Genomic DNA, 111,610 nt, shown 5'->3' on the forward strand with positions numbered 1-111,610 from the left:
GCGGGAGGGGCCGGCGGCGCGGGCGGTGCCGGTGGCGCAGGCGGGGGCGGCGGTTCGGTGGTGCCCGAGGTCGCGTTCGGCGCGGGCGTCGGCTTGGGTTCGCGGATGGCCTGCGGGCGCGGCGGCGGCGGCGCCTTGCTCACCTTGGGTTGCGGCGGCGGAGGCGGTGGGGGCGGCGGATCGGCCTTGGGCTTCGGCGGTTCGACGAACTGGCTCAGGATCTCGACGGGAATCACCACTTCGGCGGCCCTGCGCAGCAGGCCGCTTTGCAGCGCCCACAGCGCGGCACCGTGGAACAAGATCACGCCGCCGGCAATGACGACAGTGCGCGACAGGCCAAGAAAGGAGGGAGGGGGGGCAAAGCGGTCAGACACGATCAACCATTCGAATGCGGGCACTACAAATCGTGCCCCGATTGCAGCAAAACCGCTACAGAGACGCTACTTGCGAAAAATCCACCAGACAGAGCCGGCGACGAGGATCAGGCTGCCGCCGAGAGCCGAGACGAGTTCCATGCTTTGCTTTCCTTGATGGAGTTGGCAAGCTGGATCGCTCTCGGCGCCGATTCGCAGTTCAGGGCGGCGACCGGGTGAGAGACACTGCACTGCGCCACGATGTCGCGGGCACAACCCTCACACTGGCCACATTGGGTGGCCACGCCGAGTTCGAACTGGACTTCGTCGAAAGTCATGCCCGCGCGCACATGACGTGCGATTTCACGGTCAGAGACTCGGCGGCAGACGCAAACGATCATGGCGGTGAAAGCGGCAGTTGGCTGGCTGTTGGATGTGACTCATTATAAATAAGAATCCATCGCATTTGCAATCACTATGACTGACATGCCACCGGACTTTGCAAGCCGGTGTTACACCTCGGCCCAGAGCCGCAGGAGGTTGTGATAGTGGCCGGTGAGCGCCACGGTTTCCTCGCATTCGCCCAGGCGGGCGCGCAGTTTCTGGACCGTCTGGTCGAGTTCGAACAGCATGCCGCGCTGGGCGTCGCTGCGCACCATGCTCTGCAGCCAGAAAAACGAGCACACCCGCGCCCCGCGCGTGACCGGGTGCACGCGGTGCAGGCTGCTCGCCGGATAAAGGATGAGGTCGCCGGCCGGCAGCTTGACCTCGTGCGAGCCGTAGGTGTCGATCACTTCCAGCTCGCCGCCGTCGTAATCCTCCGGATCGCTCAGGAAGAGGGTGCACGACAGGTCGGTGCGCAGCTGCTGGCTGCTGCCCGGCACCGCGCGCACCGAGCCGTCGACATGCACGCCGTAATGCTCGCCGCCCTCGTAGCGGTTGAACAGTGGCGGCACGAAACGCGCGGGCAGTGCCGCTGAGAAGAACAGCGCGTGGCGCGACAGCGCCGCCAGGATGGTCGCGCCGAGTTCGCGCGAGACCGGCGAAGACTCCGGCAGCTGGCGGTTGCGCTTCACCTGCGCGCCTTGGTCTCCCACGGTTTCGCGGCCGTCGACCCAGTGGGTGGCATCGAGTGCGGCGCGCATCTCGCGCACCTGGTCCGGGCTCAGCACGTCGGGCACATGCAGCATCATTTCGGTGAACTCCACAAGAAAAAAGCCCCGGCGCAGGCCGGGGCTCGAGTGTCGCACCGCGCCTGGCGCAGGGGCCGGCACGGAGGCGACGCGGTCGTCGGGATCAGAACGCGAAGTTCGCGGTGATCTTGGCCGAGCGGGGGATGCCCGGCGTGTAGCGGTAGCCGCTCTTGTTGATGGCAGCCGCGTACTGCTTGTCGAACACATTGGCGATGTTCAGCTGGATGTCGACGTTCTTGTTGATGCGGTACGACGCCATGGCATCGAACACCCAGTAGGAGTCGATGTAGGCCGGCGTGCCCACGGCGCCGTCGGTGCCGCGGTGCAGCTTGCCGTTGTAGCGCGCGCCGCCGCCGACCGTCAGGCCGAACGGGAACTGGTAGGTGGTCCAGGCCGTGAAGGAATTCTTCGGCGTGTAGGTCAGCACATTGGTGCCGTCGGCCGTGACGTTGGGGCCGCTTTGCACCTTGGTGTCCATCGTCGTGAAGCCGGCGCTCATGCCCCAGCGTTCCGTGATGGTGCCTGCCACGCCCAGCTCGATGCCCTGCACGCGCTTCTTGCCGCTCTGGTAGTACAGCGCGGTGTTGGTCGGGTCCTGCACGACTTCGTTGGTCACGTCGGTGCGGTAGACCGCGCCGGTCAGCGAGAGCTTGTCGTCCAGCACGTCCCACTTCGTGCCCACTTCGAAGGTCTTGGCCTTCTGCGGCAGGAAGTCGGTGCGCGCCGCGCTGTTGCCCGTGCCGGCGGCCGACAGCGAGAAGTTCGCGCCGCCCGGGGGCTGGGCCGAAGTGCCGTAGGCCGCGTAGATGCTGCCGTTCTTCGCGGGCTTGTAGACCACGCCGATCTTGCCGGTGAACAGGTTGTCGGAGAGCTTGAGCGACGAGGGCACCAGCGTGCCGACCGGCAGGCCGGGGTTGGTCGTTGCGGTCGACAGCGTCGCGCTCTGGAACGAGGTGCTGTAGTGGTCGAAGCGCAAGCCGCCGGTGATCTGCCATTGCTCGTTGAGCTTGACGGTGTCGAAGGCGTACAGGCCGACCGTGTTGGTCACGCCCTTGCTGTCGGCGCCGCTGAGCATGCGGTTGTAGCCGTTCACGTAGGGGTTTGGCGCGTACAGGTTGGCCACGGGCCAGGCGCCGTTCTGCACGACCTTGCCGTTGAACGTGGCGCCGGGGCTGAAGTAGCCCAGGCTCGACTGCTCTTCACGGATCAGCTCGACGCCCGCGCTGAGCGAGTGGCTCAGGCTGCCGGTGTTGAACTTGGCGGTCACGTTCGTCTGGTTGACGAAGATCGTGTTTTCCTGGTTCTTGTTGGTCGGCAGGTTGCGCGTGGTCGTCCAGGTGGACGGCAGGCCCGGGATCGGCGTGCTGAGGAACGCGGTGTTGCCCGAGGGCGGCGGGTTGCCGTTGGTGCCCAGGCCGCCGAGCATGAACGCCGTCAGCATGTAGTCCTGCTTCGTCTTGCCGTAGCGGGTGGTGTTGCGCAGCGTGACGTCGGGCGTGAAGTCGTGCTCCACGCGCGCGGTGAACATGTCGGCCGTCACCTTGTTGAAGTCGTAGGCGGTGCCGTAGAAATTCTTCGGATCGACCGGTGCTGCGTAGTTCAGGAAGCTGCGGCGACGTGCGCCGAGGGCGACCGGATCGGGGTTCGAATAGCTGGGCAGGCCGATGGTCGGCACGCCGCCATCGGGCACGTTGTCCTGGTCGACGTGCAGGTAGTCGAAGTAAAAGCGCGTGGGCGAATTCAGGCCGAGCGCGATCGACGGTGCAATGGCGGTGCGCTTGTTCTTGACGAAGTCGCGGCCGGGCACGCCCGAGTCTTCCATCGCCGCATTCAGGCGGAAGGCGGCGCCGATGCCATTGGCGCTGCTGAGCGACTTGTTCCAGTCGATGCTGCCGCGCTTGTAGTCGGCGCTGCCGAAACCGAGCGAGCCCAGGAAGCTGTCTTCGAGCTTCGGCTTCTTGGTGACGAGGTTGATGTAGCCGGTGGGCGAGGTGCGGCCCACGTCGGTGCCCGACGGGCCCTTCACGACTTCGACCTGCTCGATGTTGAACATGTCGCGCGAGACCGAGCCCAGGTCGCGGATGCCGTCCACGAAGATGCTGCTGGAGCTGTCGAAGCCGCGCATGAACACGGCGTCGCCGGTGTTCGTGTTGCCGTTCTCGCCCAGGAAGAACGTGCCGACGCCGGCGGTGTTGCGCAGCGCTTCGGTGAGCGTGGTCGCGCCCTGCTCGCGAATGATCTGTTCCTTGATCACCTGGATGGTCTGCGGCGTGTTCACCAGCGGGGCCGTGAACTTCGGGTTGGCCGAGGTGTCGGTCTTGTAGTCGGCGGCGCTCGAATCCTGCACGCGGACTTCAGGCAGTGCCCGCCCGGTCTGGGCAAAGGCGGCGGGGGCTGCGATGGCCAGCAGTGTGGCTGCGGCGGCACCCGAAAGGTGAGGAACGGCGCGTGCGACGGCGTGTTTGCGGCTCTTGATATAGGCCATGTTGTTTTCTCCAGAAAGGGCGGGCGGGCAGAGCTCGACTGGCTGGGTCCGGGCGGCGCACTCTCGGGGAGAAAAAGGGCGGCAAGACTGGCTGGGTGAGCTGATTTGCGAAGGGTTTTTGCAAATCGATGCAAATGATATTGCTTCTCAATACCAAGGTGCTCAACTGGCCGCTTTTAACCAGAAAGTTTCGCCCGCTCCGTTGCCGGCACGCAACTGACGAGGCTGCGCGGGCCGTTCAGTAGACGTCGCGGCGGTAGCGCCCGTCGGCCGACAGCTCGGCCCAGAGGTCGTCGCCGGCGATCTGCCGCAGCGCCGCGTCGACGCCCGATGCCATGCCCTGGAGGCTGCCGCAGACATAGACGGCGGCGCCATCGCGCAGCCAGGCTTGCAGCGTGTCGGCCACCTGCAGCAGGCGGTGCTGCACGTAGAAGCGCTCGGCCTGGTCGCGCGAGAAGACCATATCGAGCCGGGCGAGCGTGCCGTCGGCCTGCCAGCCTTCGATTTCCTCGCGGCAGAGGAAGTCGTGGGCGGACTGGCGCTCGCCGAACACCAGCCAGTTGTCCTTGCGGCCGGCAGCGGCGCGTGCGCGCAGGTGGGCGCGCAGGCCGGCCAGACCGGTGCCGTTGCCGATCAGGATCAGCGGACGGTTCTCGTTGCCCTCCAGCCGGAAGCCGCGGTGCGGCCGCAGGCGCAGCGCCACGGAGTCGCCGAGCGAGAGCGTCGAAGTGAGCAGGCCCGACGCGGCGCCCATCGAGCCGTCGGGGTGCTGCTCCTGCCGCACGAGCAGTTGCAGTTCGCCGTCGGCGGGCAGGGAGGCGATCGAGTAGTCGCGTGGCCGCGCCGGATCGCTTGCGACGGCGACCTGCACCAGGTCGCCCGAAGCCCAGTGTGGCAGTGCGCCGGCTTGCGGCGTGAGGCCGAGATGGAAGACCGGGCCGCCCGTGCTGCCGGCGTTGAGCAGTTCGCGCCGCGTGAGCCGCCAGGGCGCGAAGCTTGCCGGGGCGTCGTCGCCGCCCTCCGGCGCATCGCCCCAGCGGGCGTGCCAATCGGCGAGCGCGGCGGGGTCGCTGTTGTCGACCTCGATGGGTTCGAAGTCGCGCACGGCGCCGGCCGTGTGAAGCCACGCGTCGAGCGCGCGGCCGAAGCCGCAGAAGTGGGCGTACTGCCGGTCGCCGAGCGCCAGCACGGCGTAGCGCAGCGAAGGCAGCGCCAGCGGCGCGCCCATCACGCGTTCGGCGAACACGCTGGCGCCGTCGGGCGCATCGCCTTCGCCGTAGGTGCTGGCCACGAAGAGGGCGCGGCGGGCCGAGGCCAGCGTGGCGCTGTCGAGGGCGTTGAGGGCCATCACGCGCACGGCCGTGCCGGCCGTGCGCAGCCGTCGCGCGGTCTGCCACGCGATGGTTTCCGCCTGACCGGTCTGGCTGGCGAACAGCACGAGGGTGGGCGACGCCTGCGCGCCGTCACCGGCCGACAGGGCCGCGGCTTCGCGTGCGGCCGTGGCCTGCAGCCGTCGCTGGCGTGCGTAGATGCCCAGGCACAGCGCGGCATAGGCCGCGACCGTTGCGCTGGCTGCCAGCGCACGCCACAGGGTCTCGGTCATGCGCCCGCCTGCGCGAGCCACGCGCGCGTGGCTCGCTCGGAGAGCGACCCGTCGTCGGCGCGGGAGATGAACAGGGCCGCGATGTCGCGCTGCTGCGCGAAGGCCAGGCCCTCGTCGGGGCCGAGCACGGTCAGCGCGGTGGCGAGCGCATCCGCCTGCATGCACTGCGGGTGCAGCACGGTGACGCTGGCCAGCGCATGCGCCACCGGCTCGCCGTCGCGCGGATCGATGGTGTGCGACCAGCTGCGGCCTTCGAGCGCGCGCCGATGCCAACGGTCGCCCGAGGTGGCCACGGCCATGTCGGCCAGGGCGATGCGTTGCGGGGTCGGCATCTCGGTGTCGACCTGCACCTGCCACGGCGCGCCGCCGGGTCGTCGGCCGATGCCGCGCAGCTCGCCGCCGATCTCGAACAGCAGGTCGGTGAGACCGAGCGCGCGCAGCGCGTCGACGCCGTGGTCGACCGCGAAGCCCTTGGCGATGCCGGACAGGTCGAGCTGCACGCCGCCGGGTTGCAGCAGCGTGGGGTCGGTCGCATCGAAGGTCAGCCGTTGCCAGCCGACGTTCGAATGGAGTGCGGCCAGTGCGTCGGGCGAGGGCAGGGCGTTGTCCTGCGACGCTGCGGGGCCGAAGCCCCAGCGCGCCACCAGCGCGCCGACCGTCGGATCGATCGCGCCACCGCTGGCCTGCGCCCACGCGAGGGCGCACTGCATCACCTGTGCGAATTCGGTGGGCAGCGCATGGCGCGAACCGGCGGGCGCGGTGTTGAAGCGGCTGATGAGGGAGTCGGGTTCCCAATGGCTCATCTGGTCGATCACGCGCGCGAGCGCGGCCTCGACCGCCTCGCGCACCTGTGCGAGCGGCAGCATCCGCGGGTTGTCGAAGCGCAGCGACCAGGTCGTGCCCATCGTCTGCCCGCCGAGCTGCTGGAGGCTGGCGGGATCGGCGGGACGTGGAACGGCCGCGTTGGCGTAGCCGCCCGCGCGCCAGGTGCTGAAGGAAAGGCCCAAGGAAAAACGCAGGGTCAGGGCATCACTTCCAAGGTGGCCGCGTAGCTCAGGCGGCGTTCCTTGGCTTGCGGCACGGTGGTCTTGCTGTCCTTGGTGCTGGCGTCGAGCCAGTACATGCCGGCGCTTGGCCATGTCACGCTGAACTGGCCCTTGTCGTCGGTCTTGAGCTTGAGTTCGTCGAGCTTGTCGCGGTACTGGGTGTTGCCGGCCGTCACCGTCACTTCGAGGTCCTTGGCGGGCTTGCCGTCCAGGTGCAGCGTGAAGGTGGCCTTTTCGCCCTTGGCGAGGTCGGTCGGGCTGCCGGCCGAGATCAGTTCCAGGCCCTGGCCGATGGGCTTGAGCGCCGAGGGCTTGCCGACGGTCACGAAGGTCTCGATGCGGCCGGCCGATTGGGTGATGGTCACGTCCTGCGCGTCGGCCGGGATTTCCTTGCCGATGGTTTCGGCCGTGCCGCGGGCGCGCTTGTTCTGGCCCGTGGCCTTGTCCTTCCAGGCGGCGAACGCGCCGTTGTTGACCACCGCGATGCGGTAGGTGCCCGGCTGTGCGACGTTCACGTCGAACACGTTGCGCAGCTTGAGCTTGGCCTCAGATTCGGGCTTCACGGCGCTGCCGTCAGGTGCGGTGATCTGCAGGCCCTCCAGGCGCAGCGGCGCATGGTTGGCAACGAACAGGTCGTTCGATACGGCGGCGTCGACGCTCACGGTGTCGGCCTTCGACAGCACGGTGGTCGAGGGCAGCAGCCAGGCGTTGTGCGCCTGGGTCACGGAAGCAACGGCCGAAAGGGCGAGGGCGAGGCCGGCGGCGCGCAGGGTGAAGCGGGTCATGGTGGTCCTTGGAATGAGAGAGGGGGCGGATCGGTCGGAAGTCAGGGCTTGAGTTCGAGCTTGATTTCGCCGAGCTCTTCCTTGCCGGCAGCAACCGGTTGCGCGGCGGCGGTAGGCGGCCACTGGAACGGGATGGTCACGACCTCGCGGCCGCCGACTTCACGGGCGGCTTCCACCACCAGCTTGTAGGCGCCGGGGGCGAGCTTGGGCATGGCGCCCGAGCCTTCGGTGAAGCTCAGCTGGTGCTTGCCCGCGGGCTTGGAGGCGCCGGTGACGCCATCGACCGGCACCGCCAGTTCACGGCCGCCGCGGCGCCACCACTGGCGCATGTCCTTGAGCCACTTGGTGCCTTCGCCCTCGGGGTTGTTGGTCTTGGTGCGCACGTCGTACCAGACGGCCAGCGTGCCGGCCATCGTGCTGTCGGCGCGTTCGATCCAGGTCGCCACGTAGGGGCGGTGGTACTCCGACACGTTGAGCCGGGGAATCTCGATGTTGACCGACAGGCCGGCAGCGATGGCCGGGGCCGCGAACAGCGCCGACATGGCGATCGGCGCGAGCGAGTAGCGAAGGTGCATGGGAAAACCTCTTTCTTCCTGAATCAGCAAAGACAACGCACCGGACGATCCGTCGATCGGACCGGTCAGTGAATGAACAGCAACGCGAGCAGCACCGGCACCACCAGCCCCATGCCCACCATCGGCCAGGTGAAGGGGCGGTTGCCTGCGTGCATCTTGAGAATGAACAGCCCGGTGACCGAGAAGACCAGCGTGGCGGCCGCGAAGATGTCGATGAACCAGCTCCAGGCCGTGCCGGTGTTGCGGCCCTTGTGCAGGTCGTTGAAGTAGGAGAGCCAGCCGCGGTCGGTGCGTTCGTATTCGACCTCGCCTTCGGGCAGGCTCAGGCGCAGCCAGGCGTCGCCGCCGGGGCGGGGGAGCGAGAGGTAGATTTCGTCGTCGGACCACTCGGCCTCGCGGCCGGCGGTGTCGATGTCCCATTGCTTGCGCAGCCAAGCTTGCAGTTCGGCGGGAAGCGGCGCCTTGCCCTGCTGGGCCTTGGCGGCCGGCAGCTGCTGTTCGAGGCGGGCGCGCAAGGCGTCGTCGACCGTGCCGTTGTGCGTGGTGACCACCGGCTTGGCCTCGATCTGGCCCGCGTGGTTGAGCGTGAAGCCCGTGACGCTGAACAGGATCATCCCGACGAGACAGATGGCGGAACTGACCCAATGCCACTCGTGGAGGGTCTTGAGCCAATAGGCGCGGCGGCGGTTGTCGGAACGGGCGGGGGCAGTCATCGAAAGCGCGAATTGTAGTCGCGCGAATGAGAATGACTGCTATTCAGTGGTTATGAAGTTAAGTAAAGAGCAATAAAAAACGGGGCCGAAGCCCCGTTTGTTTGCAATGCCGTGGCAGCGTTGCGTTGCGCTTACTCGAGCTCGCCCACCTGCAACTGCAGGTAGTTCTGCAGGCCGACGCGGTCGATCAGGTCGATCTGCGTCTCGAGGAAGTCGATGTGCTCCTCGGTGTCGTCCAGGATCTCTTGCAGCAGGTCGCGCGAGACATAGTCGCGCACCGACTCGCAATGCGCGATGCCGTCCTTGATGGTCGCTTGCGCGCCGGTTTCGGCGCCGAGGTCGCAGCGCAGCAGTTCGGGCACGTCTTCGCCGATGTTCAGCTTGCCCAGGTCCTGCAGGTTGGGCAGGCCGTCGAGCATGAAGATGCGGTCCATGAGCTTGTCGGCGTGCTTCATCTCGCCGATGGATTCCTCGTATTCCTTCTTTGCCAGCTTGTCCAGGCCCCAGTGCTTGAGCATGCGGTAGTGGAGGAAGTACTGGTTGATGGCAGTCAGCTCGTTCTTGAGCTGCGCCTGCAGGTGTTCGATGACTTTGGGGTCGCCCTTCATGATTATTTTCCTTGTTCTGAAAGCGGTGATTGTCGGAGGGGCGAACACACGCTTGCAAGCAAACCCATGCTGCGCCGGTCTGCATGCGTGTGATGGTGATACACGTTCGTATTGACCTGGCGCAAGGCGATGCGCGAGGCGATGGCAAACATAGCGGGTTCCAATACTTTCAATAGTTGATATCTATCAAAAATGATATATTGGTAGTTATACTCATGGCTCACGCTTATTTTTCCAACCGCAGCATCCAAGGAATCACATGTCCCTGATCAACACCGCAGTCCAACCCTTCAAGACCCAGGCTTACCTCAACGGCAAGTTCATCGATGTGTCCGACGAGACGCTCAAGGGCAAGTGGTCTGTGCTGATCTTCATGCCGGCGGCCTTCACCTTCAACTGCCCGACCGAAGTCGAAGACGCGGCCGACCACTACCCCGAGTTCCAGAAGCTGGGTGCCGAGGTCTACATCGTGACCACCGACACGCACTTCTCGCACAAGGTCTGGCACGACACGTCGCCGGCTGTCGGCAAGGCCAAGTTCCCCCTGGTGGGCGACCCGACCCACACGCTGACCAACGCGTTCGGCGTGCACATCCCCGAAGAAGGCCTGGCACTGCGCGGCACCTTCGTGATCAACCCCGACGGCATCATCAAGACCGCCGAAGTGCACTCCAACGAAATCGCCCGCGACGTCAAGGAAACCCTGCGCAAGCTCAAGGCAGCGGTCTACACCGCCGAGCACCCGAACGAAGTCTGCCCGGCCAAGTGGAATGACGGCGACAAGACCATCGCTCCGTCGTTCGACCTCGTCGGCAAGATCTAAGCGCCCCGCGCAAAGCCCGGGCGCTCACGAGGCCCCGGGCTTTTTTGTCCCCAGTTGATAGTTTCCAGTTATCGAAAGAGAGTCCGCCATGCTTGACGCCAGCACCAAAGCCCAATTGAAGAGTTACCTCGAACGCGCCACGCAGCCGATCGAGATCGTTGCCTCGCTCGACGACAGCAAGGCTTCGGGCGAAATGCTGTCGCTGCTGAAGGACGTGGCCGAAGTCTCGCCGCTGGTCACGCTGACCGAAAGCCGCGACGACAACCACCGCAAGCCCTCGTTCTCGGTCAACCGCCCGAGCGAAAACCACGGCCCGCGCTTTGCCGGCCTGCCGATGGGCCATGAATTCACGTCGCTGATCCTTGCGTTGCTGCAGATCGGCGGCTACCCGCCCAAGGTCGAGCAGGCCGTGCTCGACCAGATCAAGGCGCTCGACGGCGATTTCGAGTTCGAGATCTACGTCTCGCTCACCTGCCACAACTGCCCCGACGTGGTCCAGGCGCTGAACCTGATGGCCATCCAGAACCCGCGCATCCGCACCACGATGATCGAGGGCGGCACCTTCCAGGACGAAGTCAAGGAACGCCAGATCATGGCCGTGCCGACCGTGTTCCTGAACGGCACCGAGTTCGGCCAGGGCCGCATGAGCCTGGAAGAAATCCTGGCCAAGATCGACACCAGCGGCGTCGAGCGCGAAGCCGCGAAGATCGCCGCCAAGGACGCCTTCGACGTGCTGATCGTCGGCGGTGGCCCCGCCGGTGCCGCTGCCGCGGTGTACGCCGCACGCAAGGGCATCCGCACGGGCGTCGCCTCGGAGCGCTTCGGCGGCCAGGTGCTCGACACGCTGGGCATCGAGAACTTCATCTCGATCAAGGAAACCGAAGGACCGAAGTTCGCCCACGCCCTCGAAGAGCATGTGCGCGACTACGACGTCGACATCATGAACCTGCAGCGCGCCAAGGCGCTGGTGCCCGGCAAGGACCTCATCGAGGTGCAGCTCGAAAGCGGCGCCTCGCTCAAGAGCAAGACCGTCATCATCTCGACCGGTGCCCGCTGGCGCAACATCAACGTGCCCGGCGAGCACGAGTTCAAGAACAAGGGCGTGGCCTACTGCCCGCACTGCGACGGTCCGCTGTTCAAGGGCAAGCGCGTGGCGGTGATCGGCGGCGGCAACTCGGGCGTCGAGGCGGCGATCGACCTGGCCGGTATCGTCGGCCACGTGACGCTGATCGAGTTCGACACACAACTGCGCGCCGACGCCGTGTTGCAGCGCAAGCTCAAGAGCCTGAAGAACGTCGACATCTTCACCAACGCGCAGACCACCGAGATCACCGGCGACCAGAAGGTCAACGGGCTGGTCTACAAGGACCGCGCATCGGGCGAGTTGAAGAAGGTCGAGCTCGAAGGCGTGTTCATCCAGATCGGCCTGGTGCCCAACACCGACTGGCTCAAGGGCACGGTCGAGCTGACCAAGCACGGCGAGATCGTTGTCGACGCGCGCGGCCAGACCTCGGTGCCCGGCGTGTTCGCGGCGGGTGACGTCACCACGGTGCCGTTCAAGCAGATCATCATCGCGGCCGGCGACGGCGCGAAGGCGGCGCTCGGTGCGTTCGACCACCTGATCCGCACGACGGCCCCTGCGTGAGTAAGTCTTAAGTGCCTGAAGTTGTGAAGATGAGAATTATTCTCATACAATAAAAACACGGGCACGCCGCTGCCCCTCATTGCCAGCCAGGTCACTCGCGCAAGCCTTTGCGCCTCAAGGTCCAGCAAGCAGTTCTTCAACTGTTTTCTGGACCTTTTTCGTGGCCGCTCATTTCCCTCGACCGTCTTCCCATCGACCCGCGCTGCTGCCCTGGCTGATCGCCTCTGCCTTCGGCATGGCCGCCGCGCCTGCGTGGTCCCAGCAACTCGCGGCGCTCGGCGAAGTGGTGGTGAGCGGATCGCGCTCGGAGCAGGCCAGGGACGACCTGCCGCTGAGCATCGAGGTCATCAACCGCCAGGACATCGAGAGCAAGCAGATCCACGACATCCGCGATGCCGTGCGCGACCTGCCCAACGTGTCGGTCAAGCGTTCGCCTGCGCGCTTCGGGTTGGCGCAGGGCAACACCGGCCGCGACAGCAACGCGGGCTTCAACATCCGCGGCCTGGACGGCAACCGCGTGCTGCTGCTGACCGACGGCATCCGCACGCCGCGCAGCTACGTGTTCAGCGCCAATGCGTTCGGCCGCGACTACTTCGACATCAGCCTCGTCGAGCGCATCGAGATCATCAAGGGCCCGGCCTCGGCGCTGTACGGCTCGGACGGCCTGGCCGGGCTGGTCAACTTCATCACCCGCGAGCCCTCGTCCTTCCTGCGCGAGGGCAAGACCTTCGGCGGCAGCGCCAACATCGGCTACAGCGGCGAAGACAACGGCGTGCGCGGCGGCGTCACGCTCGCGGGCAAGGCGAACGACGTGCTCGAGTGGCTCGTGTCCGCCAACCTCGGGCGTGCCAGCGAACTCGAGAACCGGGGCTCGCTCAACGTGCCCAACCTCGACCGCACCACGCCCAACCCGCAGCGCGACCAGACCCGCTCGCTGCTGGCCAAGGCCATCCTCACGCCCAACGCCGACCAGCGCCACGCCTTCACCTTCGAACACGTCGAGAAGAGCAGCCGCTACAACCTGCTGTCGGGCGTGGCCAAGCCGCCGTATGCGTCCACCTCGGTGATCGGCCTCAATGCCAAGACCGACCTCGACCGCGACCGCCTCACCTACGAAGGCCGGCTGCGCCTGAACAGCGTGGTGGCCGACAACCTGCTCGCCGTCGTGAGCTACCAGAAGGCCGGCTCGCGCGAGTACATCTACGAAGACCGCTTCACCGCGGCCGACCGCACGCGCGACGTCACCTACGACGAGAACACCTGGCAGTTCGGCCTGCAGGCCGACAAGACGATCCGCATGGGCAGCTGGGCCCAGAAGATCACCTACGGCCTGGACTACACGCGCACCAATGTCGAGAACCTGCAGACCGGCCTCGTGCCGCCAGCCGGCGAGAGCTACCCGCTCAAGCGCTTCCCCGACACGCGCGAAACCTCGACCGCCTTCTATGTGCAGGACGAGTTCATTCACGACCGCTGGAGCATCACGCCCGGCATCCGTTTCGACCGCTTCTCGCTCGACGCGAAGCAGGCGGGCTTCAACGCGCAGGCCGTGTCGCTGTCGGGCTCGGCCGTGTCGCCCAAGCTGGGCGTGCTGTTCCGCGCCACGTCGCAGTTCAGCGTGTATGGCAACTACGCCTCGGGTTTCAAGGCGCCCAACGCGTTCCAGGTGAACAACTTCTTCGAGAACGTGATCTCGGGCTACAAGACGATCCCGAACCCGAACCTCAAGCCCGAGAAGAGCCAGAACATCGAGTTGGGCGTGCGCGGTCGCACCGGCCTCCTGAGCTTCGACGTGGCCGCCTTCACCGGCGACTACAAGGACCTCATCGAGAACGACAGGCTCGTGGGCGGGCGCGGCATTCCGCGCATCGACCCGCTGATCTACCAGACCGTCAACGTCGGACGCGCGCGCATCAGCGGCTTCGAGATCAAGGGCGAGCTCGATTTCACCGAGAACGGCAACGGCTTCTCCGTGCCCTTCGCCTACGGCCGCACGCAGGGCCGCGACCGCACCAACAACCGGCCGCTCAATTCGATCGATCCGCAGAAGTTCAGCGCCGGACTCAAGTACCAGGCGCCGGCCTGGAGCGTGCGCCTCGATGCGGTCCATCATGGCGCCAAAGAGTGGGAAGACGTCGATCGCAGCGAAGTGACCACGGGCCTGCAGTTCCGCACGCCGGCGGCCACCACGCTGGACATCAGCGCGCAGTGGCGCATCCGCAAGGACCTGCGCCTGAACGCGTCGGTGACCAACCTCACCAACAAGCGCTACTGGATGTGGAGCGATGTGCGCGGCGTGACGACCACCTCGGCCATCCGCGACGCCTACACCCAGCCGGGCCGCAGCTTCAACGTCTCGCTCGTGGCGGACTTCTGAGCCGCACCGCCACTTCTCTCACAACAAAGGACACCCGATGAATGCCGAAGACATCCGCACCCGTTTCGCCGAACTGCGCGCCAAGGGCATGCGCCACAAGGACGCAGCCGCGGCCATGGGCCTGAGTGAAGGCGCTGCCATCGCGGCGCACACCGGCGCGCACGACAAGGCGCTGCGCGCCACGCGGCTGAAGGGCCCGTGGGTCGAGCTGCTGCAAGCCTTGGAGCTGTGTGGCCCCGTGCTGGCGCTCACCCGCAACGAGACCACGGTGCACGAGAAGACCGGCGTCTACGAGAAGGTGTCCGGCAGCGACGCGATGGGGCTCGCGTTGGGCGAGGTCATCGATCTGCGCCTGTTCTTCAGCCGCTGGCACGCGGGGTTCGCGGTCAGCGAGGCGGCGGCCAATGCCGGCGTTCCGCCATCGCTGAGCCTGCAGTTCTTCAACCCGCAGGGTGTGGCAGTGCACAAGATCTTCGTGCGCGACGCGACCGACCGCGATGCGTTCCAGTCGGTCATCGACAGCTACACCGCCACACCCGACGAACCGGTGCAGTTCGTGCCCGTCGAGAAGAAGGCGGCGCCGCGCGACGACGCTGCCATCGATGCGGTCGCACTGGCTGAGGCCTGGCGCGGCATGCAGGACACGCACGAGTTCTTCGGCCTGCTGAACAAGTTCGACGTGGAGCGCCAGCAGAGCTTTCGCCTCACCGAAGGCGAGTTCACGCAGCGGGCCGAGACCGGCGCGGTGCGCGAGCTGCTGCTCGAGGCTTCGTTCGACGGCACGCCGATCATGGTGTTCGTCGGCAGCCCCGGCTGCATCCAGATCCACTCGGGGCCGGTCGTGCGCATCGAGCCGATGGAGATGCATGGCATGCAGTGGCTCAACGTGCTCGACCCCGGCTTCAACCTGCACCTGCGCGAAGACCGCATCGCGAGCGTGTGGATCGTCCAGAAGCCGACCAGCGACGGCATCGTGACCTCGGTCGAGGCTTTCGATGGCGAGGGCGAGTTGATGGCGATGTTCTTCGGTGCGCGCAAGCCGGGCGTGCCCGAGCGCGCGGAGTGGCGCCAGATCGTGGCCAAGCTCTCGCGCCTGGCCACCTCGGAAGCGCCAGCGCGATGAGTGCTGACACCTTTCCGGGCGTGGTCGAGATCAAGGCCTTCGTGCCGGCGAAGGACTTCGCGCTCTCCATTGCCTTCTACCAGGACCTGGGCTTCACGCTGGCCTCGAACGAGGACGGCATTGCTTACTTCTTCTGTGGCGAGAGCAGCTTCCTGCTGCAGGACTTCTACGTCCAGACCCATGCAGAGAATTTCATGATGCATCTGCTCGTCGATGACGCGCTGGCCTGGTGGGACCGCGTGCAGGCGCAGCGGCTGACCGAACGCTACGCAGTGCAGACCACGCCGCCCGCCGAGCGCCCGTGGGGCATGGTCGATTTCACGCTGACCGACCCGACCGGCGTGCTCTGGCGCATCGCGCACAACATTCCCCGGCGCGGCTGACGCGCATCTTTCTCTTTCGCTGTCCGTGACCCCATGACTGACCAACGAGATTCCTCTTTTCTTTCTTCTTCCGTGCCGCGTCGCCGTGATGCGCTGCGCCTGCTGTCTGCTGCAGCGCTTGGCGCGGGCGCATGGCCCGCGTTCGCACAGGACAGCAAGCGGCTGCCACGGCTGGTCACGGTCAGCGGTGCGATCACCGAGGTGGTCTATGCGCTTGGCGCCGAAGGCCAGCTGGTCGGCACCGACACCACCAGTCTGTTCCCCGCTGCTGCGCGCGCCACGCCCAAGGTGGGCTACATGCGCCAGCTGTCGGCCGAGGGGCTGCTGTCGCTGAAGCCTGACGCGATCATCGCGACCAATGAGTCGGGCCCGACTGTCGTGCTCGACCAGATCCGCACGGCCGGCGTCAAGGTCGAGATCATCGAGGCCGACCACAGCTGGGGCGAGGTGCAGCGCAAGGTGCAGGCCGTGGGCCGCGCAGCTGCCAAGGAGGTGCAGGCGCGCGAACTGCAGGCCCGGCTCGATGCCGAATGGGCACAGGTGCTGCAGCGCATCGGCGGCGCGAAGGGGCGCAAGCCGAAGGTGCTGTTCGTGCTGTCGCACAGTGCGAGCCCGCAGGTGTCCGGCGAGAAGACCGCGGCGCATGCGGTGATCGGCTTTGCGGGTGGCGTGAATGCGCTGGGCGGCTTCCACGGTTATCGGCCGATGACCGCCGAGGCCATGGCCAGTGCGGCGCCCGACATCATCCTCACGAGCACGCAGAGCATCGAGGCGCACGGCGGCGTCGACAAGTTCTGGGAGCGGCCCGAACTGGCGCTGACGCCGGCTTACAAGAAGCGCGCGCTCATCACGCAGGACGCCTTGCTGCTGCTGGGCTTTGGCCCACGCCTGCCGGCCGCCATCGGCGAACTGCACGACAAGTTCCGGGCCGCGCTCGCATGAGCCAGCGCTTGGGGGCGCGTGCCGTGCTGGGCGGCAGCGCGGTGCTGCTCGCCGCAGCCTTCGCTATGGGCGCCGTGTCGGGTGCCTACGCCATCAGTCTTTCGCAGCTGTGGAACGTGCTGACCTCGCTGGGGCAGGGTGCAAGCGGCCAGTCGCCCGAGCACCTCGTGTTCCTCAACATCCGCTTGCCGCGCCTGGTTCTCGGCGTGGCGGCGGGTGCGGGACTCGGCATGGCGGGCACGCTGATGCAGGGGCTGTTCCGCAATCCGCTGGCCGACCCGGGGCTGATCGGCATCAGCAGCGGCGCGGCGCTGGCGGCCGGCATCACCATCGTGCTGGGCGCCTCGTTCTGGCCGATGCTGCCGCGCACGCTCGGCAGCTGGACGCTGGTGCTCATGGCTTTCGGCGGTGGCTTCGTCGTGACCTTGCTGATCTACGGTCTGTCGCGCAGCGAAGGCGGCACGCGCATGGCGTTGATGCTGCTGGCGGGCATCGCGATCAACGCGCTGGCCGGCGCCGGCCTCGGCCTGCTGAGCGTGATGGCGACCGACGAGCAGCTGCGCAGCCTGCAGTTCTGGCTGCTGGGCAGCCTGGGCGGTGCGCGCTGGAGCGCGGTCATCCTGGTGGGGGTGGCGGTGTTGCTCTCGTGCTGGGCCGCGGCGTCGCTCGCTTCGCCCCTGAACGCCGTCGCGCTCGGCGAGGCGCAGGCGGCGCTGCTGGGTGTGGACGTGGAACGCACCAAGCGACGTGCCGTGGTCATCACCGCGGTGGCGGTGGGCGCGGTGACGGCCACGACCGGGATCATCGGTTTCATCGGCCTGATCGCGCCGCATTGGGTGCGCATGGTGGCCGGGCCCGACCACCGCGTCGTGCTGCCGGCCTCGGCGCTGCTGGGCGCGGCGCTGGTGCTCGCGGCCGACACGGTGGCGCGCACGGTGATGGCGCCGGCCGAACTGCCGCTGGGCGTGCTCACGGCCTTCATCGGCGTGCCGATGTTCCTCTTGATGCTGCGGCACTTCAGGGGGCGCATATGACGGCGGCGGGACACGGGGCGCTGGCGTGTGCCAGTGTCGAGGTGCGCATCGGCGCCAAGACGTTGCTGGCGAATGCATCGGTCGAACTGGCGCCGGGCCGCGTGACCGCGATCCTCGGCCCGAACGGCGCGGGCAAGTCGACGCTGCTGTCGGTGCTGGCCGGCCAGCGCGAGCCGACGCAGGGCAGGGCGATGCTCGACGGCCGGCCACTGTCAGACCACGGCATGCCCACGCTGGCATTGCGCCGGGCCCTGATGCCGCAGGAAAGCGCGGTCGCCTTCGACTTCACGGCGCAGGACATCGTCGCGCTCGGCCGCTACCCACACCGCCGCGCACCGACCCGCGACGAGGACGCGATCATGGCCGAGGCGATGGCGCTGACCGACGTCACGGCGCTGGCGCCGCGCATTCTCAACACACTGTCAGGCGGCGAGAAGGCGCGGGTTCACCTGGCGCGGGCGCTGGCCCAGCTCTGGCATCCACGCCCCGACGGCGCGAGCCGCTGGCTGCTGCTCGACGAGCCGACCGCCGCGCTCGACCTTGCGCACCAGCATTCGGCGATGCGTCTGCTGCGCGCCTGGGCGGCGCGGGGCGTGGGCGTGGTGGCCGTGCTGCACGACCTGAACCTGGCGCGGCGCTATGCCGACGAGGTGGTGGTGCTGGGTGCGCCTGACGGCCTGCGCCAGGGGGCGACTGCCGACGTGCTGGAGCCCGCGCTGATCGAGGCCGTGTGGCGCATGCCCTGCCAGCCGGTGACCGGCGCGGACGGCGTCACGCAGTATCTGTTCGGATAGCCCGTCGGGCGGGTGGTGTTTGCTATTGAAAAGATAGCAAATCAGTAGACCAACCGCTCCGGCCGCAGCTCCTGCAGGATCGTCGTCGCGATTTCCTCGATCGACTTGGTGGTCGTCGAGAGCCAGCGGATGCCGGCGCGCCGCATCATGGCCTCGGCCTCGCTGATTTCGTGGCGGCAGTTCTCCAGGCTGGCGTAGCGCGAATTGGGCCGACGCTCGTTGCGGATCTCGCTCAGCCGCTCGGGCTGGATCGTCAGGCCGAAGATCTTCTTGCGGTGCGGGCTCAGCGCCGGCGGGAGCTGGCGGCGGTCGAAATCTTCGGGAATCAGCGGGTAATTGGCCGCCTTCAGGCCGTGCTGCATCGCCAGGTAGAGCGAGGTGGGCGTCTTGCCGCTGCGACTCACGCCGACCAGGATCACGTCGGCGCCTTCCAGGTCGCGGTGGCTCTGGCCGTCGTCGTGCTGCAGGCTGAAGTCGATGGCCGCGATACGGTCGTTGTAGGCCTTGCTCTTGCTGACATCACTGAAGCGGCCGATGCGGTGGTTCGACTTCATGGCCAGCTCGATCTCGAGCGGCCGCACGAAGGTGCCGAACATGTCCAGCAGCATGCCCTTGCAGCCGGTTTCGATCACGCCCAGCACGTCCATGTTGGCCAGCGTGGTGAAGACGATGGGCCGAACGCCCTCGACTTCGGCCGTGTGGTTGATCTGCCGCACCGCCTGGTGCGCCTTGTCGACCGTGTCGGTGAACGGCAGCCGCACGTGGCGCGGCTTCATCTCGAACTGGGCCAGAACGGCGTTGCCGAAGGTTTCGGCGGTGATGCCGGTGCCGTCGGAGACGAAGAAAACAGTGCGTGTATGCATGGTGTTGCTTTTGCGGCGGGGTCCTGCGGCGCGCGCGACCTGCCACGCCTACAATCCGGGCCATTATCGGGAATCCGCTTTCCCCACCCCCTCGAATTCTTTCCATGCACACCGCGACCGCACCCAAAGCAACGACAACGATCGTGCTGCGCCGTCTGCATGCAGCGCCGGTTTCAACTTCTGGAGCTTCCCCATGTCTGCACTTTTCGAGGCGACCGCACTGGTCGTGCCATTTGAAAACCTGAGGATGACCGACGTCGAGTCGGTTGGCGGCAAGAACGCCAGCCTCGGCGAAATGATCTCGCAGCTGCCACAGGGCGTGCGCGTGCCGACTGGTTTTGCGACCACGGCCCACGCGTTCCGCCAATTCCTGGCGCACGACGGCCTGGCCGACAAGATCAGCAAGCGCCTGGCTGCGCTGGACACCGAAGACGTGCGCGCCCTGGCCGCAGCCGGTGCCGAGATCCGCGCCATGGTCGAGGCCCAGCCATTCCCGGCCGACCTGCAGAAAGCCATCGGCGAGGCCTTTGCCACGCTGAGCGCCGGCAACCCCGCCGCCTCGTTCGCCGTGCGTTCCTCGGCCACCGCCGAAGACCTGCCCGACGCCTCGTTCGCCGGTCAGCAGGAAACCTTCCTGAACGTGGTCGGGATCGACGACGTGCTGCACAAGATGAAGGAGGTGTTCGCCTCCCTGTACAACGACCGTGCCATCAGCTACCGCGTGCACAAGGGCTTCGAGCACGACGTGGTCGCGCTGTCGGCCGGCGTGCAGCGCATGGTGCGCTCCGACCTCGGCGCTGCCGGCGTGATGTTCACCATCGACACCGAGTCGGGCTTCGACCAGGTCGTGTTCATCACCTCGAGCTACGGCCTGGGCGAGACGGTGGTGCAGGGCTCGGTGAATCCCGACGAGTTCTACGTGCACAAGCCGACCCTCAAGGCCGGCAAGAAGGCCGTCATCCGCCGCAACCTCGGTTCCAAGCTGATCCAGATGGAGTTCGCCACGCCCGAAGAGAAGAAGGCGAGCGGCAAGCTGGTCAAGACCACCGACGTCAAGGCCGAGCAGCGCAACCGCTACTCGCTGAGCGACGCCGACGTCGAACAGCTGGCCCGCTACGCGCTGGTCATCGAAGAGCACTACGGCCGACCGATGGACATCGAGTGGGGCAAGGACGGCACCGACGGCCACCTCTACATCCTGCAGGCGCGTCCCGAAACCGTGAAGAGCCAGCAGCAGGGCAAGGCCGAGCAGCGCTACAAGCTGCTGGGCAAGGGCGCCGTGCTGGCCGAAGGCCGTGCCATCGGCCAGAAGATCGGCACGGGTGCCGTGCGCATCGTGCACAACATCAGCGAAATGGACCAGGTGCAGGCCGGCGACGTGCTCGTCACCGACATGACCGACCCCAACTGGGAACCGGTGATGAAGCGCGCCGCCGCCATCGTCACCAACCGTGGCGGTCGCACCTGCCACGCGGCCATCATCGCGCGCGAACTCGGCATTCCGGCCGTGGTCGGCTGCGGCGACGCCACCGACCTGCTCAAGGACGGCACGCTCGTCACCGTGAGCTGCGCCGAGGGCGACACCGGCTTCATCTACGACGGCCTGCTCGAGACCGAAGTGACCGAAGTGCAGCGCGGCGTGATGCCCGAGATCGATCTGAAGATCATGATGAACGTGGGCAACCCCCAGCTCGCCTTCGACTTCGCGCAGCTGCCGAACCACGGCGTGGGCCTGGCGCGCCTGGAGTTCATCATCAACAACAACATCGGCGTGCACCCGAAGGCGATCCTCGACTACCCGAATGTCGACAACGACCTGAAGAAGGCCGTCGAGTCGGTGGCCCGTGGTCATGCCTCGCCGCGCGCGTTCTATGTCGACAAGGTGACCGAAGGCGTTGCGACCATCGCCGCCGCGTTCTGGCCCAAGCCCGTCATCGTGCGCCTGTCGGATTTCAAGTCGAACGAGTACCGCAAGCTGATCGGCGGCAGCCGCTACGAGCCCGAAGAAGAGAACCCGATGCTGGGCTTCCGCGGCGCCGCGCGCTACCTGAGCGCCGACTTCGGCGAGGCCTTTGCCATGGAGTGCGAGGCGCTCAAGCGTGTGCGCAACGACATGGGCCTGACCAACGTGCAGATCATGGTGCCCTTCGTGCGCACGCTGGGCCAGGCTGAGCGCGTGACCACGCTGCTGGGCGAGCATGGCCTCAAGCGCGGCGAGAACGCGCTCAAGCTGATCATGATGTGCGAGGTGCCGAGCAATGCGGTGCTGCCGGAAGAATTCCTGAAGTTCTTCGACGGCTTCTCGATCGGTTCGAACGACCTGACCCAGCTCACGCTGGGCCTGGACCGCGACTCCGGCCTGGAGCTGCTGGCGGCCGACTTCGACGAGCGCGACCCGGCCATCAAGGCGCTGCTGAGCCGCGTCATCAAGGCCTGCAAGGCCGAAGGCAAGTACGTCGGCATCTGCGGCCAGGGCCCCAGCGACCACCCGGACTTCGCGCTGTGGCTGGCGGAGCAGGGCATCGAATCGATCTCGCTGAACCCGGACAGCGTGATCGACACCTGGCAGCAGCTCGCCCAGAGAGGCTGAGTCCGCGCGCGGCGGGCATGCACCGCCGCGTGACGCAACGCGGCGAATGGCGGAAATCCCCATGGGGGATTCCCCCCGTGCCTGCCCGTGCAAATGAAACAAAGTGCGTTTCCGGTGTCAGACTCGTGACATTCGCAGGCGGCGCAATCCGGCTGCCTGCCTGAGGTGATGCGGCCCGTCAGGGCCTGTGTCAGCACTTCGCCGGAGACCCCCATGATTCTTGTCAAGACGGAAGCCGGACAGCAGGTCCTCAAGGACCGCTCGGTGCCGTTGACGCCGCGCCAGCGCTCGGCCTTCATCCAGTTCGACGGCAAGCGCTCGATCGACGACGTGCTGGCCTCGGGCCTGGGCATCGGGCGCGAGGAGGTCGATCAGATGGTCGCGCTGGGCCTGCTGGCGCCTCTGGCCGGCCAGCCGCCAGACGCGGCGCCCGCAGTTTCGGCAGCCCCGGCGCCTGCTGCACCTTCCGGCCGCAGCCGGCAGCAGCGCTACAAGGACGCGTACCCCATCGCCACCCAACTGACCGGCAGCCTGGGCCTGATGGGCTTCCGACTCAACCTCCAGGTCGAAGGCACGACCAGCTACGAAGACCTCCTGGCACTGGCACCCAAGATCCGCGCCGCCGTTGGCGCGGAGAAGGCCGCCGCCCTAGACAAGGCCCTCAACGACTGAGGTGCCTTGCCGGATCGCGCAACACAGGGCTATAATCGCCGGCTTTGCCTTGCCATACCGCGCCCGACGCTGCGGGTGGCTTTTCCTCTTCCACGGAAGAATCCACAAGGAGTGCCATGCGTCACTACGAAATCATCTTGCTCATCCACCCGGATCAGAGCGAACAAGTTCCGGCCATGCTGGAGCGTTACAAGGGCCTGATCACGGCCGGCGGCGGCAAGGTCCACCGCGTTGAAGACTGGGGCCGCCGTCAGCTGGCCTACCAGATCAACAAGCTCAACAAGGCCCACTACCTGTGCGTCAACATCGAAGCTGAACAAGCCGTGATGGGTGAACTGGAACACGCGTTCAAGTTCAACGATGCCGTGCTGCGTCACCTGACCGTTCAGAAGAAGAAGGCCGACACCGGTCCTTCGTCGATGATGAAGACGGTCGAGCGCGAAGAGGCCCGAAAGGCCCAGCAGGCCGAATACGCCGCCAACAACAACTGATGGCGTGACGGCTGCCGCTGCGGCGACCGGGGTCAACCAGCTTCTGCTGACCGCCTCTGTCGCCGAACTCGGAACCCTGCGATACACGCCAGCCGGCCTGCCCGCCCTCGATCTGAAGCTCGACCATGAGTCGACGCTCCAGGAGGCGGGGAAGCCCCGGCAGGTGAAGACGGCCCTCAAGGCCGTTGCGTTCGGCGCCATCGCCGAGCGGCTCGCAGCGCAGTCGATGGGAAGTCTCTGGCGATTCCAGGGGTTTCTCGCGACACCGGGCAACGGCAAGCATCCGGTCCTGCACATCCAGGATTTTCAGCAAGATTAATTTTCGACAAGAGGTCCCCCAATGGCCACGTTCAAGAAATTCAACAAAGACAAGCGCCCGAAGCGCAACACCCAGTCGCTGCTGTTCAAGCGCAAGCGCTTCTGCCGTTTCACCGTCGCTGGCGTCGAAGAAATCGACTACAAGGACATCGACACGCTGCGTGACTTCATCAGCGAAAACGGCAAGATCATTCCCGCACGCCTGACCGGCACGCGCGCGATCTACCAGCGTCAGCTGAACACCGCCATCAAGCGCGCGCGCTTCCTGGCCATGGTGCCGTACAGCGACCAGCACCGCGTCTAAGAAGGAGCACACACCATGCAAATCATTCTTCTGGACAAGGTTCTGAACGTCGGCGGTCTGGGCGACATCGTCAAGGTCAAGGACGGCTACGCACGCAACTTCCTGATCCCCTCGGGCCGCGCCCGTCGCGCCACCGCTGCCAACAAGGCCGAATTCGAAGCCAAGCGCGTCGAACTCGAAAAGGCTGCGGCCGCCAAGCTGACCGAATCGCAAGCCCAGGGCGAGAAGCTCGCCGGCTCGACCGTCAAGCTGACCCAAAAGGCTGGCGTGGACGGCCGTCTGTTCGGTTCGGTCACCAACGGCGACATCGCCGAAGAGCTGAACAAGCAAGGCTACAAGGTTGCCAAGTCGCAAGTGCGTCTGCCCAACGGCCCGATCAAGGTCGTCGGCGACAACACCGTGAGCGTCTCGCTGCACACCGACGTGGTCGTCGAGATCACCGTCACGGTCTACGGCGAAACCGCCTGATCGTTCACAGCGCCCGGTGCGCTGACGCAAGAAAGCCGCCTTCGGGCGGCTTTTTCTTTTCTGCGCGCGAGTTGTCCACCTCGCCGCACCGGAAGTTCACTGTTTATTAACAACCTTGTCCACACACGCCACGCCCTGCGCGGCTTAGCATGCAGGGTTGCAAGGGAAGTCCATGTCCGCCGTTTTCTCCTATGCCGACAATGATTCGTCGGCCGACCGCCAGATCGCGCAATTGCGCATTCCGCCTCACTCCATCGAGGCCGAATCCAGCGTGCTGGGGGGCTTGCTGCTGGACAACGGCGCCTGGGACCGCATGGGCGACCTGCTGGTCGACGGCGACTTCTACCGCCATGAGCACAAGCTGATCTACGCGGCCATCGGCGGACTGATCAATGCCAGCAAGCCGGCCGACGTGATCACGGTCTTCGAGCAGCTGCAGAACCTGGGCAAGGCCGACGACATCGGCGGGCTGGTCTACCTGAACTCGCTCGCGCAGTACGTGCCGAGCGCGAGCAACATCCGGCGCTACGCCGAGATCGTGCGCGAGCGCTCCATCCTGCGCAAGCTCGTGACCGCCGCCGACGAGATCGCGACCAACGCCTTCAATCCGCAGGGCAAGCCGGTCGACAAGATCCTGGACGAAGCCGAGCAGAAGATCTTCAACATCGGCGAAGAAGGCACGCGGATGAAGCAGGGTTTCCAGAGCATGGATTCCCTGGTGGTCGAGCTGCTCGACCGCGTGACCGAGATGGCCGAGAACCCGAACGACATCACGGGCGTGCGCACGGGTTTCAACGACTTCGACAAGATGACCTCGGGCCTGCAGCCGGGCGACATGATCGTGCTGGCCGCGCGTCCGTCGATGGGTAAGACCTCGTTGGCGATCAACATCGCCGAGCACGTGGCGCTCGAAGAGGGACTGCCGGTGGCGGTGTTCTCGATGGAAATGGGCGCCGCCCAGCTGGCGGTGCGTATCGTGGGTTCCATCGGCCGCATCGACCAGGGCCACCTGCGCACCGGCAAGCTCAGCGACGAGGAGTGGCCGCGCCTGACCGAGGCCATCGAGAAGCTGCGCACCGTGTCGCTGCACATCGACGAGACACCGGGCCTTTCGTCCAGCGAACTGCGCGCCAATGCGCGCCGGCTGGCGCGCCAGTACGGGCGCCTGGGCCTGATCGTGGTCGACTACCTGCAGCTCATGTCCACCAGCAGCTCGGGCGACGAGAACCGCGCCACGGCCGTGGGCGAAATCTCGCGCGGCCTGAAGATGCTGGCCAAGGAATTGAAGTGCCCGGTGATCGCGCTGTCGCAGCTCAGCCGCGGCGTGGAAGCGCGTACCGACAAGCGCCCCATGATGAGCGACTTGCGCGAATCCGGCGCCATCGAGCAGGACGCGGACATCATCATGTTCATCTACCGCGACGACTACTACAACAAGGAGTCGAAGGAGCCGGGCGTGGCCGAGGTGATCATCAGCAAGCACCGGAACGGCCCGACCGGCACGGTGAAGCTGGCCTTCCTGAAGCCGATCACCAAGTTCGAGAACCTCGTCGGCTACAGCAACAACGACGAGTACTGACCGCAGGGCAGCTCGTCAGCCGGCATCGCTGCCGGGTTCGGATGTCGAGGCCGGCGGCTTCTGCTCCCACACCTTGTGGCGCTGCGCCTCGGCTTTCACCTGCCGCAGCAGGTCGGCCAGTGTCTTGCCCGGCTCGTCCTGGAAGCGCGTGGTGAGCACCTCCACCGCCTCCATGCGGTCGACCCGGAAACCGCGGAAATCGTTGCGCAGCTCGCACCACGTCGAGAGCGTCCAGACCTTGCCCCAGTAGAAGCAGCCCAGCGGCCGCACCGTGCGCTCGCTGGCGTCGCCCGATACGTCGCGGTAGTGCAGCCGCAGCTTCTGGTGCGCCTGCACGGCCTCGCGCAGCGTCTGCAGCCGCGTGCGCAGGGCGTCGTCGAGGCCGAGCGCAGGTGCATACAGCGCCAGCGCCTCCGCCGACACGCGCGCCGCCGGCGGCAGCACCGACAGGATCTTGCCCAGGCCCGTCTCGATGTTGCGCGCCATCGCCGGATCGACCCAGCTCTGGGTCATGCGCGCAGCGGCCACGAGCGCCGATGCCTCGTCCTGCGTGAACATCAACGGCGGCAACTCGAAGCCCGCGCCGAGCCGATAGCCGACGCCGGCCTCGCCCTCGATCGGCACGCCCTGGTGCTGCAGGTCGGCCACGTCGCGGTACACCGTGCGCTCCGACACCTCCAGGCGCTGCGCCAGGAAGGCGGCCGTGGTGAGCCGGCGGCCGCGGATGAGCTGCACGAGCTGGAAGAGACGGTCGGCGCGGCGCATCAACGCGTTCCGACGAGCTTCCTGGCGAAGTCCTCGACAAAGTAGCGCTTGCCGCGCTGGACCACCGTGTGGCCTTCGGCCTCGAGGCGCGACATCTGGGCCTCGATGCCACCCGGGTACTTCGGGTTGAGCTCGCCGCCGATCTTGAGCGTGCGCCAGTACGGCGTGCCTGGCGCGCGGCCGGCGCCGGTCGTCATGGCTTCCTCGGTGGCGTGGGCCACCATGTGGGCGAAGATGGCCGTGGTCACGGTGCAGCCGATGGTGGCCTGATGGCGCGCCGCGATGTCTTCGCCGATGCCGAGCACGGTCGCAAGCCGGCCTTCGGGCACGCCGCGCATGGCCTCCTCGACCTCGGCGGGCGAGGGCGTGGCGATGGTGCCCTCGCCATGCCGCGCGCGCATGGCCGGGGGAATGGCCTTCACGTTCGGCAGGTTCGGGTAGCCGGCCAGCCTGTCGCGCCAGCCCTTGCGTGTGCTCATGAGACTCCGATGTGGATCGCCACGGCGTCCGGCCCCTCGTAGGCTTCGAAATCGCTGCGGTAGCGGCGCACGATTTCCGGGTGCGCCTCGAAATACTGCCAGATGCGCTGCCAGGTGGCGATCACCATCTGCGGCATCTCGCCGCGGCCGGCGAACACGAGGTAGTCGCCGGCTTCGATGGCGATGCTGTTGGCGCCATCCGAGACGGCCACGCCGGCAGTCATGTCGAAGGCGCCGTGCGCGTCCGATTCGTAGGCGGAGTAGACGCTGAAGATGCGCGTGTCGCTGGTGCGGTGCGGCGTCGACTCGTAGGTCTGTTCGCCGAAGAAGCGGTTCCACAGCGCGCCGATGCGTGCGGTGGCGGGGTCGATCTCTTCGCGGTTGGTGGTGCGTACCGTGAGGCCGCAGACGCGGAAGGCGTCGTGGTGTTGGCGGATGGGGTCCATGCGTTTTTTCTCCGGAAGTGGCGGATGAGGAGGGCGAAAGCGCTCAAAACAGGAGCGCTTTCGGTTCGGCCTTCATCGTCTGCGCGATCAGTTTCATGTCGATGTCGGTGATGTCGAACAGGCCGAAGCGGAACTTGTAGCCCCATTGCTTCGGGGTTTCGATGAAGGCGAGGCGTTCGATCAGCGGGGCGATGGGCGCCTCGTGCGCGGCGACGTAGGCCACGTCGCGACGCCACGGGACGAAGCCGTTGCCCATGTCGAACTCGTACGGATCGCCGGGCTGCACGAGGCCCAGCGCCACGAAGCTTTGCAGCTTGTCCGTGCCGCCGAACACCGTGGCCGGCGCGTAGTAGGCCACGCGGTCGCCCGCCGCCACGCGCTTGAGCGGCGCGAGCTTGCCGTGGCCCACCTGCGTGAACCCGAGCGGGCGGTGGTCCCGGCCGCGCCGGGCGTGCTCGGCGCTGGCGACCGCAATCCAGTTGCGTTGTGCCATGGTGTCTCAGGCCGGGGCGTGCAGGCCGACTTCATTGCCTTCGGTGTCGCGCAGGTGGGCGATGAAGCCCATGCCCGGCGGCAGCGCGGACTTGGGCGCCACGATCTGCCCGCCGGCCGCTTCGACGCGCGAGAGCACGGCATCGATGCTGGGCATGCAGTCGAGGTAGACGCGGATGCCGCTGCCGGCTTGTGCGCTGGTGTTGGCGCCGGGCTTCAGCGCGCCGCCGGTGGCGGGGTCGTCGTAGGGAAACACGGCCAGGGGGTTGCCGCCGAAATCCTCGCGGCGCAGCTTGCGCGCGAGCACGGTTTCGTAGAAGGCCTGGGCGCGGTCCAGGTTGGCGACCGGAATCTCGAACCAGGTGATGGCATGGGTGGTCATGAAGAACTCTCTTTCGTTCGTTGCGTTGGAAGGAGCCTGGATGGTGCGAGCCGCCTCCTGACAACGTCTTGTCAGTAGCCTGTCATGACGGACGAAAAAAAGCCCGCGATGCTCTGGGAGCATGCGCGGGCTGGTGTCGGCCGGTGCCAATGAAGTTAGAGCACGTCGCTTGCGAAGTCGGCCAGTCGCGAGCGTTCGCCGCGCGCCAGCGTGATGTGCCCGCCGTGCGGCCAGCCCTTGAACTTGTCGACCGCGAAGGTCAAGCCCGACGAGCCTTCGGTGAGGTAGGGCGTGTCGATCTGCGCGAGGTTGCCCATGCAGATGATCTTGGTGCCCGGGCCGGCGCGGGTGATCAGCGTCTTCATCTGCTTGGGCGTGAGGTTCTGTGCCTCGTCGATGATCACGTACTTGTTCAGGAAGGTCCGGCCGCGCATGAAGTTCATGCTCTTGACCTTGATGCGGCTGCGGATCAGCTCGTTGGTGGCCGCGCGGCCCCACTCGCCGGCGCCGCCACCGTCGCCCTTGGCCAGGAACTCGAGGTTGTCGTCGAGCGCGCCCATCCAGGGGCCCATCTTTTCTTCCTCGGTGCCGGGCAGGAAGCCGATGTCTTCACCCACGCTCACCGTGGCGCGGGTCATGATGATCTCGGTGTAGCGGCGGTCGTCGAGCACCTGCGTGAGGCCGGAGGCCAGCGCCATCAGCGTCTTGCCGGTGCCGGCGGTGCCGGTCAGCGTGACGAAGTCGATCTCGGGGTCCATCAGCAGATTCATCGCGAAGTTCTGCTCGCGGTTGCGCGTGTTCACGCCCCACACCGCGTTCTTGCCCGAGCTGTAGTCCTTGAGCGTCTTGAGCACGGCGGTCTTGTCGCGGATTTCGGTGACGCGCGCGTACATGCTCGGCTCGCCGGGCGCCTCGAAGAAGACGAACTGGTTGATGTACAGGTTGGGCACCAGCGGGCCGCTGATCCGGTAGAAGGTATTGCTGCCGCTTTGCCAGCTTTCGACCGTCTTGCTCTGGCGGGTCCAGAAGTCGGGCGGGAGCGCGAGCGAGCCGGCGTAGAGCAGGTCGCCGTCTTCCAGCGTCTTGTCGTTCTGGTAGTCGTCGGCGGCCAGGCCCAGCGCGCGCGCCTTGACGCGCATGTTGATGTCCTTGGACACCAGCACCACCTCCTGCTTCGGCTTGCCCGGGCGGTCCTTGGCGTACTCGTCGCGCAGCGCGTGCACGACGCCGAGGATCTGGTTGTCGGCCTTGCCCTGGGGCAGGCTGATCGGCAGCGAGTAATCGAGCGGGGCGGTCTGGAAGAAGAGGCGCCCGCCGGCTTCACGGTGGCCGGTGGTGTCGAGTTTCAGGCCCTTGTCGATGTCGGCGTCCTGCGCGGCGGCCAGCGCATCGAGCGTGCGGCTGGTCTGGCGGCCGTTGCGCGCGACTTCGGTCGTGCCCTTCTTGTGGCCGTCGAGCTCTTCCAGCACGATCATCGGCAGGAAGATGTCGTGCTCCTCGAAGCGGAACAGGCACATCGGGTCGTGCAGCAGCACGTTCGTGTCGAGCACGAACAGCTTGGCGGGGCCGGTGGACTTGCGCTTGGGGCGTGCAGGGGCCTGCTGGGGCGCCGCGACGGGCGGGGCGGCTGCCGGGGCAGGCGTGGGCACGCGCGTCTCGACCTGCACCATCGCGGGTTGTTGCTGCTGCGGGGCGCTCACCGGTGCCGACGTGGGCGCCGGGGCGGGTGCCGCCTTGGTTTTCGAGCGGCGTGCCGGACGCGCTGGGCGTGCAGTGGGCGCATCGCCGCCGCCTTCCGTGCCGAGGTTGTCGAACAGCTCCAGCGGCTGCGGTCCGCTCTTGGCGGGGGCGTCGTCGCGCGAATCGCCGGAACGGCGCGAGTTTCTGTGCGAGGGACGGGCGGGTGCGTCGATCGCGTCCGGCGAGAGCAATGCGGCGCGTTTCGTGGGGGCGGGAGGCAATGGCATGGGTCAGGTCGCTCGCAAGGAAGAAAGAGGAGGGCCGGAAAACGAAAAAGCCGCCTGTAGACCCAGGCGGCTTCGTTCGGAGGATGCGGTCGTGGAGCTCAACGGCATGAGGCCATTATGCACACCGCAAAAGACGCACCAGAGGCTCTTTGCACACTGCGTGGGGCAATTCCCACGACTTGATGCAAAAGCGCACGCCCGGTGCCTTGCGGCGCGATCAGGCGGCCTTCTTGAGTGCCTTGACGGCCTTGAGGACGTCTTCGACATGGCCTGGAACCTTGAGCCCGCGCCATTCGGCCTTCAGGATGCCATCGGCGCCGATCAGGAAAGTGCTGCGCTCGATGCCCTTGACCTTCTTGCCGTACATGATCTTGTTCTTGACCACGCCGAACATGTGGCACATTTTTTCTTCGGTGTCGGCAATCAGTTCGAAGGGGAGTTCGAGCTTGGCCTTGAATTCGTCGTGCGACTTCATGTTGTCGCGCGAGACGCCGAAGACCGTGGCACCGGCTTTTTCGAAGTCTTTGTAGTGGTCGCGGAACTGCATCGCTTCGGTCGTGCAACCCGGAGTGTTATCTTTCGGGTAAAAATACATGACCATGACGTGGCCGAGGTGCGAGGTGTTCGAAACCTTGATGCCGCCCGTGGCGTTGGCGTCGAATTCAGGAATGGGTTTGTTGACAACGATCGCCATGAAACTTGTTTTCTCCGTTAGATTCCGTTCTCCGAGCCCTCTCAGCCTTTTTCGGGCTTGCTCGATGAACGGAGGATTGGTCGTTGCTAACTTGGGGTAGCTGGCCGGTTCGCAACCCGGTATTTTACCTCGAAAACCCCTCTCTCAGCCACCCGCCGGGCTCTCGACGAGCAGGGCGGCGATGACGTGCCGGCCTTCGCCGGCCAGGATGTTGTAGGTGCGGCAGGCTGCCGGGGTGTCCATGGTCTCCACACCGGTGCGTTGCGCCATCAGGGGCTGCAGCCAGGCCGGTTGGGGAAATCGGATGCGGTTGCCGCTGCCGAAAATGACCAATTCGGCGCCCAAAGAGGCCAATTGCGCGAATTGTTCGGGGCCCAGCTGGTCGAAACGCGTGCAATCCCAGGCAAAGCGTTCGCCACGCGAACCCACGACCACGCTGCCCTCCACCTTTTCGTTGTTGATCGCGACCCAGCCGGGGCCGTGTGCGGTGAGGGTCTGGACGTCGGATTTGTCGGGCTGGAGCTTCATCGGGGCACTGGGAACTGTGGTCAAATTATAGGTTTTCCCTAGTGACACGAGGCCCGCAGGGGCCTTTGACCTTCGAGTAAACCCGCCCGGGAGGGCCCCTTTGAAGCAGCTCAAGAAATCGGCCAAGCTGGCCAACGTCCTCTATGACATCCGCGGTCCCATCATGGACGCCGCCAAGCAGATGGAGGAAGAAGGCCAGAAGATCATCAAGCTCAACATCGGCAACCTGGCCGTGTTCGGCTTCGATGCGCCCGAGGAGATCCAGCAGGACATGATCCGCAACCTGCCGACCTCGGCGGGTTACTCGGACAGCAAGGGCGTTTTCGCAGCGCGCAAGGCCGTGATGCACGAGACCCAGAAGCAGGGCGTCGCGGGCGTCACGCTCGACGACATCTACCTGGGCAACGGCGCCAGCGAGCTGATCGCCATGTCCACCAACGCGCTGCTCAACGACGGCGACGAGCTGCTGCTGCCGGCCCCCGACTACCCGCTGTGGACCGCCTCCACGAGCCTGTCGGGCGGCACGCCAGTGCACTACCTGTGCGACGAGGACAACGGCTGGATGCCGAACCTGGCCGACATCCGCGCCAAGATCACACCCCGCACCAAGGGCATCGTGGTCATCAACCCGAACAACCCGACCGGTGCGCTGTATTCCGACGAGCTGCTCAAGAGCCTCGTCGAGATCGCCCGCGAGCACGGCCTCGTGATCTTCGCCGACGAGGTCTACGATAAGGTGCTGTACGACGGCGTCAAGCACACGGCCATCGCCAGCCTGTCGACCGACGTGCTCACGCTGACCTTCAATTCGCTCTCCAAGAGCTACCGCTCGTGCGGCTACCGCGCCGGCTGGCTCGTGGTGTCGGGCGACAAGCGCAGCGCGCGCGACTACATCGAGGGCCTGAACATGCTCTCGAACATGCGCCTGTGCGCCAACGTGCCGGGCCAATGGGCGATCCAGACGGCGCTCGGCGGCTACCAGAGCATCAACGACCTCGTGTGCGAGGGCGGGCGCTTGCGCCGCCAGCGCGACCTGGCCTACGAGCTGATCACCGCCATTCCCGGCGTGAGCTGCGTCAAGCCCAGCGCCGCGCTCTACATGTTTCCCAAGCTCGATCCCGAGGTCTATCCGATCGCGGACGACCGCCAGTTCTTCCTCGAGCTGCTGAAGGAAACCCGCGTGATGCTGGTGCAGGGCACCGGCTTCAACTGGGCCACGCCGGACCACTTCCGCATCGTGTTCCTGCCCCATGAAGACGACTTGCGCGAGGCCATTAACCGCATCGCCAAGTTCCTGGAGCAGTACCGGTTGCGTCGCAAGACGGGACCATGAAATCCGCCTGCGTCGCTGCCGCGCTGTTGCTGGGCGCACTGTCTGTCGGCGCGGCCGGGAAGAAAGAGCCGGTCTCGTTCTCGCACAACGACTGGGAACTGGTCTGCGACAACACGCTGACCTGCCGCGCCGCCGGCTACCAGGCGGACGGCGGGGAGCACCAGCAGGTGTCGATGCTGATCACCCGCGCGGCCGGGCCGAACACGGCCCTCGATATTCAACTGCAGATCGGCGATGACGGCAGTGCCAAGGGGCCGCTGCGCTTCAAGGTCGGCAAGACCGCCTTGTCCGGCCTCGACGCGGGAACCGCCAGCTTCGACCAGGGCCAGATCCGCGCCGTGCTGCCCGAGCTGCTCAAGAGCGACGACGCCACCGTCACGGCCAACGGCGGCAAGAAGTGGACGCTGTCGCTCGCCGGCCTCAACGCCGTGCTGCTGAAAATGGACGAAGCGCAGGGCCGCATCGGCACCCCGGGTGCGCTGGTGCGCAAGGGCGCCAAGCCCGAGTCTTCCGTGCTGGCGCCGGTGCCCATGCCCGTCGTCCATGTGGTCAAGCCGCCGAAGGCGCGGCCTGGCGACGACACGCTGGCCGCGCGCATCTTCCCGTCGCTCGACCTGAAGGACGCGCGCGAGCGGTGCAACAACCAGGACCAGGTCAACGCCAGGTCGGTGGAGGTTCACCGCCTGAGCGACCGCAAGGTGCTGCTGGCGCTGGGCTGCGGCGTGGGCGCGTACAACTACACCACGCTGCTCTGGACCGCCAACGACAAGCCGCCCTATGCGCCCGTGTCGCTCGAGGCGAGCGGCGAGTTCGACGACAAGGACGCCAGCGTCACTTCTTCCATGAAGGGCCGCGGCATCGGCGATTGCTGGTCGAGCGAAACCTGGCACTTCAACGGCACGACCTTCGTGCGCACCAGTGCGGCCGGCGACGGCATGTGCCGCGGCTTCGCGGGCGGCGCCTGGAGCCTGCCGCGCTACGTCAGCCGCCTCGTGGACGCCGCAGCACCGTCCCTCACCCCATCCAAACCATGAACGCGACCCCTCCCATGAAATCCATCCAAGTAGGCCTGCTCGGCGCAGGCACGGTCGGCAGCGGCACCTTCAAGGTGCTCCAGCGCAACCAGGAAGAAATCAAGCGCCGCGCCGGCCGCGGCATCGAGATCACCATGGTGGCCGACCTCGACACCGCCCGTGCCCGCGAAGTGGCCGGCGAAGGCGTGAAGGTGGTCGCCGATGCGCGCGAAGTCATCGCCAACCCCGACATCGACATCGTCATCGAACTCATCGGCGGCTACGGCATCGCCAGGCAGCTCGTGCTCGAAGCCATCGCGGCCGGCAAGCACGTGGTCACGGCCAACAAGGCGCTGCTCGCCGTGCACGGCACCGAAATCTTCGCGGCCGCGCATGCCAAGGGCGTGATGGTGGCCTTCGAGGCCGCGGTGGCCGGCGGCATCCCGATCATCAAGGCGCTGCGCGAAGGCCTCACGGCCAACAGCATCCAGTGGCTGGCCGGCATCATCAACGGCACGACCAACTTCATCCTGTCCGAGATGCGCGACAAGGGCCTGGACTTCGCCACCGTGCTGAAGGAAGCCCAGCGCCTGGGCTACGCCGAAGCCGACCCCACCTTCGACATCGAAGGCGTCGACGCCGCGCACAAGGTCACGCTGATGAGCGCCATCGCCTTCGGCATTCCGGTGCAGTTCGACAAGGCCCACATCGAGGGCATCACCAAGCTCGCCGCACAGGACATCAAGTACGCCGAGCAGCTCGGCTACCGCATCAAGCTGCTGGGCGTGACCAAGCGCACCGCCCAGGGCATCGAGCTGCGCGTGCACCCGTCGCTGGTGCCGTCCAAGCGCCTGCTGGCCAACGTCGAAGGCGCGATGAACGCCGTGGTCGTGCACGGCGACGCCGTCGGCACCACGCTGTACTACGGCAAGGGCGCCGGCAGCGAGCCGACCGCCAGCGCCGTCATTGCCGACCTGGTCGACATCACGCGCCTGCACACCGCCGACGCCGCGCACCGCGTGCCGCACCTGGCCTTCCACCCCGACGCCATGAGCGACCTGAAGGTGCTGCCGATGTCGGAAGTCGTCACCAGCTACTACCTGCGCCTGCGCGTGGCCGACCAGGCCGGCGTGCTCGCCAAGGTGACGGGCCTGCTGGCCACCGCTGGCATCAGCATCGACGCCGTGCTGCAGCGCGAAGCCGACGAAGTGGGCGGCGAAGGCTCGACGCAGACCGACCTCATCATCCTCACGCACGACGCGCGCGAAGGCACCGTCAACGACGTCATGGCCGAACTGCAAGCGCTGCCGACCGTGCTCGAGCCCATCGTGCGCATCCGCAAGGAAGAGTTGAAGTGAACTACCTGAGCACCCGCGGTCACGCCGACCGCAAGCGCTTCTGCGAAATCCTCCTCGAAGGCCTGGCGCCCGATGGCGGCCTGTACCTGCCCGAGACGTACCCGCAGGTCGACACCGCCACGCTCGCCAAATGGCGCACGCTGCCCTACGCCGAGTTGGCCTTCGAAATCCTCTCGCTGTACATCGACGACATTCCCGCGGCCGACCTGAAGGCGATCTGCGCGAAGACCTACACGGCCGAGGTGTTCGGCACCGACGAGATCGTGCCGCTGCGCGAGCTCGAAGACAGCGTGTACCTCGAAGCCCTGTCCAACGGCCCCACGCTGGCCTTCAAGGACATGGCGATGCAACTGCTGGGCAACCTGTTCGAGTACGAACTGGCCCGCCGCGGCGCCGAGCTCAACATCCTGGGCGCCACCAGCGGCGACACGGGCAGCGCGGCCGAGTACGCCATGCGCGGCAAGAAGGGCGTGCGCGTCTTCATGACCTCGCCCGACGGCCGCATGAGCCCGTTCCAGCAGGCGCAGATGTTCAGCCTGCAGGACGCCAACATCCACAACATCGCCATCACCGGCGTGTTCGACGACTGCCAGGACATCGTCAAGGCGGTGTCGAACGACTTGGCCTTCAAGCGCAAGTACCGCATCGGCACGGTCAATTCGATCAACTGGGCGCGCCTGCTGGCGCAGGTCGTCTACTACTTCGCGGGCTACTTCCAGGCCACGGCGAGCAACGACAAGCCGGTGAGCTTCACCGTGCCCTCGGGCAACTTCGGCAATGTCTGCGCGGGCCATGTGGCACGCATGATGGGCCTGCCGATCCAGACGCTGGTGGTCGCCACCAACGAGAACGACGTGCTCGACGAGTTCTTCCGCACCGGCATGTACCGCGTGCGCGCAGCGGTCGATACGCACGAAACCTCCAGCCCGTCGATGGACATCAGCAAGGCCAGCAACTTCGAGCGCTTCGTGTTCGACCTGGTCGGCCGCGATCCCGCGAAGCTGCGCCAGCTGTTCGTGGACGACCTGGGCCTGACGGGCAGCTTCGACCTGAGCGCCGATCCGGCGTTCAAGCAGGCCGCCGAGCGCTTCGGCTTTCGCAGCGGCCGCAGCACGCACGCCGACCGGCTCGCGATGATCCGCGACACCGAGAAGCGCTTCGCCACGCTGATCGACCCGCACACCGCCGACGGCCTCAAGGCCGCGCGCGAGCAGCTCACGCCCGGCGTGCCGATGGTGGTGCTGGAGACCGCGCTGCCGATCAAGTTCGCGGCCACGGTGGTCGAGGCGCTGGGCGAGGAGCCCGCGCGCCCGAAGAAGTTCGAAGGCATCGAAGCCTTGCCCAAGCGCGTGGTCCAGCTGCCGGCCGATGCCGAGGCCGTCAAGGCCTACATCGCCCAGCACTGCGACTGACCGGGGCGCCCGCGGCATGAAGGTCGTCGGCTTCGCCGGGTATTCCGGCGCTGGCAAGACCACGCTGGTGGAGCGCCTGATTCCCGTGCTCAAGCAGCGCGGGCTGCGCGTGTCGGTGGTCAAGCATGCGCACCACCGCTTCGACATCGACCACGTCGGCAAGGACACCTGGCGCCACCGGCAGGCCGGGGCCTTCGAGGTGGTCGTCGCGTCCGACCAGCGGCTGGCGCTGATGCGCGAGTTCGAGGTGCCGGTCGAGCTCACGGTGCACCAGCTGCTCGCCGAGCTGCATCCGGCGGTCGACTGGGCACTGGTCGAGGGCTTCCGGCACAGCGACGTGCTCAAGATCGAGGTCTGGCGACCGAGCGGCGACGGCGAGGCGCCGCGCCCCGCGCTGTACATCGACGACCCCTTTGTCACCGCCATCGCCACCGATGCGCCGGGCGGCCTGCCCGAGGCCACGGCGCGCCCGGTGCTCGACCTCAACGACGCCGAGGCCATTGCCACGTGGTTGATCGACAGCGGCGAGCGCTTCGACTACAACCCCGGACACCATGGCTGATTCCTCTCCCGTTCCCTTCGCCGCCTCGTCCTCGCGCCCGCCGCTGATGCCGCTCGATGAAGCGATCGCGGTGCTGCTCGCCAAGGCCCGGCCGCTGCTGCCGGCCGAAAGCGTCGGCACCTTCGACGCCGACGGGCGCGTGCTGGCGCAGGACCTCGTCTCGGGCCTCACCGTGCCGCCGCGCGACAACAGCGCGATGGACGGCTACGCCGTGCGCGCGGCCGATTGCGCCACGCCCGGCACCGAGCTGGCCGTGACGCAGCGCATTCCCGCCGGCACCGTCGGCACGCCGCTCGCGGCCGGCACGGCGGCGCGCATCTTCACGGGGGCGCAGATTCCCGAAGGCGCCGACGCGGTCGTCATGCAGGAAGACACGACCGCCACGCCGCAGGAAGGTGGCCTGGGTGCCGTGCGCATCGCCATCGCGCCCGTGGCCGGGCAGTGGGTGCGCCGTGCAGGGGAAGACGTGGCTTCGGGCGACGTGGTGCTTCAGCGCGGTGAACGCCTCACGCCTGCCGCGCTCGGTCTGGCCGCCAGCGTCGGCTTCGACACGCTGCAGGTCGCGCGCAAGCCGCGCGTGGCCATGCTCTCGACCGGCGACGAGCTGGTGATGCCCGGCGAGGTCGCGCCCGACGCGATGAAGCCCGGCGCGATCTACAACTCGAACCGCTTCTTCATGCGCGCGCTGCTGCGCCGCCTGGGCTGCGAGGTGAACGACCTGGGCATCGTGCCCGACAACCGCGAAGCCACCATCGCCGCGCTGCGCGAGGCGGCCGAGGCGAACGACCTGATCATCACCACCGGCGGCGTCTCGGTCGGCGAAGAAGACCACATCCGCGCCGCGCTGCAGTCGCTGGGCGAGCTGCAGCTGTGGTCGCTGTCGATGAAGCCTGGCAAGCCCTTCGCCTACGGCTCGATCGCGCGCACGAACGGGCAGGGCGCCTGCCACGTCACGGGGCTGCCCGGCAACCCGGTGTCGAGCTTCCTGACCTTCCTGATGCTGGTGCGGCCCTTCCTGCTCGCACTGCAGGGGGCCACGCGCGTGGCGCCCGCGGCCGTGCCGTTGCGCGCCGATTTCGACTGGTCGCGCGCCGACAAGCGCCGCGAGTTCCTGCGCGTGCGGCGCAACGCGGCGGGCGGGCTCGACCTGTTCGCCAACCAGAGCTCGGGCGTGCTCACCTCGATGGTCTGGGGCGACGGCCTGGTCGACAACCCGGCGGGCCGGACCATCCAGGCCGGCGACACCGTGAACTTCATTCCCCTCGCATCGCTGCTCGGCTGAATCTCCCCATGAAGGTCCGCATCCGTTATTTCGCCTCCGTGCGCGAGGCACTGTCCAGCAGCGGTGAAACCGTCGACACGGCCGCCGGCACGCTGGCCGCCCTGCGCGACGAACTCATCGCCCGCGGCGGGGCCTACGCCAGCGCGCTCGCACGCGGCAAGGCCGTGCGCATGGCGCTCGACCAGGCCATGAGCGACGAAGCCGCCGCGCTGAGCGACGACTGCGAAGTCGCGTTCTTCCCGCCCGTCACGGGCGGCTGAGCCGCGCGTCCAGCGCCACGAGGCGCTCGCGCAGGCCGTCCGACGCGCGCGTCATCGGCGAGCGCAGCTCGTCCCGCAGTTCACCCGCATGCGCCAGCAAGGCCTTCAGTGGGCCCGGGTTGGGTTCGGCGAACAGCATCTCCAGCAGCGGTTGCAGAGGTTGCCATTCGGCGCGCGCCTCGGCCAGCCGGTTCTCGGCCAGCAGGCGCACCAGCCGCACGAGGCGCTTCGTCTGCACATGGCCGCTGGCCGCGATGGCGCCCACGCCGCCTTCGGCCATGGTGGCGAAGATCTGGTGGTCTTCACCCGTGAGCACCTGCAGCCGGCCGTCGGCGATCACCGCACGCGTCTTGGCCATGTCGCCGCCGCAGTCCTTGATGCCGCGGATGCGCGGGTGCTCGGCCAGCGCCAGCATCGTCTCGCGCGCGATGGTCACGCCCGTGCGGTAAGGGATGTCGTAGACCAGCACGGGCACCGTGCTGGCGTCGGCGATGGTGTGGAACCACTCGAGCACGCCGGCTTGCGACGGGCGGATGTAGTGCGGCGCGGCCACCAGCAGGCCCGCCAGCGGGCGCTCCGAGAGCCTGCGCACCCAGGCCGTGGCCTTGCCCAGGTGGTAGCCCGACACGCCCATGACGACCGGCAGGCCGCCAGCGGCGGTCAGCACGGTGTCGAGCACGGCCAGCTGTTCGGCCTCGTCGAGCGCGGCGGCTTCGCCGGTCGAGCCGCAGGGCACGAAGCCGGTCACGCCGTCGTCGACAAGCCTTCGGACGAGCGCCGCCAGGGCGGTGTGGTCGACCGCGCCGTCGCGGAACGGGGTGACGAGGGCGACCCACAGGCCCGAGAAATCGGTCGCGGTGTCGGCGGTTGGTTGTTGATGTGGCACGCAGGCTTCCTTTCAGGAATCGACCGATGGAAAGAACCACCGTCCGATGCGCGCGCAACCCAAGAGGGGCCAAAGCCTTGGCAGGTTCCGTCGCTCATCCGACGACGGAACCTCGGCTCCGGTCAGACGAGCTTTGGTTTTTTGGCTTTGTTGCCCTGGCGCGCGCGTGCCTGACCTTCGAACGAAGGCGAGAGGCGGGTGGACGTGCGGCGCGAAGGCATGGGCTGCATTGTCGCGCCTAGGCCGGCGGTGCGGTGGCGCTGCGTTGCAGGCTCACGACACGGCCGCCCTCGGCGGCGCGGGCATTGCCCAGGAATTCGACCGTGACCTGGTTGCCCAGCTGCGCGTCGGTCTTGAGGTCGAGCGCGCCGAACAGCTGGCCGTCGACCCGGAACCAGCGCACCTCGGCCGTGTGCTTGCCTTGCGGCACCTGGGCCGTGAGGATTTCGGTGACTGGCCCGCTCACCGTGTGCAGGTGCGTGAACCGGCGTGCGCGCAGCAGCTGCGGCAGCACGCCGACCGCGAACACCAGCGCACAGATGGCGGCCGCGTACCCCGCCATGAACAGGCCGAAGCCCGGGCGAAAACCGTCGGCCCACGCCGTCCCGATCGCCAGGACCGCGCCGCCCGCCAGCACGACGCCCATGAAGCGGCGGTCCGAGCGCCCGGCGCGCCGACGGTCGCGCGAGGTGGCCGGCCGCTCGGTGCGCGTAGCCTGGCGCGCCATCGGATAACGCGTGCGCAGCAGCAGATGCACGGCGTTGTCGCGCGCCACGCATTCGATCTCGACGGGCGCCTGCGCCAAGTGCCGCACCGCCGTCAGCGGCCGGCCCGTGGCGTGGCTGCGAGGCGCGTCCAGGCCCAGCACCGGCACGACGTCGACATGGAACTGGCCGTCGACCGTGTAGCGCAGCGCGCCGCCGGGCAGGGCGGCCACGTGGTCCACGGTGCCGGCCACGGTGAACTTGCTGTTCTTCGCCAGGGCCTCGCGGGTGGCCTGGGCCAGGCGCCGGTCGATCCGCGTCCGATGGGTGAACAGCCACACGCCCAGCAGCAAGGTGACCAGCGCCGCCGCGTTCATCGCCAGGGCCAGGCCCGCCGGGGCGCCAGGCAGCCGCCCGATCACCACGAAGACGAGGGCGCAACCCGCCAGCAGCACGGCCAGCACCGCCAGGCCGGCAGCCGGGGTGCGCGCGGCAAGGTCGACGCGCCGCAGCATCTCGACATCGTCGGGTGTCAGGGGCTGCGACGTGGGGGCCGGCATCGGCGCAGTGTAGGGCGGCAGTGCCACAATTTGGGCATGTCTTCGCTCCCTCGCGTTTCCATCCAGACGGCCGACTTCGACGCCGGTGCCGAGATCGCCGCCCTGCGCGCGGCCGACGCGCGCGTCGGCGCTGTCTGCAGCTTCATCGGCACCGTGCGCGACCGCAACGACGGCAGCACCATCGCCTCGATGGAGCTGGAGCACTACCCCGGTATGACCGAAAAAGCCATCGAGGCCATGATCGACGAGGCCCACAAGCGCTTCGACATCCTCGGCGCGCGCGTGATCCACCGCGTGGGGCTGCTGCAGCCGCTGGACCAGATCATGATGGTGGCGGTGGTGTCCGCCCACCGCGGCCAGAGCTTCCAGGCCTGCGAGTTCCTGATGGACTACCTGAAGACGCAGGCCCCGTTCTGGAAGAAGGAGCAGACGCCCGAAGGCGCGCGCTGGGTCGATGCCCGCGTGACCGACGACGAGGCGCTGGCGCGCTGGGGCATCGCGGCTTCGAATAGCGCCACCTGAGCGGCGCGGTCGAGACTTACGGTGCGATCAGCGCCGAGGCCGCCAGTGCCTTGGCTTCCGCGCCGCAATCCTGAGCGGGCACCGCACCCGCCGCGCGTGCCTTCGCGATCTCCGACCGGGCACCCGCCATCTGTGCCTGGAACACCGGGTTCGTGTGCAGCCTGGCCACCGTCGCCGCGCCGACCAGCCGGCCGTTCTCGATGTCGCTCTGCCAGTGCACGCCGCAGATCGCGCGGCTCTGCGAGAAGGCCCGGCCGCGCTGCAGCAGCGCGTCGGCGCGCTCGGGCGCGAGTTCCGTCAGCACCAAGGCCCAGGCCCAGCCCACGGCCGAGTGGCCCGAGGGGTAGGAGCCGTCCTTGGCCAGCGAGGCTTCTTCGGCGGGCGTGCAACTGCCGGTCTTGAACGCCACGAAGGGGCGCGTGCGGTTGTAGGTGTTCTTGGCCTTGTAGGTGGCCGTGCCGGCGTCGGCCAGCGTGCGGCGCAGCAGCATGTTCAGGTTCGGCGTGGCCTGCTCGGAGATGGGCATGCCCAGCGCACACGAGAACACCTCGGTGGCTTTCGGAAACTTGAGGTTGGCGTCCTGCACCGCCAGCGCGCCGCGCGGCGTGCCCTGCAGGGCCGTGAGCGCGCGGAAGGTGGCGCCGTCGGCCGCCAGCGCGGCCGAGCCCTCGGCCGGGGGCGCCGGCAGCAGGGCGAGGCTGTCGGGCAGCTCGGCGGCGGGCAGGTAGCCCTTGAGGTAGCCCGAGCCCGGGCGCAATTCGCCGACTTCGGCGGGGGAAACGGGCGCGGTGCTGCCGCAGGCGCCGAGCAGCAGCGCGGCCGCCAGCGAGGCGGCGAGGGTCGTGAATCGCATGAGGGATGTGTCTCCGGCTTTGTTGTTGGAAGGTGAGGTCCCATCGTAGAGGGACCCCACCGGGCCGAAGATCACTCATGTGACGGCCGTCTCAGGCCGCGCAGCTCAGGGCTTGAAGCCGCTCGCCTGGATGATCTTTTCCCAGGTCTGCGTGTAGGTGCGCACGCGGCCCGCGAACTGGCCCTGGGGCTCGTAGCCGACCGTCAGGCCCATCGTGGTGAGCTTCTGCTTCACGTCGGGCATGGCCAGCACCTTCTGCAGCGCGTCGCCGTACCTGTCGATGACCGCCTGCGGCGTGCCCACTGGCGCGAAGATGCCGTAGTAGGGCAGGTCTTCGAGGTTCGCAAAGCCCAGCTCGGTGAAGGTCGGCACGTTCGGCAGCAGCGCCTGGCGCTTGGCGCCGATGGAGGCCACGATGCGCACCTTGCCCGCGCGGTGGTTCTCGATGAAGTCGGGCACCGAGGCGATGCCCGCCGTGATCTGGTTGCCCAGCATGTCGGCCGTCATGGGCGCGCTGCCGCGGTAGGGCGCGGGCTGCACGTCGATCTTGTACTTGTCCGAGATCATCTTCACCAGGAACTCGGGGATCGACGCCGGTGCCGGCACGCCGATGGTTTCCTTGCCGCCCTTTTGCGTGCGGATCCACTTCACGTACTCGTCGATGCTCTTGGCCGGCGTGCCGCCCGACACCGCCAGCACGTTGGCGAAGGTGGCAAAGCCGGCCACGGGCACGAAGTCGGTCGCGGGGTTGAAGCCCGGGTTCTTCACCACCTGCGGCAGGATCGAGATGGAGTGGTCATGCGACAGGAACAGCGTGTGGCCGTCGGCCGGCGCGGCCTTCAGCGCCTGCGCCGCGATCTGGCCGCCCGCGCCCGCGCGGTTCTCGACCACCACGGGCACGCCCAGCACGTCCTTGAGCTTCTCGCCCAGGGTGCGCGCAATGGCGTCGGTGCCCGCGCCGGCGGGAAAGCCCACCAAGAGGCGCACCGGCGTGCCGCTCTGGGCCTGCGCCAGGCCGGCCATGCCCAGGGCCGCTGCCAGGAGACCCACGCTGAACGCGCGGCGCATCGGTTGGACGCGCTGCATTGAAAAAACCATGATCGACTCCATTCGAAGAAAGAGAGAAATGCCTACGGCGGGACGGTGCGGGGCCCGGTGCAATACCCGTGCCCAGGGTGCAAATCCGATTCGCAACCTTGAATCGTGCCCGAACAGCCCTATTTTGGATGCAGGAATACCACCATGCGACAAGACAAACTCACCACCAAATTTCAGGAAGCACTGAGCGACGCCCAGTCGCTCGCCCTTGGCAGCGACAACGCCTACATCGAACCGGCGCACCTGCTGGTCGCGATGCTGCGCCAGGACGACGGCCCGCGCGCCCTGCTGGAGCGTGCCGGCGTCAACGTGCCCGGGCTGCTGCAGGCCGCCGAAGGCGCCATCAAGAAACTGCCCCAGGTGCAGGGCCACGACATCGTGCAGGTCGGCCCCGAGCTGGGCAAGCTGCTGCAGGCGACCGAGAAGGAAGCCATCAAGCGCAATGACCAGTTCATTGCGGGCGAACTCTTTCTGCTCGCCGTGGCCGACAGCAAGGCCGACATCGGCAAGATCGCCAAGGACAACGGCCTGAGCCGCAAGTCGCTCGAATCGGCCATCGAGGCCGTGCGCGGCGGGCAGGGCGTGAACAGCGCCGACGCCGAAGGCCAGCGCGAAGCCCTCAAGAAATACTGCCTGGACCTCACCGAGCGCGCCCGCCTGGGCAAGCTCGACCCGGTCATCGGCCGCGACGAGGAAATCCGCCGCGCCATCCAGGTGCTGCAACGCCGCACCAAGAACAACCCCGTGCTCATCGGCGAACCCGGCGTGGGCAAGACCGCCATCGTCGAAGGCCTGGCCCAGCGCATCGTCGCCGGCGAAGTGCCTGAGTCGCTCAAGGGCAAGCGCGTGCTGTCGCTCGACATGGCCGCGCTGCTCGCGGGCGCCAAGTTCCGCGGTGAGTTCGAGGAGCGCCTGAAGACTGTTCTGAACGAACTCGCGAAGGACGAAGGCCAGACCATCGTCTTCATCGACGAGCTGCACACCATGGTCGGCGCCGGCAAGGCCGAGGGCGCGATGGACGCGGGCAACATGCTCAAGCCCGCGCTCGCGCGCGGCGAGCTGCACTGCGTGGGCGCCACCACGCTCGACGAGTACCGCAAGTACATCGAGAAAGACGCTGCGCTGGAGCGCCGCTTCCAGAAGATCATCGTGGGCGAGCCCAGCGTCGAGGCCACCATCGCCATCCTGCGCGGCTTGCAGGAGAAGTACGAAGTGCACCACGGCGTGCAGATCACCGACCCGGCCATCGTGGCCGCGGCCGAGCTGTCTGACCGCTACATCACCGACCGCTTCCTGCCCGACAAGGCCATCGACCTGATCGACGAGGCCGCGGCCAAGATCAAGATTGAGATGGACTCCAAGCCCGAGGTCATGGACCGCCTCGACCGCCGCCTGATCCAGCTGCAGATCGAGCGCGAAGCCGTGCGCCGCGAAAAGGACGAAGCCTCGCAGAAGCGCTTCGGCCTCATCGAGGACGAGATCACCAAGCTGCAAAAGGAAATCGCCGACTACGACGAGATCTGGCAGGCCGAGAAGGCCCAGGCCCAGGGCAGCGCGCACGTGCGCGAAGACATCGACAAGATCAAGTTCCAGATCGAAGAGTGGAAGCGCAAGGGCGACTTCAACAAGGTTGCCGAGCTGCAGTACGGCCAACTTCCGGCGCTCGAGAAGCGCCTGAAGGAAGCCGAGGAGAGCGAGGCGAGCAAGGGCAAGTCCAGCGCGCCCACGCTGCTGCGCACGCAGGTCGGTTCGGAAGAAATCGCCGAGGTCGTGGCGCGCGCCACCGGCATCCCGGTCGCCAAGCTGATGCAAGGCGAGCGCGACAAGCTGCTCGTCATGGAAGACAAGCTGCACGAACGCGTGGTCGGCCAGGACGAGGCCATCGGTGCGGTCGCCAACGCGATCCGCCGCTCGCGCTCGGGCCTGAGCGATCCGAACCGCCCCACGGGTTCGTTCCTGTTCCTCGGCCCCACGGGCGTGGGCAAGACCGAGCTGTGCAAGGCGCTCGCGGGCTTCCTGTTCGACAGCGAAGACCACCTGATCCGCATCGACATGAGCGAGTTCATGGAGAAGCATTCGGTCGCCCGCCTCATCGGCGCGCCGCCGGGCTACGTGGGTTACGAAGAGGGCGGCTACCTCACGGAAGCCGTGCGCCGCAAGCCCTACAGCGTGGTGCTGCTCGACGAGGTCGAGAAGGCCCACCCCGATGTGTTCAACGTGCTGCTGCAGGTGCTCGACGATGGTCGCCTCACGGACGGCCAAGGCCGCACCGTGGACTTCAAGAACACCGTGATCGTGATGACCAGCAACATCGGTTCGCCGATCATCCAGTCGATGGTGGGCCAGCCGAGCGAAGAGATCAAGGAAGCGGTGTGGGACGAGCTGAAGAACTACTTCCGCCCCGAGTTCCTGAACCGCATCGACGAGACCGTCGTGTTCCACGCGCTCGACGCGAAGAACATCGAATCGATCGCCGCGATCCAGCTCAAGGTGCTGCAGGCGCGCCTGGCGAAGATGGACTTGGGCTTGCAGGTGTCGCCTGCGGCGCTGGCCGAAATTGCCAAGGTCGGCTTCGACCCGGTGTTCGGTGCGCGTCCGCTCAAGCGTGCGATCCAGCAGCGCATCGAGAACCCGCTCTCGAAGCTGTTGCTGGACGGCAGCTTCGGGCCGAAGGACACGATCGAGGTCGAAACCGACCCGATCCAGTCGCCGGGCCAGTTCTCGTTCCGAAAGGGCGGGGAACCAACGGCGGCTGCATCGGCCTAAAGTCGGATGATGAACTTCATTCTTCGCGTCATTCTTCTGCTCCTGGGGCTGGTCTTCGCGGCCAGCCTGGCCGTGGCGGCCCTGCTGCTGGCGGCGGTGTGGGGTGTGCGCTACGCCTGGGGGCGCCTCACGGGCAAGCCCGTGACGCCCTGGGTCATGCGTTTCAACCCGCGCTCGGGTTTCGATCGATTTCGCCATGCGGCACAGCAGCCGGCCGAGCCGACGGCGGCCGACGTGGTCAGCGCCCGTGCGCGCGGCGAATCGGTGCGCAGCCCGGTCGTGCTGGGCCCGGCCGACGATGTGACCGACGTGCGGGCCCGGCCCGTGCGCGGCGACTGAGCCCCGTTTCCCCCGATCAGGCGCTGTACAGCGCCTCGATCTCGTTGGCGTAAGACTTGTAGATGCTGGAGCGCCGCACCTTCATGGTCGCGGTGACTTCACCGTCGTCATGGTCCAACTCTTTGGTGAGCAGATGAAAACGTCTGATCTGCGACACCTGCGCCAGCTTCCCGTTGCCGCGCGCCACTTCGGCCTCGATCAGCGCGCGCACCTTGGGTTCTTCCACCAGCGAGCGGAAATGCGTAAAGGGCAGGCGCTGCGCTTCGGCCCATTTGCCGACCGTCTCGTAGTCGATCTGCAGCAGCGCGCCGACGAACTTGCGGCCGTCCGCCACCACGATGCATTCCTTGATGAAGGGGCTGCCCTTCATGGTGTTCTCGATCTCCGAGGGCGTGAGGTTCTTGCCGCCGGCGGTGATCATGATGTCTTTCAGGCGGTCGACGATGCGCAGCTGGCCGCCGGCTTCCTCGCGCACCACGTCGCCCGTGTGCAGCCAGCCATCGCGGATCGATGAGGCCGTGGCCTCGGGGTTCTTGTAGTAGCCCTCGAACACCATGTCGCCGCGCACCAGCAACTCGCCGGCTTCGCCCACGCGGTGCTCGGTGCCCAGCGTCGGCGGGCCGACGGTGCCGATGGTCACGGCGTCGGCGCGGTGGCCCGAGACCATGCCGGTCGATTCGGTGAGGCCGTACACCTCGACCAGCGGCACGCCCAGCGTGCGAAAGAAGCGCACCACGTCCGCGGGAATCGGCGCCGCGCCCGTGAGCGCGATGCGCGCGCGGCGCAGGCCGATGAAGTTCTGCAGCGCGCGCAGCACGGTCCAGTAGGCGAGGGCGAAGCGGCCGCGCTCGGCCAGCGTCCAGGCGCTGCGCGGCTTCTCGGCCAGCGGCGCGCAGGCCTCGATGGCCTTGCGGAACAGTGCGCGCTGCAATCTGCCTGTTTCCTGCATCTTGATGCTGATGCCCGCGTGCAGCTTTTCCCAGATGCGCGGCACGCCGAGGAACATGGTGGGCGCCACCTCGCGCAGGTCTTCCTGCACGGTGCGGATCGATTCGCCGAAGTTGACCTGCGAGCCCAGGTACAGCGGCACGAAGGCCGTGAGCATCTGCTCGGCCACATGGCACAGCGGGAGGTACGACAGGTGCGTGGTGCTGCCGTCGAGCCCGAGCCGCTCGACGATGCCGGGCACGACGCCGCGGATGTTGCGGTACGAAATCATCGCGCCCTTGGGCTTGCCCGTGGAGCCCGAGGTGTAGATCATCAAACCGATGTCGGCCAGCGTCTGGCGCTGCAGCGCGGCGTCGATGAGCGCGGTGCCGTCGCGTGCCAGCACCTCGGCGCCGGCCTGCTCGACTTCCGCAAAGGTCGCGATGCGCTCGCGCACCTCGGGCGGGTAGCTCGCGAGGCCCTTGGTCTCGATCACGACGATCTTGCGCAGGCGCGGCAGCTGGTCGAGGGCATCGAGCACCTTGTCGGTCTGCTCCTGGTCTTCGCAGACGATCACCTCGATGTCCGCATGGCCGACCACGTAGGCGACCTCGTTGCTCGGGCTGGTGGGGTACACGCCCACGGTCACGGCGCCGATGAGCCCCGCGCCCATCTGCGCGAGCAGCCACTCGACGCGGTTCTCCGAGATCACGCCCAGGTGCCCGCCGGGCGCGAGGCCCATCGCGTGCAGGCCCAGGCCGAAGCGGCTGGCGCGCTGCAGGTAGCCGGCCCAGTCCAGCGGATGCCAGATGCCGAAGTCCTTCTGCCGGATCGCGATGCGCTGCGGCTGCAGGCGTGCCTGCTCGCGCAGCATCTGCGGCAGGGTGAGCGAAGGGAGCAGGTTCGTCGTCATGACAGCCAGCGCTTGCGGCGCTTGTAGTGCTTCAGCTCGCGGAAGCTGCGCGATTCGCCGCTGCCACCCACGCCGAGATAGAACTCGCGCACGTCGGGGTCGGCCGCGAGCCGTTCGGCGCTGCCGTCGATCACGACCTTGCCGCTTTCCATGATGTAGCCCGTGTGGGCTATGGCCAGTGCCACGCTGGCGTTCTGTTCCACCAGCAGCATCGAGGTGCCGCGCTCGGCATTGATGCGCGCGATGATCGTGAAGATGTCCTCGACCAGCTTGGGCGACAGGCCCAGCGAGGGCTCGTCGAGCAGGATCAATTGAGGCTGCGCCACCAGCGCACGCCCGATGGCGAGCATCTGCTGCTCGCCGCCCGAGAGATAGCCCGCGAGGCCCTTGCGGCGTTCGTGCAGGCGAGGGAAGTAGGCATAGACGTCGTCGAAGTTGCGCGACGCGGGCGCGACGCCCGTGCGGCCCGTCAGCGCGTAGGTCGCAGCGACCAGGTTCTCTTCGACCGTGAGGTCTTCGAACACGCGCCGGCCTTCCATCACATGGCTCAGGCCGCGCCGCACCAGCTGCTGCGGCGCGAGCCGCTCGGTCGGTGCGCCGTCGAACACGATGCGACCGGCCTCGACCTCGCCGTCTTCCAGCGCGAGCAGGCCCGACACTGCCTTCAGCGTGGTCGACTTGCCCGCGCCGTTGCTGCCCAGCAGCGCCACGATCTGTCCGCGCGGCACGGCCAGCGACAGGCCGCGCAGCACCTGCACGACCTTGTTGTAGACCACCTCGATGTTGTTGACCTCGAGCACGAGGTCGGGCGGTGCCGCGCGCGCGTCCATCGTGTCGGTCAGTTCAGTGCGATCCAGTCCGACGCCGGCACCATCTTCTGCGCCTTCATGTCGGCCTTGTAGACGCGGCCCACGGGAATCGAATTGCCCTTGATGGTGATCGGCGTGCCGATGATCCCGCCGGTGTCGAAGTCCTTGATGGTGTTGAGCGCGGCCTTCAGGTTCTTGCCGTCCAGCGGCTTGCCGGCGTCGAGCGTGCGCTTGGCGGCTTCGGTGAACAGCATCGCCGTGAGGAAGCCCTGCGTGTAGGCCGTGCTCTGGTACTCGGGGCGCAGCGCGCGGATCTTGTCGAGCATCGGTGCCTTGGCCGAGGTGTCGTAGTAGTAGCGGTAGGGCATGACGCCCATGAAGCCGTCGCCGCCTTCGCCCATCTTCATGACGGTGGAGCTGTCCATGGTCCAGAAGGTGCCCATCCACTTGCTGGTCATGCCCATCTGCTTGCCCTGCTGAACGAACTCGGGAATGGGCGCCAGGATGTAGCCGTGGAAGATCGTGTAGTCGGGCGCGGCGCGGCGCAGCTTGATGACCTCGGTCGACACGTCGACGCTGCCCGCGGGCGTCATGAGCTTCACCGGCACGCTCAGGCCCAGCTTCTTGGCAGCAGCTTCGCTGGCCTCGATGGGGTCGCGACCGAACTCGGAGTCCGAGTACACGAAGGCCACCTTGGCGCCCGGCTTTTCCTTGGCGATGTGGCGCAGCAGGATGCCGATCTGCTCGGTGTAGTCGGGGCCCACGAGGAACTGGTTCGGGTACTTGGCCGGGTCGTTCAGCTCGGTGGCGAACGAGGCGCCCGCCATCAGGATCTGGCCGCCGCGGTCCAGCTCGGGGTTGATGGTCTTGGAGAAACCGGTGGAGTCGCCGTAGTAGAGGTTGACCTTGTTCTGGCTCGTGATCTTCTTGAAGGCCGCCACCGACACGTCGACCTTGTAGCCCGTGTCTTCCGGCACGTAGCGCAGCTTGCGGCCCTTGATGCCGCCCGCGTCGTTGACCATCTTCACGTAGTCGGCAATGCCGGCGTTGATGCCCACGCCCGCGAAGGCGAACACGCCGGTCATGGGGATCGAGCCGCCGATGACGATGTCCTCGTTGCCTTGCGCGTTCGCCGCGAAGGGCACGGCGGCGGCCAGGCCTGCGGCGATCAGCAGGGCGCGGCGCTGGGGGAAAAGCTTCTTCGTTGTCTTGGGCATGTGTGTCTCCTGGTTCTAGTTACGAAACGGCCATAGATGGAAAAAGCGGCGCAGGCGCCGCCACACTTCTGCGAGCCCGTGCGGCTCGAACACCAGAAATCCGACGATCAGCAGGCCGAAGACGACGGTGCGCACCGGCGAGAGGAACACGGTCATCTCGACGCCGCCCGGCAGCAGGTCGACCACCAGCTTGAGCAGCTCGGGCACCATGGTCATGAACACGGCGCCGAAGATGCCGCCCAGGATGGTGCCCATGCCGCCGACGATGATGGCGGCCAGGAAGAAGATCGACATCAAGAGCGGAAAGCTCTCGGGCGTGACCACGCGGAAGAAGTAGGCCCACAGGCCACCCGCCACGCCCGCGTAGAACGACGACAGCCCGAAGGACAGCAGCTTGTAGCGCAGCAGCGGAATGCCCAGCACCTCGGCCGAGATGTCGCGGTCGCGGATGGCGATGAAGGCGCGGCCCACGCGCGTGCGAAACAGGTTGGCCGCGCCGAGCACCATCAGCACCATCACCGGAACAATCACCCAGTACAGGCGAAACGAGGTGTCCAGCGGCAGGCCGAAGAGCTGCGCGGGCGGCAGCGAAATGCCCGTGGTGCCGCCCGTGAGCTTGAGGTTGGCGAACAGGAAGTGGGTGATGAACGAGGCGGCGATGGTCGCGATGGCCAGGTACAGGCCCTTCACGCGCAGCGACGGGATGCCGACGACGAGCCCGCCGAGCATGGCGACCACGCCGCCCGCGAGGATGTTCAGCAGGAAGGGCGTGCCCAGCCGCGTCTGCATGATCGCGACGGTGTACGCGCCCAGGCCCATGAACGCGGCCTGCCCCAGGCTCACCAGGCCCGTGTAGCCGGTGAGGATGTTCAGCCCCGTGGCGCTCGCCACGTTGATGGCGACGAGGCACGCGAGGTACAGCCAGTAGTCGCTGGCCATGAAGGGGAACAGCACGAGCAGCGCCGCGCCGATCGCGAGCCACACCTTCTGCGTGCGCGAATCGAACAGCGCCGCGTCGGCGATGTAGCTTTGCTTGAGGGTGCCGATGCGCATGGCTAGAGCCTCTCGATCTCGTGGGTGCCGAAGAGCCCGTACGGCCGCACCATCAGCACGAACACCAGCACGATGAAGGTGGCGAGCAGCTTGTATTCGCCGCCGAGGTAGGAGCCGGCCAGCGCTTCGATGAGACCGATGAGCACGCCGCCGACGAGTGCACCGAGCACGCTGTCGAGCCCGCCGACGATCACCACCACCAGCACCGACAGCCCGAACACGCCCATCGACGACGAGATGCCGCCGATGGCGCCGACGATGATGCCGGCCACCGCCGCGATCATGGCCGAGGCCACCCAGGCCAGCGAGAACACGCGCGGCACGTGGATGCCCATCGAATACGCGGCGGCCTGGTCGGAGGCCGTGGCCCGCAGCGCCACGCCGCCGCGCCAGAAGCGAAACAGCAGCAGCACCAGCCCGATCAGTACCACGGCGATCAGCGCGCCGTAGGCGATCTTCGGCGCCAGGAAGGCCTCGCCGATCATCACGGGCGTGTTGGGCAGGAACTCGGGCAGGCGGCGCTGGTCGGCGGTCCAGATGATCTCGACCAGCCCGACGAGGATCGACGCCAGCCCGACCGTCACCATGAACACCGAGATCGGCGGCTCGCCCAGCAGCGGGCGGATCATGGTGCGCTCGATCACCGCGCCCAGCAGGCCGGTGCCGATCACCGAGCCCAGCACCGCCATCCAGATCGGCAGCGAGAAGCTCGCGGCGAAGGTGAAGAACAGGTAGGCGCCGACCATCAGCATCTCGCCGATGGCAATGTTGACCACGCGCGTGGCCTTGTAGACCAGCACGAAGGCCAGCGCCGCGAGCGCATACAGGCCGCCGCCGGCGATGCCGGTGAGCGCGATCTCGAAGAGGTAGGCCCAATCCATCAGGCGGCTCCCACGGCAGCTTCGCCGCGCAGCCGGCGACGCAGCTCGCCGACATCGCCCGCGCCGAGGTAGGCGCGGATCACTTCCGGGTCGGCCTGCACCTGCGCGGGCGTGCCTTGCGCGATGACCTGGCCGAAGTTGAGCACCACCACGTGGTCCGACAGGTCCATCACCATGCCCATGTCGTGCTCCACCATCAGCACCGTGATGCCCCATTCGCGCCGCACGTCGAGGATGAAGCGCGCCATGTCTTCGGTCTCTTCGCGGTTCATGCCGGCCACGGGCTCGTCGAGCATCAGCACCTTGGGCTGCATGGCCAGCGCGCGCGCCATTTCCACGCGCTTCTGCAGGCCGTAGGGCAGGGCGGCCACCGAGGCGTGGCGGATGTGGTCGATCTCGAGGAAATCGATGATGCGTTCTTCCACGTCGCGGCGCAGCTCGGCTTCTTCGCGGCGCGCGCGGCCCAGGTAGAAGAGGGCGTCGAACACGTTGGTCTTCAGGTGCGCGTGGCGGCCGAGCTTGATGTTGTCGAGCACGGTCATGCCGCGGAACAGCGCGATGTTCTGGAAGCTGCGGGCCAGGCCGAGCGCGGCGCGCTTGGGAGCTGGCAGGCGGGTGATGTCGGCGCCCTCGAACAGCACGCGGCCCTGCGAGGGCTTGTAGAAACCCGAGATGGTGTTGAACAGCGAGGTCTTGCCCGCGCCGTTGGGCCCGATCACCGCGGTGATGGAGCCGGGCGCGACGCTGAAGCCCACATTGGTGAGCGCCTTCACGCCGCCGAATGCCAGCGTCAACGCCTCGGCCTGCAGCACCGGGGCCGTGGCGGAAGGTGCGGACATGGAGGTATCCCGTCGAGTCTCGTCAGGCATGGCTAAGGGGCGCGCCGCAAGGTCAGGGTTTGTGTCCAGCAGCGAAATGCTACTGGCCCGTAAAATTCCTACTGGCCGGTAATGTCCGTGTTCGCCGCAGTTCGCGGCATCGGGACTTTCCCCGCCCGCACAAACCCCATGCCCCGTTCCACCGCCGTTCCTGCTTCAGCCTCTCCGTGGGCGCCTGCCGACCGCCGTGCGCAGCAGCGCGAGGTCAAGCGCATGGCCGTGTTGCGCACGGCCGCCCAGCTCTTCAACGAGCGCGGCTTCCACGCGACCTCGCTCGACGACATTGCCGAGCGGCTCAACGTGAGCAAGCCCACGCTGTACTACTACATCGAGAACAAGGACCAGATCCTGCTCGAGTGCGTGAAGATGGCGCTGGACCTCATGCAGACCGGCATCGGCGAGGTGCGCGCCGCGGGCGGCAGCGCCATCGACCAGCTGAAGGCCTGCATGCGCATCTACTCGGGCGTGGTCACGCAGGACTTCGGCATGTGCGTGATCCGCATCGGCGAAGACCCGCTGCCCGATCCGCTCAAGAAGGAACTGCGCCGCCTCAAGGCCGGCATCGACGGGCATTTCCGCCGCCTCATCGAAGAGGGCGTGGCCGAGGGCGCGCTGGCGCCCTGCGACCCGAAGATGGCGGCCTTCATGCTGGCCGGCGCGCTGAGCTGGATCGGCCGCTGGTACCGCCCCGACGGCGACCTCACGCCCGACCAGATCGCCGACCAGGGCATCGAGCTGCTGCTCAACGGCGTGCTGCAGCGCGCCCCGACGAAAGTGAATCCATGACCCAAGAGACCTCTTCTTCCCCTCTGCTGGTGGGCCGCGAAGGCGCGGTGGCCACGCTGCGCTTCAACCGGCCGGCCGCGCTCAACGCCATCGACGTGCCGATGGCCACCGCCTTCCTCGCCGCTGCCCGCACCCTGGCTGCTGACAAGAGCGTGCGCGCCGTGCTGCTGAGCGGCGCGGGCAAGGGCTTCATGGCCGGCGGCGACCTCGGCGTGCTGAGCGCCGACCCGAAGCAGGGCGCGGCCGACCTCATCGGCCCGCTGCATGAAGCGCTGACCGTGCTCGACGCCATGGACGCGCCGCTGGTCGCGCAGGTGCACGGCGTGGCGGCCGGCGCGGGCCTGAGCCTGATGCTGCAGGCCGACTTCGTGCTCGCGGCCGAGGGCACGCGCTTCAACCTGGCCTACGTGAACGTCGGCACCAGCTGCGACGTCGGCGCCTCGTGGGCGCTGCCGCGCCTCGTCGGCATGCGCCGCGCGCTGGAGATCGCGATGCTCGGCGACACCTACGACACCGCCGCCGCCGAACGCATGGGCCTCATCAACCGCGTGGTGCCCGCGGCCGAGCTCGAATCCGAAGCCATGGCCCTCGCGCAGCGGCTGGCCAAGGGCCCGACCGTGGCGCTGGGCCACCTGCGCCGGCTGATGCGCGGCTCGCTCGACCGCGACCTGGCGAGCCAGCTCGACGCCGAGTCGGCCGCGTTCCAGTCGTGCGCGGCCACCGCCGATTTCCGCATCGGCCTCGATGCCTTTTTCGGCAAGAAGCCCGCGGCCTTCACGGGCCGCTGAAGAATTCCTTGTTTTCGTTTTTTCAATCCAGGAGATCCATCCCATGACTTCACGCGACATCTTCGTGGTCGGCACCGCCCGCACCGCCATCGGCACCTTCGGCGGCGCGCTCAAGGACGTGCCCAACACGCAACTGGCCACCACCGCCGTCAAGGCCGCCATCGAGCGCAGCGGCGTGGCTGCTGACGCCATCGGCCATGTGGTCATGGGCAACGTGATTCCCACCGACGTGAAGGACGCGTACCTGAGCCGCGTGGCCGCCATCGACGCGGGCTGCCCGATCGAGACGCCGGCCTTCAACGTGAACCGCCTGTGCGGCTCGGGCCTGCAGGCCATCGTGTCGGCGGCGCAGGCCATTGCGCTGGGCGACTGCGACATCGCCATCGGCGGCGGCTCCGAATCGATGAGCCGCGGCCCGTATTTCGACACCTCGGCCCGCTACGGCGCACGCATGGGCGACGCGGTGCTGGTCGACTACATGCTGGGCATCCTGCACGACCCGTGGGAGAAGATCCACATGGGCATCACGGCCGAGAACGTGGCTGCGCGCTACGGCATCACGCGCGAGCAGATGGACGAACTGGCCGTGACCAGCCAGCAGCGCGCCGCCGCCGCCATTGCCGCGGGCCGCTTCAAGGAACAGATCGTTCCGGTCGAGGTGAAGACGCGCAAGGGCGTCGTGCTGTTCGACACCGACGAGCACGTGCGCGCCGACACCACCGTCGACACGCTGTCGAAGATGAAGCCCGCGTTCAAGAAGGACGGCATCGTCACCGCCGGCAACGCCTCGGGCATCAACGACGGCGCCGCCGCCGTGGTGCTGGCCGAGGGCGGGCGCGTGAAGGCGCTGGGCCTGAAGCCGCTGGCGCGCCTCGTGGGCTATGCGCACGCGGGTGTCGAGCCGGCGTACATGGGCATCGGCCCGGTGCCGGCCACGCGCAAGGTGCTGGAGCGCACGGGCCTGAAGGTCAGCGACTTCGACGTGATCGAATCGAACGAAGCCTTCGCCGCGCAGGCCTGCGCGGTCATCAAGGAACTGGGTTTCGACCCCGCCAAGGTGAACCCCAACGGCTCGGGCATTTCGCTCGGCCATCCGGTGGGGGCGACCGGCGCGATCATCACGACGAAGGCGATCGCCGAGCTGCACCGCACGGGCGGCCGCTATGCACTCGTCACGATGTGCATCGGCGGCGGGCAAGGCATTGCCGCCGTCTTTGAACGCGTTTGAGGGCACACTCGCGGGCATGCTCCGCCCCCCACTCCTGATCGACCCCGACGAGGTCGACTTCAGCGCCATCCGCGCGCAGGGGGCGGGCGGGCAGAACGTCAACAAGGTGTCGAGCGCGGTGCACCTGCGCTACGACATCCATGCCAGCTCGCTGCCGGCCGATGTGAAGGAGCGGCTGCTCGCCCTGCGCGACAGCCGCATCACGCAGGAAGGCGTGTTCGTGCTCAAGGCGCAGCAGCACCGCACGCAGGAGATGAACCGTGCCGACGCGCTCGCGCGGCTGCAGGCGGTGATCGACAGCGTGGCCACGCCGCCGCGCGTGCGGCGCGCCACCAAGCCCACCTACGGTTCGAAGCAGCGCCGGCTCGAAGGCAAGAGCCAGCGCTCGCAGATCAAGAGCCTGCGCGGGCGGGTGCAGGACTGACCGGCTTGTCGCCGCGCAGCCGCTTGATCTGCAGCGTCACGCCGACCACGTAGAGCGCACCGAGCACCGCGGTGATCGCCTTCAGTTCGGGCGCGTCGGCGTTCGGCAGCAGCGGCGCGCCCAGCGGCAGGCGCGTCAGCGTCTCGGTGAAGGCCGGAATCCAATGGAAGAGAAAGCTCGCCGAATAGGCGACGGCCTCGATGTAGCGCGACTTCGGCCCGAGCCGCCCGTACCCCGCCAGCGCGCCGACGGCCAGCGCCACCAAAGTGATGATGCCCAGCGCATGCGGCTTGCCGAAGCCGCCGTGCTGGAAGATGCCGAAGCCCGTGAGGCAGGTCAGCACCGTGGTCCAGACGAAGACCTGGCCCAGGCCGGTGCGCAGGGTGATTTCCTTGTAGCGCAGGAGGGCCCAGATGCCTGCGAACACGGCGATCAGGCTGATCGCCGTGTGAACCGTGCCGAGTGACGTCAATCCAAGCCATCCTGTGGGTGCCATGCGGATCTCCTCGTGGTCGTGGTGCGGCATTCTGGCGCGGCGCCCGCCTTTTTGCCATGTGTGCCCATTCGTTTCAGGGCAGGTCTTCCGGCCCGCCCCGAGCGCTGTGTCACCTTCGGCAAGCACAATCGGGGCCATGAGTGTTTTTGTTCGTCGCACGGGAATGGTGCTGCTGATGGCGGTCGCGGGCAGCCTGCTGTCCGCCTGCAGCCCGGCCGCGCAGGAGATGGCCTGGGACGCGCTGGTGCCCAAGGAGTGGGACCCGACCCAGCGCTACCGCAACATCAGCCTCGAAGCGCTGCGCGACAACGACCCGCGCGCGATCCAGATGCTCGACGAGATGCGTGCCGTCTGGGACAACGCGCCGGTCAACGTCGCGCTCGACGGCAAGCCTGCGAAGCTGTCGGGCTTCGTCGTGCCGCTCGATGCCACGCAAGACGGCATCCGCGAGTTCTTGCTGGTGCCGTACTTCGGCGCCTGCATCCATACCCCGCCGCCGCCCGCCAACCAGATCGTCCACGTGATCGCGCCCGCGCCCGTGAAGGGGCTGCACGCCATGGACACGGTGCGCGTGAGCGGCACGCTGAAGGCGGCGCGCTACGCATCGGCGGACATGGGCGTGAGCGGTTACGAGATCGCGTCGGCGGCGGTGGAGCGGGTGGCGGTCACGCAGGGGCCGTGAAGGCCGCCAGTTCGCCCAGGGCCGGTTTCAGCAACCGATAGCTCAGTCGCTCCGCAACCTGGAAGGCGCCGAGCCCTTCATAGAACGCAATGCCCCGCGCATTCGTCGCCTTCACCGGCCAGTCGATGCGGTGGCACCCCTGGGCGACAGCGCGCGCGGCCACCCAGGCCATGAGGGCGCGGCCCGCCCCGGCGCTGCGGTGGCCCGACTTCACATAGAGCTCCTTGAGCTGGCAGTGCCTGCGTTGTTCCGGCGCGAAGTCGACCAGCGAGAAGACCCAGGTGATCGCGGCCAGCCCGACCACGGTGCGTGCGTCTGTCGACGCCACCACCAGCTGGTGCGGCGAGCCGGGCGCCAGGAGATTGCCCAGCAGGTGCTCGCGCACCAGCTCGCGCGGCACGCGCGCGCCTTCGTTGTAGAAGGCGTGCAGCTCGGCCAGCAGCTCGATGAGCGAATCGTGTTGGGCTTCGGAAACCAGATCGACGTGCATGGCATTTCCTTGGGGATGCGTCTTCGTGACTGCCGGATTCTGGCCCGCTCCGGATTCACGACGATCTTGTTACTCCCCGCTCCAGTCCTCGCGCGGCTAGATTGCCCTTCACCACTTCGAAAGGACAAGAACCATGAACCCGGCCTACACCGGCGGTTGCGCATGCGGCGCCATCCGCTACGAGATTTCAGGGGAACCCGTGTTCCAGAACGACTGCCAGTGCCTCGACTGCCAGCGCAAGAGCGGCACGGGCCACGGCTCGTACCTCAGCTTCGCGGGCGCCGAGGTGAAGCAGACCGGCGCGGCCACGCTGTGGAGCCTCAAGGGCGACAGCGGCAACATGAAGACACGCGCGTTCTGCCCGACCTGCGGCTCGCCCGTGTACATGACCTTCGCGGCGATGCCCGGCGTCTTCACCGTGCATGCCGCCAGCCTGGACGACCCGGGGCGCTACCGGCCGCAGGCGGTCACGTACGCGGTGCGCGGGCACGCCTGGGACTTTCTCGACCCGGCGCTGCCGAAGTTCGAGCGGATGCCGCCGGGCTGAGCTCAGCCCATCCGCTGCGACAGGAAATCGAGGAACGAGGTGATGCGCGCCGACAGCTGCGTGTTGCGGTAGTACACGGCGTTGACGGGCTGGCGCACGTCGACCGTGTCCTTGGGCAGCACCTGCACCAGCGCGCCGCTGGCGCGGTCGGTGGCGGTCATGAAGTCCGACAGGCAGACGATGCCCACGCCGGCCAGCGCGAGCTGGCGCAGCGTCTCGCCGCTGGACGCGACCACGGTGGGCGCGATGGTCCATTCGTCGCCGTGCACGCCGCGCAGCGGCCAGCGGTTGAGCGACTCGGGTTGGGTGAAGCCCAGCAGCGCGTGGCCGGCCAGCTCGTCGACCTTGCGCGGCTTGCCGTGGGCCTCGAGGTAGGCGGGGCTCGCGAGCACGCGCAGCCGGTGCGTGCCGAGCGGGCGCGCATGCAGCGTGGAGTCGCGCAGCGGGCCGATGCGGATCGCCACGTCGGTGCGCCGCTCCAGCAGGTCGATGGGCAGGTCGTCGGTGTCGAGTTCGAGGCTGATCTGCGGATAGAGCCGGCGGAACTCCGGCACCAGCGGCACGATGGCGTGCAGCATGAAGGGCGAGGCCGCGTTCACGCGCAGGCGCCCGGCGGGCTGCTGGCGGCGCGCGGCCATGTGCTCTTCGGCATCGTCGATCGCATCGAGGATGGCGCGCGTGCGCTGCAGGAAGGCGGCGCCTTCCTCGGTGAGTTCGAGCCGCCGCGTGGTGCGGCGCATCAGCGTGGTGCCGAGCTTCTGCTCGAGCCGGCTCAATGCGCGGCTGATGCCCGACACGGTCTGGCCCAGCTGGTCGGCCGCGGCGGTGATCGAGCCGGTGTCCACCACAGCGCGGAAGGCGACCAGTTCTTCGATGGTGGTTTTCATTGCGCCCGTGTGGGGGAAGAGGCGCGCGCGGTCAGGCCGCGGCTTCGGCTTCTTCGGGCATGTCGATGCGCGGCATCAGCGCGGCCAGCGCCTCGGCGTCGGTGCGGTAGCTGAAGAGCATTGGCCCCGGTGCGAGCAGGCCGGCGCGCTCGAGCACCTGCATGGCCGGCAGCTTCATGCCGCTCAGGTGCAGGCGCACGCCCTTGGATTCCATCATCCGGCGGATCGAGCCGAACACTTCGGCACCGGTGATGTCGATGCGGTTGATCGGCTGCGCGAACAGGCACACGTCGGTCAGGTCGGGGCGCTCGGCCAGCGCGACCGTGAGCGCGCGCTCCAGGGTGGAGGCGGAGGCGAAGTCGAGTTCGGCGTCCATGCGCACCGCATACAGCTGCGGCGCGAGCGGCGGCAGCTTCCAGAGGTGGCGGTCGCGCAGGCTGCCGTCGGGGTGCAGGCCCACTTCGATGATGCGCGGGTGCAGGTGGCGGTACATGTAGTGCGCCAGGCTGGCGAGCAGGCCGCCCAGCACGCCCCAGTAGATGCTCGGCGCGGTGGCGATGGTGAGCACGAAGGTGCCGAAGGCGATGCCGGCCTCCAGCTTCGAGATGCGCCACAGCGCCGTGAAGCTCGACGGCTTCACCAGCCCGAGGATGGCGGTGACCACCACCGCCGCCAGCACCGCCTGCGGCACGTGGTACAGCAGCGGCATGAGCCACAGCAGCGCGCCGGCCACCACCGCCACGCTGAACAGCGTCGCCCAGCCGGTCTGCGCGCCCGCGTAGAGCGTGATGGCCGAGCGCGAGAACGACGAGCTGGTGGGGAACGACCCCGTGAAGCCCGAGGCCAGCTTGGCCAGGCCCTGGCCGATCAGGTCCTGGTTTTCGTTCCACAGCGTGCCGGCGCGGCCGTTGTCGACCTTGGCGCTCGACGCGGTTTCGAGAAAGCTCACCAGCGTGATCATCAGCGCGGGCAGCACCAGCGCGCTGAAGGTGTGCGCCGGCAGCAGGCCGGGCCAGTAGAACGAAGGCAGGCCCGAGGGCAGGGCGCCCACGACGGCGCCGCCGCGCAGCGCGTAGTTGATGCTCCAGCTGATGGCGGCCGCGCCGGCCACCAGCGCCATCGTGGTCGGGAAGCGCGGCACCCAGCGCTTGCCCAGCCACAGCACGGCGATGCTGCCCAGGCCGAAGGCGATCGCCGTGAGGTCGGGCAGCGGCCCGCCCTGCAGCACCTGCGGAATGGTGCGCCCGGTGAAGCCCAGCAGCGCGGGCAGCTGCGAGATCGCGATCAGCACCGCCGCGCCCTGCGTGAAGCCGATCAGCACCGGCGAATTGACCAGCCGCAGCAGCCAGCCGAAGCGCCCCGCGCCGAGCACGATCTGGATCGCGCCCGACATCAGCGTGAGCCACACCGCCATCGCCACCCACTCTTCGCTGCCCGCCACCGCCAGCGGTGCGAGCGACGCGCCCACCAGCAGGCTGGTGAGCGCGGTCGGCCCCACCGACAGCCGTTGCGACGAGCTGAACATCACGGCGATGAGCGCCGGGAACAGCGCCGCGTACACGCCCGTGACCAGCGGCATGCCGGCCAGCGCCGCATAGGCCACGCCCTGCGGCAGCACCATCAGCGCGACGGTGATGCCGGCCATGGCCTCGTTGCGCAGCAGCGCGGCGGAAGGTCGGGGCCAGCCGAGGCAGGGAACCCAGCGCGCGAGGCGCTGGCGAAGGGACGGTGCGGGGGAAGAGGAGGGGGAAGCCGGATTCATGAAGCGGGGCGCGCGCACGGCGGGCACGCCGCGCGCGGAGAGCGGGAGAGAGAGAAAGAGCCTAGATCAGTGAGGTCGCGTTCTTCAGGACGTAGTCGCAGGCCTTTTCCTTGACCTTCGACGACAGCCCCTTGAGGTTGAGCGACTTGCCGTCGCCGCCCTTGAGCAGGCCCTTGGCGCCGCTCGCGAAGTCGTTTTCCTGTTTCTTCTGGCCGGTGATCTTGGCGAGCAGCTTGTCCTTGACGGAGGCGGCATCGCCGCCGAGGTAGTTGTTCTTGACGCAGTACTCGAGCACGCCGGCCGCGCTGCCGATGGTGCTGGAGCCGATGGCGGGCATCTTGAAGCCGCCGAGGCTGAGGTTGCTGAGCGCCGAGCCGCCACCGCTGCTGTTGCTGCCCTGCGAGTTGACCGCCGCGCCGGCCTGTTCTTTCAGCTGGTCGAGCAGGTTGTTGGCCTGCACCGAGGCGCCTGCGGCGAGCAGGGCAAGGGCGACGAATGTGGAGCGAACGTGCATGGTGGCCTCCTTGGACGGACATGGGGGGAGAAGCGCCCACCAGCATACCGGAGAGCCCGGAATGTCTCTATCGCGCGGGGCACAGCGCCGCGGGGTGCGCACGGCCCGCAAGTGCACGCAGTTCAGCCCCGGCGGAACAGCAGCACGGAGTTCGTGCCGCCGAAGGCGAAGGAGTTGCTGATGGCGGCCTCGAGCGCGGGTGCGGCGCTGTCGCCGGGGGCGACGAGGTTCATCCGGCAGTCGGGGTCGACCTCGGCGCAGTTCGCGTTGGGTGGCAGCTCGCGCCGGTGCAGCGCCAGCACGGTGATCAGCGCCTCGATGGCCCCGGCCGCGCCCAGCATGTGGCCGTGCAGCGCCTTGGTCGAGCTGACGCGCAGGGCGTCGAAGTCGCTGCCCCAGACCTCGGCCAGCGCGTTGCGCTCGACCACGTCGCCGATGCGCGTGGCCGTGCCGTGGGCGTTGCAGTAGCCCACGTCGCGCGGCTGCAGGCCGGCCTGGCGCAGCGCGGCGCGCAGGGCGCGGGCCTGGCCCGGTGCGTCGGGCTTGGTGAGGTGGGTGGCGTCGCTGCTCAGGCCCCAGCCGGCCAGCGTGGCGTAGCGGCGGGCGCCGCGCGCGCGGGCGCGTTCGGCCGATTCGAGGATGAGGAAGGCCGAGCCTTCGCCCAGTGCGAAGCCGCTGCGGTCGGTGGCAAAGGGGCGCACCGCGCCGGCCGCTTCGCCGGGCTGGAAGCCGGCCAGCGTCTGCATGGCCTGCCAGGCCAGCACCACGCCCGGGACGATCAGCGCTTCGCTGCCGCCCGCGATGGCGACGTCGACCTCGCCGCGCTGCACCGCCTTGGCGGCCTCGGCGATGGCCACCGACGACGAGGCGCAGGCGACCGAGTACGTGAGCACCGGGCCCAGCACGCCGTTACGCATCGCCACGTGGGCGGCCGGCGCGTTGGGCATGAAGGCGGGAATGGTGAGCGGCGAGACGCGCCCGTTGCCGCGGTAGGCGGCTTCGAGCGCGGCGGCGCCGCCCATGCCGCAGCCGGCGTAGACACCGACGCGCTCGGCATCGATGCCGGCATCGCTCAGGGTCAGGCCCGCGTCGCGCAGGGCGAGGTCGGCGGCGGCCACGGCCAGCTGGCTCACGCGGTCGACGCCCGCGAGCTGCAGCTTGGTGAACCAGCGCGTTTCGTCGAAGGCGACCGTGGCGGCGGCGGCGGGTTTGGGTAGTTCGGGAAAGACCGGGGCGATGGCCGAGCGGCCCTGCAACAGCGCGTCGAACAGCGCGTCGGGCGTGTCGCCATGCGGCGCCATGACGCCCAGTCCGGTGACGGCGACTTCGTGCGTGCTCACGCTGGCTTGGCGGCCCGGACCTTGTCGACCAGTTGCGCGAGCTCGGCCAGGGTGTCGATGCTCGCGTCTTCATCGGGCATGGTGATGCCGAAATGGTCTTCGATGGCGAACAGGAATTCGGCCAGGGCCAGCGAATCGAGTCCGCCGGTTTCACGCATCGAGGCGTGGGGGTCGAGCTTGGACGGTTCGATGCCGTACTTCTCGTGGATCAGGTCCTGCAATTCCTTCAGCGAACTCATCTGCGATGCCTGTCGTCTTGTGCCGCCGTTGATCGATGGGCTGCCTGTCCCTTGCGGGTGGCGGGCCACGGGGTCGATCCCTTCCTCGTTCGGCCTGTGTTGATGATCAATGGTGATTGATGATATCCGCTTCGACCTTAGGGAAATCCTCGGGGCGGCCCCGGATCAACGGGGGCCGGGGCGCCAGCGCAACGAGGGCAGCGCAAAGGCCAGCCCGAGCAGCGCGCCGGCCACCGCGTCGAGCACCACATGCTGCTTGACCGCCAGCGTGGAATAGGCAATGGCGGCAAACCAGGCCCAGTTGATCGCCTGCAACAGCCACGGCGTGCGCGCCGCGCGCAGCACGTCGGCCAGGCGCACGGCGGTGAAGATGGCGACCGCCACGTGCATCGACGGGCAGGCGTTGCCCGCCGCGTCCACGCCCTGCAGCATCGCGAAGCCGGGGTAGCCCGAGACGTCGATGTCCAGCGGCGGGATCTGCGTCGGCCAGAAGTAGAAGAGGCCCAGGCCGCTCAGGCACAGCGCGCCGATCCACAGCCCGTAGACCACCAGCTCGCGAAACGTGAGCTGCAGTCCCGGCGCAAAGCCCACGTACACCCACAGCGACAGGTAGGCGCCGAGCGTGTAGGGCTGGAACGGGATCAGGTGGTCCAGCGCCGTCAGCGGCATCACCGTGACCGGAAAGGCCGGGTTGCGCAGCAGGTGGAAGTAGCCGATGAAGAACAGCCAGGTGAAGGCCGTGGTGCCGACCGCCTTCAGCAGGAAATGGCGGCGGATGCGCAGCCAGATGTCGGCGGTCCACGTTGCAGGCCTGGCCTCGGCCGCGATGTGCAGGGGGATCGGTGAGTGCATGGTGTCGGTGTCGGTCGCCGATCTTGCCAGAGCACCGTGGCGTGCCCGGTCCATGCCCTGCGGCATCAAAGGGTGGCCGGTCGCTTGCGGTGCTGGAACGAGGTGGGCGAGCGCCCGGTGGCCGCCTTGAACATGGCGCAGAACGCGCTGTCGGTGGCGTAGCCGCTGGCCGACGCCACCTGGCTCACGGCCATGCCGCGCGCCAGCAGCGGCAGCGCGTGCGCCATCACGGCCTGCTGGCGCCATTGCTGCCAGCTCATGCCGAGCTGGTCGCGGAACAGCCGCGCCACCGTGCGCTCGCTGGCGCCGATGGCGGCGGCGCGTTCGGCCAGCGTGGCGCGGTCGGCCGGGTTGCGCAGCAGCGTCTCGCACAGCTGGCGCAGGCGCTTGTCGGAGGGCAGCGGCACGTCGATGCGGATCTGCGTGGCGCGCTCGACCTCGTCGACCAGCAGTGGCGCGATCATGCGCTCGCGCTGCGGCGCGTGCGGATCGGCCGGCGGCAGGCCGTCGGGCGTGGTGTCGAGCGCGAGCATCAGGGCGCGCAGCAGCGGGCTGATCTCGAGCACCTCGCACTTCTCCCAGGTGGGCGCGATCCAGGCGTGCAGGTAGACGGTGCGCAGCTCGGCGTCTTCGATCAGCGTGATGCTGTGCGGCATGTTGGCCGGCACCCACAGCGCGCGCGACGGCGGCACGATGTAGCTGCCGTCCTGTGTACTCAAACGGATCACGCCGCGCGTCGAGAACGTGAGCTGCGGCCACGGATGCTCGTGCAGTTCGACCAGCGTGTCGGCGCTCAGAAAGTGTTCCTTGGCGCGCAGCGGGCGCACCGCGTCGGGGGCATACAGGTGCGGCGTGAGCGGGCCCACGCTGTTGGTCGGCGCGGTGGGCGTTCCGCGCGCCTTGGCGGGAGTGGCTGGCTCGGGAGCGGGCGGAGCGTGGGGGGGAACGGCGCTTGGCATGGTTTCGACAAATGTTGTCGCTGTATCGCCATTCTGCCGCGTCGGTGCCGCATAGCATCGGTGCCCGCACCGGTTTTTTGTAGCAATCCATGTCATCCACTTCCTCGACAGCCGTTCCCGCCACCACTTTGCGCACCGACGCCCAACTGATCGGGCTGGTCGGCCTGGCGCATGCGGTGAGCCATTTCAGCCAGCTGATCCTGGCGCCGCTGTTCCCGTGGCTGAAGGACGCGTTCCAGGTGAGCTATGTTGAGCTCGGGGCGGTGCTCACGGTGTTCTTCGTGGTCTCGTGCATCGTGCAGGCGGCTTCGGGCTTCATCGTCGACAAGCTGGGCCCGCGCCCGGTGCTGTTCGTCGGGCTGGGCGCGCTGGGGCTCGCGGCCTTCGGCTATGCCATGGCGCAGAGCTACTGGATGCTGCTGGCCTGCGCCGTGGTCGGCGGCATCGGCAACGGCGTGTTCCACCCGGTCGACTACACGCTGTTCAACCGCAAGGTCGCGCCCACGCGCCTGGGCCATGCCTACAGCGTGCACGGCATCACCGGCAGCCTGGGCTGGGCGTTGGCGCCGGCCTTCGTGGTGCCGATCGCCATTGCGTTCTCGTGGCGCGTGGCGCTGGCCTCGGCCGGCGTGGTGGCCATCGTGGTGTTGCTGATCCTGTGGATTTACCGCAGCGTGCTGGCGCTCGATGCTGCGGCCGTGCACAAGGCCACGGGGCACGGCGAGCCCGCGCCGGTGGGCGGCGAGTTCGACTTCCTGCGCATCCCGGCCGTGTGGATGTGCTTCGGCTTCTTCTTTTTCTACGCCGCCGTGATCAGCGTGGTGCAGACCTTCGCACCGGTGGCCGCGGGCCATCTGCACGCGGTGCCCGTGGCGCTGGTGGCGGTGTGCCTCACGGTCTACATGGTGGCGAGCGCGGTCGGCATGGTGGTGGGCGGCTTCCTGGCCTCCGACCCCTCGCGCTGCGAGCGCATCGTGGGCGCGGGCTTCGGCGTGGCGGCGGCGCTGGCATTGGTGCTGGCCTTTGCGCAGTTTCCGCCGGTGATGGTGCCGGTGCTGTTCGGCGCGATGGGTTTCGTCTCGGGCATTGCCGGGCCGTCGCGCGACCTGCTGGTGAAGAAGTCGACGCCGCCCAATGCGACGGGGCGCGTCTACGGCGTGGTGTACGCGGGCCTGGACATCGGGCAGGCCGTGGCGCCGCTGGTGTTCGGCCGGCTGATGGACCACGGCCAGTACACGAGCGTGATCGTCGGGCTGGCGCTGGTGCAGGGCGTGCTGATCGCCAGCGCCTTCAATGTGCGGCGCGTGCGGCGCACGGCGCTGGTGCCTGCGTCGGCATAGATCTCCTCCGGGCGTGAGAGCTGCATGCGGCCCCTATCATCGGCCGCATGCAAGCCTTGTATGTCTATGTGATCGTCGGCGCTGTGCTGGCGGGGTTCGTGCAGGGCCTGTCGGGCTTTGCTTTCGGCATGGTCGCGATGTCTGTGTGGGCCTGGACGTTGGAGCCGCAACTGGCCGCCGTGCTCGCGCTGTTCGGCGCGCTCACGGGGCAGGTGATCGCAGCGCTCACGGTGCGGCGGTCTTTCGACAAGCGCATCCTCTGGCCCTTCGTGCTTGGCGGCCTGGTCGGCGTGCCCTTCGGTGTCTGGCTGCTGCCGCACCTGGACATCGTGCTGTTCAAGGTGTGCCTGGGCACGCTGTTGGTGCTGTGGTGCCCGGCGATGCTGATGTCGCAGCACTTGCCGAAGATCACTTTTGGCGGTCGCGCAGCGGACGGCGTGGCGGGTGCCATCGGCGGTGTGATGGCGGGCATCGGGGGCTTCTCGGGTGTCGTGCCTACGTTGTGGTGCACGCTGCGCGGTTTCCAGCGCGACACGCAACGTGCTGTGATCCAGAACTTCAATCTCTCGATGTTGGCTGTGGCCTTTGCGGTGCATGTGGCTAGCGGGAGCATTGGGCGTTCTGTGGTGCCTCTTTTGGCATTGGTCGCGGCGGCTGTTGCAGTGCCGGTGTTGTTGGGGGCGCGGCTTTACATCGGGATCAGTGAAGTGGCGTTTCGCAAGATCGTGTTGAGTTTGTTGACTTTGTCTGGGGTTGCTATGTTGGCCTCGGCTTTGCCTGCACTGTTGGCGCGCTGAGCCTTGGGGCTGGTTTACTTCCCGAGGCCGGGACTCGCCCCGGCGGGCGACTCACTTTCTTTTGCTTCGCCAAAAGAAAGTAAGCAAAGAAAAGGCGACCCCACTGTCTGCGACCCTCCGCTTCGCTGCGGGCAACCTGCGGTGCTCGCGTTTCGCGGGGTCTCGCAGAACTCGCTTCGCTCAAACAGCTGCGAGCCCTGATCCGCGAAACGCTGCGCTCCTCGGCGCAGCCAGAGGGGCTTTGATACCGGGAGGGCCGTCGCTTCGCTCGGCCCGGGAATTTCCAACAGCCGAAGCCTGCGCTCGTGCCCGTGCACGCGCCTGCGCTTGCGACCACACGCGCTGCGCACGCACCACTACCAATCCCAGCCGCAGCAGACGCGCAGCGCCTGCTGCGGCCCACTGGCCGAGCGAAGCGATGGCCCGCTGGTATCCAACCCCCTTCTGTATGCGCCGAGGAGCGCAGCGTTTCGCGGATCAGGGCTCGCCCTTGTTTGAGCGAAGCGAGTTTGGGCGAGACCCCGCGAAACGCGAGCACCGCAGGTTGCCCGAAGCGAAGCGTAGGGACGCAGACAGCAGGGTCGCCTTTCTTTTGCCTACGTTTCTTTGGCGAAGCAAAGAAAAGTAGGTCGCCTGCCGGGGCGAGACCCGGCCTCGGGAAAAAAGACGATTCCAGGCCTATCAAGCCAACACCCACATCACGGTAGCGAGCGGCGGCACGCTGACCGAAATCGAATCCGCTTTCCCATGCCAGGCGGTGGGAGCGCTCTCGACAATCCCGTTTCCCACGCCGCTGCCGCCATACACCGAACCATCGGTGTTGATGATTTCGCGATAAGCCCCCGCGACAGGAACGCCAAGCCGATACGCATGCCGAGGCAACGGCGTGAAGTTGCAAGCCACCACCACAAACGTCCCATCCCGAGCCCGACGAACAAACGCAAACACCGACTGCGCCACATCGTCATGCACCAACCACTCGAACCCCGAACCCTCGTGGTCCAGCTCATGCAAAGCAGGAAAGTGCCGATACACATTGTTCAGATCGCGCACCAACCGCCGCACCCCTTGATGCCCCGCATGCTCGAGCAAGTGCCAGTCCAGCCCGCGATCCGCATTCCACTCCGCGTACTGCGCAAACTCCCCCCCCATGAACAGCAGCTTCTTCCCCGGATAAGCCCAGAGGTACCCATACAGGTTGCGCAACCCCGCGAACTTCTGCCATTCATCCCCGGGCATGCGCCCGATCATCGACCCCTTGCCGTGCACCACTTCGTCATGCGACAGCGGCAACACGAAGTTCTCGCTGTGCGCGTACATCAGCCCGAAGGTGATCTGCTGGTGATGGTGCTTGCGATAGACCGGATCGGTCCCGGCATACGACAGCGTGTCGTTCATCCACCCCATGTTCCATTTGTAGTGAAACCCCAGCCCGCCGTCTTCCGGCGGTCGCGTCACGCCCGGAAAGCTCGTCGACTCTTCCGCAATGGTCACAGCCCCCGGACGCTCCACGCCCACCACGCGGTTCATGCGGCGAAGGAAATCGATGGCCTCCAGGTTCTCACGCCCGCCCTGTGCATTCGGCACCCACTCGCCGGCCTTGCGGCTGTAGTCGCGGTACAGCATCGAGGCCACCGCATCCACGCGCAGGCCGTCCACGCCGTAGCGCTCCAGCCAGTACAGCGCATTGCCCACGAGGTAGTTGCGCACCTCCGTGCGGGCGTAGTTGAAGATCAGCGTCTGCCAGTCGTTGTGGAAGCCCTCGCGCGGATCGGCGTACTCGTACAGCGCGGTGCCATCGAAGTTGCCCAAACCGTGCGCGTCGGTCGGAAAGTGCGCGGGCACCCAGTCGAGGATCACGCCCAGCCCCGCGGCGTGTGCGGCTTCGACGAAATGGCGGAAGTCGCCGGGCGTGCCGAAGCGCGAGGTCGGCGCATACAGGCCGATGGGCTGGTAGCCCCACGAGCCGTCGAAGGGGTGCTCGGTGATGGGCAGCAGCTCGATGTGCGTGAAACCCATGTCGCGCACATAGGGCACGAGCGTGTCGGCCAGCTCGCGGTAGTCCAGCCATTCCTGGCCGTGGTGCTTGCGGCGCCACGAGCCCAGGTGCACTTCATAGATGCTGATCGGTGCCTGGTGCGCGTTGGCCTCGGCGCGACCGGCGGGCATCGGCACGGGCGCGGGCAGCGGCGCCACGACGCAGGCGGTGCCGGGGCGCAGCTGCGACGAGAAGGCGAAGGGGTCGGCCTTGCGCAGCACCTCGCCGCGCGACGACAGGATCTCGAACTCGTAGCTGTCGCCGGTCGCCACGTGCGGCGCGAAGATCTCCCACACGCCGCACTCGCGGCGCAGCCGCATCATGTGGCGCCGGCCGTCCCAGTTGTTGAAGTCACCGACCACCGACACGCGCCGCGCATTCGGCGCCCACACGGCAAAGGCCACACCCTTCACGCCGTCGATCTCGCGCAGGTGCGCGCCCAGCCGCTCCCACGGCCGCAGGTGCGTGCCCTCGGCCAGCAGCCACACGTCGGTCTCGCCGAGCACGAACGGAAAGCGGTACGGGTCTTCGAGCCGCGAGGCGTGCTCGGTCTCCCAGTCGACCTGGAACGAGTAGCCCATGCGCGCCTCGGCCGCGGGCACGAGGCCGCTGAACAGGTCGGAGCCCTCGTGCCGCGCGAGGATCGACAGCGGCCAGCCGGTGCGCGAATGCACCACGGCCACCTGCCGCGCGCCGGGCATCAGCGCGCGCACCTCGAGGCCGTCGGCGGTCTCGTGGGGGCCGAGCACGGCGAACGGATCGCCGTGCTCGGCGCGCATCAGTGCCTGGATGTCGGCAGCTTGGAGGAAGGGAGAAGGGGGCATGGGGTTCAGCGTCCTCCTGCTTCGGCAGGTGTGCCGAAGCACACGCCATAAGGCGCCAATGTCAGCAGGGGCTTTGGATCGGCGGTGACCGTTGCGGTCGACGCGAGCGGGTGGCCGGCCAGCGGCACCAGCGGCTCGGGCAAGGTAACCGAGACAGGTTCGATGCCTGTATTGAAGATCGCATGCAGCACCGCGTCCCCCTCGCTGCGCACGATGTGCAGCAGCGGCGCGGGCGCGTCGACGAACGCCAGCGCGCCCGTGCGCAGCAGCGGCTGGGTGCGCCGCCAGTGCAGCAGCGCGCGGCTGAAGGCGAGCATCGAGCCGGGGTCGGCTTCCTGCTGGTCGACGGCCAGCGGCAGGTGCGCGCCGTCCACCGGCAGCCAGGGCGTGCCGGTGCTGAAGCCGGCGTTGGGCGCATCGGCGGTCCAGGGCATCGGCGTGCGGCAGCCGTCGCGGCCCTTGAACTCGGGCCAGAAGGCGCGGCCGTAGGGGTCTTGCAGCAATTCGAAGGGCACGTCGGCTTCGGGCAGGCCGAGCTCTTCGCCCTGGTAGAGGCTGGCGCTGCCGCGCAGCGCGAGCAGCAGCGCGAGCCAGAGCCGGTCGCGGCGCGTGTCGGGCGCCTTGCCATCACTCCAGCGCGTGGCGACGCGCGGCACGTCGTGGTTCGACACCGCCCAGCAGCCCCAGCCGTTCGTCACGGCCAGTGCGGCGTCGAGCGACTCGACCTGGTGGCGCAGGTGCTTCGGGCTGTGGTCGGCGGTGAGCAGGCTGAAGCTGTAGGCCAGGTGCAGGCGCTTGCCGAGTTCGGTGTACTGCGCCATGACCGGCGGCGCGTTCTCGTCGCCGACCTCGCCCAGCGCGACCGCGCCGTAACCGTCGAGCAGCTGGCGCAGGCGCTCGAGGAACACGAGGTTCTCGGGCTGGCTCTTGTCGTACAGGTGCTGCTGCATCGCGTAGGGGTTGTCGGCACGCACGGTGCTGACCTCGCCCATCGATTCGACCGTGGCCGGCGGGTTGTCGCGCAGCTGCGCGTCGTGGAACTGGTGGTTGCAGGCGTCGAAGCGGAAGCCGTCCACGCCGCGCTCGCACCAGAAGCGCACTTCGCCGAGCAGGGCGTCCTGCACGGCGGCGCAATGGAAGTTGAGATCGGGCTGCTCGGCCAGGAAGCTGTGCAGGTAGTACTGCCGCCGGCGCGAGTCCCACTGCCAGGCCGAGCCGCCGAAGACCGAGAGCCAGTTGGTGGGCGGCGTGCCGTCGGGTTGGGGGTCGGCCCAGACGTACCAGTCGGCCTTGGGGTTGTCGCGCGAGCTGCGGCTTTCGGCGAACCAGGCGTGCTGGTCGGACGTGTGCGAAAGCACCTGGTCGATGATGAGCTTCAGTCCGAGCGCATGCATGCGTGCGCGCATGGCGTCGAAGTCGGCCAGCGTGCCGAACAGCGGATCGACCGCGCGGTAGTCGGCCACGTCGTAGCCGAAATCCTTCATGGGGGAGCGGAAGAAGGGAGAGACCCAGACCGCGTCGACGCCCAGGCGGGCGACATGGTCGAGCTTCGACGTGATGCCGGGCAGGTCGCCGACGCCGTCGCCGTTGCTGTCCATGAAGCTGCGCGGGTAGATCTGGTAGATCACCGCGCCCCGCCACCATTCGCCGTTGCTGCCGCTCATGCCTGCCCCTGTGGTCGAAATTCATTGTGGCATGCGAAATCCGGGCCAGCGGTACGCTGTTGCGGGTGGGCGCCGCGCGGAAGTGGGTAAATTCAGCAGGGCGGGGCGCTGCCGCCCCGACACCCGACCGATGACCACCGACGACACCGCTTTCTCCCCCTCTGCCCCACCCATCGGCCTTGCCGCGCTCGAACGCCGGCTCGCCCAGGACCTCGACTACCTCGGCTGGCCCGCCCGCGCCTGGGTACCGCCGCGCCAGGTCGACGGCGAGCCCGTGCTCGACGTGGCCATCATCGGCGGCGGCCAGGCCGGGCTGGCCGCGGCGGGCGCGCTGGCGCAACAAGGCATCCGCGCGGTGGTCTTCGACCGCGCGCCGGCCGGGCGCGAAGGTCCCTGGGCCACCACGGCGCGCATGGAAACCCTGCGCTCGCCCAAGGAGCTCACGGGCCCGGCGCTGGGGCTGCCCTCGCTGACCTTCCGCGCCTGGTTCGAGGCCCAGTTCGGCACCGAGGCCTGGGCCGCGATGGACAAGATCCCGCGCCTGCAGTGGATGGACTACCTGGTCTGGTACCGCCGCGTGATGGGCGTGGATGTGCGCAACGACACCGCTGTGACGGGCTTGCAACCGCTGCCCGACGCCAGCGCCGTGCGCCTGGACCTGCGCACGCCGGACGGCGAACGCCGCGTGCTGGCGCGCCGCGTCGTGCTGGCCACCGGCCGCGACGGCCTGGGCGGCCCGGCCGTGCCCGCCTTTGTCGACGGCCTGCCGCGTGCCAAATGGGCGCATTCCTCCGACGAGATGGACTACGGCCGCCTGAAAGGCCTGCGCGTGGGCGTGGTCGGCGCGGGCTCGTCGGCCATGGACAGCGCCGCCACCGCGCTCGAGGCCGGCGCGCACAGCGTCGAGCTGCTGATCCGCCGGCCCGACCTGCCGCGCGTCAACAAGGGCAAGGGCGCCGGCGTGCCGGGGCTCACGCAGGGGCACTACGACCTGCCTGACGCGCTGAAGTGGCGCATCCGCCACTACATCAACGTGCTGAACGTGCCGCCGCCGCACGGCAGCACGCTGCGGGTGTCGGGGCACGCCAACGCTTTCTTCAACTTCGGCTGCCCGATCCTGTCGGTGGCGCCGCAGGGCGAGGCGCTGCGCGTCACCACGCCCAAGGGCGACTTCGAGTTCGACTTCCTGATCGTGTCGACCGGTTTCCAGGTCGACTGGGCCGCCCGCCCCGAATTCGCGGGCGTTTCCGCGCACATTCGTACCTGGAAAGACCGTTTCACGCCCGCGCCCGGCGACGAAGACCGCGAGCTGGCCGATTCGCCCGACCTCGGGCCGGCCTTCGAATTCCAGGAAAACGCGCCGGGTGCCTGCCCGGGGCTGGACCGCATCCACTGCTTCTGCTATCCGGCGGCGCTGTCGCACGGCACGGTGTCGGGCGACATCCCGGCCATCAGCGACGGCGCGCGGCGCCTGGCGGCGGGGCTTGCCAGCCTGTTCTACCGGGAAGACGCGGCCCACCACTGGGCGAATCTGGAGGCCTACAGCGAGCCGGAACTGTTCGGCGACGAGTGGACGCCCGCCCCGCCGCCGCAGGAAAGGGCCTGATTCCGGCATGGGGCCCGGGGACGATCACGCACGGCGCGATAATCCGCCTTCCCGGCCGCCGTCGAGCCGGGCCCTGCCGAGATGTCATGAACCCCAGCTACAAACCCAGCGACGTCGAGTCCGCTGCCCAGGCGCAATGGCGCGCCGCCGATGTCTACCGTGTCACCGAGGACGCGAGCCGCAAGAAGTACTACGCCTGCTCGATGCTGCCGTACCCGAGCGGCAAGCTGCACATGGGCCACGTGCGCAACTACACGATCAACGACATGCTCACGCGCTACCTGCGCATGAGCGGCTACAACGTGCTGATGCCCATGGGCTGGGACGCCTTCGGCCTGCCGGCCGAGAACGCGGCGCTGAAGAACGGTGTGCCGCCGGCCAAGTGGACCTACGAGAACATCGCCTACATGAAGGGCCAGCTCCAGGCCATGGGCCTGGCGATCGACTGGAGCCGCGAGATCGCCACCTGCGATCCGAGCTACTACAAGTGGAACCAGTGGCTGTTCCTGAAGATGCTCGAAAAGGGCATCGCCTACCGCAAGACCCAGGTCGTGAACTGGGACCCGGTCGACCAGACCGTGCTGGCCAACGAGCAGGTGATCGACGGCAAGGGCTGGCGCACCGGCGCCACGGTCGAGCGCCGCGAGATTCCGGGCTACTACCTGAAGATCAGCGACTACGCCGAAGAGCTGCTCGAGCACACCCAGCACAAGCTGCCGGGCTGGCCCGAGCGCGTCAAGCTGATGCAGGAAAACTGGATCGGCAAGAGCGAAGGCCTGCGCTTCGCGTTCACGCATGACATCCGGGACGCGAGCGGCAAGCTCATCCAGGACGGCCGCATGTACGTGTTCACCACGCGTGCCGACACCATCATGGGCGTTACCTTCTGCGCCGTCGCGCCCGAGCATCCGCTCGCCGCGCACGCCGCCACGCTCGACCCGAAGGTCGCGGCCTTCATCGAAGAATGCAAGGGTGGCGGCACGACCGAAGCCGAGCTGGCCACGCAGGAGAAGAAGGGCGTGCCCACGGGCCTGACCGTCAAGCACCCGATCACCGAGGAGCAGGTGCCGGTCTGGGTGGGCAACTACGTGCTGATCGGCTACGGCGACGGCGCCGTGATGGGCGTGCCCGCGCACGACGAGCGCGACTTCGCCTTCGCCAACAAGTACGGCATCGAGATCATCCAGGTCGTGCTGGTCGACGACGAGCCGCACTTCGACTATCACAAGTGGCAGGACTGGTACGGCGACAAGCAGCGCGGCGTGACCATCAACTCTGACAACTTCAGCGGCATGACCTACAAGGAGGCCGTGGCCGCCGTGGCGCATGCGCTGGGCCAGAAGGACCTGGGCGAGCTGCAGACCACGTGGCGCCTGCGCGACTGGGGCGTGAGCCGCCAGCGCTACTGGGGCACGCCGATCCCGATCATCCATTGCGAAGAGCACGGCGCGGTACCGGTCCCCGAAAAGGACCTGCCCGTGGTGCTGCCGACCGACTGCGTGCCCGACGGCTCGGGCAACCCGCTGGCCAAGCACGAAGGCTTCCACGCCGGCGTGGTGTGCCCGGTGTGCGGCAAGGCCGCGCGGCGCGAGACCGACACGATGGACACCTTCGTCGATTCGTCGTGGTACTTCATGCGCTACTGCGACCCGACCAACGACAAGGCCATGGTCGCCGAGGGCGCCGACTACTGGATGCCGATGGACCAGTACATCGGCGGCATCGAGCACGCGATTCTTCACCTGCTGTACGCGCGCTTCTGGACCAAGGTCATGCGCGACCTGGGCCTGGTGAAGGCCGACGAGCCCTTCGCCAAGCTGCTCACGCAGGGCATGGTGCTCAACCACATCTTCTACAAGCGCAACGAGAAGGGCGGCAAGGATTACTTCCCGCCGCTCGAAGTCACGGCGGTGCTCGACGCACAGGGCCGCATCACCGGCGGCACGCTGGCCGACGGCACCAAGGTCGAGTACGGCGGCGTGGGCAAGATGGGCAAGAGCGAACGCAACGGCGTCGACCCGCAGGACCTGATCGAGAAGTACGGCGCCGACACCGCGCGCCTGTACACCATGTTCACCGCGCCGCCCGAAGCCACGCTCGAGTGGAACGACGCGGCCGTCGAAGGCAGCTACCGCTTCCTGCGCCGCGTGTGGAACTACGGCGTGGCCCAGGCCGACGTGGCGCCGGTGGCGCTCGCCGGCCAGAGCTTCGGCAAGCCCGCCCAGGCGCTGCGCCGCGAGGTGCACACCGTGCTGCGCCAGATCGACTACGACTACCAGCGCATGCAATACAACACGGTGGTGTCGGGCGCGATGAAGCTGCTCAACGCGCTCGAAGGCTTCAAGCCCGACGGCAGCGCGGGCGACGCGGCCGCCGCGCGCGAGGGCTTCGGCATCCTGCTGCGCTGCCTGTACCCGGCCACGCCGCACATCGCGCACCAGCTGTGGCAGCAGCTCGGCTACGACAAGGCATCGGGCGACCTGCTCGACGCCCCCTGGCCCGTGGTCGACGTGGCCGCGCTGGCGCAGGACGAGGTCGAGCTCATGCTGCAGGTCAACGGCAAGCTGCGCGGCAAGCTGCTGGTGCCCGCCGGTGCTTCGAAGGACGAGATCGAGCGGCTGGCGCTCGCCTGCGACGACTTCGTCAACTTCGCCGAAGGCGCGCCGGCCAAGCGCGTGATCGTGGTGCCCGGGCGCCTGGTCAACGTGGTCATCTGAACCCGACACTGCAGAACGACGGAAACGACAGACGCATGAACATTCGCAATGCCTCGCAGCCGCGCCGCGGCTTTCTCCTGGGCCTCGGCGTGGCAGGCGCTTCGCTGGCCCTGTCCGGCTGCGGCTTCGCGCTGCGCAAGGCGCCGAACTTCGCGTTCAAGACGCTGTCGCTCGAAGGCAATACGGCGCTCATCAACCAGCTGCGGCGCGAGCTGCGCGCGGCCGGCAACGTGACGCTGGTGCCCAAGGAAGAGGCCAGCACCGCCGACGCCGTGCTCGTGGTGCTGGGCGAGGACCGCGATCGCTTCGTGATCTCGACCAACTCCGCCGGCCTGCTGCGCGAGCTGCAGCTGCGCCTGCGCGTGCGCTTCAGCCTGCGCACGCCGGGCGGCAAGGAATTGCTGCCGGCGTCCGAGGTCTCGCAGACGCGCGACCTGAGCTTCAACGAAACCAACGCGCTGGCCAAGGAAGGCGAGGCCGACCTGCTGTTCCGCGACATGCAGGCCGACATCGCGCAGCAGCTGATGCGCCGGCTGGCGGCGGTGCAGTCCCTGTAAGCGTCGTTTCCGTTCTTTTTTCAATGCAACTTGCCAGTGCCCAGCTCGGCGCCCACCTGCAAAAGGGCCTGAAGCCGCTTTACACGATCCACGGCGACGAGCCGCTGCTCGCGCAGGAGGCGGCCGATGCCATCCGCGCCGCCGCGCGCGCCCAGGGCCACACCGAGCGCAGCTCGTACACCGTGGCCGGCGCGCACTTCGACTGGAGCGCGGTGCTGGCGGCCGGGGGCTCGCTCTCGCTGTTCGCCGACAAGCAGATCGTCGAGATCCGCATTCCTTCGGGCAAGCCCGGCAAGGACGGCAGCGTCGCCCTGCAGCAGCTGGCCGAGGGCGCGCCCGGCAACGACAGCACGCTCACGCTGGTGATGCTGCCGCGCCTGGACAAGGCCACGCGCACCGGCGCGTGGTTCTCGGCGCTGGAGAACAACGGCGTGAGCATCCAGGTCGACCCGATCGAGCGCGCCGCGCTGCCGCAATGGATCGCCCAGCGTCTGGGGCTGCAGAACCAGCGCGTGATGCCCGGCGACGAAGGCCAGCGCACGCTGCAGTTCTTTGCCGACCGTGTCGAAGGCAACCTGCTCGCCGCGCACCAGGAAATCCAGAAGCTCGCGCTGCTGCACCCGGCGGGCGAGCTGAGCTGGGAGCAGGTCGAGGGCGCCGTCAACAACGTGGCGCGCTACGACGTGTTCAAGCTCTCCGAGGCCGTGCTGGCCGGCAATCCGCAGCGCGTGGCGCGCATGCTCGACGGCCTGCAGGCCGAGGGCGAGGCCGAGGTGCTGGTGCACTACACGATCGCCGAGGACATCCGCGCCCTCAAGCGCGTGAAGGACGCCATGGCCGCCGGCCGTCCGCTGCCGATGGCGCTGCGCGAGAACCGCATCTGGGGCCCGCGCGAGCGCGCCTTCGAGCGCGTGCTGCCGCGCCTGGACGACCGCATGCTGACCCGGCTGCTGCGCGCGGCCCACCTGGTCGACGGCATCTGCAAGGGCCTGAAGCAGCCCGACTGGCCCGCCAGCGGCTGGCAGGCGCTGCAGCGGCTGGCGCTGATGCTGTGCCGCGCCTGCAGCACGGCCGCGGCGCCGCGCCGGGCCTGACGCTCCCGCCGTCGATCGCCATCAAAAGGCCCGCGTCAGCCGGGCCGAAGGTCCGCGTGGGAAAATGCGCGCCATGAACGCGTTCAACGTCAGCGAGCACATGCAGACCCTCGGTCTGCAAGCCAAAGCCGCTGCATTCCTCATGGCCCGTGCGGATGCAGCTACCAAAAACAGAGCACTGAAAGCGCTGGCCCGGCGCCTGCGCGATGCCGGCCCCGCGCTGGCCGTCGCCAATCAAAAGGACCTAGAGCGCGCCACGGCCGCCGGCCTCTCGGCCCCGATGGTCGACCGGCTCAAGCTCACGCCCAAGGTCCTGGAGACCGTGGCCGAGGGCTGCGAGCAGCTGGCCGGCATGGCCGACGTGATCGGCGAGATCATCGGCATGAAGCAGCAGCCCAGCGGCATCCGCGTGGGCCAGATGCGCGTGCCGATCGGCGTCTTCGGCATGATCTACGAGAGCCGCCCCAACGTGACCATCGAGGCCGCGAGCCTGGCGATCAAGTCGGGCAACGCCGCCATCCTGCGCGGCGGCTCGGAAGCCATCGACTCCAACAAGGCGCTGGCGCTCCTGGTGTCCGAGGCGCTGGCCGAAGCCGGCCTGCCGGTCGATGCGGTGCAGCTGGTGCAGACCACCGACCGCGAGGCCGTGGGCCAGCTCATTGCCATGCCCGAGTTCGTCGACGTGATCATTCCGCGCGGCGGCAAGGGCCTGATCGAACGCATCAGCCGCGACGCCAAGGTGCCCGTCATCAAGCACCTGGACGGCAACTGCCACGTCTACGTGGACGACACGGCCGAGTTCGACATGGCGCTGCGCATCGTCGACAACGCCAAGACCCAGAAGTACAGCCCCTGCAACGCCGCCGAAGGCCTGCTGGTGGCGGCCTCGGTGGCCGACCACTTCCTGCCCGAGATCGCCGCCATCTTCGCCGCCAAGGGCGTCGAGATGCGCTGCGACCCGGCCGCCGCCGCGATCCTGCGCGCCAGCGAGGCGCACCATCCGCAGGCGAAGGTGATCGATGCGGTCGAGTCCGACTGGTCCGAGGAGTACCTGGCCGCCGTCATCAGCGTCAAGGTGGTGGCGGGGCTGGACGAGGCCATTGCGCACATCAACCGCTACTCGAGCCACCACACCGACGCCATCGTCACGCGCGACCACATCAACGCCCAGCGCTTCCTGCGCGAGGTCGATTCGGCCAGCGTGATGGTGAATGCGAGCACGCGCTTCGCGGACGGTTTCGAGTACGGGCTGGGCGCCGAAATCGGCATCAGCACCGACAAGTTCCACGCGCGCGGCCCGGTCGGCATCGAAGGCCTGACCTCGCTCAAGTACGTGGTGCTGGGGCAGGGCGAAGTCCGCGGTTAATCGGGGTCCGAAGGGCCGGGGCCATCGGGCCGGCGGCGCGGCGAGGCCCGTGCCGCGGTGTTCTTGCAACGTGTGTTGTGGATTGGGGTGCTTTGTTCTCTTTGACTGCTTGTCATCGGGCGCGCCATCCCCAAATCCTACAATTCCACTCCACCTTTAAGCACAAAACCAACAAGGCCGCTGCATGGTTCCGCATCTCGTCACTGCCCTGACCGGCCCGATCAACGAACTGGAGCAGCGGGTGCTCGACTCGATGCCCGCCATCGAGCGCTGGTTCCGCCTCGAGTGGATGGAGCACACGCCGCCGTTCTACAGCGCCGTCGACATCCGCAACGCGGGCTTCAAGCTCGCCCCGGTCGACACCAACCTGTTCCCGGGCGGCTGGAACAACCTCACCAAGGAAATGCTGCCGCTGGCGGTGCAGGCCGCGCAGGCGGCCATCGAGAAGATCTGTCCGGAGGCGCGCAACCTGCTCGTCATTCCTGAAAACCACTCGAAAAACACCTTTTATCTCGCCAACGTCGCGCAACTGGTGCGCATCTTCCACATGGCGGGCCTCAATGTGCGCATCGGCTCGATCGACCCGGCCATCAAGTCGCCCAAGAAGATCGAGCTGCCCAACGGCGAGACCGTGACGCTCGAACCGGTGGTGCGTTCCAAGCGCCGCCTGGGCCTGAAAAACTTCGATCCCTGCACAATTCTGCTCAACAACGAGCTTTCTGCAGGAACGCCGGGCATCCTCGAAGACCTGCACGAGCAGTACCTGCTGCCGCCGCTGCACGCGGGCTGGTCGGTGCGCCGCAAGAGCAACCACCTGCACAGCTACGAAGAGCTGTGCAAGCGCTTCGGCAAGCTGCTGGGCATCGATCCCTGGCTGATCAACCCGATCTACGCGCGCGCCGAAGGCGTCGACGTGGCCGAGGGCCGCGGCATCGACGTGCTCACCAGCCATGTCGACGCGGTGCTCACCAAGGTGCGCCGCAAGTACAAGGAATACGGCATCAACGAGAAGCCCTTCGTGGTCGTCAAGGGCGGCCACAGCGGCAGCGGCAGCCCCGGCGTCGTGACCGTGCGCGACGCCAAGGAGGTCGAGGCGCTGATCGGCAAGTCGCGCACCGCCACCTCGTCGCCCGCCAAGACCAGCGCCGGGCGCGACCTGCGCGAGCCCACCGAGCTGATCGTGCAGGAAGGCGTGCTGACCAACGAGCGCGTGCACAACGGCGTGGCCGAGCCGGTCGTCTACATGATGGACCGCTACGTGGTGGGCGGCTTCTACCGTGTGCACGCCGAGCGCGCCGCCGACGAGAACCTCAAGCAGCCGGGCGCCAGCTACGTGCCGCTGGCCTTCTCGGAAAGCGCGCAACTGCCGCAGCCGGGCGCCAAGCCCGGCGCCAGCGCCCCCAACCGTTTTTACATGTATGGCGTGGTGGGCCGTTTGGCCATGGTCGCGGCCAGTTACGAGATGGAAGCGACCGACCCGGACGCCGAAATCTACGAATGAGCGGCGGGGGCGGGTTGCGGCGTCAGCGGGCAACGGCAAAATAGCGGCCCCACAGCAACGGAACCAAAAGGGCGGAGGGATGCGCGGCGCGGCCGCGGCACCCCGGCGTGACTGACGCGTCGATCATTGCGAGCCAACCTTTTCCCATCGACCCCCGTGTCAGCCCCCAAAAACATCTCTGCCGGCCTCATCGTCGGCGCCATCGGCGTCGTCTACGGCGACATCGGCACCAGCGTTCTCTATGCGGTCAAGGAAGTCTTCGGTCACGGCCATGTGCCGTTCACCGTGGAGAACGTCTACGGCATCCTGTCGATGTTCTTCTGGACCCTCACGGTCATCGTGTCGATCAAGTACGTCGTGCTCGTGCTGCGCGCCGACAACGAAGGCGAGGGCGGCCTGGTCGCGATGCTCGCGCTGGCCTCCCAGGCCGTGGCCGACAAACCGAGGCTGCGCCAGCTGCTGCTGATCGTCGGCATCTTCGGCACCTCGCTCTTCTATGGCGACGGCGTGATCACGCCGGCCATCTCGGTGCTCTCGGCGGTCGAGGGCCTGGAGGTGGTGTCGCCGCACTTCAAGCACTACGTGATCCCGATCACGCTGGTCGTGCTGTTCTGCCTGTTCGCGGTGCAAAAGCGCGGCACGGCGGGCATCGGCAAGTTCTTCGGCCCCGTCACGCTGGCGTGGTTCGCAGCCATCGCCGTGCTGGGCGTGTGGCAGATCGCGCACCACCCCGAGATCATCAAGGCGCTGAGCCCCTGGTACGCGCTGAAGTTCATCTGGGACAACCCGGGCACCAGCTTCATCCTGCTGGGCGCCATGGTGCTGTGCGTGACCGGCGCCGAGGCGCTGTACGCCGACCTGGGCCACTTCGGCAAGAAGCCGATCCGCATCGCGTGGTTCTCGGTCGTCATGCCGGCGCTCACGCTCAACTACCTGGGCCAGGGCGCGCTGCTCCTGGAGAACCCCGAGGCCGTGAAGAACCCGTTCTTCATGATGGCGCCTGAATGGGCGCTGATTCCGCTGGTGCTGTTGGCCACGCTCTCGACGGTGATCGCCTCGCAGGCGCTCATCACCGGCGCCTTCAGCGTCACGCGCCAGGTGATCCAGCTGGGCTACCTGCCGCGCCTGAACATCGAGCACACCAGCGTGCGCACGGCGGGGCAGATCTACATTCCGCTGGTCAACTGGGGCCTGTTCGTGGCCATCGTGATGGCGGTCGTGATGTTCCGCACCTCGAGCAGCCTGGCCGCGGCCTACGGCATTGCCGTGACCACTGACATGCTGATCACCACGATCCTCACCTTCTTCGTGATCCGCTACGCGTGGAAGCTGCCGCTGGCGCTGTGCATCGCCTCGACCGCGATCTTCTTCGTGGTCGACTTCCTGTTCTTCGCCTCGAACCTGCTCAAGCTGTTCGAAGGCGGCTGGTTCCCGCTCCTGATCGGCGGCGCCGTGTTCACGCTGATGGTCACCTGGAAGGAAGGCCGCCGCCTCATGGGCGAGGCGCAGCATGCCGACGCGATCGACCTGAAGTCGTTCCTCGGCTCGGTGTTCATGAGCCCGCCCGCGCGCGTGGACGGCACGGCCGTGTTCCTCACGGCCGAACCGGGCGTGGTGCCCAACGCGCTGCTGCACAACCTGAAGCACAACAAGGTGCTGCACGAGCAGAACATGTTCGTCACCGTGCGCAACCACGAGGTGCCCTGGATTCCGATGGACAAGCGCATCGAGATCGAGGCGCTGGGCAACCACTGCTGGCAGGTCATCGTGCACTACGGCTTCAAGAACGACATCGACCTGCCGCGCGCGCTCGACAACGCGCGCATGCGCGGCTGCCAGCTCGAGCCGATGACGACCAGCTACTTCCTCTCGCGCGACGTCGTGATCCCCACGCTGGGCAGCGGCATGGCGCCGTGGCGCGAGAAGCTGTTCGCGCAGATGCACCACAACGCGAGCGGCGCGGCGGCCTTCCTCGGGCTGCCCAACAACGCCGTGGTCGAGTTGGGTTCGAAGATCGAGATCTGAGGCGCGCAGCGCCAGGCCGCGCGCCCCGGCAGAATCGCGGCATGCGATTCTTCAAGGACCTGAGCCTTTCGGCCTTCACCGCGGGCTTCGTCGCCGTGCTCGTGGGTTTCACGAGTTCGGTGGCCATCGTGTTCCAGGCCGCCCAGGCCTTCGGCGCCACGCCTGAAATGGCGGCTTCGTGGATGTGGGCGCTGGGCATCGGCATGGGGCTGGCCTCGGCGCTGCCCTCGCTGTGGTGGCGCAAGCCCGTCATGATTGCCTGGAGCACGCCCGGCGCGGCCGTGCTGGCCGTGGCCGGCGCGGGCTACGGCATGGGCGAGGCGGTGGGCGCCTTCATCGTCTGCGCGGTGCTGATCGTGCTCGCGGGCGCCACGGGCTGGTTCGAGCGCGTGATGAACAAGATCCCGATGGCCATCGCCTCGGCGCTGCTGGCCGGCGTGCTCGCGCGCTTCGGCATCTCGGCCTTCACGGCGGCGCAGACCGCGCTGCCGCTGGTGCTGCTGATGCTCGCCACCTACCTCGTGGGCAAGCGCCTGCTGCCGCGCTACGCGGTGCCGCTCACGCTGCTGGTGGCCATCGCCTTCACGGCCGCGCGCGGCGAGCTGGCGTGGTCCTCCGTGCACTTCTCGCTCACCTGGCCGGTGTTCACGGTGCCGGTCTTCACCTGGCAGGCCATCGTGAGCCTGGCGCTGCCGCTGTTCGTCGTGACCATGGCCTCGCAGAACCTGCCCGGCGTGGCGGCGATCCGCGCCAGCGGCTACAGCGACCTGCCGGTCAGCAAGCTCATCACGATCAGCGGCCTTGCCACGCTGGTGCTCGCGCCCTTTGGTGCCTTCGCGCTCAACCTGAGCGCCATCACGGCCGCCATGTGCATGGGCCGCGAGGCGCACGAAGACCCGGCGCGGCGCTACACGGCGGCCGTGAGCTGCGGCGCCATCTACGTGGTGATCGGCCTGTTCGGTGCGGCCGTCACGGGCCTGCTCACGGCCTTTCCCAAAGAGCTGGTCGCGGCCATTGCCGGGCTGGCGCTGCTGGGCACCATCGGCGGCGGGCTGGCGGCGGCGGTGCGCGACGAGGCGCACCGCGAGGCCGCGCTCATCACCTTCCTGGTCACGCTCTCGGGCGTGACGCTGGCCGGCATCGGCTCCGCTTTCTGGGGCGTGGTGGCCGGCGCGGTGGCGCTGGCGGTGCAGCAGGTCGGCCGCGCACGGGTGCAGCTGCCCATTGAAAAAGCCCCGGCCGGCAAGGACATCGCCGCTTCCGGCAACATGCCGCCAGAAACCCCCTCCACAGCCGCCGCTCCCGGCGCCGGAAAGAACGCCTGATGAAAAACATCCTCTTCGTCGCCGACCCGCTCGATCACTTCAAGATCTACAAGGACACGACCTTCTCGATGATGCGCGAGGCCCAGCGCCGCGGCCACCGCATCGCGGCCTGCTTGCCGCAGGACATCCAGTGGACCTCCGGCGGGCGCGTCTCGGCCGTGGTGCAGCAGATCACGCTGACGGGTGACCCGAAGGACTGGTACCGCGTCGACATCGTCGAATCGAAGGCGCTGAAAGACTTCGACGCCGTGCTGATGCGCAAGGACCCGCCCTTCGATGCCGAGTACATCTACTCGACGCACCTGCTGCAGCAGGCCGAGCGCGAGGGCGCGAAGGTGGTCAACTCGCCGCGCGCGCTGCGCGACCATCCCGAGAAGCTCGCGATCATGGAGTTTCCGCAGTTCGTCACGCCCACGCTGGTCACGCGCAGCGCGCAGGCCGTGCGCGACTTCCATGCCGAGCACGGCGACATCATCCTCAAGCCGCTCGACGGCATGGGCGGCATGGGCATCTTCCGCGTCAAGCAGGATGCGCTGAACCTCGGCTCCATCGTCGAGACGCTCAACAAGGACGGCGCCGAAACCATCATGGTTCAGCGCTTCGTGCCCGAGGTGACGCAGGGCGACAAGCGCATCCTGATCATCGCGGGCGAGCCGGCGCCCTTCGTGCTGGCGCGCATTCCGCAGGGCACCGAGGTGCGCGGCAACCTCGCGGCTGGCGGCAAGGGCGTGGCCCAGCCGCTCACGGCGCGCAACCGCGAGATCGCCGAAGCCATCGGCAAGGTGCTGGCGCCGCGCGGGCTGCTCCTGATCGGGCTCGACGTGATCGGCGACTCGGTCACCGAGATCAACGTGACCAGCCCGACCTGCTTTCAGGAGATCACCGAGCAGACCGGCTTCGACGTGCCGAAGATGTTCATCGATGCGCTCGAGGCGCACCTGGCCGCGGCCTGAATGATCAGAAGTCGACCGACGCCGACAGCGTGAAGGTGCGCGGCGCACCCAGCACCAGGTAGCCGTTGTTCGGATAGCCGCCCACCGAGGCCCAGTAGTTGCGGTTGGTCAGGTTGTCGATGCGCGCACGCAGCGTCACCAGCTTGCCGGCCACCTCGGTGAGGTAGCGCGCGCCGACATCGAAGCGCGTCCAGCCGGGCACGCGCAGCGTGTTGGCGGCGTCGGCGTAGCTCGGGCCCGTGGCCACCACGCGGCCGTCCAGCGACAGGCCGCGCACGCCCGGCACGTCCCATTCCACGCCGAGGGTGCCCTGCGTCTTCGCGATGCCGATGACGCGGCGGCCGTCGGTCGTGGCGTCGCCCGTGGCGCGCTGCTTGGCGTCCAGGAAGGTGATGCCGCCCATCAGGCGCACGCCCTTGGCCGCTTCGCCGAAGGCGGTCAGCTCCAGGCCCTGGTGGCGGTCGCGGCCTTCGGCCACGTAGTAGCCGGCGCTGTTGACGAGGGCGCGCGGCTTGTCGGTCGTGAAGAAGGCCAGGCCGCCGCCGATGCGGCCGCCGTCGAACTTGATGCCGATCTCTTTCTGCTTGGACACATAGGGCGACAGCTGCGTGCCCGCGTTGCGCACGGCGCCGGCGGTCGACACCGTGGGCGCGGTGTCGCCCTTGCTCAGGCCCTCGATGTAGTTCGCATACAGCGACACCTGCGGCTGCAGCTTGAACACGAAGCCGGCCATCGGGCTGGTGCGGCTCTTCTCGTACGCGGTGGGCTTGCCGGTGTCGTAGGCGAAGTCGGTGCTTTCCAGCTTCTGGCGCCGCACGCCGAGCGTGAGCTGCGCGCGGTCGTCCAGGAAGGACAGCGTGTCGCCGATCGCCAGGCTGCTCAGGCGCGTCTGCGTCAGCAGCGCGGGGTTGTCCATGTCGTTGCCGCGGAACGCGCTCGCCGTGTAGGCCGGGATCGGGTAGCCGATGGGCGCGTACAGGTTGGTTTTCAGGGGGTTGAAGAAGTCCCATTTGTAGGCGTTCTTCTCCTTGAGCTGGTAGTACGAGTACGAGGCCACCACCGTGTGGTTCACCGGGCCGGTCGTGAACTTGCCGCGCACGCCGGCCTCGGCCGTGCGGGTGCTGTCCTGGCGCTGGTTCTCGAAGCGCGACATGTTGCCCATGCCGAGGTTGTTCGTCACCGTGAGGCCGGCGAGCGAATTGCCCTCGTGGCTCTTGCGCGCGCCGCCGGCGATCCAGGCCGTGACGCTGTCGGTGAGGTCGTACTCGCCGCGCAGCGAGCCGAAGGTGTCGCGCTCGTTGGAGTAGGTCCAGGGCTGCGCGTAGTTCAGCTGGTTGTCGGGCGCGGACGGCACGCGCGTCACGCCGGCGCCGAGCGTCACGTTCGGGCGCGTGCGCGTGAGCCGGTGCTCCTGGTGGCCGAGGTCCGCCGAGATGCGCGCGTTGCGGCTGCGCCAGTCGAAGCCGACCGAGGCCACGTCGAGCTTGACCTGCTCGGCGTTCACGCCGGTGCCGCCGTCGCGGTGGGCCGCGTTCAGGCGCACGCCCAGGCTCTGGTCGGGCCCGAAGCGGCGCGCGATGTCGGTCGACACATAGCTCTGCGAGCCGCTGGCCGTGCCGAGCGTGACCTGCGTCAGCGGGTCGTTCGGCGCGCGCTTGGGCAGCAGGTTGATGTTGCCGCCGATGCCGCCGCCCGTGGGCGTGGCACCGTTCAGGAAGGCGCTCGCGCCGCGCAGCACCTCGACGCGCTCGAACAGCTCCGACGAGATGTACTGACGCGGCAGCAGGCCGTACAGGCCGTTGTAGGCGATGTCGTCCGAATTCACCACGAAGCCGCGAATGAAGTACGACTCCTGGAAGTTGCCGAAGCCGCGCGCCACGCGCACCGACGGGTCGTTCTGCAGCACGTCGGCCACGCTTTTGGCCTGCTGGTTCTGGATCAGCTCGTGCGTGTAGCTGGTGCTGGAGAAGGGCGAATCCATCATGTCCTGGTTGCCCAGGATGCCCACGCGCCCGCCGCGCGCCACCTGCCCGCCCGCGAAGGGCTTGGTGAGGCCTTCGGCCGAGGCGTCGGCGCTGGCTTCGACGGTGACGGTGCTCAGCGTGCCGCTGGCGGGGGCCGCCGGTTCGGCGGGCGGCGTCTGCGCCAGTGCCGTCAGGGCGTGAAGGGCCAGCAGCGAGGCGGCGACGGTCGGGCGGAGAAAGAAATGGGGAGCGGGCATGAAAGATCGACCGGATGCAAATGAGAACAGTTATTGTTCATTGTTTGCACTCACTCATCGATACTTTCTTGCGCTGTTGCAAAAAAGTGTCAGCCAAAAGGTTGAATGTCAGGCCTCAGCGTGGCATCCGTTGGCCGTCCACGAACACATGCAGCTCGCCCGAGGCGAAGGGCGTCCAGGTCTCGTTGGTGGTGAGCGGCGCCGTCACCACCACGGCCACGCGGTCGGTGGGCGTGGTGTGCTGGGCGAAGTCGATCTCCAGGTCTTCGTCCGAGAGCTGCGCCGTCACGAAGGGGTGGCGGCGCTCCACGTACCAGAGGTTGGTGGAGGCATGCGCCCACAGCGCCTGCCCGTTCGACAGCATGAAGTTGAAGGTGCCGTGCGCCGCCAGCTGCGGTGCCAGTTCGCGCAGCGTGAGCGTGAGCTCCTCGACGCTGGGCACGCCCGCGTGCGACTTGGCCAGCTCCTGCATGATCCAGCAGAAGGCGTGTTCGCTGTCGGTGTTGCCCACCGGGTGGAAGTTGCCGTGCAGGCGCGGGCGGAAGTCCTTCAGGTCGCCGTTGTGGGCGAACACCCAGTAGCGGCCCCATAGCTCGCGCACGAAGGGGTGGCAGTTCTGCAGGTTGACCTCGCCCTGCGTCGCCTTGCGGATGTGCGCGATGACGTTGCGGCTTTGAATCGGGTAGCGCCGGATCAGCTCGGCCACCGGCGACTCGCAGGCCGGCTGGTGGTCGACGAAGTGGCGCAGCCCGCGGTCCTCGAAGAACGCGATGCCCCAGCCGTCGGCATGGTGGTCGGTGCGGCCACCGCGCTGCGCGAACCCCGTGAAGCTGAAGGTCACGTCGGTCGGCGTGTTGCAGTTCATCCCTAGCAATTGGCACATGGCTGTGATTAGACCGCGATTCAGGATTTGGAGGAGGAGGGGGCGGGCAGCCGCAGCCACCCGAGCACGCGTTCGGTGCCCAGGTGCGTGCGGCCTTCAGCGAGTACCAGCGGCAGGCGCTCGCGCGAGGTGCCGAAGGGCCCGGGGTTCTGCTGCACGATCTCGACCGCGTCGGCGTCCACGCGCGACACGATCGCCACATGGCCGTAGGGATTGAAGAGCCACGGCGCGAACACCACGATGTCGCCCACGGCAGGCGCCACCGCGCCGCCGTTGCGGTGCTGCACCAGGTTGCGCGCCGTGTTCAGCGCGCCGTCCGCCACGGCCGCGTCGAAGAAGGCCTTGGCATGGCCGCGCGCCTCGGGCATGCGGTGCTGGTGCCGCTCGTAGTAGTAGCGCTTGACGAACTCCACGCACTGCCAGCGCAGGCCGATGTTGTAGCCGTCGGGCGCCACGCTGCGCCCGTCGACGTGGTTGATGGCGCCGTTGTAGTACACCGGCACGCCCTCGAACTGGTCGATCACCTCGCCGGGCGCATGCGCCGGGTTGACGTTGAAGCGACTCGCGCCCCACAGGCCGAGCAGGGCGACGAGGACGAGGGCAGAGAGAACGACGACGGTGCGGCGGTTGATGAAGCGGGGCATGGACGGTGAAGCAGGACGCGCGGCCACGGGCCGGCAGCGACGAGCTTAGTCCATGCCGCCGCCTCAGAGCCCGTGCAACGCCGCCATCTCGCCCATCAATTCACGCTGGAACGCATCGAAGCGCGCCGACGGCTGCTGCAGCCCGAAGAAGTCGCTGAACGGGTCTTCCACCTCGGTGCGGTGACCCGACAGTTCTTCCACCACCGCCAGTCCGCAGAAGGGCACGCAGGCTTCCGAGTAGCCGCCTTCGTGCACCACCACCACGCGCCCGTCGCAATGCTTGGCGGCCAACGCGTTGACCTGCCGCATCATCTGGCGGAACGACTCGGGGTGCAGCTGCATGCGCGCCAGCGGATCGACGCCGTTGGCGTCCAGCCCGCTCGCCACCACGATCAGCTCGGGCCGGTAGCGGTCGATCACCGGCGTCACGATGCGCTCGAAGGCGTGCATGTAGGCCGCGTGCCCGCCGCCGGGCTGCAGCGGAATGTTCACGTTGAAGCCCAGCCCCGCACCCGTGCCGCGGTCTTCGGCGCCGCTGTAGCCGGGCGGGAAGCAGTTCTCCTGGTGCAGCGACAGCGTGAGCACGTCGGGGCGGTCGTAGAAGATTTCCTGCGTGCCGTTGCCGTGATGCACGTCCCAGTCGATCACGGCCACGCGGCGCAGGCCGTGGCGCGCCTTCATGGTCTCGATGGCCACCGCGATGTTGTTGAACAGGCAGAAACCCATGCTGTGCTCGCGCAGGCAGTGGTGGCCCGGCGGGCGCGTGAGCGCGAAGGCGTTGCGGTGGCGGCCCTGCAGCACGCTGTCCATCGCGGCAATGGCCAGGCCAGTCGAGAGCTTCGCGATCTCGTAGCTGCCCGGGCCGAAGGGCGCGACCTCGCCCAGGTCGCCGCCGCCGGCGTCGCTGGCGGCCTTGAACTTCTGCAGGTAGCCGGCGGGGTGCACGCGCTGCAGGTCTTCTTCGCTGGCCATCGGCGCGCTCAGCACGTCGAGCTGGGCGCTCAGGCCCGACACGTCCATCAGCGACTTGATGCGGCGCTTGGAATCGGGCGACTCGGCCATGCCGCTGCCGGCCATGGGCTGCACCCAGCCGCCCACCGGCAGGAACAGGGCATGCAGCCCGCCGGGCACGTGCCAGAAGGTGCGTTCGTCGTGAAAGAAGGCGGTGGTCTTCATGCGGTGCGTCCTTGTGTGGAGGGAGGAAGAGGTGCGGGCAGCGAGGCTTCGTCGCGCGGTGGTGGATGGCGCTGCACGCTCAGGCCGCGCCAGCCCCAGCGCTCGCGCGCCAGCCCCCACAGGCCGCGCGGTGCCAGCAGCATGACAGCGATGGCGATGCAGCCCATCGCGATCAGGTACCAGCCGCCTGACATCGCGAACCAGGTGTTGAACAGCTCGCGCAGCCCGAAGTAGATGACGGTGCCGATCAGCGGCCCCTCGATGGTGCCGATGCCGCCGATGATCACGATGAACATCGCCGTCACCACCCAGTTGATGTCGAAGGCCGAGTCGGGCGAGACGAACATCGTGCCCATGAAGTGCGCCCCGCCGGCCAGCCCGAAGCCCAGCCCCGACAGCACGAAGGCGATGAAGCGGTTGCGCCACACGTTCACGCCGATGCTGGTGGCGGCCAGTTCGTTGTCGCGCACCGCCATCAGGCCCAGGCCGAAGGGCGAGCGCATCAGCAGGTACACGCCGGCCACTGCTGCGAGGCCGATGGCGCCCGAGATCCAGAACGCGTTCTGCTGGAAGCTCTCTGCCTCCACCAGCCGCACCGCCTGCAGCGGCACGCCCGACTCGCCGCCGAACAGCGGGAACTTGGCGACCAGCAGGCGCACGATCTCGGCCAGCACCCACATGCCGATCGAGAAGTAGGCATCGCGCAGGCGGAACATCAGCGGCGCCACCACGGCGGCCAGCAGCGCGCCGCCCAGGCCTGCCACGGGCACCATCCAGTAGGGCGAGATGCCCAGCCGGTCGGAGGCCACGAACAGCAGGTAGGCGCCGATGCCGGCAAAGGCCTGGTGGCCCATCGACACCAGCCCGGTGTAGCCGGCCAGCAGGTTCCACATCTGGGCCATGGCCAGCGTGATCAGCACCTCGCTGAGCAGGCGCAGCAGGCCGCCGTCGGCCACGGTGGGCGCGAAGGCGATGGCAAGGGCCGCGGCGGCGAAACCGAGCCAGGGGACAAGAGACGGAGGACGCATCGAAGTCATCTCAGGTACGTGCGCCAGCGATGCCATTGGGGCGCACCATCAGGACCGCGAAGAACAGCAGGTGGGCGTACAGCGCGCCCGCGTTGGAATCGAGCCGCTGGCCCACGAGTTGCGCCACGCCCAGCGCGATGCCGCCGACCAGCGCCCAGCGGAACGAGCCCAGGCCGCCGATGATCACGACCTCGAACGCGCCCAGCAGCCGCTCCACGCCCGAGAAGGGCGTGAACGAGGTGCGCAGCGCCAGCAGCAGCCCCGCCACCGACGCGAAGGCCAGCGACAGCCCCATCACCACCGCATACACATGGCGCGGGCGCACGCCCATCGTGCGCACGATCTCGCGGTGGTCCGACGTGGCGCGCACCACCAGCCCGAAGCGCGAGTGCTGCAGCAGCCACTGCAGCGCGCCGAAGGCCAGCACCGCGAGCACCAGCACCAGCACCGGGTACCAGCCGATGCGCAGCCCGCCGATCTCGAAGCCCGCCGTGGCCAGCGCGCCGCCGTCGAGCGCGCGCGGGTCGGCGCCGAACAGCTCGACCATCAGGTTGCGCAGCACCACCGCGATGCCGAAGGTGACCAGCACCGGCGTGAGCGGATCGTCGGTGGCCACCGCGCGGTTCAGCAGCAGCCGCTGCAGCAGGTAGCCCATGCCGAAGGCCGCCAGTGCCACCGGTGCGATGAAGAAGAGCGGCGACACGCCGGGAAACTGCGTGGCCAGAAAGACCGCGAAGTACGCCGCCAGCACCACGAACTCGCCATGCGCGAGGTTGACCATGCGCATCACGCCGAAGACCAGCGCCAGCCCGAGGCCGAAGAGCGCGTAGAGGCCGCCGAGCAGCACGCCGTTGATGAGGGTTTCGAGCCAGGCCATGGTGGGGAGGTGTTCAGTGTCCGAAGTAGGCGTTGGCGATCTGCGCGGCGCTGAAGTCGCTCGCGCGGCCCGCCAGCGTGACGCGCCCCTTGAGCAGGCAGTACACGCGCTGCGCGATGCGGCAGGCGCGCGTCACGTCCTGCTCCACCACCAGCAGCGCCGTGCCTTGCGCGCGGATGTCGCCGAAGGCGCGGTAGATCTGCTCGATGACCACGGGCGCCAGGCCCAGCGAGATTTCGTCGCACAGCATCAGGCGCGGGTTGGCCATGAGCGCGCGGCCGATGCTCACCATCTGCTGCTGCCCGCCCGACAGCTGCGTGGCCGGCCGATGGCGGAACTCCTGCAGGATCGGGAACAGCGCGTACACGGTGGGCAGCGTCCAGTGGCCCGTGCGGCCGCACAGCGCGCCCATGCGCAGGTTTTCTTCCACGGTGAGCGAAGGGAACAGCATCCGCCCCTCGGGCACCAGCGCGATGCCGCGGCGCGCGATGCGCTCGGCCGGTTCGGCCTCGATGGCCTGGCCGTCGAAGCGGATGGCGCCGCGGCTGCGTGCGCCCAGCCCGGCAATGGCGCGGATCAGCGTCGACTTGCCCGCGCCGTTGGCGCCGATGAGCGCGGTCGCTTCGCCTTCCGCCACGTCGAGCGACAGGTCGAACAGCGCCTGCAGGTCGCCGTAGTGGCTGCACAGCTCGCGCACTTCAAGCAGCGGCATGGGTGCTCTCCTGCAAGCTGTCTTCGTCGCCCACGCCCATGTAGACCTCGCGCACCTCGCGGCTGGCCATGGCGGCGGCGGGTGTGTCTTCCAGCAGCTTGCGGCCGAAGTTCAGCACCATGATGCGGTCGGCCACGGCCATCAGCGCCTGCGCGATGTGCTCGATCCAGATCATCGCCACGTCCTGCTTCAGCTCGAGCACCAGCGCCACCAGCACCTGCACCTCGGCTTCGGTGAGGCCGCCGGCGATCTCGTCGAGCAGCAGCAGGTGCGGCCGCGCCGCCAGGCCCTTGGCCAGCTCGAGCCGCTTGCGGTCCAGCAGCGGCAGGCGGCCGGCCGGCACGTCGGCGCGGTCGGCCAGCCCGGTGCGTTCCAGCACGGCCCAGGCCTGGCGCGCGGCCTGCGCGCGCGGCAGCCGCGCGGCGAACGTGGCGGCGGCCAGTGCGTTCTCGTAGGCACTCAGGTGCGCGAAGGGCTGCGGAATCTGGAAGGCGCGCGCCACGCCCAGCCGCGCCCGCGCGTCGGCGCGCAGCCCGACCAGTTCGCGGCCTTCGAGGCGGATGCTGCCGGCATCGGGCACGGCCACGCCGGTGATCAGGTTGAACAGCGAGCTCTTGCCCGCGCCGTTCGGCCCGACCACGCCCAGGCACTCGCCGCGTGCCAGCGAGAGCGCCACCTGATCGGCCACGACGATCTCGCCGTAGCGCTTGCACAGGCCGTCGATGACGAGGCAATCGCTCATGCAGCCTTCAGCTGCGACAGCAGCTTGAGCTCGTCTTCCACCGGAATCTGCTTGGCGGTGCTGTTGTGCGTGATGATCAGCTCGTACGGGAACTTGCTGCCCGCCTTGGTCTTGCGCCACTGGCCCGCCACTATCGGCGTGACGGCCACGCTCTTGATCGGGCTGCCCTTGAAGTCGATGCGCCCCACCACCGAATCGAGCTGCAGGTTGGCCAGCGCGTCGCGCACGGCCTTCTTGTCCTTCGGGTTCGTGGCGTTCTTCAGCGCGGCAATGCCGACCTCGAACAGCGCGTGGCCGTAGCCGATGGGCTGCGTCCACTGCTTGCCGGTGGTGGCCTCCCAGTCGGCCGCGAGCGCCTTGGCGCTCTGGCCCGTGAGCGAGGACTTGAACGGGAAGTTCGGCGTCCACCAGACCTCGGTCGACATGCCGTTGCCCGCCGCGCCCAGCGACTCCACCGCGCTCGGGAACAGGAACGACGCGGCCATCGTCACCACCTCGGGCCGGTAGCCCGCCTGCTGCGCCTGCTTCCAGAAGGTGGCGAAGTGGTTGGCGTAGGCAAAGCCCGAGACGATGTTCGCGCGCGCCGCCTTGAAGCTCGACACTTGGTTGCTGAAGTCGTCGGTCGCGATCTTGAAGAAGCCGCCGTTGGTCTCCTTGTAGCCGCGCTGCTTCGCGCCGCCCGGGATGCCCGTGGCCGGATCGGCGAAGGCGTGGCCCGGGCCGTTGTCGATGTACAGCGTGCCCAGCGTGCGTTCCACCTTCAGCGGCTCCCACATGCCGAAGAAGTTCTTCAGCACGTCGTCGGCGCCCCAGAAGAAATGGAACGAGAACGGAAAACCTTTTTGCGGCGTGGAGCCGCGCCCGAAGGTGATGGCCTGCCACGGCCCCATGGTCGACACCATCGGCACGCCGTTGACGTCGCACAGCTGGCCGGCGGCCAGTGCGGCGTCGCTGTCCTGCACCAGCAGCAGGTCGACCTTCTCGCGCAGCAGCAGCTCGCTGGACATGGTGGCGCCACGGTTGGCGTCGGACTGCGTGTCGCGCACCACGATCTCCACCTTGTAGGTCGTGCCGCCGATGGTGAGGCCGTCTTTCAGCGTGGCGCGCACGCGCTCCAGGCTCCAGGGGTCGGCCTCGCCGAAGTTGGCGCGAACGCCCGACAGCGTGGTGAGGTAGCCGATCTTGATCGTCTTCGATTGCGCATGCGCCAGCGCAGGCACGCCGGCCAGCGCGGCCGCGCCGCCGCCGATGACGAGTTGGCGGCGCGTGAGGGCGCCGGAGGCTGCACGGAAGAGGTCGGAGGAGAGAGCGGCGGGCGTGTCGGCGGACATGGAGGTTCTCCTTGGCGGATGAAGGATGGACAGGTCCGCATCCTCTCTCTGCGCGCCGCCGCGGCGTTATCGAAAACTGGCAAAACGCGGGCCGGTGCCCGCGGATGTCATTCGGGCCGCAGGTTGACCGACTTGGCGATGGCGCGGTAGCGCTCCATGTCGGCCTGGTAGCCGCGGCGCAGCTCGGCCAGCGTCTGTTCGGGCGCCACCTTGCTGCCGCCGAGTTCCAGCGCGCGGCGCAGCTCGGGCTTGAGCATCATCTGGTTGAAGGCCGTGTGCAGCCGCTGCTGCGCCTCCTCGGGCACGCGGTGCGACACCTGGATGCCGGCCCACAGGCTGTAGACGAAGTCGTCCAGGCCCTTGCTGTTGCGGATCAGCGGAATGGCCGTGAAGCGCTCGTGCGGCGCCGAGGCCGCGATGCCCAGCGCCTTGACCTTGCCGGCGTCCAGCAGGTCGGGCACGTTGCCCGCCAGCGGCGCGAACACCAGGTCGATCTGTCCGCCCAGCAGGTCGTTCACCAGCGGCGCGAAGCCCTTGTAGGGCACGTGCAGCATCTTGGTGCCCGTCTGCTGCATGAAGCGCTCGCCCAGCAGGTGGTAGAGCGACCCGGGGCCGATGCTGCCGTAGCTCAGCTCTTTCGTGTCGGGGCGGCGCAAGAGCGCGATGAGTTCGTCGACGCTGCCCGCGCCCAGGTCCTTGCGCGCCAGCAGCACCATCGAGGTGACGGCCATCACGCCGATGGGGCGGAAGTCCTCGGCCTTGTAGCGCGCGCTGCTGAGCGTGAGCGGCGTGAGCATCAACTCCATCGGCGAACCCACGAGCAGCGCCGAGCCGTCGGCCGGTGCGTTGGCTGCCTTCATCACGCCGAGCGAGCCGCTGGCACCGGGCACGTTGTCGACGATGGCCGGCTGGCCCAGCAGCCGTGACAGCTCGGGCGCGGCCAGCCGCGCGTTGATGTCGGAGCCGCCGCCCGCGGGGTAGGGCACGATCAGGTTCAGGGTCTTGCCCCCCAGGCCCTGCGCCAGGGCGGGCAGGGCGATGGGGGACAGGCCGGCGGCCAGGCCGGCAGCAATCAGCGAACGTCTGCGCATGGGTTCTCTCCTCGGGTTGTGTGAGATGTGTCGGAGTACGGGAAACAGGGGGGCTTGTTGCTGCTACGGCTGCAGCAGTGGCGACTGCACGTTCGCGAAGGGCACGGCCTGGTGCCAGCCGTGCGCCATGCGCAGCACGTCGAGGTCCGCGCCGGGGCGGCCGATGAGTTGCAGGCCCATCGGCAGGCCGCGCGTGCCCTCGGCTTGCGAGAAGCCGGCCGGGATCGCCATCGCGGGCAGGCCGGCGAGCGAAGGGCCGATGGTCACTTCCATCCAGCGGTGGTAGGTGTCCATGGCGCGGCCGCCGACCTCGCGCGGCCAGTGCGTGTCGACCGGCAGCGGGAACACCTGCGCAGCCGGCAGCACCAGGAAGTCGAAGCGTTCGAAGAGCTGCAGCAGCGCGGCATGCCACTGCGTGCGCGTGACCGCCGCCTCGTGCAGCGCGGCGGCGCTCAGGCGCTCGCCCTGTTCGATCTCCCAGCAGGCTTCGGGCTTGAGCTGCGCGCGCGTGGCCGGGTCGGCATGCAGCCCGCGCAACGCACCGGCCACGATGAAGCCGCGCAGGCGCAGCCAAGCCGTCCACAGCGCGTTGAAATCGAAAGCGGGCACGGCAGGTGCGACGCTGCAGCCCAGCGTGTCGAAATGCCGCAGCGCCGATTCGCACAGCGCCATCACGCCCGGGTCCATCGGCAGGTGGCCGCCGAGGTCGCCGAGCCAGGCGATGCGTTTGCCGCGCAGCTCTGAGTCGAGTGGCTGCGCAAAAGCCTCGCCGTCACCCGCCAGGCTCAGCGGCGAGCGCGCGTCGTAGCCGGCCTGCACCGACAGCAGCCAGGCCACGTCCTCGGGCGTGCGGCCCATCGGCCCTTCGCAGCCCAGCTGCTGGAAGAACAGCTCCGGCCCCGGCCCGGTGGGCACGCGACCCAGCGACGGGCGCAGGCCGTAGACGTGGTTCCAGGCCGCGGGGTTGCGCAGCGAACCCATCATGTCGCTGCCGTCGGCCACCGGCAGCATGTGCAGCGCGAGCGCCACCGCCGCGCCGCCGCTGCTGCCGCCGGCCGCGTGGTCGAGGTTCCATGCGTTGCGCGTGGTGCCGAACACCGTGTTGTAGGTGTGCGAGCCCAGGCCGAACTCGGGCGTGTTGCTGCGTCCCACGAAGAGCGCGCCGGCGCGGCGCAGGCGCTCGACCATGATCGCGTCGTGCGGCGTGACCTGCCTGGCGAACACCGGGCTGCCCATGGTGGTCGGCAGGCCGGCGGTGGCGACGAAATCCTTCGGCGCCATCGGGAAGCCGTGCAGCCGGCCCACCGCGTCGCCGCGCGCGCGTTGTGCATCGCAGGCATCGGCCTGGCGCAGCATCTCCTCGGCAGGCTGCAGCGAGACCAGTGCGTTGACCTGCGGGTTGAGGCGCTCGATGCGCGCGAGGCAGGTCTGCATCAGTTCGCGGCACGAGAGCTCGCGGCGTTGCAGGGCGGCGGCGAGCGAACGGGCGCTGGGAAGGGGTGGCAGCGTGGCGGACATATGGCGGTCAACGATAGCGACCGCCTCCGCAAGCAGGTATCAAAAAACGGCAAAACTGGCGCCCCGAAAACCGAGGGATTCCCCTCGGCCCGTGCACCGGATCAGTGCCTCGTGAGCGCTGCGCCGCGCAGCGTCTGCGAGGGCAGCTCGCCGAACTGGCGCCGGTAGTCCGTCGCGAATTGGCTCAGGTGCCAGAAGCCCCAGTGCGCCGCGATGTCCTGCACCGAGCGCGACTCGGGCCGCTTCAGTGCGCGGCGCACGCCATTGAGGCGCAGCGCCCGCAGGTAGCGCGCGGGGCTCAGGCCCAGCGTTTCCTGGAAGCAGTAGTTCAGCTTGCGCTGGCTCGCGCCGATGCGGCTGCACACCTGCAGCATCGACAGCGGCTCGTCGGGCCGCGACATCATCAGCTCGCAGGCGCGGCGCACCACGCGGCGGTGCGCCTCGGTGGAACGCAGCTCGCGCAGGTCGACGTCTTCGGGCAAGGCGTTGAGCCAGGCCAGCAGCACGTCGTCGCGCAGCTGCACCGTGGCGACGGGGTCGTCGAGCAGGCCGGGCATCGCGTCGAGCGCACCGAAGGCGCCGCGCAAGGTGCCGCGCAGCGACTGCATGGTGGGGTCGTCGAAGTGCAGCACCACGCGCCGTTCGAGCCAGGCCGGCGGCGCGCGGTCGTTCAGGCGCTCGGTGAGCGACTGCAGCAGCGCGTTGTCGACCACGATGCCCGTCAGCTCGAAGCCCGGCGGGCTGCACAGGTCGAGCTCGTCGCAGCGCCCGACCATCACCGATTCGGTGTCCAGCCGCTGGCCCGAGAAGCGCGCCTCGCCGTCCTGGCGGCAGGTGAGGGCGAAGCCGCAGCAGTCGGGGTTCATCTCGCCGTGCTGGCGCAGCGCGCGGTTGGTGGTCTCGCGCACCAGCCGCAGGCCGGGCAGTTGCACGTGGTCGAGAAAGCCGGCGAAGCTGCCGCCCGAGAGCATGTCGCACGCCAGGTGCCAGCCGTTCTGGCCGCTGGCGTAGGCGTCGATGTCGTGCGTGGACAAGGTCCAGCGCGTCGCGACGGTGGGGGCAGGGGCAGGAAGAACGGAGGCGGTCTGGCTGGTCATGGCGGTCCGGCGAAGCGGTGGCAGGGGTGCGAAGACCCGTGCCGGAAGCAATCTCCAGACCAGATTGTTTCGTTGACAACGATCTTAAAGTGACAGGGCAAACCCCTAAGCCACCCGACCGTGGCCTATTCGAGCTCGCCGCTGGGCTCGAAGCCGGTGGTGCTGTCGAACAGCTTCTGCACGATGGTCTGCAGCACCTGGCGCTCGTCCGCCGTGAGCTGCGAGAAGAGGCGCTGCGCAGTGTCGTGCGCCAGCGGCACCATGTCGCGGTACAGCGCCAGGCCTTCTTCCTCGAGCGACACGATGACCTTGCGGCGGTCGTCGGCCGAGGGGTGCATGTTGGCCAGCCCCAGGTCCACCAGCCGGTGCTGCGCGCGGCTCACGCGGGCCTTGTCCATGCTCGTCTTCTGTGCGATTTCGAGCGCCGACAGTGCACCGTACTTGCCCAGCACCACGACGATGCGCCACTCCGGAATCTGCAGCGAGAAGCGGCTGGCGATCGACTGGCCCACCGTCTGGCTCACGCGGTTGGCGACCACCGAGAGTTGAAAGGGCAGGAAGGTCTCGAGGTCGAAGGCCGGGGCGCTCGCGGCGCTGCTGCGTGCCTTGGACAGGGGCTTGGCGCTGGGCCGGGAAGGGGTGCGTGAACGGGGCACGGTGAGGTCGTGGCGTGGAGGCGTCGTGAAAGAAGATCGGCGCGGACAGTATAGGAAGGCCCTTGCGCATCACGCACGAGGCTGCGCGAGGTTTGCCAGTTTTCGATAACGCGGCAAGGGGCTCGCTCCCTATCGTGCAGGGCATGGACTACCCTGAACTCGCACTGCACATCGCCGGCCAATGGCGCACGCAGACCGCCGGCGGCCGCCGCGCGGTCGTCAATCCCGCCACTGAAGAAGTCATCGCGCAGCTGCCGCTGGCCGGCCGCGACGAACTCGCCGAAGCGGCCGCGTCCGCGCGTCGCGGCTTCGTGCAGTGGCGCGGCAAGAGCGCACTCGAACGCTGCAACATCCTGCGCGCCGCCGCGCAGAACATCCGCGCGCAAGCGAAGACGATTGCGCACGTGCTCACGCTCGAGCAAGGCAAGCCGCTGGCCGAGTCGCTGCGCGAGGTCACGCTGTCGGCGGACATCATCGACTTCCAGGCCGAAGAGGCCAAGCGTTTGTACGGCCGCCTCGTGCCGCCGCGCGTCGAAGGCATCCTCTCGCAGTCGGTGATGCGCCAGCCGGTGGGGCCGGTGGCGGCCTTCACGCCGTGGAACTTTCCGGCCAACCTGCCGGCGCGCAAACTCGCGAGCGCACTGGCCGCAGGCTGCAGCGTGGTCATCAAGCCGGCGGAAGAAACGCCGGGCACCTGCATGCTGCTGGTGCGCGCCTTTCTCGACGCGGGCGTGCCGCCCGACGCGCTCAACATGGTGTGCGGCGACCCGGCCGAGGTGTCGTCTTTCCTCATCGACCATCCGGCGATCGCCAAGGTGTCGTTCACCGGCTCGGTGGCCGTGGGCAAGCTGCTGGGCGAGCAGGCGGCGCGGCATGTGAAGCGCTTCACCGGCGAGCTCGGCGGCCACGCGCCGGTGATCGTCTGCGACGACGCCGATTTTCCCTTCGCGCTCAAGCAGTCGCTGGCCGCCAAGTTCCGCAATGCTGGCCAGGTGTGCGCGTCGCCGATCCGCTTCTACGTGCCGCGCGCCCGCTTCGGCGAATGGAGCGAGGCCTTCGTGCAGGCCGCGCGCGCGCTGCGCCTGGGCGACGGCACCGACCCCGTCACGCAGATGGGCCCGCTCGCGCACGCACGCCGCATCGAGGACATGCAGCGCTTCGTCGACGACGCCGTGGAACGCGGCGCGCAGCTGCTGTGCGGCGGCCACCGCGTGCAGCGCCCCGGCTTCTTCTTCGAGCCCACCGTGATCGCCAACGCACCGGCCGACAGCCGCGTGATGCGCCAGGAGCCCTTCGGCCCCATCGCCGTGCTGCAACCGTACGACACGCTGGACGAAGCCATCGCGCAGGCCAACGCCTTGCCCTACGGCCTGGGCGCCTACGCCTTCACGCGCGACCTGCACACCGCGCACCGCCTGGGCGACGCGCTCGAGGCCGGCATGGTCGGCATCAACCACTTCGGCGTCTCGCAGCCCGAGATGCCCTTCGGCGGCTGGAAGGAAAGCGGCATCGGCCAGGAGATGGGCGCCGAGGGCCTGCTGCACTACACCGAGGTCAAGACCCTCACCGTCGGCGTGCCGTGCTGAGCACACCCCATCGAATACTTCCGGAGACCTGCATGACAACGAAAGAAGCCGCCGCCGTGGCGGCGCTCAAACAAGACAACGCCCAGTACCTGTGGCACCCCATGGCGCATCCGCAGGCCATGCTCAAGAGCAAGCCCGACATCATTGCGCGCGGCCAGGGCTGCTGGATCTGGGACGTCGATGGCCACAAGATGCTCGACGGCGTCGGCGGCCTGTGGGCCGCGAACCTGGGTCACAGCAACCAACCGGTGCGCGACGCCATCGTGGCGCAGCTGGACGAGCTGCCCTTCTACAACGTGTTCCGCGGCACCACGCACCCGCGCGCCATCGAGCTGTCGGCGCGCCTGGTCAAGACCATGGAGCCCGACGGCGTGGCCGCCGTGTTCTTCAGCAACGGCGGCTCCGACGCGGTCGAGGGCGCGCTCAAGCTCGCACGCCAGTACTGGAAGCTCAAGGGCCAGGCCGACCGCTTCAAGTTCATCGCGCTGCGCCAGGGCTACCACGGCGTGCACTTCGGCGGCATGAGCGTGAACGGCAACCTGAACTTCCGCCGCGCCTACGAGCCGCTGCTGCCCGGCTGCTTCCATGTCGACACGCCCTGGCTCTACCGCAACCCCTACACGCAGGACCCGGAAGAACTCGGCGAGATCTGCGCCACGCAGCTGGAACGCGAGATCCAGTTCCAGGGCCCCGACACCGTGGCCGCCTTCATCGCCGAGCCGATCCAGGGCGCGGGCGGCGTGATCGTGCCGCCGCCCAACTACTGGCCGCGCGTGCGCGAGATCTGCGACAAGTACGGCGTGCTGCTCATCGCCGACGAGGTCGTCACCGGCTTCGGCCGCGGCGGCGCCATGTTCGGCACGCGGCTGTGGAACGTGAAGGCCGACCTGTGGTGCCTGGCCAAGGGCATCTCGTCGGGCTACGTGCCGCTGGGCGCCACCGCCATCGGCAACAAGGTGGCCGAGGTCTTCCTCAACGACCCCACGGGCCAGGCCGCGGTGGGCCACGGCTACACCTACAGCGCGCACCCGGTGGCGGCAGCCGCCGCACTCGCCACGCTGGACCAGATCGAGGCGCTCGACGTGCCTGGCAACGCGGCGCGCGTGGGCGCGCATTTCCAGGCGCGCGTGCGGCCCTTCGTCGACAAGTTCAGCTTCGTCGGCGACGTGCGCGGCATGGGCCTGATGCTGGGCATCGAGATGGTGGCCGACAAGGCCACGCGCACCACGCTGCCGCGCGGCAACCCGATCGCCGCGAAGGTGGCGCAGGCGGCCTACCAGCGCGGGCTGATGGTGCGCATCTCGGGGCCGAACCTCATCCTCTCGCCGCCGCTGGTCATCACGCGCGAGGAGGTGGACTTCATGGTCGATGCGCTCGAAGGCGCGTTCGCCGACGTGGAAGCGACGCTGTGAGTGCATCGCCCACGATCCTGCTGATCGGCACCGCCGACACCAAGAGCGCCGAGCTGCTGTTCATGCGCGAGTGCATCGAGGCCGGCGGCGGCCGTGTCGTCGTGATGGACGTGGGCGTGCTCGACGGCGCGCCCTTCACGCCCGACATTCCCAACACCGAGGTGGCCGCCGCCGCCGGCAAGACCGTGGCCGAAGTGGCGGCCAGTGGCGACGAGAACAGCGCCATGACGCTGATGGCACGCGGCGCCGCCAGGCTCGCCGCGCGCTGGCAGGCCGAGGGCCGCATCGACGGCCTGCTCGCGCTGGGCGGCACCATGGGCACCGACCTCGCGCTCGACGTGGCGCAGGCGCTGCCGCTGGGCGTGCCGAAGGTGCTGGTGTCGACCATCGCCTACTCGCACCTGCTGCCGCCCGAGCGCATTCCGCCCGACCTCATCATGGTGCTGTGGGCCGGCGGGCTCTACGGCCTCAACAGCCTGTGCCGCTCGGCCCTGAGCCAGGCCGCGGGCGCGGTGCTCGGCGCCTGCCGCCAGGCCTGCGTGCCGGCCTTCGAGAAGCCGCTGGTGGGCATGACCTCGCTGGGCTCCAGCGCGCTCACCTACATGAAGACGCTCAAGCCCGCGCTCGAAGCGCGCGGCTACGAGGTCGCCGTGTTCCACACCACCGGCATGGGCGGTCGTGCCTTCGAGGCGCTGGCCGCCGAAGGCCGCTTCTGCGCGGTGATGGACTTCAGCCTGCAGGAGCTGGCCAACCAGCTCGGCGGCTCGTGCGTGACGGCCGGGCCTGATCGCCTGCTCGGTGCGGGCCGCGCGGGCACGCCGCAGATCGTCGCGCCCGGCGCCATCGACATGCTCGACTACCCGGCCTGGCAGTCCACGCCCGAAGGCCTGGAAGGCCGGCCCACGCACATCCACAACCGGCTGCTGGCCTCCGCACTGAGCGCGCCCGCGTTCCGACGTGGCGTGGCCGCCGAGATCGCGCGCCGCCTCGCGCGCGCCGAGGGTGCCACCTGCCTGCTGATGCCGCTGCAAGGCATCGAAGGCTGGGACCGCCCCGGCGAGCCGCTGCACGACCCCGAAGGCCTTGCGGCCTTCACCGAGGCGCTGCGCGGCAGCGTCGATCCGGCGCGGCTCGTCGAGCTCGACGCGCACATCAACGACAGCGCCTTCTGCGACGCCGCACTGCGCGTGTTCGACGCCTGGGTGGCCGACGGCACCGTGCCCGCAGGGAGCCACGCATGACCCACGACACGCAAGCCCTCGTGCTCGACTTCGGCGGCGTCATCAGCCGCACGCTGTTCGAGACCCACGCCCTCACCGAAGAGGCGCTGTCGCTGCCGCGCGGCACGCTCACCTGGCGCGGTCCCTTCGACCTCGCGAGCGATCCGCTGTGGCGCGACATGCAGGCCGACAAGCTCTCGGAGCGCGACTACTGGATGGCGCGCACGCGCGAAGTGGGCGCGCTGGTCGGCGAACGCTGGGACCGCATGGAGACCTTCGTGCAGCGCGCGCGCGGCGCCGACCCCGAGGCCGCCATCCGCCCCGAGGCGCTCGCGGCCATCGAGGCGGCGCGCCGCGCCGGCTGCCGGCTCGCGATTTTGTCGAACGAGCTCGACCTGTTCTACGGCGCGGGCTTTCGCCAGCGCCTGCCCTTCATGAGCGCCTTCGACGTGGTGGTCGATGCCACGCACACCGGCATCCTCAAGCCCGATGCGCGCGCCTACCAGCAGTGCCTGGACCAGCTCGGCCTGCCTGCCGACGCCTGCGTGTTCGTCGACGACCAGCTGCGCAACATCGCCGGCGCGCAGCGCGTGGGCCTGCGCACCGTGCACTTCGACGTGATGCATCCGGGCGCGAGCTATGCGCAGGCGCTCTCGATGCTGGGCGTTTCTCCTTCTTCTTCCCTTTGACCGAGTTTTCGATGACCCCGACCTTCGAACCCACCGTGCCGCGCGAGCGCGTGCAGGCCCTGATGCAGGCCGAACAAGATCGCTACGCACGCACCCACGCGCGCAGCGGCGAACGCTTTGCGCAGGGCCAGCAGGCCTGGCTCTACGGCGCGCCCTCGCACTGGATGCGCCGCTGGATCGGCGGCTGGCCGCTGTACGTGCAGGACGCGCAGTTGCCTTATGGCGCGCGCTTTGTCGACGTGGACGGCAACGGCTATGCCGACTTCTGCCTGGGCGACACCGGCGGCATGTGCGGCCACGGCCATCCGGCGGTGGTCGAGGCACTGGCGCGGCAGGCGCGCGTCGGCAGTTCGTTGATGCTGCCCACCGATGACGCGGCCTGGGTCGGCGAGGAACTGTCGCGCCGCTTCGGCCTGCCGTACTGGAACCTCACGACCTCGGCCTCGGACGCCAACCGCGCCTGCATCCGCCTGGCGCGCATGGTCACGGGCCGGCCGCGCGTGCTGGTGTTCTCGGGCTGCTACCACGGCTCGGTGGAAGAGGCGCACGTGGAGCTGCGCGACGGCGCCGTCGCGATGCGCAACGACATCCACCCCAACGGCTTTCCGCACGACCAGCTGTCGGCCGTGGTCGAGTTCAACGACGTGCCCGCGCTGGCGCGCGCGCTGCGCGCCGGCGACGTGGCCTGCGTGCTGGCCGAGCCGGCCATGACCAACTACGGAATGATCGCGCCCGCGCCCGGCTTTCACGACGCGCTGCGCCGCCTCACGCGCGAGACCGGCACGCTGCTGGTCATCGACGAGACCCACACCATCTCGAGCGGCCCCGGCGGCTACACGCGCCAGCACGGGCTCGACCCCGACATGTTCGTGATCGGCAAGGCCATCGCCGGCGGCATTCCCGCCGCGGCCTTCGGCCTCAGCGCCGAGACCGCCGAGCGCGTCTGGCAGGTGCTGCCCAAGCTGCACCCGACCAAGCGCCAGTCGGCGCACGCCGGCTTCGGCGGCACGCTGGCGGGCAACGCGCTCACTGTGGCCGTGATGCGCGCGGTGCTTTCGCAGGTGCTCACGCCCGAGGCCTTCGATCGCATGCTGGTGCTGGCGCAGCGCCTGGCCGAAGGCGTCAACGCCAGCATCGCCGCGGCGGGACTGCCCTGGCATGCGACGCAGGTCGGCGCGCGCGTGGAGACGCTCTTTTGCGCCGACGCGCCGCGCAACGCGAGCGATGTGCGCCGCACGCGCGACGGCGAACTCGAAGCGCTGCTGCACCTGTACATGATGAACCGCGGCGTGCTCATCACGCCCTTCCACAACATGATGCTGTGCTGCCCCGGCACCACCGAGCGCGAGGTCGACGAGCACAACGCGGCCTTCGCCCAGTTCGTTCGGGAGTGCAAGGGATGAGCACGCCCGATCTCTTCGGCCTGCAGGGCAAGGTCGCGCTGATCACCGGTGGCGGGCGCGGCATCGGCGCGGCCATCGCGCAGGTGTTCGCCGAAGCCGGTGCGTCGGTGCTCATCGCCAACCGCACCGGCAGTGCGGGCGAGGCGGTGGCGGCCGAGCTGCGTGCGCGTGGCTTCGCGGCGCAGGCGCTGGCCTGCGACATCGGCCGGCACGACGAGGCCGAGCGCGCGGTGGCCGAGGCGGTACGCGTGTTCGGCGCGCTCGACATCGTGGTCCACAACGCGGCCGTGAATCCGTGGGCCGCCATTGACGCGATGACCGACGAGCAGCTCGAGCACACGCTGGCCGTCAACCTCAAGGCCTGCTTCTGGCTCACGCAGGCCGCTGTGCCGCATCTGCGTGCGCGCGGCGGCGGGCGGCTGCTCGTCACCTCGTCGGTGACCGGGCCGCGCGTGGCCATGCCGGGCAGCGCGCACTACGCGGCCAGCAAGGCCGGCGTGAACGGCTTCATCCGCACGGCGGCGCTGGAGTACGCGCGCGAGGGCATCACCGTGAACGGCGTGGAGCCGGGCTACATCGCCAAGCAGGGCGGCTCGCTGCTGTCCGATCCGGCGAAGGCCGCCCGCATCGCGCGCCACATCCCGGCCGGAGAGCTGGGGCGTCCCGAGGACATCGCCTACGCGATGCGCTTCCTGGCGAGCCCGGCGGCGCGCTACATCACGGGGCAGACGATCGTGGTCGATGGAGGCTCGACGCTGCCTGAAAGCCCGTTCTTCGCGGAGGCATCGGAATGAGCGCGCGCCTGCATGGCAAAGCCTGCCTCGTCGTCGGCGCAGCGACCGGCATCGGTGCCGCCGTGGCCGCGCGCTTCGCGGCCGAGGGCGCGCGCGTCGCGGTGGCCGGCTGGCCGCGGCCGCAGCCGGTGGGCGAGGGCCCGGCCTTCGATTGCGACGTGACCGACGACGCGGCGGTGCGCGCCACCGTCGCCGCAGTGCAGGCCGCGTTCGGCGGCATCGACGTGCTCGTGAACTGCGCCGGCATCGTCCGCAATGACGACGCGGCCGACATCGACGACGGCGACTGGCACCGCCTGCACGAGGTCAACCTCGGCGGCACCATGCGCTGCCAGCGCGCGGTGCTGCCCGGCATGGTGGCGCAGGGTGGCGGTGCCATCGTCAACATCGCCTCGGTCGCGGCGTTCAACGCCGGCGCCGGCATGGCCAGCTATGCGTCCAGCAAGGCCGGCGTGGTCGCGCTCACGCGCTCGGCCGCGCAGGCCTACGGCCCGCACGGCGTGCGCGTGAATGCGCTGTGCCCCGGCTGGGTCGACACGCCGATGAGCCGCCAGGAGATGCGCGACCTGGCCGCCGAACGCGGCATCGACGAAGACGCCGCGCGCGCGCAGACGGTGGCGCGCATCGCGCTGGGCCGCATGGCCACGCCCGAAGAGATGGCGGCCGTCTGCCTGTTTCTCGCCAGCGACGAAGCCTCGTTCGTGACCGGCGCGGCACTGGTGGCCGATGGCGGCGCGCGGGTGCCAGCCGCCGCACGCGCCGTGTAAGCGCCCAGAGACGCCACGCCCGCCCGGGCGTATGCTTGCGCGCCGCGGAGGGTTTTCAAAGATGCTTCCCATCGTCGTTGCGCTCATGGCGACCGTCATCCTGCTGGTCTGGATGGGGTTCTTCATGATGGGCTCGCTGCCCTTGCTCGTGCTCTCGCACGACACCCCGCTGGATTCGCGCTTCATCCGCGGCCTGTTCAACGTCTACTACGTGGCCGTGGTGCTGACCGCGAGCGCGGCGGCGCTCAGCTATGCGTGGTGCGGCAAGCCCTTTTTCGCGGTCGGCATGGCCTTCATCGCCGGCCTTGCCTTCGCGCTGCGCCGCTGGCTCATCATTCCGCGCATGGACCTGCTGCGCCACACGATCCCGGCGACGGACACGTCGATCGTGCAGTTCCGCAAGCTCCACATCGCGGGCATGGTGCTCAACGTGATGCAACTGGGCACGGTGGCCTGGGCGCTCACGCAGCTGGGGTTGTGAGCGGGGCTGGCCTCTGTCTCTATCGCAGGAACCGCCCTTCCTTCGTCACCCGCACCATCTCGATGAAGCGCGAGCCCGTGTTGCTGGCGCCCGTGAAGTCGATCTCCATGTTGCCGATGCGCAGCTTCATCGCCTTCAGCGTGGCGTGCAGCTTCGCGCGCGTGAGGTCGCGGCCGGTGCGGCGCAGGGCCTCGATCATCACGAGCGCGTTCACATAGCCTTCGTAGCTCAGGTAGCCGATGTCGACCTTGGCGCGCTCGGCCAGCTGGCGGAACTCGCGCGCGGTGGCGTCGACCTCGCTCCAGGGGTAGGGCACGATCTGCGAGATGGCCAGGCCGCTGGTCTTGTCGCCGACGAGCTTGGCTGTGACGTCGCCCGGCACGATCGACATGCCGTAGAACATCTGGCGACCGCCGGCGGTCCAGGCGCTCTTCATGACCTCGCCGCCGATGCCGCCACCCAGGTACATGAGCACGGCCTGCGCCTGGCTGTCGGCCAGCGCCTTGCCCGCGGCCTCGTTGGTCGTGCCGTCGCCTTTGACGGGCACCGCGGCCACGGGTTTGAGCTTGAGCGCGTCGAGCGCCGCCTCGACCAGCCGCGCCACTTCGGCGCCGCCGGGGTTGTCCAGGTAGGCCACGGCAATGCGCGAGACGCCGATGGTGCTCAGGTGCTGCACCAGCGCCTGCGCCTCGCGCGCGAAGGTGGCGCGCACGAAGTAGCCTGCGCCCGCGACCTTCTCGCGCGCCGAGTCCGACACCGCATAACCGCCCACCATCGGCGCGCCGCTCTGGCCCAGCACCTTGGCCGCGGCGGCCGTGGTGCCCGAGCCCACGCAGCCGAAGAAGGCGAAGGCGCGGTGTTCGGCGAGCAGCTTCTCGTAGTTGGCGACGGCCTTCTCGGGCTTGAGCTCGTCGTCGAGCGAGACCAGCTTGAGCTTGCGGCCCGCGAGCCCGCCCTGCGCATTGACTGCGTCGAAGGCCAGCCCGGCGCCGGCCATCACGACCTTGATCGGCACGCCCAGCGGCCCGCTCAGGATGCCGGTGTGGCCCAGGACGATCTCGCCGTCGCTGACGCCGCTCTCGGCGGCCAGGGCGGTGGAAGGCAAGGAAAGGAGGGGGCCGAGTCCGGCCGTCGCCGCGGCCGAGGCGGCGAGAAAACGTCTGCGATGCATGGAACCGATTCCGCTTCTAGATACAACTGATAACAATTGAAAGCGAAAGCGAGTCCCCGCGCCGCCGGGGTTTACCCCCTGTGTTGCGCCGTGTCCTCGCCGGGCGGCTCGCGCAGCTGCCAGGCCGCGCAGACGGCCAGCGCGCACAGGCCGGCCAGCATCAGGAACACCTCGTCGAAGGCGGCCAGCCGTGCCGCGGTGCTCACCGGGTTGGCGAGCGAGTCGCCGTGCGCCGCCAGGCGCCATTCGAGAATGATGGCGCACAGGCTCACGCCCACGGCGCCGCCGAGCATGCGCACGAAGCTGATCGCGCTGGCGCCCTGCGGGATGAGCGGCTTGGCCAGCGGGCGCATCGACCCGAGGTTGAGCGAGGGCAGGATGAAGCCCAGCCCGATGCGCCCGACGATCGCGAACACCACCAGCAGCCACAGCGGGCTGTCCAGCCGCAGCACGGCCATGAGCGCGAACGACACCGCCAGCAGCGCCAGGCCGATGCTCACCAGGAGCCAGGTCGGCTGCTTGTCGGCCAGCCGGCCCACGCCCGCGATGGTGAAGGCCAGCACGATGCCGGCCGGCAGCAGGGTCGTGCCCACGTGCGAGGCCGACAGGTGCAGCCCCACCTGCATGTACACCGGCAGCAGGTAGGTCGAGCCGAACAGCGCGGTGCCGTAGATGAAGGCGACCAGGCTGCCCATGGCGAACTGGCGGTAGCGAAAGAGCGCGAGGTTCATCAGCGGCGCGCCGCCCGAGGCCATGAGCCGGCGCTGCCACCAGACGAAGGCGGCGAAGGCCACGAGCGCGCCGGCCAGCAGCAGCGCGGCCTGCAGCGGTGAATCGCCGCGCAGCTCGACCAGCCCGTTCAGCAGGCACAGCGTGCCCACGGTGCCCAGCGCCAGGCCGCGCGCATCGAGCCCGCTGCCGCGCGTCGCGGCCACGCCGCCGGGCGCGGTCTTGGGCACGAACTTGTAGGCCAGCCAGATCGAGGCCAGGCAGAAGGGCACCACCATGAAGAAGATCGAGCGCCAGCCGAACAGGTCGACCAGCACCCCGCCGATGCTCGGCCCGATGGCCGGCGCCAGCACCACGCCCATGCCGAAGATGCCGCTGGCGCGCCCCTGCTCGTGCGGCTCGAAGGCGCGCAGGATGATGATGGCCGGAATGGGTTGCACCACGCCCGCCGCCAGCCCCTCGGCCACGCGCGCCAGCAGCACCAGCGGGTAGTGGTTGGCCACGCCGCCCACGACGCCGCCGGCCAGCAGCAGGAGCATGGTGCCGACGTAGGTGCGCCGGTAGCCGTAGCGCGACAGCAGCCAGGGCGTGGTGAGCATCGACACCGTCATGGCCACCATGAAGCCCGAGCTGACCCACTGCGCGCGCTCCTGGCCCAGCGCGAAGTGGTGGCTCATGTCGGGGATCGCCACGTTGACGATGGTCGAGGACATGATGGACGCCATCGTCCCCACCATGACCGACAGCAGCAGGTACCAGCGGTAGCGCTCGCCGTAGCGGGCGCGCAGGGCGCCCATGGAGGGCGGCGTGTCGGGTGTTGGGGGGGAGGTCATGAGGCGGCGCAGGGACGGTCGCGGGTCCGTCGTCCTACAAGCATATCGGTGTTTGCGCGGTCGACCGCGCGCGGGCCGGTCGCACAATGCGGCGGCTGTCCCCTGTGCGTCAAGTCTCCAAAGAACAAGCCATGCATCCATCGACCCCCGATTCCGGCCACGACCCGGCTGTACCCGATGCGGCCCCCACGCTTTCGGCGGAACTCGCCGCGCCCACCGTCAGCCGCGCCTATCGCTGCCAGTGCGGGCGCCCCGTGTTCCTGCGCAACAGCGAGTGCCTGGCCTGCCACACGCCGCTGGGCTACGTGATCGACCGGCTCGGCGTGGTGCCGCTGGCGCCGGCCGAAGGCGAGGGCGCGCTGCCGGACACCTTCACCGTCTTCGGCGATCCGCATGGCGCCACCTACCGCCGCTGCGCCAACCTCATGACGCCGGCCGCCTGCAACTGGATGGTGGCGCAGCCGCGCGAGGGCGAGACGATTCCCGCCGACACGCAGGGCCTGGCGCCCGGCTACTGCCTGGCCTGCAGCGTCACGCGCACCATCCCCGACCTGTCGGTGGAGGCCAACGGCGAACTCTGGCGCAAGCTCGAGATGCCCAAGCGCCGCCTGATCTCGCAGCTGCTCGCGCTCGGCCTGCCGGTGGTGAGTCGCCATGCCGACCCGGTGCACGGACTGGCCTTCGATTTCCTCAGCAACATGCCGGGCGCCCCGCACGTGATGACGGGCCACGAGCACGGCCTGATCACCCTCAACGCCGAGGAGGCCGAAGACGCCGTGCGCGAGCGCATCCGCGCCGAGATGCACGAGCCCTACCGCACGCTGCTGGGGCACTTTCGCCACGAGATCGGCCACTACTACTGGGACCTGCTGGTGCTGCCCACGCGCTGGATCGACGACTACCGCGTGCTCTTCGGCGACGAGCGCGCCGACTACGGCGCCGCGCTGCAGCAGCACTACGAACAGGGCCCGCCGCCCGATTGGGCGCAGCGCTTCGTCAGCAGCTACGCGAGCATGCACCCGTGGGAAGACTGGGCCGAGACCTGGGCCCACTACCTGCACATGGCCGACACGGCCGACACGGCGATGAGCTTCGGCATCGACGCGAGCAACGTGGAACTCACGAGCGACCTCTTTACCGCCGCCGACCTGTGGCAGCCCGAGCATCCCGATGCCGCGAAATTCCTGGACTTCATCAACGGCTGGGTGCTGCTGACCAGCATGCTCAACGAGCTGTCGCGCAGCATGGGCCAGCCCGACTACTACCCCTTCGTGCTGCCGCGCGCGGCGGTGGGCAAGCTGCAGTTCATCCACGGCGTGGTCACCGCGCAGCGCAGCGGCACGGCGCCGACGATGGTGACGGCGGGGGATGTGGCGGAAGCCGCGACGGAAGCTGCCGAGCCTGCACAGGGGCAGTCGCAGTCCCAGTCCCAATCGCCGTCGCAGGGCGACGTCGCTCAGTCCTGAGTCGGAGGCTTTCCTGCGGCGCAGCGCGCGCAGATGCAGGCCTGGCCGCGCAGCGCGGGCGGCAGCGTGTCGAGCGGCGCCAGCGAAAAATCGGCGGCCATGCACCAGCAGGGCGGCTGCGCCTGCCCGGTCTCGC

At 68.4% G+C, this 111,610-nt stretch carries 107 protein-coding genes and 1 pseudogene (1 of these 108 cut by a window edge); 52 read left to right on the forward strand and 56 right to left on the reverse strand.

All coding sequences use genetic code 11. The annotated features are described in order from the left end of the window. From AC07XP_RS08240 to AC07XP_RS08255, 4 genes and pseudogenes are all read right to left on the reverse strand, one after another. Positions 1–377: pseudogene (locus AC07XP_RS08240) on the reverse strand (energy transducer TonB); the annotation flags it as partial. A gap of 104 nt (positions 378–481) precedes the next feature. Next, positions 482–754, reverse strand: coding sequence for a (2Fe-2S)-binding protein (locus AC07XP_RS08245; RefSeq protein WP_062473051.1), 273 nt, complete (start codon positions 752–754; stop codon positions 482–484). Between the two features lie 111 nt (positions 755–865). Further along, complete coding sequence (locus AC07XP_RS08250) at positions 866–1,546, reverse strand: Fe2+-dependent dioxygenase (protein WP_390345148.1); 681 nt, start codon at positions 1,544–1,546, stop codon at positions 866–868. A 103-nt stretch (positions 1,547–1,649) separates the two neighbouring features. Beyond that, positions 1,650–4,031 carry a catecholate siderophore receptor Fiu gene (locus AC07XP_RS08255; protein ID WP_495264337.1) on the reverse strand — a complete coding sequence of 794 codons (2,382 nt, stop codon included), beginning with the start codon at positions 4,029–4,031 and terminating at the stop codon, positions 1,650–1,652. Between AC07XP_RS08255 and AC07XP_RS08260 the strand changes: the two genes are divergently transcribed. Further along, positions 4,030–4,251: a hypothetical protein gene (locus tag AC07XP_RS08260; RefSeq protein ID WP_139140281.1), complete on the forward strand. Its 222-nt coding sequence runs from the start codon at positions 4,030–4,032 to the stop codon at positions 4,249–4,251. The genes AC07XP_RS08255 and AC07XP_RS08260 overlap by 2 nt on opposite strands. Before the next feature lie 18 nt (positions 4,252–4,269). On the opposite strand, the gene AC07XP_RS08265 is transcribed toward AC07XP_RS08260, so the two are convergent. The 6 genes from AC07XP_RS08265 to bfr all read right to left on the reverse strand — a co-directional run bounded on the left by AC07XP_RS08265 (position 4,270) and on the right by bfr (position 9,361). Next, on the reverse strand, positions 4,270–5,634 hold the full coding sequence (locus AC07XP_RS08265) for a sulfite reductase subunit alpha (protein ID WP_495264338.1): 1,365 nt from the start codon (positions 5,632–5,634) through the stop codon (positions 4,270–4,272). After that, entirely contained in the window at positions 5,631–6,641 is a 1,011-nt protein-coding gene (locus tag AC07XP_RS08270; RefSeq protein WP_354347182.1) for an FAD:protein FMN transferase, read from the reverse strand. The genes AC07XP_RS08265 and AC07XP_RS08270 overlap by 4 nt, the downstream gene beginning before the upstream one ends. Before the next feature lie 14 nt (positions 6,642–6,655). Beyond that, positions 6,656–7,465: a DUF4198 domain-containing protein gene (locus AC07XP_RS08275; protein WP_495264339.1), complete on the reverse strand. Its 810-nt coding sequence runs from the start codon at positions 7,463–7,465 to the stop codon at positions 6,656–6,658. A 41-nt stretch (positions 7,466–7,506) separates the two neighbouring features. Next, the gene (locus AC07XP_RS08280; RefSeq protein ID WP_062473041.1) at positions 7,507–8,040 is read right to left on the reverse strand and encodes a DUF2271 domain-containing protein; all 534 of its coding nucleotides are present in this window, start codon (positions 8,038–8,040) and stop codon (positions 7,507–7,509) included. Between the two features lie 65 nt (positions 8,041–8,105). Beyond that, positions 8,106–8,753 carry a PepSY-associated TM helix domain-containing protein gene (locus tag AC07XP_RS08285; RefSeq protein ID WP_062473039.1) on the reverse strand — a complete coding sequence of 216 codons (648 nt, stop codon included), beginning with the start codon at positions 8,751–8,753 and terminating at the stop codon, positions 8,106–8,108. A 131-nt stretch (positions 8,754–8,884) separates the two neighbouring features. Further along, complete coding sequence (gene bfr / locus AC07XP_RS08290; RefSeq protein WP_062473038.1) at positions 8,885–9,361, reverse strand: bacterioferritin; 477 nt, start codon at positions 9,359–9,361, stop codon at positions 8,885–8,887. Positions 9,362–9,620: 259 nt separating this feature from the next. Between bfr and ahpC the strand changes: the two genes are divergently transcribed. From ahpC to AC07XP_RS08330, 8 genes are all read left to right on the forward strand, one after another. Next, a complete protein-coding gene (ahpC, locus tag AC07XP_RS08295; protein ID WP_062473036.1) occupies positions 9,621–10,184 on the forward strand; it encodes an alkyl hydroperoxide reductase subunit C in 564 nt (187 codons plus the stop codon). 88 nt (positions 10,185–10,272) lie between these two features. Beyond that, on the forward strand, positions 10,273–11,829 hold the full coding sequence (ahpF, locus tag AC07XP_RS08300; RefSeq protein WP_062473035.1) for an alkyl hydroperoxide reductase subunit F: 1,557 nt from the start codon (positions 10,273–10,275) through the stop codon (positions 11,827–11,829). Positions 11,830–11,989: 160 nt separating this feature from the next. Next, positions 11,990–14,206 carry a TonB-dependent hemoglobin/transferrin/lactoferrin family receptor gene (locus AC07XP_RS08305; protein ID WP_495264340.1) on the forward strand — a complete coding sequence of 739 codons (2,217 nt, stop codon included), beginning with the start codon at positions 11,990–11,992 and terminating at the stop codon, positions 14,204–14,206. A gap of 37 nt (positions 14,207–14,243) precedes the next feature. Beyond that, positions 14,244–15,329: a hemin-degrading factor gene (locus AC07XP_RS08310; protein WP_495264341.1), complete on the forward strand. Its 1,086-nt coding sequence runs from the start codon at positions 14,244–14,246 to the stop codon at positions 15,327–15,329. Then, on the forward strand, positions 15,326–15,712 hold the full coding sequence (locus AC07XP_RS08315) for a VOC family protein (RefSeq protein ID WP_354347170.1): 387 nt from the start codon (positions 15,326–15,328) through the stop codon (positions 15,710–15,712). The genes AC07XP_RS08310 and AC07XP_RS08315 overlap by 4 nt, the downstream gene beginning before the upstream one ends. 33 nt (positions 15,713–15,745) lie before the next feature. Next, on the forward strand, positions 15,746–16,654 hold the full coding sequence (locus tag AC07XP_RS08320; RefSeq protein ID WP_492695232.1) for a heme/hemin ABC transporter substrate-binding protein: 909 nt from the start codon (positions 15,746–15,748) through the stop codon (positions 16,652–16,654). Continuing rightward, positions 16,651–17,688 carry a FecCD family ABC transporter permease gene (locus AC07XP_RS08325; RefSeq protein ID WP_495264342.1) on the forward strand — a complete coding sequence of 346 codons (1,038 nt, stop codon included), beginning with the start codon at positions 16,651–16,653 and terminating at the stop codon, positions 17,686–17,688. Before AC07XP_RS08320 ends, AC07XP_RS08325 begins: the two co-directional genes overlap by 4 nt. Beyond that, the gene (locus AC07XP_RS08330; protein WP_495264343.1) at positions 17,685–18,482 is read left to right on the forward strand and encodes a heme ABC transporter ATP-binding protein; all 798 of its coding nucleotides are present in this window, start codon (positions 17,685–17,687) and stop codon (positions 18,480–18,482) included. Before AC07XP_RS08325 ends, AC07XP_RS08330 begins: the two co-directional genes overlap by 4 nt. A 41-nt stretch (positions 18,483–18,523) precedes the next feature. On the opposite strand, the gene ppsR is transcribed toward AC07XP_RS08330, so the two are convergent. Further along, complete coding sequence (ppsR, locus tag AC07XP_RS08335) at positions 18,524–19,345, reverse strand: posphoenolpyruvate synthetase regulatory kinase/phosphorylase PpsR (protein ID WP_062473023.1); 822 nt, start codon at positions 19,343–19,345, stop codon at positions 18,524–18,526. Between the two features lie 193 nt (positions 19,346–19,538). Between ppsR and ppsA the strand changes: the two genes are divergently transcribed. From ppsA to dnaB, 7 genes are all read left to right on the forward strand, one after another. Further along, positions 19,539–21,935 (forward strand): phosphoenolpyruvate synthase, encoded by a 2,397-nt coding sequence (gene ppsA, locus AC07XP_RS08340; RefSeq protein ID WP_062473021.1) that lies wholly within the window; start codon positions 19,539–19,541, stop codon positions 21,933–21,935. Between the two features lie 213 nt (positions 21,936–22,148). After that, positions 22,149–22,607 (forward strand): hypothetical protein, encoded by a 459-nt coding sequence (locus AC07XP_RS08345; protein ID WP_495264344.1) that lies wholly within the window; start codon positions 22,149–22,151, stop codon positions 22,605–22,607. A 116-nt stretch (positions 22,608–22,723) separates the two neighbouring features. After that, a complete protein-coding gene (gene rpsF / locus AC07XP_RS08350; protein WP_062473016.1) occupies positions 22,724–23,098 on the forward strand; it encodes a 30S ribosomal protein S6 in 375 nt (124 codons plus the stop codon). A 4-nt stretch (positions 23,099–23,102) separates the two neighbouring features. After that, positions 23,103–23,417 carry a primosomal replication protein N gene (gene priB, locus AC07XP_RS08355; RefSeq protein WP_062473014.1) on the forward strand — a complete coding sequence of 105 codons (315 nt, stop codon included), beginning with the start codon at positions 23,103–23,105 and terminating at the stop codon, positions 23,415–23,417. Positions 23,418–23,438: 21 nt separating this feature from the next. After that, positions 23,439–23,720, forward strand: coding sequence for a 30S ribosomal protein S18 (rpsR, locus tag AC07XP_RS08360; RefSeq protein WP_007830781.1), 282 nt, complete (start codon positions 23,439–23,441; stop codon positions 23,718–23,720). A 15-nt stretch (positions 23,721–23,735) separates the two neighbouring features. After that, positions 23,736–24,188 carry a 50S ribosomal protein L9 gene (gene rplI, locus AC07XP_RS08365; RefSeq protein ID WP_495264345.1) on the forward strand — a complete coding sequence of 151 codons (453 nt, stop codon included), beginning with the start codon at positions 23,736–23,738 and terminating at the stop codon, positions 24,186–24,188. Between the two features lie 172 nt (positions 24,189–24,360). Then, complete coding sequence (gene dnaB / locus AC07XP_RS08370) at positions 24,361–25,767, forward strand: replicative DNA helicase (RefSeq protein WP_062473012.1); 1,407 nt, start codon at positions 24,361–24,363, stop codon at positions 25,765–25,767. Positions 25,768–25,782: 15 nt separating this feature from the next. Here the strand turns inward: dnaB and AC07XP_RS08375 are convergent, their stop codons facing one another. From AC07XP_RS08375 to AC07XP_RS08410, 8 genes are all read right to left on the reverse strand, one after another. Beyond that, positions 25,783–26,532 (reverse strand): helix-turn-helix transcriptional regulator, encoded by a 750-nt coding sequence (locus tag AC07XP_RS08375; protein WP_070059603.1) that lies wholly within the window; start codon positions 26,530–26,532, stop codon positions 25,783–25,785. Continuing rightward, complete coding sequence (locus AC07XP_RS08380) at positions 26,532–27,011, reverse strand: MGMT family protein (protein WP_139706141.1); 480 nt, start codon at positions 27,009–27,011, stop codon at positions 26,532–26,534. Before AC07XP_RS08380 ends, AC07XP_RS08375 begins: the two co-directional genes overlap by 1 nt. After that, positions 27,008–27,457 carry a GyrI-like domain-containing protein gene (locus AC07XP_RS08385; RefSeq protein WP_495264346.1) on the reverse strand — a complete coding sequence of 150 codons (450 nt, stop codon included), beginning with the start codon at positions 27,455–27,457 and terminating at the stop codon, positions 27,008–27,010. The genes AC07XP_RS08380 and AC07XP_RS08385 overlap by 4 nt, the downstream gene beginning before the upstream one ends. 43 nt (positions 27,458–27,500) lie before the next feature. Then, a complete protein-coding gene (locus tag AC07XP_RS08390; protein WP_495264347.1) occupies positions 27,501–27,950 on the reverse strand; it encodes an EVE domain-containing protein in 450 nt (149 codons plus the stop codon). A 6-nt stretch (positions 27,951–27,956) separates the two neighbouring features. Next, positions 27,957–28,331, reverse strand: a complete 375-nt coding sequence (locus tag AC07XP_RS08395) for a VOC family protein (protein ID WP_062473002.1) — start codon at positions 28,329–28,331, stop codon at positions 27,957–27,959. Between the two features lie 155 nt (positions 28,332–28,486). Beyond that, positions 28,487–30,298: a PhoH family protein gene (locus tag AC07XP_RS08400; RefSeq protein ID WP_495264348.1), complete on the reverse strand. Its 1,812-nt coding sequence runs from the start codon at positions 30,296–30,298 to the stop codon at positions 28,487–28,489. Between the two features lie 217 nt (positions 30,299–30,515). Then, complete coding sequence (locus tag AC07XP_RS08405; protein ID WP_062472998.1) at positions 30,516–30,992, reverse strand: peroxiredoxin; 477 nt, start codon at positions 30,990–30,992, stop codon at positions 30,516–30,518. 144 nt (positions 30,993–31,136) lie between these two features. Further along, positions 31,137–31,520 carry an Mth938-like domain-containing protein gene (locus tag AC07XP_RS08410; protein WP_062472996.1) on the reverse strand — a complete coding sequence of 128 codons (384 nt, stop codon included), beginning with the start codon at positions 31,518–31,520 and terminating at the stop codon, positions 31,137–31,139. 100 nt (positions 31,521–31,620) lie between these two features. Here AC07XP_RS08410 and AC07XP_RS08415 point away from each other — a divergent pair, with 100 nt between their 5' ends. From AC07XP_RS08415 to AC07XP_RS08445, 7 genes are read left to right on the forward strand one after another with little or no spacing between them, the layout of a single operon-like run. Beyond that, positions 31,621–32,853, forward strand: coding sequence for a pyridoxal phosphate-dependent aminotransferase (locus AC07XP_RS08415; protein ID WP_495264349.1), 1,233 nt, complete (start codon positions 31,621–31,623; stop codon positions 32,851–32,853). After that, on the forward strand, positions 32,850–33,887 hold the full coding sequence (locus AC07XP_RS08420; protein WP_495264350.1) for a DUF1176 domain-containing protein: 1,038 nt from the start codon (positions 32,850–32,852) through the stop codon (positions 33,885–33,887). The genes AC07XP_RS08415 and AC07XP_RS08420 overlap by 4 nt, the downstream gene beginning before the upstream one ends. A gap of 14 nt (positions 33,888–33,901) precedes the next feature. Then, positions 33,902–35,224, forward strand: a complete 1,323-nt coding sequence (locus AC07XP_RS08425; protein ID WP_495264351.1) for a homoserine dehydrogenase — start codon at positions 33,902–33,904, stop codon at positions 35,222–35,224. After that, positions 35,221–36,636, forward strand: a complete 1,416-nt coding sequence (gene thrC, locus AC07XP_RS08430; RefSeq protein WP_495264352.1) for a threonine synthase — start codon at positions 35,221–35,223, stop codon at positions 36,634–36,636. Before AC07XP_RS08425 ends, thrC begins: the two co-directional genes overlap by 4 nt. A 16-nt stretch (positions 36,637–36,652) precedes the next feature. Further along, complete coding sequence (gene mobB / locus AC07XP_RS08435) at positions 36,653–37,198, forward strand: molybdopterin-guanine dinucleotide biosynthesis protein B (protein WP_495264353.1); 546 nt, start codon at positions 36,653–36,655, stop codon at positions 37,196–37,198. Beyond that, positions 37,191–38,480 carry a molybdopterin molybdotransferase MoeA gene (locus AC07XP_RS08440; protein WP_495264354.1) on the forward strand — a complete coding sequence of 430 codons (1,290 nt, stop codon included), beginning with the start codon at positions 37,191–37,193 and terminating at the stop codon, positions 38,478–38,480. Before mobB ends, AC07XP_RS08440 begins: the two co-directional genes overlap by 8 nt. An 8-nt stretch (positions 38,481–38,488) precedes the next feature. Then, complete coding sequence (locus AC07XP_RS08445) at positions 38,489–38,740, forward strand: MoaD/ThiS family protein (RefSeq protein ID WP_307694200.1); 252 nt, start codon at positions 38,489–38,491, stop codon at positions 38,738–38,740. On the opposite strand, the gene dapA is transcribed toward AC07XP_RS08445, so the two are convergent. Then, positions 38,727–39,626, reverse strand: a complete 900-nt coding sequence (gene dapA / locus AC07XP_RS08450; protein WP_495264355.1) for a 4-hydroxy-tetrahydrodipicolinate synthase — start codon at positions 39,624–39,626, stop codon at positions 38,727–38,729. The genes AC07XP_RS08445 and dapA overlap by 14 nt on opposite strands. Positions 39,627–39,864: 238 nt before the next feature. Further along, positions 39,865–40,890 carry a hypothetical protein gene (locus AC07XP_RS08455; RefSeq protein ID WP_492738137.1) on the reverse strand — a complete coding sequence of 342 codons (1,026 nt, stop codon included), beginning with the start codon at positions 40,888–40,890 and terminating at the stop codon, positions 39,865–39,867. A gap of 36 nt (positions 40,891–40,926) precedes the next feature. Between AC07XP_RS08455 and AC07XP_RS08460 the strand changes: the two genes are divergently transcribed. Then, positions 40,927–41,412, forward strand: coding sequence for a molybdenum cofactor biosynthesis protein MoaE (locus AC07XP_RS08460; RefSeq protein WP_447743081.1), 486 nt, complete (start codon positions 40,927–40,929; stop codon positions 41,410–41,412). Between the two features lie 16 nt (positions 41,413–41,428). Here the strand turns inward: AC07XP_RS08460 and AC07XP_RS08465 are convergent, their stop codons facing one another. Together AC07XP_RS08465 and AC07XP_RS08470 are read right to left on the reverse strand one after the other, a co-directional pair. Further along, positions 41,429–42,265, reverse strand: a complete 837-nt coding sequence (locus tag AC07XP_RS08465; protein WP_495264356.1) for an acid phosphatase — start codon at positions 42,263–42,265, stop codon at positions 41,429–41,431. A 105-nt stretch (positions 42,266–42,370) separates the two neighbouring features. Further along, a complete protein-coding gene (locus AC07XP_RS08470; RefSeq protein WP_495264357.1) occupies positions 42,371–43,351 on the reverse strand; it encodes a Bug family tripartite tricarboxylate transporter substrate binding protein in 981 nt (326 codons plus the stop codon). Positions 43,352–43,507: 156 nt separating this feature from the next. Here AC07XP_RS08470 and clpB point away from each other — a divergent pair, with 156 nt between their 5' ends. Further along, complete coding sequence (gene clpB / locus AC07XP_RS08475) at positions 43,508–46,129, forward strand: ATP-dependent chaperone ClpB (protein WP_495264358.1); 2,622 nt, start codon at positions 43,508–43,510, stop codon at positions 46,127–46,129. Between the two features lie 9 nt (positions 46,130–46,138). After that, positions 46,139–46,468 (forward strand): hypothetical protein, encoded by a 330-nt coding sequence (locus AC07XP_RS08480; RefSeq protein ID WP_223301262.1) that lies wholly within the window; start codon positions 46,139–46,141, stop codon positions 46,466–46,468. A 16-nt stretch (positions 46,469–46,484) separates the two neighbouring features. Here AC07XP_RS08480 and AC07XP_RS08485 read toward each other — a convergent pair whose 3' ends face one another. The 6 genes from AC07XP_RS08485 to AC07XP_RS08510 are packed head-to-tail and all read right to left on the reverse strand — an operon-like array spanning position 46,485 to position 53,107. Then, the gene (locus tag AC07XP_RS08485; RefSeq protein WP_495264359.1) at positions 46,485–48,308 is read right to left on the reverse strand and encodes an AMP-dependent synthetase/ligase; all 1,824 of its coding nucleotides are present in this window, start codon (positions 48,306–48,308) and stop codon (positions 46,485–46,487) included. Further along, positions 48,305–49,138, reverse strand: coding sequence for an ABC transporter ATP-binding protein (locus tag AC07XP_RS08490; protein WP_095744716.1), 834 nt, complete (start codon positions 49,136–49,138; stop codon positions 48,305–48,307). The genes AC07XP_RS08485 and AC07XP_RS08490 overlap by 4 nt, the downstream gene beginning before the upstream one ends. 8 nt (positions 49,139–49,146) lie before the next feature. Further along, positions 49,147–50,334 (reverse strand): ABC transporter substrate-binding protein, encoded by a 1,188-nt coding sequence (locus AC07XP_RS08495; protein ID WP_495264360.1) that lies wholly within the window; start codon positions 50,332–50,334, stop codon positions 49,147–49,149. Positions 50,335–50,349: 15 nt separating this feature from the next. Continuing rightward, entirely contained in the window at positions 50,350–51,387 is a 1,038-nt protein-coding gene (locus AC07XP_RS08500) for a branched-chain amino acid ABC transporter permease (RefSeq protein ID WP_070059585.1), read from the reverse strand. 2 nt (positions 51,388–51,389) lie between these two features. Beyond that, the gene (locus tag AC07XP_RS08505; RefSeq protein ID WP_062472963.1) at positions 51,390–52,268 is read right to left on the reverse strand and encodes a branched-chain amino acid ABC transporter permease; all 879 of its coding nucleotides are present in this window, start codon (positions 52,266–52,268) and stop codon (positions 51,390–51,392) included. Then, on the reverse strand, positions 52,268–53,107 hold the full coding sequence (locus AC07XP_RS08510; protein ID WP_354347120.1) for an ABC transporter ATP-binding protein: 840 nt from the start codon (positions 53,105–53,107) through the stop codon (positions 52,268–52,270). Before AC07XP_RS08510 ends, AC07XP_RS08505 begins: the two co-directional genes overlap by 1 nt. Before the next feature lie 168 nt (positions 53,108–53,275). On the opposite strand from AC07XP_RS08510, the gene AC07XP_RS08515 reads away from it, so the two are divergent. Genes AC07XP_RS08515 through arfB form a run of 4 tightly spaced genes read left to right on the forward strand, consistent with a single transcriptional unit; the run spans position 53,276 to position 56,372 of the window. After that, positions 53,276–53,932 (forward strand): TetR/AcrR family transcriptional regulator, encoded by a 657-nt coding sequence (locus AC07XP_RS08515; protein WP_495264361.1) that lies wholly within the window; start codon positions 53,276–53,278, stop codon positions 53,930–53,932. After that, positions 53,929–54,720, forward strand: a complete 792-nt coding sequence (locus AC07XP_RS08520; RefSeq protein WP_495264362.1) for an enoyl-CoA hydratase/isomerase family protein — start codon at positions 53,929–53,931, stop codon at positions 54,718–54,720. Before AC07XP_RS08515 ends, AC07XP_RS08520 begins: the two co-directional genes overlap by 4 nt. A gap of 43 nt (positions 54,721–54,763) precedes the next feature. Then, a complete protein-coding gene (locus AC07XP_RS08525) occupies positions 54,764–55,948 on the forward strand; it encodes an acetyl-CoA C-acyltransferase family protein (RefSeq protein ID WP_495264363.1) in 1,185 nt (394 codons plus the stop codon). A 16-nt stretch (positions 55,949–55,964) separates the two neighbouring features. Next, entirely contained in the window at positions 55,965–56,372 is a 408-nt protein-coding gene (arfB, locus tag AC07XP_RS08530) for an alternative ribosome rescue aminoacyl-tRNA hydrolase ArfB (RefSeq protein WP_095744721.1), read from the forward strand. On the opposite strand, the gene AC07XP_RS08535 is transcribed toward arfB, so the two are convergent. Then, positions 56,341–56,868: a DUF2306 domain-containing protein gene (locus AC07XP_RS08535; protein WP_495264364.1), complete on the reverse strand. Its 528-nt coding sequence runs from the start codon at positions 56,866–56,868 to the stop codon at positions 56,341–56,343. The genes arfB and AC07XP_RS08535 overlap by 32 nt on opposite strands. A gap of 136 nt (positions 56,869–57,004) precedes the next feature. On the opposite strand from AC07XP_RS08535, the gene AC07XP_RS08540 reads away from it, so the two are divergent. Next, on the forward strand, positions 57,005–57,550 hold the full coding sequence (locus tag AC07XP_RS08540; RefSeq protein WP_495264365.1) for a DUF3299 domain-containing protein: 546 nt from the start codon (positions 57,005–57,007) through the stop codon (positions 57,548–57,550). On the opposite strand, the gene AC07XP_RS08545 is transcribed toward AC07XP_RS08540, so the two are convergent. Further along, on the reverse strand, positions 57,534–58,040 hold the full coding sequence (locus tag AC07XP_RS08545; protein WP_495264366.1) for a GNAT family N-acetyltransferase: 507 nt from the start codon (positions 58,038–58,040) through the stop codon (positions 57,534–57,536). The genes AC07XP_RS08540 and AC07XP_RS08545 overlap by 17 nt on opposite strands. A 133-nt stretch (positions 58,041–58,173) precedes the next feature. Between AC07XP_RS08545 and AC07XP_RS08550 the strand changes: the two genes are divergently transcribed. After that, positions 58,174–58,587, forward strand: coding sequence for a GFA family protein (locus AC07XP_RS08550; protein ID WP_139706799.1), 414 nt, complete (start codon positions 58,174–58,176; stop codon positions 58,585–58,587). 2 nt (positions 58,588–58,589) lie between these two features. On the opposite strand, the gene AC07XP_RS08555 is transcribed toward AC07XP_RS08550, so the two are convergent. From AC07XP_RS08555 to AC07XP_RS08585, 7 genes are all read right to left on the reverse strand, one after another. Continuing rightward, positions 58,590–59,474, reverse strand: a complete 885-nt coding sequence (locus AC07XP_RS08555) for a LysR family transcriptional regulator (protein WP_062472947.1) — start codon at positions 59,472–59,474, stop codon at positions 58,590–58,592. 31 nt (positions 59,475–59,505) lie between these two features. After that, entirely contained in the window at positions 59,506–61,236 is a 1,731-nt protein-coding gene (locus AC07XP_RS08560) for a SulP family inorganic anion transporter (RefSeq protein WP_307694186.1), read from the reverse strand. A gap of 61 nt (positions 61,237–61,297) precedes the next feature. Continuing rightward, positions 61,298–61,750: a DUF2501 domain-containing protein gene (locus AC07XP_RS08565; protein WP_159277523.1), complete on the reverse strand. Its 453-nt coding sequence runs from the start codon at positions 61,748–61,750 to the stop codon at positions 61,298–61,300. Between the two features lie 122 nt (positions 61,751–61,872). Further along, positions 61,873–63,090, reverse strand: coding sequence for a beta-ketoacyl-[acyl-carrier-protein] synthase family protein (locus AC07XP_RS08570; RefSeq protein ID WP_495264367.1), 1,218 nt, complete (start codon positions 63,088–63,090; stop codon positions 61,873–61,875). Beyond that, positions 63,087–63,329 (reverse strand): acyl carrier protein, encoded by a 243-nt coding sequence (locus AC07XP_RS08575; RefSeq protein ID WP_056583207.1) that lies wholly within the window; start codon positions 63,327–63,329, stop codon positions 63,087–63,089. The genes AC07XP_RS08570 and AC07XP_RS08575 overlap by 4 nt, the downstream gene beginning before the upstream one ends. Positions 63,330–63,494: 165 nt before the next feature. Further along, positions 63,495–64,181, reverse strand: coding sequence for a phosphatase PAP2 family protein (locus AC07XP_RS08580; RefSeq protein WP_062473052.1), 687 nt, complete (start codon positions 64,179–64,181; stop codon positions 63,495–63,497). Between the two features lie 65 nt (positions 64,182–64,246). After that, complete coding sequence (locus tag AC07XP_RS08585; protein ID WP_235926665.1) at positions 64,247–65,140, reverse strand: AraC family transcriptional regulator; 894 nt, start codon at positions 65,138–65,140, stop codon at positions 64,247–64,249. Positions 65,141–65,229: 89 nt separating this feature from the next. On the opposite strand from AC07XP_RS08585, the gene AC07XP_RS08590 reads away from it, so the two are divergent. Together AC07XP_RS08590 and AC07XP_RS08595 are read left to right on the forward strand one after the other, a co-directional pair. After that, entirely contained in the window at positions 65,230–66,480 is a 1,251-nt protein-coding gene (locus AC07XP_RS08590) for an MFS transporter (RefSeq protein ID WP_495264368.1), read from the forward strand. 47 nt (positions 66,481–66,527) lie between these two features. Then, a complete protein-coding gene (locus AC07XP_RS08595) occupies positions 66,528–67,277 on the forward strand; it encodes a sulfite exporter TauE/SafE family protein (protein ID WP_495264369.1) in 750 nt (249 codons plus the stop codon). A gap of 681 nt (positions 67,278–67,958) precedes the next feature. On the opposite strand, the gene glgB is transcribed toward AC07XP_RS08595, so the two are convergent. Then, on the reverse strand, positions 67,959–70,139 hold the full coding sequence (gene glgB, locus AC07XP_RS08600; protein WP_495264370.1) for a 1,4-alpha-glucan branching protein GlgB: 2,181 nt from the start codon (positions 70,137–70,139) through the stop codon (positions 67,959–67,961). A 5-nt stretch (positions 70,140–70,144) separates the two neighbouring features. After that, positions 70,145–71,803: an alpha-amylase family glycosyl hydrolase gene (locus AC07XP_RS08605; RefSeq protein ID WP_495264371.1), complete on the reverse strand. Its 1,659-nt coding sequence runs from the start codon at positions 71,801–71,803 to the stop codon at positions 70,145–70,147. 130 nt (positions 71,804–71,933) lie between these two features. On the opposite strand from AC07XP_RS08605, the gene AC07XP_RS08610 reads away from it, so the two are divergent. From AC07XP_RS08610 to gshB, 9 genes are all read left to right on the forward strand, one after another. Beyond that, entirely contained in the window at positions 71,934–73,409 is a 1,476-nt protein-coding gene (locus AC07XP_RS08610) for an FAD-dependent oxidoreductase (protein WP_495264372.1), read from the forward strand. Positions 73,410–73,495: 86 nt separating this feature from the next. Continuing rightward, positions 73,496–76,126, forward strand: coding sequence for a leucine--tRNA ligase (gene leuS / locus AC07XP_RS08615; RefSeq protein WP_369644976.1), 2,631 nt, complete (start codon positions 73,496–73,498; stop codon positions 76,124–76,126). A 35-nt stretch (positions 76,127–76,161) separates the two neighbouring features. Then, the gene (locus AC07XP_RS08620) at positions 76,162–76,683 is read left to right on the forward strand and encodes an LPS-assembly lipoprotein LptE (protein WP_062477729.1); all 522 of its coding nucleotides are present in this window, start codon (positions 76,162–76,164) and stop codon (positions 76,681–76,683) included. Positions 76,684–76,706: 23 nt separating this feature from the next. Continuing rightward, complete coding sequence (gene holA / locus AC07XP_RS08625; protein ID WP_062477727.1) at positions 76,707–77,777, forward strand: DNA polymerase III subunit delta; 1,071 nt, start codon at positions 76,707–76,709, stop codon at positions 77,775–77,777. 73 nt (positions 77,778–77,850) lie between these two features. Then, positions 77,851–79,143 carry a glutamate-5-semialdehyde dehydrogenase gene (locus AC07XP_RS08630; RefSeq protein ID WP_495264373.1) on the forward strand — a complete coding sequence of 431 codons (1,293 nt, stop codon included), beginning with the start codon at positions 77,851–77,853 and terminating at the stop codon, positions 79,141–79,143. Positions 79,144–79,327: 184 nt separating this feature from the next. After that, on the forward strand, positions 79,328–80,644 hold the full coding sequence (gshA, locus tag AC07XP_RS08635; RefSeq protein ID WP_062477724.1) for a glutamate--cysteine ligase: 1,317 nt from the start codon (positions 79,328–79,330) through the stop codon (positions 80,642–80,644). 156 nt (positions 80,645–80,800) lie between these two features. Next, positions 80,801–82,669 (forward strand): potassium transporter Kup, encoded by a 1,869-nt coding sequence (locus tag AC07XP_RS08640; RefSeq protein WP_062477721.1) that lies wholly within the window; start codon positions 80,801–80,803, stop codon positions 82,667–82,669. Positions 82,670–82,710: 41 nt separating this feature from the next. Beyond that, positions 82,711–83,994: a benzoate/H(+) symporter BenE family transporter gene (locus AC07XP_RS08645; protein WP_495264374.1), complete on the forward strand. Its 1,284-nt coding sequence runs from the start codon at positions 82,711–82,713 to the stop codon at positions 83,992–83,994. Then, on the forward strand, positions 83,994–84,947 hold the full coding sequence (gene gshB, locus AC07XP_RS08650) for a glutathione synthase (RefSeq protein ID WP_495264375.1): 954 nt from the start codon (positions 83,994–83,996) through the stop codon (positions 84,945–84,947). Before AC07XP_RS08645 ends, gshB begins: the two co-directional genes overlap by 1 nt. Positions 84,948–84,951: 4 nt before the next feature. On the opposite strand, the gene AC07XP_RS08655 is transcribed toward gshB, so the two are convergent. The 13 genes from AC07XP_RS08655 to AC07XP_RS08715 all read right to left on the reverse strand — a co-directional run bounded on the left by AC07XP_RS08655 (position 84,952) and on the right by AC07XP_RS08715 (position 98,923). Then, entirely contained in the window at positions 84,952–87,168 is a 2,217-nt protein-coding gene (locus AC07XP_RS08655; RefSeq protein WP_495264376.1) for a TonB-dependent receptor, read from the reverse strand. A 115-nt stretch (positions 87,169–87,283) separates the two neighbouring features. Further along, positions 87,284–88,051, reverse strand: coding sequence for a class II glutamine amidotransferase (locus tag AC07XP_RS08660; protein ID WP_062477710.1), 768 nt, complete (start codon positions 88,049–88,051; stop codon positions 87,284–87,286). A gap of 20 nt (positions 88,052–88,071) precedes the next feature. Continuing rightward, entirely contained in the window at positions 88,072–88,695 is a 624-nt protein-coding gene (locus tag AC07XP_RS08665; RefSeq protein WP_495264377.1) for a CHAP domain-containing protein, read from the reverse strand. 63 nt (positions 88,696–88,758) lie between these two features. Beyond that, a complete protein-coding gene (locus AC07XP_RS08670; RefSeq protein WP_495264378.1) occupies positions 88,759–89,871 on the reverse strand; it encodes a class II histone deacetylase in 1,113 nt (370 codons plus the stop codon). Continuing rightward, positions 89,868–90,899, reverse strand: a complete 1,032-nt coding sequence (locus AC07XP_RS08675; RefSeq protein ID WP_495264379.1) for a branched-chain amino acid ABC transporter permease — start codon at positions 90,897–90,899, stop codon at positions 89,868–89,870. Before AC07XP_RS08675 ends, AC07XP_RS08670 begins: the two co-directional genes overlap by 4 nt. A gap of 10 nt (positions 90,900–90,909) precedes the next feature. Continuing rightward, complete coding sequence (locus AC07XP_RS08680) at positions 90,910–91,776, reverse strand: branched-chain amino acid ABC transporter permease (protein WP_062477701.1); 867 nt, start codon at positions 91,774–91,776, stop codon at positions 90,910–90,912. A gap of 13 nt (positions 91,777–91,789) precedes the next feature. Continuing rightward, the gene (locus tag AC07XP_RS08685; RefSeq protein WP_495264380.1) at positions 91,790–92,488 is read right to left on the reverse strand and encodes an ABC transporter ATP-binding protein; all 699 of its coding nucleotides are present in this window, start codon (positions 92,486–92,488) and stop codon (positions 91,790–91,792) included. Then, complete coding sequence (locus tag AC07XP_RS08690; RefSeq protein ID WP_495264381.1) at positions 92,475–93,230, reverse strand: ABC transporter ATP-binding protein; 756 nt, start codon at positions 93,228–93,230, stop codon at positions 92,475–92,477. Before AC07XP_RS08690 ends, AC07XP_RS08685 begins: the two co-directional genes overlap by 14 nt. Beyond that, the gene (locus tag AC07XP_RS08695; protein WP_495264382.1) at positions 93,227–94,561 is read right to left on the reverse strand and encodes an ABC transporter substrate-binding protein; all 1,335 of its coding nucleotides are present in this window, start codon (positions 94,559–94,561) and stop codon (positions 93,227–93,229) included. The genes AC07XP_RS08690 and AC07XP_RS08695 overlap by 4 nt, the downstream gene beginning before the upstream one ends. 107 nt (positions 94,562–94,668) lie before the next feature. After that, positions 94,669–95,652, reverse strand: a complete 984-nt coding sequence (locus AC07XP_RS08700) for a Bug family tripartite tricarboxylate transporter substrate binding protein (RefSeq protein WP_159273606.1) — start codon at positions 95,650–95,652, stop codon at positions 94,669–94,671. Between the two features lie 63 nt (positions 95,653–95,715). Next, positions 95,716–97,170 carry an amidase gene (locus AC07XP_RS08705; protein WP_495264383.1) on the reverse strand — a complete coding sequence of 485 codons (1,455 nt, stop codon included), beginning with the start codon at positions 97,168–97,170 and terminating at the stop codon, positions 95,716–95,718. Positions 97,171–97,271: 101 nt separating this feature from the next. Further along, entirely contained in the window at positions 97,272–98,267 is a 996-nt protein-coding gene (locus tag AC07XP_RS08710) for a helix-turn-helix domain-containing protein (RefSeq protein WP_354348011.1), read from the reverse strand. Between the two features lie 125 nt (positions 98,268–98,392). Beyond that, positions 98,393–98,923 carry a MarR family winged helix-turn-helix transcriptional regulator gene (locus AC07XP_RS08715; RefSeq protein ID WP_307636092.1) on the reverse strand — a complete coding sequence of 177 codons (531 nt, stop codon included), beginning with the start codon at positions 98,921–98,923 and terminating at the stop codon, positions 98,393–98,395. Positions 98,924–99,066: 143 nt separating this feature from the next. On the opposite strand from AC07XP_RS08715, the gene AC07XP_RS08720 reads away from it, so the two are divergent. The 8 genes from AC07XP_RS08720 (at position 99,067) to AC07XP_RS08755 (ending at position 107,275) form a co-directional block, all read left to right on the forward strand. After that, positions 99,067–100,509 carry an NAD-dependent succinate-semialdehyde dehydrogenase gene (locus AC07XP_RS08720; protein ID WP_495264384.1) on the forward strand — a complete coding sequence of 481 codons (1,443 nt, stop codon included), beginning with the start codon at positions 99,067–99,069 and terminating at the stop codon, positions 100,507–100,509. Positions 100,510–100,541: 32 nt separating this feature from the next. Beyond that, positions 100,542–101,921 (forward strand): aminotransferase class III-fold pyridoxal phosphate-dependent enzyme, encoded by a 1,380-nt coding sequence (locus tag AC07XP_RS08725; RefSeq protein ID WP_495264385.1) that lies wholly within the window; start codon positions 100,542–100,544, stop codon positions 101,919–101,921. Beyond that, complete coding sequence (locus AC07XP_RS08730; protein ID WP_495264386.1) at positions 101,918–103,162, forward strand: Tm-1-like ATP-binding domain-containing protein; 1,245 nt, start codon at positions 101,918–101,920, stop codon at positions 103,160–103,162. Before AC07XP_RS08725 ends, AC07XP_RS08730 begins: the two co-directional genes overlap by 4 nt. After that, positions 103,159–103,830, forward strand: coding sequence for an HAD-IA family hydrolase (locus AC07XP_RS08735; RefSeq protein ID WP_495264387.1), 672 nt, complete (start codon positions 103,159–103,161; stop codon positions 103,828–103,830). Before AC07XP_RS08730 ends, AC07XP_RS08735 begins: the two co-directional genes overlap by 4 nt. A gap of 11 nt (positions 103,831–103,841) precedes the next feature. Continuing rightward, a complete protein-coding gene (locus AC07XP_RS08740) occupies positions 103,842–105,233 on the forward strand; it encodes a transaminase (RefSeq protein WP_495264388.1) in 1,392 nt (463 codons plus the stop codon). Beyond that, positions 105,230–106,027 carry an SDR family oxidoreductase gene (locus AC07XP_RS08745; protein ID WP_495264389.1) on the forward strand — a complete coding sequence of 266 codons (798 nt, stop codon included), beginning with the start codon at positions 105,230–105,232 and terminating at the stop codon, positions 106,025–106,027. Before AC07XP_RS08740 ends, AC07XP_RS08745 begins: the two co-directional genes overlap by 4 nt. After that, entirely contained in the window at positions 106,024–106,794 is a 771-nt protein-coding gene (locus AC07XP_RS08750) for an SDR family NAD(P)-dependent oxidoreductase (protein ID WP_495264390.1), read from the forward strand. Before AC07XP_RS08745 ends, AC07XP_RS08750 begins: the two co-directional genes overlap by 4 nt. Before the next feature lie 61 nt (positions 106,795–106,855). After that, positions 106,856–107,275: a hypothetical protein gene (locus AC07XP_RS08755; RefSeq protein WP_062479768.1), complete on the forward strand. Its 420-nt coding sequence runs from the start codon at positions 106,856–106,858 to the stop codon at positions 107,273–107,275. Between the two features lie 19 nt (positions 107,276–107,294). On the opposite strand, the gene AC07XP_RS08760 is transcribed toward AC07XP_RS08755, so the two are convergent. Together AC07XP_RS08760 and AC07XP_RS08765 are read right to left on the reverse strand one after the other, a co-directional pair. Further along, positions 107,295–108,380, reverse strand: a complete 1,086-nt coding sequence (locus tag AC07XP_RS08760) for an ABC transporter substrate-binding protein (RefSeq protein WP_495264391.1) — start codon at positions 108,378–108,380, stop codon at positions 107,295–107,297. A 137-nt stretch (positions 108,381–108,517) separates the two neighbouring features. Then, the gene (locus tag AC07XP_RS08765; RefSeq protein ID WP_495264392.1) at positions 108,518–110,008 is read right to left on the reverse strand and encodes a DHA2 family efflux MFS transporter permease subunit; all 1,491 of its coding nucleotides are present in this window, start codon (positions 110,006–110,008) and stop codon (positions 108,518–108,520) included. A 131-nt stretch (positions 110,009–110,139) separates the two neighbouring features. Between AC07XP_RS08765 and AC07XP_RS08770 the strand changes: the two genes are divergently transcribed. Then, positions 110,140–111,474 carry a zinc-binding metallopeptidase family protein gene (locus AC07XP_RS08770; RefSeq protein WP_495264393.1) on the forward strand — a complete coding sequence of 445 codons (1,335 nt, stop codon included), beginning with the start codon at positions 110,140–110,142 and terminating at the stop codon, positions 111,472–111,474. Here AC07XP_RS08770 and AC07XP_RS08775 read toward each other — a convergent pair. Continuing rightward, positions 111,465–111,610, reverse strand: partial view of a cysteine-rich CWC family protein gene (locus AC07XP_RS08775; RefSeq protein WP_447740537.1) — the 3' portion only. 73 nt of this gene lie beyond the right edge of the window; the window shows 146 of its 219 coding nt (coding positions 74–219); its start codon lies off the right edge, out of view; it ends in the stop codon at positions 111,465–111,467. The two genes, AC07XP_RS08770 and AC07XP_RS08775, sit on opposite strands and share 10 nt — an antisense overlap.

Source organism: Variovorax sp. GW531-E2 (assembly GCF_059423125.1).

Coding starts and splice junctions, on each gene's coding strand:
- AC07XP_RS08255 (WP_495264337.1), bottom strand. CDS start 4,031: ATGGCCTATATCAAGAGCCGCAAACACGCCGTCGCACGCGCCGTTCCT.
- AC07XP_RS08680 (WP_062477701.1), bottom strand. CDS start 91,776: ATGGCCTGGCTCGAAACCCTCATCAACGGCGTGCTGCTCGGCGGCCTC.
- AC07XP_RS08425 (WP_495264351.1), top strand. CDS start 33,902: ATGAAATCCATCCAAGTAGGCCTGCTCGGCGCAGGCACGGTCGGCAGC.
- AC07XP_RS08770 (WP_495264393.1), top strand. CDS start 110,140: ATGCATCCATCGACCCCCGATTCCGGCCACGACCCGGCTGTACCCGAT.
- AC07XP_RS08555 (WP_062472947.1), bottom strand. CDS start 59,474: ATGAAAACCACCATCGAAGAACTGGTCGCCTTCCGCGCTGTGGTGGAC.
- AC07XP_RS08620 (WP_062477729.1), top strand. CDS start 76,162: ATGAACATTCGCAATGCCTCGCAGCCGCGCCGCGGCTTTCTCCTGGGC.
- AC07XP_RS08490 (WP_095744716.1), bottom strand. CDS start 49,138: ATGGACGCGCGCGCGGCACCGCCCGACCTCGTGCTCGAGGTCAACAAC.
- AC07XP_RS08245 (WP_062473051.1), bottom strand. CDS start 754: ATGATCGTTTGCGTCTGCCGCCGAGTCTCTGACCGTGAAATCGCACGT.
- gshB (WP_495264375.1), top strand. CDS start 83,994: ATGAAAAACATCCTCTTCGTCGCCGACCCGCTCGATCACTTCAAGATC.
- rpsR (WP_007830781.1), top strand. CDS start 23,439: ATGGCCACGTTCAAGAAATTCAACAAAGACAAGCGCCCGAAGCGCAAC.
- AC07XP_RS08645 (WP_495264374.1), top strand. CDS start 82,711: ATGCGATTCTTCAAGGACCTGAGCCTTTCGGCCTTCACCGCGGGCTTC.
- AC07XP_RS08520 (WP_495264362.1), top strand. CDS start 53,929: ATGACCCAAGAGACCTCTTCTTCCCCTCTGCTGGTGGGCCGCGAAGGC.
- AC07XP_RS08705 (WP_495264383.1), bottom strand. CDS start 97,170: ATGTCCGCCACGCTGCCACCCCTTCCCAGCGCCCGTTCGCTCGCCGCC.
- AC07XP_RS08710 (WP_354348011.1), bottom strand. CDS start 98,267: ATGACCAGCCAGACCGCCTCCGTTCTTCCTGCCCCTGCCCCCACCGTC.
- AC07XP_RS08665 (WP_495264377.1), bottom strand. CDS start 88,695: ATGCCCCGCTTCATCAACCGCCGCACCGTCGTCGTTCTCTCTGCCCTC.
- AC07XP_RS08610 (WP_495264372.1), top strand. CDS start 71,934: ATGACCACCGACGACACCGCTTTCTCCCCCTCTGCCCCACCCATCGGC.
- gshA (WP_062477724.1), top strand. CDS start 79,328: ATGGTTCCGCATCTCGTCACTGCCCTGACCGGCCCGATCAACGAACTG.
- AC07XP_RS08275 (WP_495264339.1), bottom strand. CDS start 7,465: ATGACCCGCTTCACCCTGCGCGCCGCCGGCCTCGCCCTCGCCCTTTCG.
- AC07XP_RS08405 (WP_062472998.1), bottom strand. CDS start 30,992: ATGGCGATCGTTGTCAACAAACCCATTCCTGAATTCGACGCCAACGCC.
- AC07XP_RS08590 (WP_495264368.1), top strand. CDS start 65,230: ATGTCATCCACTTCCTCGACAGCCGTTCCCGCCACCACTTTGCGCACC.
- AC07XP_RS08380 (WP_139706141.1), bottom strand. CDS start 27,011: ATGAGCACACGCAAGGGCTGGCGCGACAGGCTGGCCGGCTACCCGAAC.
- AC07XP_RS08250 (WP_390345148.1), bottom strand. CDS start 1,546: ATGATGCTGCATGTGCCCGACGTGCTGAGCCCGGACCAGGTGCGCGAG.
- ahpF (WP_062473035.1), top strand. CDS start 10,273: ATGCTTGACGCCAGCACCAAAGCCCAATTGAAGAGTTACCTCGAACGC.
- ppsR (WP_062473023.1), bottom strand. CDS start 19,345: ATGCATACACGCACTGTTTTCTTCGTCTCCGACGGCACCGGCATCACC.
- AC07XP_RS08455 (WP_492738137.1), bottom strand. CDS start 40,890: ATGCCGGCCCCCACGTCGCAGCCCCTGACACCCGACGATGTCGAGATG.
- AC07XP_RS08260 (WP_139140281.1), top strand. CDS start 4,030: ATGTTGTTTTCTCCAGAAAGGGCGGGCGGGCAGAGCTCGACTGGCTGG.
- AC07XP_RS08580 (WP_062473052.1), bottom strand. CDS start 64,181: ATGCACTCACCGATCCCCCTGCACATCGCGGCCGAGGCCAGGCCTGCA.
- AC07XP_RS08560 (WP_307694186.1), bottom strand. CDS start 61,236: ATGAATCCGGCTTCCCCCTCCTCTTCCCCCGCACCGTCCCTTCGCCAG.
- AC07XP_RS08755 (WP_062479768.1), top strand. CDS start 106,856: ATGCTTCCCATCGTCGTTGCGCTCATGGCGACCGTCATCCTGCTGGTC.
- AC07XP_RS08740 (WP_495264388.1), top strand. CDS start 103,842: ATGACCCCGACCTTCGAACCCACCGTGCCGCGCGAGCGCGTGCAGGCC.
- AC07XP_RS08470 (WP_495264357.1), bottom strand. CDS start 43,351: ATGCAGCGCGTCCAACCGATGCGCCGCGCGTTCAGCGTGGGTCTCCTG.
- AC07XP_RS08720 (WP_495264384.1), top strand. CDS start 99,067: ATGGACTACCCTGAACTCGCACTGCACATCGCCGGCCAATGGCGCACG.
- leuS (WP_369644976.1), top strand. CDS start 73,496: ATGAACCCCAGCTACAAACCCAGCGACGTCGAGTCCGCTGCCCAGGCG.
- AC07XP_RS08565 (WP_159277523.1), bottom strand. CDS start 61,750: ATGCACGTTCGCTCCACATTCGTCGCCCTTGCCCTGCTCGCCGCAGGC.
- AC07XP_RS08460 (WP_447743081.1), top strand. CDS start 40,927: ATGTCTTCGCTCCCTCGCGTTTCCATCCAGACGGCCGACTTCGACGCC.
- AC07XP_RS08725 (WP_495264385.1), top strand. CDS start 100,542: ATGACAACGAAAGAAGCCGCCGCCGTGGCGGCGCTCAAACAAGACAAC.
- rplI (WP_495264345.1), top strand. CDS start 23,736: ATGCAAATCATTCTTCTGGACAAGGTTCTGAACGTCGGCGGTCTGGGC.
- AC07XP_RS08670 (WP_495264378.1), bottom strand. CDS start 89,871: ATGAAGACCACCGCCTTCTTTCACGACGAACGCACCTTCTGGCACGTG.
- AC07XP_RS08480 (WP_223301262.1), top strand. CDS start 46,139: ATGAACTTCATTCTTCGCGTCATTCTTCTGCTCCTGGGGCTGGTCTTC.
- AC07XP_RS08700 (WP_159273606.1), bottom strand. CDS start 95,652: ATGCGCAGACGTTCGCTGATTGCTGCCGGCCTGGCCGCCGGCCTGTCC.
- AC07XP_RS08655 (WP_495264376.1), bottom strand. CDS start 87,168: ATGCCCGCTCCCCATTTCTTTCTCCGCCCGACCGTCGCCGCCTCGCTG.
- AC07XP_RS08345 (WP_495264344.1), top strand. CDS start 22,149: ATGATTCTTGTCAAGACGGAAGCCGGACAGCAGGTCCTCAAGGACCGC.
- AC07XP_RS08285 (WP_062473039.1), bottom strand. CDS start 8,753: ATGACTGCCCCCGCCCGTTCCGACAACCGCCGCCGCGCCTATTGGCTC.
- AC07XP_RS08465 (WP_495264356.1), bottom strand. CDS start 42,265: ATGCGATTCACGACCCTCGCCGCCTCGCTGGCGGCCGCGCTGCTGCTC.
- AC07XP_RS08505 (WP_062472963.1), bottom strand. CDS start 52,268: ATGGATTGGGCCTACCTCTTCGAGATCGCGCTCACCGGCATCGCCGGC.
- AC07XP_RS08575 (WP_056583207.1), bottom strand. CDS start 63,329: ATGAGTTCGCTGAAGGAATTGCAGGACCTGATCCACGAGAAGTACGGC.
- AC07XP_RS08330 (WP_495264343.1), top strand. CDS start 17,685: ATGACGGCGGCGGGACACGGGGCGCTGGCGTGTGCCAGTGTCGAGGTG.
- AC07XP_RS08685 (WP_495264380.1), bottom strand. CDS start 92,488: ATGCCGCTGCTTGAAGTGCGCGAGCTGTGCAGCCACTACGGCGACCTG.
- ppsA (WP_062473021.1), top strand. CDS start 19,539: ATGTCTGCACTTTTCGAGGCGACCGCACTGGTCGTGCCATTTGAAAAC.
- AC07XP_RS08605 (WP_495264371.1), bottom strand. CDS start 71,803: ATGAGCGGCAGCAACGGCGAATGGTGGCGGGGCGCGGTGATCTACCAG.
- AC07XP_RS08550 (WP_139706799.1), top strand. CDS start 58,174: ATGAACCCGGCCTACACCGGCGGTTGCGCATGCGGCGCCATCCGCTAC.
- AC07XP_RS08410 (WP_062472996.1), bottom strand. CDS start 31,520: ATGAAGCTCCAGCCCGACAAATCCGACGTCCAGACCCTCACCGCACAC.
- AC07XP_RS08395 (WP_062473002.1), bottom strand. CDS start 28,331: ATGACCACCCATGCCATCACCTGGTTCGAGATTCCGGTCGCCAACCTG.
- AC07XP_RS08750 (WP_495264390.1), top strand. CDS start 106,024: ATGAGCGCGCGCCTGCATGGCAAAGCCTGCCTCGTCGTCGGCGCAGCG.
- arfB (WP_095744721.1), top strand. CDS start 55,965: ATGCTCCGCCCCCCACTCCTGATCGACCCCGACGAGGTCGACTTCAGC.
- AC07XP_RS08525 (WP_495264363.1), top strand. CDS start 54,764: ATGACTTCACGCGACATCTTCGTGGTCGGCACCGCCCGCACCGCCATC.
- AC07XP_RS08695 (WP_495264382.1), bottom strand. CDS start 94,561: ATGTCCGCCGACACGCCCGCCGCTCTCTCCTCCGACCTCTTCCGTGCA.
- AC07XP_RS08420 (WP_495264350.1), top strand. CDS start 32,850: ATGAAATCCGCCTGCGTCGCTGCCGCGCTGTTGCTGGGCGCACTGTCT.
- AC07XP_RS08500 (WP_070059585.1), bottom strand. CDS start 51,387: ATGCGCATCGGCACCCTCAAGCAAAGCTACATCGCCGACGCGGCGCTG.
- AC07XP_RS08630 (WP_495264373.1), top strand. CDS start 77,851: ATGAACGCGTTCAACGTCAGCGAGCACATGCAGACCCTCGGTCTGCAA.
- AC07XP_RS08660 (WP_062477710.1), bottom strand. CDS start 88,051: ATGTGCCAATTGCTAGGGATGAACTGCAACACGCCGACCGACGTGACC.
- dnaB (WP_062473012.1), top strand. CDS start 24,361: ATGTCCGCCGTTTTCTCCTATGCCGACAATGATTCGTCGGCCGACCGC.
- AC07XP_RS08385 (WP_495264346.1), bottom strand. CDS start 27,457: ATGGACCCCATCCGCCAACACCACGACGCCTTCCGCGTCTGCGGCCTC.
- AC07XP_RS08495 (WP_495264360.1), bottom strand. CDS start 50,334: ATGCCCAAGACAACGAAGAAGCTTTTCCCCCAGCGCCGCGCCCTGCTG.
- AC07XP_RS08325 (WP_495264342.1), top strand. CDS start 16,651: ATGAGCCAGCGCTTGGGGGCGCGTGCCGTGCTGGGCGGCAGCGCGGTG.
- AC07XP_RS08510 (WP_354347120.1), bottom strand. CDS start 53,107: ATGTCCGCACCTTCCGCCACGGCCCCGGTGCTGCAGGCCGAGGCGTTG.
- AC07XP_RS08735 (WP_495264387.1), top strand. CDS start 103,159: ATGACCCACGACACGCAAGCCCTCGTGCTCGACTTCGGCGGCGTCATC.
- AC07XP_RS08515 (WP_495264361.1), top strand. CDS start 53,276: ATGCCCCGTTCCACCGCCGTTCCTGCTTCAGCCTCTCCGTGGGCGCCT.
- AC07XP_RS08445 (WP_307694200.1), top strand. CDS start 38,489: ATGAAGGTCCGCATCCGTTATTTCGCCTCCGTGCGCGAGGCACTGTCC.
- AC07XP_RS08390 (WP_495264347.1), bottom strand. CDS start 27,950: ATGGCACAACGCAACTGGATTGCGGTCGCCAGCGCCGAGCACGCCCGG.
- AC07XP_RS08545 (WP_495264366.1), bottom strand. CDS start 58,040: ATGCACGTCGATCTGGTTTCCGAAGCCCAACACGATTCGCTCATCGAG.
- rpsF (WP_062473016.1), top strand. CDS start 22,724: ATGCGTCACTACGAAATCATCTTGCTCATCCACCCGGATCAGAGCGAA.
- clpB (WP_495264358.1), top strand. CDS start 43,508: ATGCGACAAGACAAACTCACCACCAAATTTCAGGAAGCACTGAGCGAC.
- AC07XP_RS08310 (WP_495264341.1), top strand. CDS start 14,244: ATGAATGCCGAAGACATCCGCACCCGTTTCGCCGAACTGCGCGCCAAG.
- glgB (WP_495264370.1), bottom strand. CDS start 70,139: ATGCCCCCTTCTCCCTTCCTCCAAGCTGCCGACATCCAGGCACTGATG.
- AC07XP_RS08375 (WP_070059603.1), bottom strand. CDS start 26,532: ATGCGCCGCGCCGACCGTCTCTTCCAGCTCGTGCAGCTCATCCGCGGC.
- AC07XP_RS08585 (WP_235926665.1), bottom strand. CDS start 65,140: ATGCCAAGCGCCGTTCCCCCCCACGCTCCGCCCGCTCCCGAGCCAGCC.
- mobB (WP_495264353.1), top strand. CDS start 36,653: ATGAAGGTCGTCGGCTTCGCCGGGTATTCCGGCGCTGGCAAGACCACG.
- AC07XP_RS08485 (WP_495264359.1), bottom strand. CDS start 48,308: ATGACGACGAACCTGCTCCCTTCGCTCACCCTGCCGCAGATGCTGCGC.
- AC07XP_RS08320 (WP_492695232.1), top strand. CDS start 15,746: ATGACTGACCAACGAGATTCCTCTTTTCTTTCTTCTTCCGTGCCGCGT.
- AC07XP_RS08675 (WP_495264379.1), bottom strand. CDS start 90,899: ATGCGTCCTCCGTCTCTTGTCCCCTGGCTCGGTTTCGCCGCCGCGGCC.
- AC07XP_RS08745 (WP_495264389.1), top strand. CDS start 105,230: ATGAGCACGCCCGATCTCTTCGGCCTGCAGGGCAAGGTCGCGCTGATC.
- ahpC (WP_062473036.1), top strand. CDS start 9,621: ATGTCCCTGATCAACACCGCAGTCCAACCCTTCAAGACCCAGGCTTAC.
- AC07XP_RS08265 (WP_495264338.1), bottom strand. CDS start 5,634: ATGACCGAGACCCTGTGGCGTGCGCTGGCAGCCAGCGCAACGGTCGCG.
- AC07XP_RS08765 (WP_495264392.1), bottom strand. CDS start 110,008: ATGACCTCCCCCCCAACACCCGACACGCCGCCCTCCATGGGCGCCCTG.
- AC07XP_RS08595 (WP_495264369.1), top strand. CDS start 66,528: ATGCAAGCCTTGTATGTCTATGTGATCGTCGGCGCTGTGCTGGCGGGG.
- AC07XP_RS08690 (WP_495264381.1), bottom strand. CDS start 93,230: ATGAGCGATTGCCTCGTCATCGACGGCCTGTGCAAGCGCTACGGCGAG.
- holA (WP_062477727.1), top strand. CDS start 76,707: ATGCAACTTGCCAGTGCCCAGCTCGGCGCCCACCTGCAAAAGGGCCTG.
- AC07XP_RS08315 (WP_354347170.1), top strand. CDS start 15,326: ATGAGTGCTGACACCTTTCCGGGCGTGGTCGAGATCAAGGCCTTCGTG.
- AC07XP_RS08400 (WP_495264348.1), bottom strand. CDS start 30,298: ATGCCATTGCCTCCCGCCCCCACGAAACGCGCCGCATTGCTCTCGCCG.
- bfr (WP_062473038.1), bottom strand. CDS start 9,361: ATGAAGGGCGACCCCAAAGTCATCGAACACCTGCAGGCGCAGCTCAAG.
- AC07XP_RS08280 (WP_062473041.1), bottom strand. CDS start 8,040: ATGCACCTTCGCTACTCGCTCGCGCCGATCGCCATGTCGGCGCTGTTC.
- AC07XP_RS08540 (WP_495264365.1), top strand. CDS start 57,005: ATGAGTGTTTTTGTTCGTCGCACGGGAATGGTGCTGCTGATGGCGGTC.
- AC07XP_RS08440 (WP_495264354.1), top strand. CDS start 37,191: ATGGCTGATTCCTCTCCCGTTCCCTTCGCCGCCTCGTCCTCGCGCCCG.
- AC07XP_RS08535 (WP_495264364.1), bottom strand. CDS start 56,868: ATGGCACCCACAGGATGGCTTGGATTGACGTCACTCGGCACGGTTCAC.